The 115,343-nt window shown below is 67.2% G+C and carries 97 protein-coding genes (2 of these 97 cut by a window edge); 47 read left to right on the top strand and 50 right to left on the bottom strand.

The features are described 5' to 3' along the window. On the bottom strand, positions 1-488 hold the beginning of the coding sequence (locus tag ACTG4X_RS07680) for an ABC transporter substrate-binding protein (RefSeq protein ID WP_093048379.1). It extends 823 nt beyond the left edge of the window; the window shows 488 of its 1,311 coding nt (coding positions 1-488); its start codon is at positions 486-488; its stop codon lies off the left edge, out of view. A 175-nt stretch (positions 489-663) separates the two neighbouring features. Further along, positions 664-1,593, bottom strand: coding sequence for a LysR family transcriptional regulator (locus ACTG4X_RS07675; RefSeq protein WP_176928685.1), 930 nt, complete (start codon positions 1,591-1,593; stop codon positions 664-666). Between the two features lie 92 nt (positions 1,594-1,685). On the opposite strand from ACTG4X_RS07675, the gene ACTG4X_RS07670 reads away from it, so the two are divergent. Beyond that, entirely contained in the window at positions 1,686-2,663 is a 978-nt protein-coding gene (locus ACTG4X_RS07670; protein WP_097200000.1) for a Bug family tripartite tricarboxylate transporter substrate binding protein, read from the top strand. Between the two features lie 44 nt (positions 2,664-2,707). Then, positions 2,708-3,769 (top strand): 4-hydroxythreonine-4-phosphate dehydrogenase PdxA, encoded by a 1,062-nt coding sequence (locus tag ACTG4X_RS07665; RefSeq protein WP_440533541.1) that lies wholly within the window; start codon positions 2,708-2,710, stop codon positions 3,767-3,769. Positions 3,770-3,824: 55 nt separating this feature from the next. On the opposite strand, the gene ACTG4X_RS07660 is transcribed toward ACTG4X_RS07665, so the two are convergent. The 3 genes from ACTG4X_RS07660 to tal form a co-directional block, all read right to left on the bottom strand. Then, a complete protein-coding gene (locus ACTG4X_RS07660; protein ID WP_093048371.1) occupies positions 3,825-4,157 on the bottom strand; it encodes a DUF805 domain-containing protein in 333 nt (110 codons plus the stop codon). 139 nt (positions 4,158-4,296) lie between these two features. Beyond that, entirely contained in the window at positions 4,297-5,850 is a 1,554-nt protein-coding gene (gene pgi, locus ACTG4X_RS07655) for a glucose-6-phosphate isomerase (RefSeq protein WP_354339181.1), read from the bottom strand. Between the two features lie 2 nt (positions 5,851-5,852). Then, positions 5,853-6,809 (bottom strand): transaldolase, encoded by a 957-nt coding sequence (gene tal, locus ACTG4X_RS07650; RefSeq protein WP_093075945.1) that lies wholly within the window; start codon positions 6,807-6,809, stop codon positions 5,853-5,855. Between the two features lie 242 nt (positions 6,810-7,051). On the opposite strand from tal, the gene ACTG4X_RS07645 reads away from it, so the two are divergent. Next, positions 7,052-7,720, top strand: a complete 669-nt coding sequence (locus tag ACTG4X_RS07645) for a lipocalin family protein (RefSeq protein ID WP_093048363.1) — start codon at positions 7,052-7,054, stop codon at positions 7,718-7,720. Here the strand turns inward: ACTG4X_RS07645 and ACTG4X_RS07640 are convergent. The 4 genes from ACTG4X_RS07640 to ACTG4X_RS07625 are packed head-to-tail and all read right to left on the bottom strand — an operon-like array spanning position 7,666 to position 12,685. Next, on the bottom strand, positions 7,666-8,328 hold the full coding sequence (locus ACTG4X_RS07640) for an HAD family hydrolase (RefSeq protein WP_093048360.1): 663 nt from the start codon (positions 8,326-8,328) through the stop codon (positions 7,666-7,668). The genes ACTG4X_RS07645 and ACTG4X_RS07640 overlap by 55 nt on opposite strands. A 12-nt stretch (positions 8,329-8,340) precedes the next feature. After that, complete coding sequence (locus ACTG4X_RS07635) at positions 8,341-9,393, bottom strand: ABC transporter ATP-binding protein (protein ID WP_097200003.1); 1,053 nt, start codon at positions 9,391-9,393, stop codon at positions 8,341-8,343. Between the two features lie 16 nt (positions 9,394-9,409). Then, complete coding sequence (locus ACTG4X_RS07630; RefSeq protein ID WP_440533540.1) at positions 9,410-11,671, bottom strand: ABC transporter permease; 2,262 nt, start codon at positions 11,669-11,671, stop codon at positions 9,410-9,412. Next, a complete protein-coding gene (locus tag ACTG4X_RS07625; protein WP_097200005.1) occupies positions 11,672-12,685 on the bottom strand; it encodes an ABC transporter substrate-binding protein in 1,014 nt (337 codons plus the stop codon). Between the two features lie 168 nt (positions 12,686-12,853). On the opposite strand from ACTG4X_RS07625, the gene zwf reads away from it, so the two are divergent. Beyond that, positions 12,854-14,326, top strand: a complete 1,473-nt coding sequence (zwf, locus tag ACTG4X_RS07620) for a glucose-6-phosphate dehydrogenase (protein ID WP_093048351.1) — start codon at positions 12,854-12,856, stop codon at positions 14,324-14,326. Positions 14,327-14,344: 18 nt separating this feature from the next. Here zwf and ygiD read toward each other — a convergent pair whose 3' ends face one another. From ygiD to ACTG4X_RS07570, 10 genes are all read right to left on the bottom strand, one after another. Beyond that, the gene (gene ygiD / locus ACTG4X_RS07615) at positions 14,345-15,256 is read right to left on the bottom strand and encodes a 4,5-DOPA dioxygenase extradiol (protein ID WP_440533539.1); all 912 of its coding nucleotides are present in this window, start codon (positions 15,254-15,256) and stop codon (positions 14,345-14,347) included. Positions 15,257-15,331: 75 nt separating this feature from the next. Beyond that, positions 15,332-16,837 (bottom strand): monocarboxylate uptake permease MctP, encoded by a 1,506-nt coding sequence (gene mctP, locus ACTG4X_RS07610; protein WP_440533538.1) that lies wholly within the window; start codon positions 16,835-16,837, stop codon positions 15,332-15,334. Next, the gene (locus ACTG4X_RS07605) at positions 16,837-17,016 is read right to left on the bottom strand and encodes a DUF3311 domain-containing protein (RefSeq protein WP_097200007.1); all 180 of its coding nucleotides are present in this window, start codon (positions 17,014-17,016) and stop codon (positions 16,837-16,839) included. Before ACTG4X_RS07605 ends, mctP begins: the two co-directional genes overlap by 1 nt. A gap of 94 nt (positions 17,017-17,110) precedes the next feature. After that, positions 17,111-18,106 (bottom strand): ABC transporter ATP-binding protein, encoded by a 996-nt coding sequence (locus ACTG4X_RS07600; protein ID WP_097200008.1) that lies wholly within the window; start codon positions 18,104-18,106, stop codon positions 17,111-17,113. Then, on the bottom strand, positions 18,103-19,173 hold the full coding sequence (locus tag ACTG4X_RS07595) for an ABC transporter ATP-binding protein (RefSeq protein WP_440533537.1): 1,071 nt from the start codon (positions 19,171-19,173) through the stop codon (positions 18,103-18,105). Before ACTG4X_RS07595 ends, ACTG4X_RS07600 begins: the two co-directional genes overlap by 4 nt. A 25-nt stretch (positions 19,174-19,198) precedes the next feature. Next, positions 19,199-20,110, bottom strand: a complete 912-nt coding sequence (locus ACTG4X_RS07590; RefSeq protein WP_093075958.1) for an ABC transporter permease — start codon at positions 20,108-20,110, stop codon at positions 19,199-19,201. 71 nt (positions 20,111-20,181) lie between these two features. Further along, positions 20,182-21,765: an ABC transporter substrate-binding protein gene (locus ACTG4X_RS07585; RefSeq protein WP_093048336.1), complete on the bottom strand. Its 1,584-nt coding sequence runs from the start codon at positions 21,763-21,765 to the stop codon at positions 20,182-20,184. A gap of 31 nt (positions 21,766-21,796) precedes the next feature. Next, positions 21,797-23,068 (bottom strand): M20 aminoacylase family protein, encoded by a 1,272-nt coding sequence (locus ACTG4X_RS07580; protein WP_093048333.1) that lies wholly within the window; start codon positions 23,066-23,068, stop codon positions 21,797-21,799. A gap of 1 nt (position 23,069) precedes the next feature. After that, positions 23,070-24,050 (bottom strand): ABC transporter permease, encoded by a 981-nt coding sequence (locus ACTG4X_RS07575; RefSeq protein WP_093048330.1) that lies wholly within the window; start codon positions 24,048-24,050, stop codon positions 23,070-23,072. Between the two features lie 176 nt (positions 24,051-24,226). Further along, complete coding sequence (locus ACTG4X_RS07570) at positions 24,227-25,471, bottom strand: porin (RefSeq protein WP_097200010.1); 1,245 nt, start codon at positions 25,469-25,471, stop codon at positions 24,227-24,229. Positions 25,472-25,753: 282 nt separating this feature from the next. Here ACTG4X_RS07570 and coq7 point away from each other — a divergent pair, with 282 nt between their 5' ends. Then, a complete protein-coding gene (gene coq7, locus ACTG4X_RS07565) occupies positions 25,754-26,383 on the top strand; it encodes a 2-polyprenyl-3-methyl-6-methoxy-1,4-benzoquinone monooxygenase (RefSeq protein ID WP_093075963.1) in 630 nt (209 codons plus the stop codon). A 10-nt stretch (positions 26,384-26,393) separates the two neighbouring features. Here coq7 and ACTG4X_RS07560 read toward each other — a convergent pair whose 3' ends face one another. Further along, the gene (locus ACTG4X_RS07560) at positions 26,394-26,843 is read right to left on the bottom strand and encodes an OsmC family protein (RefSeq protein WP_007834112.1); all 450 of its coding nucleotides are present in this window, start codon (positions 26,841-26,843) and stop codon (positions 26,394-26,396) included. A 271-nt stretch (positions 26,844-27,114) separates the two neighbouring features. Between ACTG4X_RS07560 and ACTG4X_RS07555 the strand changes: the two genes are divergently transcribed. Further along, positions 27,115-28,302 carry a porin gene (locus ACTG4X_RS07555; protein ID WP_440534371.1) on the top strand — a complete coding sequence of 396 codons (1,188 nt, stop codon included), beginning with the start codon at positions 27,115-27,117 and terminating at the stop codon, positions 28,300-28,302. A 112-nt stretch (positions 28,303-28,414) separates the two neighbouring features. On the opposite strand, the gene ACTG4X_RS07550 is transcribed toward ACTG4X_RS07555, so the two are convergent. Next, a complete protein-coding gene (locus tag ACTG4X_RS07550) occupies positions 28,415-29,545 on the bottom strand; it encodes a hypothetical protein (protein WP_440533536.1) in 1,131 nt (376 codons plus the stop codon). Between the two features lie 50 nt (positions 29,546-29,595). On the opposite strand from ACTG4X_RS07550, the gene ilvA reads away from it, so the two are divergent. After that, entirely contained in the window at positions 29,596-31,206 is a 1,611-nt protein-coding gene (ilvA, locus tag ACTG4X_RS07545; RefSeq protein ID WP_097200013.1) for a threonine ammonia-lyase, biosynthetic, read from the top strand. A gap of 50 nt (positions 31,207-31,256) precedes the next feature. On the opposite strand, the gene ACTG4X_RS07540 is transcribed toward ilvA, so the two are convergent. Further along, complete coding sequence (locus ACTG4X_RS07540) at positions 31,257-31,889, bottom strand: hypothetical protein (RefSeq protein WP_097200014.1); 633 nt, start codon at positions 31,887-31,889, stop codon at positions 31,257-31,259. A gap of 50 nt (positions 31,890-31,939) precedes the next feature. On the opposite strand from ACTG4X_RS07540, the gene gspG reads away from it, so the two are divergent. The 19 genes from gspG to ACTG4X_RS07445 all read left to right on the top strand — a co-directional run bounded on the left by gspG (position 31,940) and on the right by ACTG4X_RS07445 (position 54,838). Continuing rightward, positions 31,940-32,380: a type II secretion system major pseudopilin GspG gene (gspG, locus tag ACTG4X_RS07535; RefSeq protein ID WP_093048308.1), complete on the top strand. Its 441-nt coding sequence runs from the start codon at positions 31,940-31,942 to the stop codon at positions 32,378-32,380. Then, on the top strand, positions 32,355-32,867 hold the full coding sequence (locus ACTG4X_RS07530) for a prepilin-type N-terminal cleavage/methylation domain-containing protein (RefSeq protein WP_093048305.1): 513 nt from the start codon (positions 32,355-32,357) through the stop codon (positions 32,865-32,867). The genes gspG and ACTG4X_RS07530 overlap by 26 nt, the downstream gene beginning before the upstream one ends. Then, positions 32,864-33,247, top strand: coding sequence for a type II secretion system minor pseudopilin GspI (gene gspI / locus ACTG4X_RS07525; RefSeq protein WP_093048303.1), 384 nt, complete (start codon positions 32,864-32,866; stop codon positions 33,245-33,247). The genes ACTG4X_RS07530 and gspI overlap by 4 nt, the downstream gene beginning before the upstream one ends. After that, on the top strand, positions 33,247-33,933 hold the full coding sequence (locus ACTG4X_RS07520) for a PulJ/GspJ family protein (protein WP_097200015.1): 687 nt from the start codon (positions 33,247-33,249) through the stop codon (positions 33,931-33,933). The genes gspI and ACTG4X_RS07520 overlap by 1 nt, the downstream gene beginning before the upstream one ends. Beyond that, positions 33,930-34,916 carry a type II secretion system minor pseudopilin GspK gene (gene gspK, locus ACTG4X_RS07515; protein WP_440533535.1) on the top strand — a complete coding sequence of 329 codons (987 nt, stop codon included), beginning with the start codon at positions 33,930-33,932 and terminating at the stop codon, positions 34,914-34,916. Before ACTG4X_RS07520 ends, gspK begins: the two co-directional genes overlap by 4 nt. Positions 34,917-35,042: 126 nt before the next feature. After that, positions 35,043-36,254 (top strand): type II secretion system protein GspL, encoded by a 1,212-nt coding sequence (gene gspL / locus ACTG4X_RS07510; RefSeq protein ID WP_093048295.1) that lies wholly within the window; start codon positions 35,043-35,045, stop codon positions 36,252-36,254. Then, positions 36,251-36,799, top strand: coding sequence for a type II secretion system protein GspM (gene gspM, locus ACTG4X_RS07505; RefSeq protein ID WP_097200017.1), 549 nt, complete (start codon positions 36,251-36,253; stop codon positions 36,797-36,799). Before gspL ends, gspM begins: the two co-directional genes overlap by 4 nt. Positions 36,800-36,821: 22 nt before the next feature. Beyond that, positions 36,822-37,622, top strand: a complete 801-nt coding sequence (gene gspN / locus ACTG4X_RS07500) for a type II secretion system protein N (protein ID WP_097200018.1) — start codon at positions 36,822-36,824, stop codon at positions 37,620-37,622. Between the two features lie 5 nt (positions 37,623-37,627). Next, positions 37,628-39,928: a type II secretion system secretin GspD gene (gene gspD, locus ACTG4X_RS07495; protein ID WP_097200019.1), complete on the top strand. Its 2,301-nt coding sequence runs from the start codon at positions 37,628-37,630 to the stop codon at positions 39,926-39,928. A 16-nt stretch (positions 39,929-39,944) separates the two neighbouring features. Further along, entirely contained in the window at positions 39,945-41,336 is a 1,392-nt protein-coding gene (locus ACTG4X_RS07490) for a GspE/PulE family protein (protein ID WP_097200892.1), read from the top strand. Positions 41,337-41,354: 18 nt separating this feature from the next. Continuing rightward, positions 41,355-42,593, top strand: coding sequence for a type II secretion system inner membrane protein GspF (gene gspF / locus ACTG4X_RS07485; protein WP_093048281.1), 1,239 nt, complete (start codon positions 41,355-41,357; stop codon positions 42,591-42,593). 124 nt (positions 42,594-42,717) lie between these two features. Continuing rightward, a complete protein-coding gene (locus tag ACTG4X_RS07480; protein WP_056509256.1) occupies positions 42,718-43,617 on the top strand; it encodes a 5'-nucleotidase in 900 nt (299 codons plus the stop codon). 203 nt (positions 43,618-43,820) lie between these two features. Next, positions 43,821-43,997, top strand: a complete 177-nt coding sequence (locus tag ACTG4X_RS07475; protein WP_440533534.1) for a hypothetical protein — start codon at positions 43,821-43,823, stop codon at positions 43,995-43,997. Positions 43,998-44,017: 20 nt separating this feature from the next. Then, complete coding sequence (locus ACTG4X_RS07470) at positions 44,018-46,303, top strand: phosphocholine-specific phospholipase C (RefSeq protein ID WP_097200020.1); 2,286 nt, start codon at positions 44,018-44,020, stop codon at positions 46,301-46,303. 108 nt (positions 46,304-46,411) lie between these two features. After that, positions 46,412-48,655 carry a phosphocholine-specific phospholipase C gene (locus ACTG4X_RS07465; protein WP_097200893.1) on the top strand — a complete coding sequence of 748 codons (2,244 nt, stop codon included), beginning with the start codon at positions 46,412-46,414 and terminating at the stop codon, positions 48,653-48,655. Between the two features lie 129 nt (positions 48,656-48,784). Then, entirely contained in the window at positions 48,785-48,958 is a 174-nt protein-coding gene (locus tag ACTG4X_RS07460) for a hypothetical protein (RefSeq protein WP_179830479.1), read from the top strand. Between the two features lie 28 nt (positions 48,959-48,986). Next, positions 48,987-51,245, top strand: a complete 2,259-nt coding sequence (locus tag ACTG4X_RS07455; protein WP_440533533.1) for a phosphocholine-specific phospholipase C — start codon at positions 48,987-48,989, stop codon at positions 51,243-51,245. 20 nt (positions 51,246-51,265) lie between these two features. Next, positions 51,266-52,660, top strand: coding sequence for an 8-oxoguanine deaminase (locus ACTG4X_RS07450; RefSeq protein WP_097200022.1), 1,395 nt, complete (start codon positions 51,266-51,268; stop codon positions 52,658-52,660). A gap of 168 nt (positions 52,661-52,828) precedes the next feature. Then, positions 52,829-54,838, top strand: coding sequence for a lipoxygenase family protein (locus ACTG4X_RS07445; RefSeq protein ID WP_097200023.1), 2,010 nt, complete (start codon positions 52,829-52,831; stop codon positions 54,836-54,838). Positions 54,839-54,856: 18 nt separating this feature from the next. On the opposite strand, the gene ACTG4X_RS07440 is transcribed toward ACTG4X_RS07445, so the two are convergent. Genes ACTG4X_RS07440 through ACTG4X_RS07430 form a run of 3 tightly spaced genes read right to left on the bottom strand, consistent with a single transcriptional unit; the run spans position 54,857 to position 57,049 of the window. Continuing rightward, complete coding sequence (locus tag ACTG4X_RS07440; RefSeq protein ID WP_097200024.1) at positions 54,857-56,143, bottom strand: c-type cytochrome; 1,287 nt, start codon at positions 56,141-56,143, stop codon at positions 54,857-54,859. Positions 56,144-56,156: 13 nt separating this feature from the next. Next, a complete protein-coding gene (locus tag ACTG4X_RS07435; protein ID WP_097200025.1) occupies positions 56,157-56,864 on the bottom strand; it encodes a c-type cytochrome in 708 nt (235 codons plus the stop codon). Beyond that, positions 56,861-57,049 carry a DUF2970 domain-containing protein gene (locus tag ACTG4X_RS07430; protein WP_093050271.1) on the bottom strand — a complete coding sequence of 63 codons (189 nt, stop codon included), beginning with the start codon at positions 57,047-57,049 and terminating at the stop codon, positions 56,861-56,863. Before ACTG4X_RS07430 ends, ACTG4X_RS07435 begins: the two co-directional genes overlap by 4 nt. Positions 57,050-57,148: 99 nt before the next feature. Between ACTG4X_RS07430 and ACTG4X_RS07425 the strand changes: the two genes are divergently transcribed. Beyond that, positions 57,149-58,567, top strand: a complete 1,419-nt coding sequence (locus ACTG4X_RS07425; protein ID WP_097200894.1) for an aminotransferase-like domain-containing protein — start codon at positions 57,149-57,151, stop codon at positions 58,565-58,567. On the opposite strand, the gene ACTG4X_RS07420 is transcribed toward ACTG4X_RS07425, so the two are convergent. From ACTG4X_RS07420 to ACTG4X_RS07395, 6 genes are all read right to left on the bottom strand, one after another. Beyond that, complete coding sequence (locus ACTG4X_RS07420) at positions 58,515-59,780, bottom strand: MFS transporter (RefSeq protein ID WP_097200026.1); 1,266 nt, start codon at positions 59,778-59,780, stop codon at positions 58,515-58,517. The two genes, ACTG4X_RS07425 and ACTG4X_RS07420, sit on opposite strands and share 53 nt — an antisense overlap. A 301-nt stretch (positions 59,781-60,081) precedes the next feature. Beyond that, positions 60,082-60,909 (bottom strand): phosphonoacetaldehyde hydrolase, encoded by an 828-nt coding sequence (gene phnX / locus ACTG4X_RS07415; protein WP_440533532.1) that lies wholly within the window; start codon positions 60,907-60,909, stop codon positions 60,082-60,084. 49 nt (positions 60,910-60,958) lie between these two features. Beyond that, positions 60,959-62,098 carry a TIGR03364 family FAD-dependent oxidoreductase gene (locus ACTG4X_RS07410; protein ID WP_257014951.1) on the bottom strand — a complete coding sequence of 380 codons (1,140 nt, stop codon included), beginning with the start codon at positions 62,096-62,098 and terminating at the stop codon, positions 60,959-60,961. Next, positions 62,095-63,810, bottom strand: a complete 1,716-nt coding sequence (locus ACTG4X_RS07405; protein ID WP_097200028.1) for a putative 2-aminoethylphosphonate ABC transporter permease subunit — start codon at positions 63,808-63,810, stop codon at positions 62,095-62,097. Before ACTG4X_RS07405 ends, ACTG4X_RS07410 begins: the two co-directional genes overlap by 4 nt. A 2-nt stretch (positions 63,811-63,812) precedes the next feature. After that, entirely contained in the window at positions 63,813-64,892 is a 1,080-nt protein-coding gene (locus tag ACTG4X_RS07400; RefSeq protein WP_097200029.1) for an ABC transporter ATP-binding protein, read from the bottom strand. A gap of 31 nt (positions 64,893-64,923) precedes the next feature. Further along, positions 64,924-65,958, bottom strand: a complete 1,035-nt coding sequence (locus ACTG4X_RS07395) for a putative 2-aminoethylphosphonate ABC transporter substrate-binding protein (RefSeq protein ID WP_097200030.1) — start codon at positions 65,956-65,958, stop codon at positions 64,924-64,926. A 260-nt stretch (positions 65,959-66,218) separates the two neighbouring features. Between ACTG4X_RS07395 and ACTG4X_RS07390 the strand changes: the two genes are divergently transcribed. Both ACTG4X_RS07390 and ACTG4X_RS07385 read left to right on the top strand, forming a co-directional pair. Then, a complete protein-coding gene (locus ACTG4X_RS07390) occupies positions 66,219-66,779 on the top strand; it encodes a phosphonate degradation HD-domain oxygenase (RefSeq protein WP_097200031.1) in 561 nt (186 codons plus the stop codon). Between the two features lie 123 nt (positions 66,780-66,902). Further along, positions 66,903-68,696 (top strand): ABC transporter ATP-binding protein/permease, encoded by a 1,794-nt coding sequence (locus ACTG4X_RS07385; RefSeq protein ID WP_097200032.1) that lies wholly within the window; start codon positions 66,903-66,905, stop codon positions 68,694-68,696. Here the strand turns inward: ACTG4X_RS07385 and queC are convergent. Next, positions 68,678-69,382 (bottom strand): 7-cyano-7-deazaguanine synthase QueC, encoded by a 705-nt coding sequence (gene queC / locus ACTG4X_RS07380; protein WP_097200033.1) that lies wholly within the window; start codon positions 69,380-69,382, stop codon positions 68,678-68,680. The two genes, ACTG4X_RS07385 and queC, sit on opposite strands and share 19 nt — an antisense overlap. 79 nt (positions 69,383-69,461) lie before the next feature. Between queC and ACTG4X_RS07375 the strand changes: the two genes are divergently transcribed. From ACTG4X_RS07375 to ACTG4X_RS07360, 4 genes are all read left to right on the top strand, one after another. Then, positions 69,462-69,872, top strand: coding sequence for a DUF2177 family protein (locus tag ACTG4X_RS07375; protein WP_440533531.1), 411 nt, complete (start codon positions 69,462-69,464; stop codon positions 69,870-69,872). Positions 69,873-70,056: 184 nt separating this feature from the next. Beyond that, positions 70,057-71,529, top strand: a complete 1,473-nt coding sequence (locus ACTG4X_RS07370; RefSeq protein ID WP_097200035.1) for an alkaline phosphatase — start codon at positions 70,057-70,059, stop codon at positions 71,527-71,529. Positions 71,530-71,561: 32 nt separating this feature from the next. Continuing rightward, positions 71,562-73,094 carry an alkaline phosphatase gene (locus tag ACTG4X_RS07365; RefSeq protein ID WP_257014952.1) on the top strand — a complete coding sequence of 511 codons (1,533 nt, stop codon included), beginning with the start codon at positions 71,562-71,564 and terminating at the stop codon, positions 73,092-73,094. Further along, entirely contained in the window at positions 73,091-73,804 is a 714-nt protein-coding gene (locus ACTG4X_RS07360) for a hypothetical protein (protein ID WP_097200036.1), read from the top strand. The genes ACTG4X_RS07365 and ACTG4X_RS07360 overlap by 4 nt, the downstream gene beginning before the upstream one ends. Positions 73,805-73,823: 19 nt before the next feature. Here the strand turns inward: ACTG4X_RS07360 and ACTG4X_RS07355 are convergent, their stop codons facing one another. Both ACTG4X_RS07355 and ACTG4X_RS07350 read right to left on the bottom strand, forming a co-directional pair. Further along, a complete protein-coding gene (locus ACTG4X_RS07355) occupies positions 73,824-74,303 on the bottom strand; it encodes a cyanophycin metabolism-associated DUF1854 family protein (protein ID WP_097200037.1) in 480 nt (159 codons plus the stop codon). Continuing rightward, a complete protein-coding gene (locus ACTG4X_RS07350; protein ID WP_440533530.1) occupies positions 74,300-76,585 on the bottom strand; it encodes a cyanophycin metabolism-associated ABC transporter in 2,286 nt (761 codons plus the stop codon). Before ACTG4X_RS07350 ends, ACTG4X_RS07355 begins: the two co-directional genes overlap by 4 nt. Before the next feature lie 139 nt (positions 76,586-76,724). Between ACTG4X_RS07350 and ACTG4X_RS07345 the strand changes: the two genes are divergently transcribed. The 5 genes from ACTG4X_RS07345 to ACTG4X_RS07325 all read left to right on the top strand — a co-directional run bounded on the left by ACTG4X_RS07345 (position 76,725) and on the right by ACTG4X_RS07325 (position 83,118). After that, a complete protein-coding gene (locus ACTG4X_RS07345; protein ID WP_256328767.1) occupies positions 76,725-78,962 on the top strand; it encodes a cyanophycin synthetase in 2,238 nt (745 codons plus the stop codon). A 58-nt stretch (positions 78,963-79,020) separates the two neighbouring features. Next, positions 79,021-81,588, top strand: a complete 2,568-nt coding sequence (gene cphA / locus ACTG4X_RS07340) for a cyanophycin synthetase (RefSeq protein WP_097200038.1) — start codon at positions 79,021-79,023, stop codon at positions 81,586-81,588. Positions 81,589-81,739: 151 nt separating this feature from the next. Beyond that, complete coding sequence (locus ACTG4X_RS07335; RefSeq protein ID WP_093076001.1) at positions 81,740-82,150, top strand: hypothetical protein; 411 nt, start codon at positions 81,740-81,742, stop codon at positions 82,148-82,150. Positions 82,151-82,218: 68 nt separating this feature from the next. Further along, the gene (locus ACTG4X_RS07330; RefSeq protein WP_093172648.1) at positions 82,219-82,710 is read left to right on the top strand and encodes a hypothetical protein; all 492 of its coding nucleotides are present in this window, start codon (positions 82,219-82,221) and stop codon (positions 82,708-82,710) included. A 135-nt stretch (positions 82,711-82,845) separates the two neighbouring features. Next, complete coding sequence (locus ACTG4X_RS07325; protein ID WP_093048213.1) at positions 82,846-83,118, top strand: hypothetical protein; 273 nt, start codon at positions 82,846-82,848, stop codon at positions 83,116-83,118. A gap of 19 nt (positions 83,119-83,137) precedes the next feature. On the opposite strand, the gene ACTG4X_RS07320 is transcribed toward ACTG4X_RS07325, so the two are convergent. From ACTG4X_RS07320 to ACTG4X_RS07275, 10 genes are all read right to left on the bottom strand, one after another. Next, positions 83,138-84,055, bottom strand: a complete 918-nt coding sequence (locus ACTG4X_RS07320; RefSeq protein ID WP_093048210.1) for a dihydrodipicolinate synthase family protein — start codon at positions 84,053-84,055, stop codon at positions 83,138-83,140. Positions 84,056-84,061: 6 nt separating this feature from the next. Continuing rightward, positions 84,062-85,810, bottom strand: coding sequence for an IlvD/Edd family dehydratase (locus ACTG4X_RS07315; protein ID WP_097200039.1), 1,749 nt, complete (start codon positions 85,808-85,810; stop codon positions 84,062-84,064). A gap of 27 nt (positions 85,811-85,837) precedes the next feature. Further along, a complete protein-coding gene (gene yjfF / locus ACTG4X_RS07310; RefSeq protein WP_354339142.1) occupies positions 85,838-86,872 on the bottom strand; it encodes a galactofuranose ABC transporter, permease protein YjfF in 1,035 nt (344 codons plus the stop codon). Beyond that, a complete protein-coding gene (locus ACTG4X_RS07305) occupies positions 86,869-87,918 on the bottom strand; it encodes an ABC transporter permease (protein ID WP_097200897.1) in 1,050 nt (349 codons plus the stop codon). Before ACTG4X_RS07305 ends, yjfF begins: the two co-directional genes overlap by 4 nt. Before the next feature lie 112 nt (positions 87,919-88,030). After that, complete coding sequence (locus ACTG4X_RS07300) at positions 88,031-89,554, bottom strand: sugar ABC transporter ATP-binding protein (protein ID WP_097200041.1); 1,524 nt, start codon at positions 89,552-89,554, stop codon at positions 88,031-88,033. Between the two features lie 9 nt (positions 89,555-89,563). Next, complete coding sequence (gene mmsB, locus ACTG4X_RS07295; RefSeq protein WP_093076010.1) at positions 89,564-90,775, bottom strand: multiple monosaccharide ABC transporter permease; 1,212 nt, start codon at positions 90,773-90,775, stop codon at positions 89,564-89,566. Continuing rightward, positions 90,762-92,288, bottom strand: coding sequence for a multiple monosaccharide ABC transporter ATP-binding protein (mmsA, locus tag ACTG4X_RS07290; protein ID WP_093050256.1), 1,527 nt, complete (start codon positions 92,286-92,288; stop codon positions 90,762-90,764). The genes mmsB and mmsA overlap by 14 nt, the downstream gene beginning before the upstream one ends. A 41-nt stretch (positions 92,289-92,329) precedes the next feature. Then, on the bottom strand, positions 92,330-93,400 hold the full coding sequence (gene chvE, locus ACTG4X_RS07285; protein WP_093048199.1) for a multiple monosaccharide ABC transporter substrate-binding protein: 1,071 nt from the start codon (positions 93,398-93,400) through the stop codon (positions 92,330-92,332). A gap of 12 nt (positions 93,401-93,412) precedes the next feature. Next, positions 93,413-94,378, bottom strand: coding sequence for an ABC transporter substrate-binding protein (locus ACTG4X_RS07280; RefSeq protein WP_093048196.1), 966 nt, complete (start codon positions 94,376-94,378; stop codon positions 93,413-93,415). A 52-nt stretch (positions 94,379-94,430) separates the two neighbouring features. Then, entirely contained in the window at positions 94,431-95,885 is a 1,455-nt protein-coding gene (locus ACTG4X_RS07275) for an aldehyde dehydrogenase family protein (protein ID WP_440533529.1), read from the bottom strand. A gap of 146 nt (positions 95,886-96,031) precedes the next feature. Here ACTG4X_RS07275 and ACTG4X_RS07270 point away from each other — a divergent pair, with 146 nt between their 5' ends. After that, positions 96,032-96,991 (top strand): LysR family transcriptional regulator, encoded by a 960-nt coding sequence (locus tag ACTG4X_RS07270; protein ID WP_093048190.1) that lies wholly within the window; start codon positions 96,032-96,034, stop codon positions 96,989-96,991. Between the two features lie 114 nt (positions 96,992-97,105). Here ACTG4X_RS07270 and ACTG4X_RS07265 read toward each other — a convergent pair whose 3' ends face one another. Next, positions 97,106-97,879, bottom strand: a complete 774-nt coding sequence (locus tag ACTG4X_RS07265; RefSeq protein WP_440533528.1) for an SDR family NAD(P)-dependent oxidoreductase — start codon at positions 97,877-97,879, stop codon at positions 97,106-97,108. 133 nt (positions 97,880-98,012) lie between these two features. Between ACTG4X_RS07265 and ACTG4X_RS07260 the strand changes: the two genes are divergently transcribed. Further along, positions 98,013-98,951 carry an SMP-30/gluconolactonase/LRE family protein gene (locus tag ACTG4X_RS07260; protein ID WP_440533527.1) on the top strand — a complete coding sequence of 313 codons (939 nt, stop codon included), beginning with the start codon at positions 98,013-98,015 and terminating at the stop codon, positions 98,949-98,951. Position 98,952: 1 nt separating this feature from the next. On the opposite strand, the gene ACTG4X_RS07255 is transcribed toward ACTG4X_RS07260, so the two are convergent. The 5 genes from ACTG4X_RS07255 to ACTG4X_RS07235 form a co-directional block, all read right to left on the bottom strand. After that, positions 98,953-100,029 (bottom strand): aldose epimerase family protein, encoded by a 1,077-nt coding sequence (locus ACTG4X_RS07255; protein ID WP_354339131.1) that lies wholly within the window; start codon positions 100,027-100,029, stop codon positions 98,953-98,955. Between the two features lie 24 nt (positions 100,030-100,053). After that, positions 100,054-100,995: an alpha/beta hydrolase family protein gene (locus ACTG4X_RS07250; RefSeq protein ID WP_097200047.1), complete on the bottom strand. Its 942-nt coding sequence runs from the start codon at positions 100,993-100,995 to the stop codon at positions 100,054-100,056. Next, the gene (locus ACTG4X_RS07245; protein WP_440533526.1) at positions 100,992-105,737 is read right to left on the bottom strand and encodes a CapA family protein; all 4,746 of its coding nucleotides are present in this window, start codon (positions 105,735-105,737) and stop codon (positions 100,992-100,994) included. The genes ACTG4X_RS07250 and ACTG4X_RS07245 overlap by 4 nt, the downstream gene beginning before the upstream one ends. 117 nt (positions 105,738-105,854) lie before the next feature. Continuing rightward, positions 105,855-106,895: an OmpA family protein gene (locus ACTG4X_RS07240; RefSeq protein ID WP_440533525.1), complete on the bottom strand. Its 1,041-nt coding sequence runs from the start codon at positions 106,893-106,895 to the stop codon at positions 105,855-105,857. Between the two features lie 282 nt (positions 106,896-107,177). Continuing rightward, on the bottom strand, positions 107,178-108,056 hold the full coding sequence (locus tag ACTG4X_RS07235; protein ID WP_440533524.1) for a LysR family transcriptional regulator: 879 nt from the start codon (positions 108,054-108,056) through the stop codon (positions 107,178-107,180). 137 nt (positions 108,057-108,193) lie between these two features. On the opposite strand from ACTG4X_RS07235, the gene ACTG4X_RS07230 reads away from it, so the two are divergent. The 7 genes from ACTG4X_RS07230 to ACTG4X_RS07200 all read left to right on the top strand — a co-directional run. Further along, positions 108,194-109,177, top strand: a complete 984-nt coding sequence (locus ACTG4X_RS07230) for a DMT family transporter (RefSeq protein ID WP_440533523.1) — start codon at positions 108,194-108,196, stop codon at positions 109,175-109,177. Beyond that, entirely contained in the window at positions 109,174-110,301 is a 1,128-nt protein-coding gene (locus tag ACTG4X_RS07225; protein ID WP_440533522.1) for an NADH:flavin oxidoreductase/NADH oxidase, read from the top strand. The genes ACTG4X_RS07230 and ACTG4X_RS07225 overlap by 4 nt, the downstream gene beginning before the upstream one ends. A 60-nt stretch (positions 110,302-110,361) precedes the next feature. Continuing rightward, the gene (locus tag ACTG4X_RS07220) at positions 110,362-111,360 is read left to right on the top strand and encodes a LysR substrate-binding domain-containing protein (RefSeq protein WP_440533521.1); all 999 of its coding nucleotides are present in this window, start codon (positions 110,362-110,364) and stop codon (positions 111,358-111,360) included. Between the two features lie 249 nt (positions 111,361-111,609). Next, complete coding sequence (locus tag ACTG4X_RS07215; RefSeq protein WP_440533520.1) at positions 111,610-112,596, top strand: N-carbamoyl-D-amino-acid hydrolase; 987 nt, start codon at positions 111,610-111,612, stop codon at positions 112,594-112,596. 74 nt (positions 112,597-112,670) lie between these two features. Further along, positions 112,671-113,657, top strand: a complete 987-nt coding sequence (locus ACTG4X_RS07210; protein ID WP_440534370.1) for a threonine ammonia-lyase — start codon at positions 112,671-112,673, stop codon at positions 113,655-113,657. Between the two features lie 112 nt (positions 113,658-113,769). Further along, positions 113,770-114,771, top strand: a complete 1,002-nt coding sequence (locus ACTG4X_RS07205; RefSeq protein ID WP_097200053.1) for a Bug family tripartite tricarboxylate transporter substrate binding protein — start codon at positions 113,770-113,772, stop codon at positions 114,769-114,771. Positions 114,772-114,784: 13 nt separating this feature from the next. Beyond that, positions 114,785-115,343, top strand: the 5' end (the start) of a protein-coding gene (locus tag ACTG4X_RS07200) for an N-acyl-D-amino-acid deacylase family protein (RefSeq protein ID WP_440533519.1). The gene runs 890 nt beyond the window's last position; only the first 559 of its 1,449 coding nucleotides appear in the window; it begins with the start codon at positions 114,785-114,787; its stop codon lies off the right edge, out of view.

The following is a 115,343-nucleotide window of genomic DNA, read 5'->3' as shown; positions in this document are numbered from 1 at the left end:
TTCACCTGCGCCCAGGTCGGCTGATCGGAGAACTTCACGCCCACCTTGTCGGCCAGGTCCTTGCGGTACATGAGCATCGAGCTCTCGCCGTAGAAGGGCGCGGCGTAGAGCTTGCCGTCGGTCGACAGGCCGTCGCGGATGGCGGGCAGCAGGTCGTCGATGTCATAGGCGGCATCGGTGGCAATGGGCTTGAGCCAGCCCTTCTTCGACCAGATCGGCGTTTCGTACAGGCCGATGGTCATCACGTCGAACTGGCCGCCCTTGGTGGCGATGTCGGTGGTCACGCGCTGGCGCAGCGTGCCTTCTTCCAGCGTGACCCACTTGAGCTTGATGTCGGGGTTCGCTTTTTCGAAGAAGGGTGTGAGCTTCTGCATCTCGATCATGTGGCCGTTGTTCACGGTCGCGATCACGAGTTCGGTGGCGGCCTGGGACACGACGCCCGAGCCGATGAGTGCGAGGACGAGGCCCGCTTTCAGAAAACGCTTCATGTTGTCTCCTAGAGGTGAGCGACGCCCTCTTGTCGGGTCGCCGTGGCCGGATTCTGGAGAAACGCGCTTGCAGTTTTGGTACTTCGACAGCCACCACCAGTACTTTCATGCGCCAGTTGGCTAGTGAATTCCCTAGTTGATGCAATACAGCATGGAAAACGGCATCCCAAAGGCCTCAGGCGCCGCCCAGCAGCTGACGGCGGAACTGTGCGGCCGCCGGCGACAGCGCCCGGTCTTCCCGCGTGATCAGGCAGATCGGCGGCACGCGCACCGGCAGCTCCACCGGCACGGTGCGCAGCACGCCCAATCGGGCGTAGTGGTTGGCCTGCGAGGCGGGCATCACGGCCGCCATATCGGAGTTCTCGAGCAAGGCGGTAATGGCGATGGGCGATGCCGTTTCGATGATGTCGAGCCGCGCCTGGATACCGGCCTCGCGCATCGCCGCCTCGAAGCGCCCGCGCTGCGGCGAGCCCGGCGGCTGCAGCACCCACGACCAGTTCGCCATGCCGGCCAGCGTGACGGTGGCGCGCTCGAACACCGGGTGCGCGGTGCGCACCACGACCACCATCGACTCGCCTAGCAGCGGCACGCTCGCGTACTTCGCCTCGTCATGGCTCTCGGTGAGACGGCCCAGCACGAGATCGACGTCGCCCTGCTCCAGCTGCGCCTGAATCACGTCGCTGGTCTCCACCACCACCGAAACGGCCACCTGCGGGTGGCGGCGGCGGTACTCCACCAGCGCCGGCGCCAGCAGTTCGGGCACAGCACCCGGCACGCTGCCCACGCGCAGAGCGCCGCTCAGGCCCGAGCGCAGAGCCAGCATCTCCTCGCGGGCGGTGCCGAAGTCGCTGAGCACGCGGCGCGCGTAGCGGATGAGGATGTCGCCATAGGGCGTGGGCTCCATGCCGCGCGCCAGGCGCTCGAAGAGCTTCTCGCCGAGTGAATCTTCGAGTTGCTGCAGCAGCTTGGTGGCGGCAGGCTGGCTGATGTTCATGGCCTCGGCCGCCCGGCCGAGGTGGCGATGGGCATCGAGCCGGGCCAGCAGCAACAGCTGGCGCGGCCGCACGTGGAGCATCAGCGAGGCATCGGTCAGTCCGGAAGTCATATGCAAAAGTATATGGAGCTTCAGGCTTTTACGATTGGATCGCGAGGGAGAAGCTCCGTACGCTCGGGCTCATTACAAGCAGGAGACACCCGATGAAATTTCCCTCTCTCGCCCGCGCGGCGGGGCTGGCTGCAGCCGCCCTGCTGGCCGTGTCAGCGGCCGGTGCGCAGTCGAGCTACCCCGACAAGCCGATGCGCATCATGGTCGGCGCCTCTCCCGGCGGCGGCACCGACATCCTGGCGCGCGTGCTGGCCGACAAGTTCTCGCCCGCGCTCAAGCAAACCGTGGTGGTCGAGAACCGGCCCGGCGCCTCCAACACCATCGCCGGCGAACTCACAGCCCGCGCGCCGGCCGACGGCGCCACGCTGCTGCTGGCCACCAACACGGCGCAGGCGGTGGCGCCCCACATCCTCAAGCTCAAGTACGACCCGCTGAAAGACCTGCAGCCCGTGGGCCTGGTGGCCGTGATGCCCAACGTGCTGGTGGTGTCGGCCAGCTCGCCCTACAAGTCGGTGAAGGACCTGGTGACGGCCATGGCGGCCAAGCCGGGCGGCTTCAAGTACGCCTCGTCGGGCATCGGCAGCACGCAGCACGTGGGCGGCGAGGCCTTCAACCTGGCCACCGGCATGAAGTCGATCCACGTGCCCTACAAGGGCAGCTCGCAGGCGCACATCGACATCATCGCGGGCGAGGTCGACATGATGTTCGACAGCACCTCCTCGGCCATGGGCCAGATCAAGGCCGGCAAGTTCCGCGCATTGGCCGTGAGTGCGCCGCAGCGCTCGCCCGAGCTGCCCGACGTGCCCACGCTGGCCGAGCAGGGCGTCAAGGGCGCTGACGTGTCCACCTGGTACGGCCTCTACGTCACCGCCGGCACGCCGCGTCCCGCGGTCGAGCGGCTGAGCGCCGAGCTCACGCGCACGCTGAAGCTGGCCGACGTGCAGACGCGCATCAAGGCCCTGGGCGGCGAGCCCGGCGCGCTCACCGGCGAACCCTTCGCGGCAATGAACAGGCAGGAGTTCGACCACTACGGCCAGCTCGTGCGCGACGCCAACATCAAGGCCGAATGAACCGGCCCGCTCCCTTTTCATTCAACTTGCATCCGAGCCACACCATGTCCACCACTACCAAGACCTCGAGCGTGATCTCCGCCAAACCCCGCATCGTCGTGCTGCTGGGCGACCCCAGCGGCGTCGGCCCCGAAATGGCCGTGAAGCTGCTGGCGCGCCAGCGCAACCTGGACGCCGCGCGCGTGCTGCTGATTGCAGACCCTATCGTGCTGGCCGCCGGCGAGCGCGCGGCGGGCGTGAAGCTGGACCCGCTGCAAGTCGAGAACCTCGACACGCTGCGCTTCGAAGACGGCCGGCCCAGCCTGCTCACGCGCGACTGGATGGAGGGCCTTGAGCCGGTGCTGGGAGAGTCGAATGAACAGTCGGGCCGGGCCTCGTTCGAGGCGCTGGAGCTGGCCACGCTGGCGGTGCGGCGCGGGCAGGCCGAAGGCATTCTCTTTGCGCCGCTCAACAAGCATTCGCTGCGCCTGGGCGGCCTCGTGCATGAAGACGAGCTGCGCTACATGCAGGAGCGCTTTGCGGTGACGGGCTTCGTCTGCGAGTTCAACCTCACAGGATCGCTCTGGACCTCGCGCGTGACCTCGCACATTCCGCTGAAGGACGTGGCGCGCCACATCACCGTGCAAGGCGTGAGCGACGCCGTGAAGATCATCTCGTCGGCACTGCGCCGCGCGGGCGTGGCGCATCCGCGCATCGCGGTGACGGGGCTCAACCCGCACGCGGGCGACGGGGGCTCCATCGGCATGGAAGAAATCGAGATCATCGCGCCCGCCGTCGAACAGCTGCGCGCCGAGGGCTTCGACGCGCGCGGCCCGTTCTCGCCCGACACGGTGTTCATCGGCGCGCGGCGCGGCGACGTCGATGCAGTGGTGTCGATGTACCACGACCAGGGCCAGATCGCGATGAAGCTCATGGGCTTCGAGCAGGGCGTGACGCTGCACGGTGGCCTGCCGGTGCCGGTGGCCACGTCGGCCAGCGGCAGCGCGTTCGACATCGCGGGCCAGGGCATTGCAAAGATCGAAGGGCTGCAGCAGGCCTTCGACCTGTGCGTGCGCATGGCGAGCGGCGCGCCGGCGCGCACGGCCGCACAGGCAGTAACTGCGTGAGTCTCTCGGCAGGACCAAACAAAAAGGGCCGCTTGCGCGGCCCTTTTTTAAAAACTCAGGCGGTCGGTGGTTCGCCGTAGCTGTTCGACTCGGGTTGCGTCGGCTGCACGTAGAAATAGATCAGCACGAGGTTGACGAGCGGAATGAGCGCCAGCAGCAGAAACCAGCCGCTCTTGCCGATGTCGTGCAGGCGGCGCGCTCCCACGGCCAGCGCGGGCAGCAGCAGGGCCAGAGCCGCGATGCCGTACACGAACCGATGGATCAGGCTTGCCACGATGAGAATAACCAGCTGTCCAAGCACGAACCACCAGAACTCCGAGCGCGAGGCGCGCCCGCTGAAATCCACGTACTTGTTCAGACAGGTCTTGACCGCTGTTTGAAAATTCATTGATCGACTCCTCTTGATTGGTCCCAGGGAAATTTCCCCGGGCCATCATATAGATGCGTCTTTCAACGGCAAACTCGGCTAGAAGCGATAGCCGGCCTGCAAACAAACGGGTTATGAATTGGCTTGCCAGCGGCCCGATTCAGCTGCCCAGCCGCTTCAGCAGGCCCGCGGTCGATGCATCGAGCCCCATGACATCGCCCGATGCGAGGCGCGGTTCGATGTCCTTTGCGAGCACCTTGCCGAGCTCCACGCCCCACTGGTCGAAACTGTTGATACCCCACAGCGCACCGCTGGTGAACACGCGGTGCTCGTACATCGCGAGGAAGGCACCCAGCGATTCGGGCGTGAGCTTTTCGAACACGAAGAAGGTGCTCGGCCGATTGCCCGGAAAGTTCTTGTGGCCGCCCTCGTCGAGCTTGCCCACCATCAGCGCCTGCGCCTGCGCGAGCGCATTGGCCAGCAGCTTGGGGTGATGGCCTTCGAGGTCGTGAGAGGCATCGCGCACCGCCACGAATTCGAGCGGGATCACGTCTGTGCCCTGGTGCAGCATCTGGAAGTAGGCGTGCTGCCCGTTGGTGCCGGGCTCGCCCCACAGCACAGGCGAAGTGCCGAAGGCCACCGGCTTGCCGCTGGCATCGACCTGCTTGCCGTTGCTTTCCATCTCGAGTTGCTGCAAGTAGGCCGGCACGCGCTTCAGCGCGCTGTGGTACGGCGCGATGCTGCGGCTCGTGAACTTGTGGAAGTTGCGATACCAGACGTCGAGCAGGCCCAGCCGCACCGGAAGGTTCTGCGCGAGCGGTGCCGTGCGGAAGTGCTCGTCCATTGCATGCGCGCCCGCCAGCAGCCGGCGGAAGCCGTCGGCGCCGATGGCCAGCGCAATCGGCAGGCCGATGGCCGACCACAGCGAATAGCGGCCGCCCACCCAGTCCCAGAAGCCGAAGGTGGTGTCGATGCCGAACTTCTTCGCCGCTTCCACATTGGTGGTGAGCGCCGCGAAGTGGCCCGCGATGTCGGTGCCGCCCGATTGCTCGTACCAGCGCTTGGCAGAAAGCGCGTTGGTCATCGTCTCGGCCGTGGTGAAGGTCTTCGAGGCAATGAGGAACAGCGTGTGCTCGGGCGCGAGGCCCTGCAGCACGCCCGCCAGCTCATGGCCGTCGACGTTCGAGACGAAGTGAAAGCGCTTGCCCGGCGCGGCGAATTCGGCCAGCGCCAGCACCGCCATCTGCGGGCCGAGGTCGGAGCCGCCGATACCGATGTTGACCACGTCGGTGATCGTGTGGTCGGCGCGCACCCTCTCGGCATAGGCCAGCATCGCGTCGAGCGTGGCGTGCACTTCCCGCAGCTCGTGCGCGGTCTTCGGGCCGGTCTGCGCATCGGCCGGCGCGCGCAGCAGCGTGTGCAGCACGGCGCGGTCTTCAGTGTTGTTGATGTGCTCGCCGGCGAACATGGCGTCGCGGTGAGCCTCGAGGCCGCACTCGCGGGCCAGCTCGAGCAGCAGCTCTTCGGTGCGCGCGTCGATCAGGTTCTTCGACAGGTCGGCGAAGACATGCGGCGCCTCCTGGCTGAAGCGTGCGAAGCGGCCCGCGTCGTCCACGAAGGCATGGCGCACGTCGAACTGGCGGCCTGCGGTTTCGAAGCTGGACTGCAATTGCGCCCAGGCCGGCGCGCGATCGCAGCGAAGGGTCATGGCCATGTTTACTTGCCGCTTTCCTGCATGAGCTTTTCGAGCTTCACGGCGTCGGCCGCGAAGGCGCGGATGCCTTCGGCGAGCTTCTCGGTGGCCATGGCGTCTTCGTTCAGGGCAAAGCGAAAGCCCGCCTCGTCGTAGCTGACCTTGGCGACGTCGCCGCCGGCTGCCGCCTTGGCGTCGAGCGCGTGCTGCAGCGGCTCGTTGCTGGCGGCCAGCTCGGCCAGCAGCTCGGGGCTGATGGTCAGCAGGTCGCAGCCGGCGAGCGCCTGGATCTGTCCCACATTGCGGAAGCTCGCGCCCATGACTTCAGTCTTGATGCCGTGCTGCTTGTAGTAGTTGAAGATTTCGCGCACCGACTTCACGCCGGGGTCGTTCGCGCCAGCGCTCGCGGCCTCGTCCCACTTGGCGCCGGCCGACTTCTTGTACCAGTCATAGATGCGGCCCACGAAGGGCGAGATGAGCTGCACGCCCGCAGCGCCGCAGGCCACGGCCTGCGCGAACGAGAACAGCAGCGTGAGGTTGGTGCGAATGCCCTTCTGCTCCAGGGCACGCGCCGCCTCGATGCCTTCCCAGGTGGAGGCGACCTTGATCAGCAGGCGCTTTTCGGTGTCGATGCCTTCGGCCTTGTAGAGCGCCACGATGCGCTCGCCGCGCGCAATGGTCGCGGCCGTGTCGAAGGACAGGCGGGCGTCGACTTCAGTGGACACGCGGCCCGGGATGATCGAGAGGATTTCGGTGCCGAAGCGCACGAGCAGGCGGTCGATGACCTCGTCGAGCGGCTTGCCCGCGTGCTTCTTCACTGTCTCGTCGAGCAGCGGCCGGTATTCGGGCTTCTGCACGGCCTTGAGGATCAGCGAGGGATTGGTGGTCGCGTCCTGCGGCTTGGAAACGCTGAGCTGCTTGAAGTCACCGGTGTCGGCGACGACGGTGGTCCATTGGCGGAGGGCATCGAGTTGGTTCATGAAATCATTATCCAGTGCGGGTTGTGACAAGTCCTGCACGCAGTTGCGCGTCGGCCGATGTTTTCATGCGCACCGTAGCACGGGTTTTCACGCGGCTCCATCGGCCTGATGCCCGTGTGGTTGTCGCCGCTGTCCGGCCTCCCCGCCCTACACCGCCTGTGGTCCGTGGCTGACGGGCGCGTGCCGTGCCCTTGGCTAGCCTGAGTTTTACGCCGAATGTCTTCATCCCTCAGGAGTGCCTCATGACCCCTCGCACGCGCGCCGACGCCACCACCGTCCGGCCTTTCGACGACCGCCGCACCAGCAATGCGATCGGCGCAATGGCCACGGCCTTCGTCGTGGGCGGCGTGGCCACCTGGTTCGCCATGGACGCGGCGCGCACCGCACGCGCCCGGCCGGCCGGCCCGGCTGACGGCGCACCGCTGATGCGCGCGCCGCTGCAGGTGGTGGCGCCGGTCGATCTGCAGCGCTATGCGGGCATCTGGCACGAGCAGGCCCGCCTGCCGAACCGCTTCCAGAAACAATGCGCCGGCCCCGTGGTCGCCGAATACACCCCGCAGCCTGGGGGCGCCGTGCAGGTGCTCAATCGCTGCGTGCGGGAAGACGGCAACTTCGACGAGGCCGTCGGCGCTGCCCGCGTGGTGCCGGTAGCAGGCCAGCCTGGCGCAGGCCGCCTCCAGGTGCGATTTGCGCCAGCGTGGCTCGGCTGGCTGCCGATGGTCTGGGGCGACTACTGGATCCTGAAGCTCGACCGCGACTATCAGGTTTCGCTGGTCGGCACGCCCGACCGCCAATACCTGTGGGTGCTGTCGCGCGCGCCACGCCTCGACGAGGCCGTGCTGCGCGCGGAACTGGACTACGCCCGCAGCCTGGGGTTCGACACCGACAAGGTGGTACTCACCGGCAGGTAGCGCTGCAGCTGCGATGGCAGCACGGCCGGCGCGGTGCAGTGGATGGCGTGCCAGCCGAAGGCACGCGCCGCCTCCACGTTGGCGGCCGAATCGTCGATGAACACCGTCTGTGCCGGATCGAGGCGGTAGCGCATCGCCAGCACTTCGTAGATCTCGCGTTCGGGCTTGAGGAACTTCACGTCCCCCGAGAACACGCCGCCGTCGAAGCGCTGCATGAAGGCGTGCTTGCGCTCGATGGCGCGGGCGTACGGCGCGGGCATGTTCGACAGGTAGTACAGGCGCAGCGGCTGGCCGGCTTCGCGGTGGGCAATCAGCTGTTCGAGCATGTCGACTGTTACGCCGATGGGCTCCAGCCGCTCGCCCAGCCCTTCGAGCATGGTGTGAAGCGGCTCGGCCGGTAGCGAAAGCCGCGCCGTCATGCGGGCGATGGCGTCGTCCAGCGTGCGGGTGCCGCAGTCGAAACCCGTCCAGTCGTCGTGATGGAAAAGCGCCCTGCCCAAGGCGGCCGCGGCGGCTTCAGTGGGTGCGTGTTGGGAGAGATGGGCCTGCACCAGCCGTGTGGGCTCCCATGCGAACAGCACGGCGCCCAAGTCGAAAACCACGTTCATGGCGCCATTGTTTCATGCGCCGGGCACCACGCTCACGCCATGGGCTCCCAGGGACAGCGTGGCCTGCGCGCCGGCAGCCAGCGGGCGGGACAGGTCGGTCGACACCACGAAGACCGGCCCCAGTGTGGTGTCGAAGCCGTATTCGTAGAAGCTGCCGAGGTAGGCGGCCTTGCGCAGCGTGGCCGGAAGGCCGTCCGCCGCGCCGCTGGCGCCGATCTGCCAGGCTTCGGGCCGCACCGCCACCTTCACCGTGCCGGGCGCCACCGCATAGCGCGGCTGCAGGCGCAGCGGGCCGAGCGCCACGCTGCCGTCGGCTTGCGCCGTGGCGGGAAACACCATCGCCTCGCCCATGAAGCCGGCGACGAACTCGCTGTCGGGTCGCCCGTAGAGTTGCTCGGGCGTGCCGCGCTGGGCAATCACGCCGTGGTCCATCACGATGATCTGGTCGCTCACGGCCAGCGCTTCGCTCTGGTCGTGCGTGACGTAGGCCACCGTGAGCTTCAGCCGCTGCTGCAGCGAGCGGATTTCCTCGCGCATCTCGCGGCGCAGCCGGGCATCGAGGTTCGACAGCGGCTCGTCGAACAGCAGCACCGCCGGTTCGAGCACCAGCGCACGCGCCAGCGCCACGCGCTGCTGCTGGCCGCCCGAAAGCTCGCTGGGCAGCCGCTCGTCGAAGCCGACCAGGCCCACGCCCCGCAGCGCCTCGCGCGCCCGCGAAGTGGCCTCGTCTTTCTTCACACCGCTCATGCGCAGGCCGTAGCTCACGTTCTCGATCACGTTCATGTGCGGGAACAGCGCGTAGCTCTGGAACATCATGCTGACGTTGCGCTCGGCCGGGCCGAGCGTGGTGACGTCTCGCCCGCCCATGAAGATCGAGCCCGAGGTCGGCGATTCGAGCCCAGCGATCATCCGCAGCGTGGTCGTCTTGCCGCAGCCCGAGGGCCCGAGGATGGTGGTGAGCGTGCCTACCGGTACTTCGAAGCTGATGCCCTTGACGGCCAGCGGCGCGTTCTTGTCGGCGCCGTAGCGCTTGGTGACGTTGCGGAATTCGATGCCGTTGCTCATGGATTCTTCTCTCGTTTCAATGCACGGGCGCGGGCACAACCGGCACACCCGCCTTGCGCCGCCCAAGCTTGCGCTCCCCAACCACCCACTGCACCAGCGCAATGGCCAGCGACATCAGGATCATGAGCACCGTGCAGTACGCGAGCGCGATGCCGTAGTCGCCGTTGCCGACGCGGCCGATGATGTAGGTGGTGGCCAGTTCGTTCTCCGCCGTGACCAGGAAGATCACCGCGCTCACCGTCGTCATGGCGCGCACGAAGCTGTAGACCAGCGCGGCCACCAGCGCGGGCTTGAGCAGCGGCAGCACCACCTTGAAGAGCGTCTGCGAGGTCGAGGCGCGCAGCATCAGCGAAGCCTCGTCGAGCGAGCGGTCGAGCTGCTTGAAGGCCGCCGTGCCGGCCCGCACGCCCACCGGCAGGTTCCGGAACATGAAGCACAGCACGATGATGAGCCCCGTGCCCGTGAGCTCGAAAGGCGGCACGTTGAAAGCCAGGATGTAGCTCACGCCCAGCACCGTGCCCGGAATCGCAAAGGCCAGCAGCGCGCCGAACTCGAACAGCCCCTGCCCCCTGAACTCGTTGCGCGCCAGCAGCCACGCAATCAGCAGGCCCAGCGCCGCGGTAATGGGCGCCGAGATGCCTGCCAGCTTGAGCGTGGTGATCAGCGAGTTCCACGCCGTGCCCGCCCACACCAGCCCGAACTGCCCCCACTCCAGCGCAAAGGCACTCTTGAAGTGGTTCAGCGTGAAGCTGTAGTCGCGCCCCCAGGTCTGCACGAAGCCGCCCGCGAAGGCGAACAGGTACACCACGGCGGTGAACGCGATCCAAGGCAAGGCGATGCAGTAGATGGTGCGGCGCACGCCGTCGGGCAGCGCCATCGCGATGCCGGCGTCGCCCTTGCCGCTCACGGTGGTGTAGTTCCGCTTGCCCAGCACGCCGCGCTGCAGCGCGAACACGCCGAGCGCGAACAGCGTGAGCACCCAGGCCAGCGAGGCCGCGCGGCCCTGGTCGTACTGCGCGCCGACGATGGCAAAGAAGATGTCGGTCGACAGCACCGAGAACTGCCCGCCCACCACCACGGGGTTGCCGAAGTCGGCAATGCTCTCGATGAAGCCCACCAGGAAGGCGTTGGCCAGCCCCGGCTTCAAGAGCGGCAGCGTGATGGTGAAGAAGGTGCGGCGGCGGTCGGCGCGCAGCATCTGCGCGGCTTCCTCGAGGCTGGGCGCAATGCCCTGCACCACGCCGCGCATGATCATGAAGGCGATGGGCGTGAACGCGAACAGCTGCGCCACCAGCACGCCCGGCATGCCGTAGAACCAGCGCGTGGGCTCGATGCCGAACACGTTCTCCAGCACCTGGTTGACGATGCCGGCGCGGCCGAACAGCAGGATCAAGCCGAGGCCCACCACGAAGGGCGGCGTGATGATCGGCAGCAGCGCCAGCACCCGCAGCGCGCCCTGCCCGCGCTTGCTGCCGCGCTCGGCCATCAGCGCCATCAGCGTGCCGAGGAAGGTGGTGCCGGCCGCCGTGAGCAGGGCCAGCACCAGCGTGTTCCACGCCACGCCGCAGCGCACGCCGCCGGAGAGGCAGCCAAGGCCCCAGATGCGCTCGGTGAACACGCGCGCGACGAACGCGGTGATCGACCACTGCCCGTCCTCATTGAAGAACGCACCGGACAACGCCTTGCTCACCGGATAGGCAATGAACAGCGCCATCAGCACGCCGCAGCCGATGACCGCGGCAGACACGAACAGGTCGCCCTTGAAGAGGCCCAGCCGCGCAATGCCGAAGGCCGCCAGCAGCACCAGCGCGGTGAGCGCCACGAAGCCGCCCGCGCCGATGCCGAACTGGTTGATGGCCAGCTCGCCGAACTGCGCGTTGAGCGCCGCAAAGCTCCAGCCCCGCGCGCCGATGGCAAAGCCCGTGACGGCAAGCCCGATGGCACCGATCGCGCCGCCCGCCAGCAGCCAGCGCCCTTGTGCCCTCCCCGCCGGCATCCACGCGCCTACGGCGCACATCACAAGCCCCGCAAGGCCGATGAAGAGCCAGATGCGGCCCTGCGTAGCCGCCTGCATCAGGCCGTTGGCACCCTCCGCCTGACCGAAGACCTGCGGAACGGCCTCGTACCAGGTGGCATCCTGGATCGCATACCAGGGCAGCAGCAGGTACGCCGCAAAGCCCAGCGCGACCCACGCCCAGATCCAGCGCCGCGAGCGCCGGATGGCAGCCAGCGACGCCGGATTGACCGGCGCGCCTTCAGCGACTGAACGCGCTTCCACTTAGCGCGGCAGCGAATTGACGTCTTTTTCCCAACGCGCAATCAGGCGGCGGCGCTCGGCGCTGGCACCGTACTTGGCGTAGTCGTAGTTGATGAACTTGATCTTCTTGAAGTCCGGGATGCGCGGGTCGAGCTTTGCATTCACGTTGCTCGGCAACTGGAACTGCTTGTTGGCGGCGCCCAGCTCCTGCGCGGCGGGCGTCAGTGCCCATTCGTAGAACTTCTTGGCGGCGTCGAGGTTGCGCGCGCCCTTGATGATGCTCATGGAGCCGATCTCGGCGCCCGTGCCATCACTCGGCGTGATGGTCTCGACCGGAAAGCCCTGCATCTTCTCTCCAGGGCCGTCGTGCACGAAGCTGATGGAGATCGCGGTTTCGCCGCGTGCCACCGCCTTGATCGGGCCGGTACCCGAGCGGGTGTACTGGCCCACGTTCTTGTGCAGCGCCTTGAGGTAGTCGAAGGCCTTGTCCTCGCCCATCATCTGAACCAGCGTGGCGATCATGGTGTAGGCCGTGCCGCTCGATGCGGGGTTGGCCACCTGGATGTCGCCCTTGTATTCGGGCTTGAGCAGGTCGGCCCAGGTCTTGGGCACGGGCAGCTTCTTCTTGGCCAGCAGCTCGGGGTTGTAGCCGAAGCCCAGCGGGCCCGAATAGATGCCGACCGTCTTGTAGCCCGACTGCTTGGCTTGCTGCTGGGCCCAGGGGTGCAACTGCGACAGCGTGGGCGACTTGTATTCGAGCGTGAGACCCTGCTCGGCCGCCTGCAGGTGCGGGTCGCCGGTGCCGCCGAACCAGATGTCGGTCTTGGGGTTGTCCTTCTCGGCAATCAGCTGGGCTAGCGCTTCGCCCGAGCCCTTGAGCGCCATGTTGATGCGCACGCCGGTGGTACGGGCATAGACGGTGGAAATCACGTTGCACCACTCGGCCTGGACCGAGCAGATCACGTTGACGGTCTGGGCCGACGCGGCGGCCGACAGGCCGAGCAGCGCGGCTGCGGTGAGAATCTTGCTCTTCATTGGGTCTCTCCACCTCTGTGCAATAAAAAAAGGCCTCGCGGCCATGGGGCAGCGTAGCTTTAGTACAGGTCTCTTGAATCGGTACAAGTACCATCGCGACTGGCGCATGTCGCATCAGCGACGCATGCAGCCTGCCTCGGCACTCAGACAAAGGAAAGTTTTCTCATCATGAGCTTCGATCTCGTTCTGTTCGGCGGTACTGGCGATCTCGCGTGGCGCAAGCTGATGCCCGCGCTGTTCCAGGCATTCCGGCACGGCAGCCTGCCACCTGACGGCCGCATCGTCGGCGTGGCGCGGGACGACTTGTCGGACGACCAGTACCGGGAGCTGATCCAGTCGCGCTTCAAGGCGGTCGAAGGCGCCAAGCGGCCTTCGCCGGAGGAATTCGAGAAGTTCGCCTCCATGCTGCACTACCTGCGCATGGACCTCTCGAAGCCCGACGACTATGCCCGCCTGGCGAGCCTGCTCAACCAGCGCGACGCCAAGACGGTGGTGATGTACGTGGCCACGGCGCCCGCGCTCTTCACCCAGGTGGTCGAGCAGATCGCGGCGGCCGGGCTCAACGGTTCCAGGACCCGCATCGTGCTTGAGAAGCCGCTGGGCCACGACCTGGCTTCCAACCGCGCCATCAACTCCGCCGTTGGCAAGGTGCTCGAAGAAAAGCAGGTCTTTCGCATCGACCACTACCTCGGCAAGCCTTCGGTGCAGAACCTGTTCGCCATGCGCTTCGGCAATGCGCTGTTCGAGCCCATCTGGCGCCGCGAGCACATCTCCAACATCCAGATCACCATTGCCGAAGACCTGGGCGTGGAAAAGCGCGGCGCGTTCTACGACCAGACCGGCGCACTGCGCGACATGGTGCAGAACCACGCGCTGCAGCTGCTGTGCGCCGTGGCCATGGAGCCGCCGATCAACTCGCACGCCGACGCCATCCGTGACGAAAAGCTCAAGGTGCTGCGCGCCCTCAAGCCCTGGACGCCCGAGAGCCTGGGCCTGCACACGGTGCGCGGCCAGTACACGGCCGGCACGGCCTACGGCGAGCGGGTGCAGGGCTACCGCGACGAGCCGGGCGTGAACCCCGACAGCCGCACCGAGACCTTCGTGGCGCTGCGCACCGAAATCGCCAACTGGCGCTGGGCCGGCGTGCCCTTCTACATCCGCACCGGCAAGCGGCTGGCTTCGCGCGACGCGCGCATCGAGGTCAACTTCAGGCCCACGCCGCATGCCATCTACCGGGCACCGGCGGGCAACGTCAACAAGCTGGTGATCAACCTGCAGCCCAAGGACGGGCTGGAGCTTCACATGCTCGCGCAGGCGCAGGACAACCGGCAGCGCACCAACGGCAACCAGAGCGCGGCCGCGCAGCTGGCGCCGGTGCAGCTCGACCTCGACTTCGACAAGCGCTTCGGCGCCGAACGCGTGGGCGCCTACGAGCGCCTGCTGCTCGACGTGATCGACGGCCGCCTGAACCTGTTCGTGCGAAGCGACGAGCAGGAAGAAGCATGGCGCTGGGTCGAGCCGCTGATCGACAGCTGGGAATCGGACGGCGGCCCGCGCCCCTATGCGGCTGGCACCTGGGGCCCGAGCGCGTCCAGCGCGATGATTGCGCGCGACGGCTTCGCCTGGGGCGAAGAGCAGTAACGCCCGCTTCGGTCGCGCTCAGCCGAACTGCAGGCAACGCATGCTGAGCGTGCCCGACTGGAATCCCTCGTAGATCGTCTTCGCGCGCTCGCCGCTCCCGGCGGCGCCGAGGGCGTAGAGAAACGGGTAGTAGTGATCGGGCATCGCCACGGCGGTCGATGCGCCTTCCAGCTTCGCGTAGTCGACCAGTGCGCGGTCGTCGCGGCCCGCAAGTGCAGACTTCACCGCATCGTCGAACGACTGTGCCCATGGCCGGCTTGCGCTGGGCCCGTCGGGCGTTCCGCGGTCGGTGGCGCGCAGGTTGTGCACCACGTTGCCGCTGCCCATCACCAGCACGCCCTTGTCGCGCAGCGCGGCGAGGTCGCGGCCCACCGCATAGTGGAAGGCGGCCGGCTTGTCGTAGTCGATGCTGAGCTGGAACACGGGAATGTCGGCCTTGGGGTACAGGTGCTTCAGCACCGACCACGTGCCGTGGTCGAGGCCCCATTGCTCGGTGGCGATCACCGGCGTCTGCTTCACCACGTCGACGGTCTCCTGGGCAAGCGCGGGGTGACCCGGCGCCGGGTATTCGATGTCGAACAACGCCTGCGGGAAGCCGCCGAAATCGTGGATCGTCTTCGGCCTCGCCTGCATGCCGACACCGGTGGCGCCGCGGCTGAGCCAGTGCGCCGACACGCTGAGGATGGCCGACGGCCGGGGCAGCTCGCGGCCCCATGCCGAGAGCCGGCGCGTGAAGGCGTTGTCGCTGATGGCGTTCATCGGCGAGCCGTGGCCGATGAAGACGACCGGCATGCGGCGCGAAGGCGCTGCGCCGGCGGCTTGCACGCTGCAGGCCAGCGAGGCCAGCACCGCAGTCGCGCCAAGGGCGGTGCCCATCAGGAAGCCGCGGCGGCCCAGTTCGGAGGTTGCAAGCGTTGTCGTCATTGGCATGGCGGCACTCTGCAACAGTTTCCGGCGCAAGGCGGTGCCTTTGCGCACACTTTTTCGAAGGCGCCCTACTCTGGCCTACCTCCTGGCGAGCACAGGCGCCTCGCGCAGCGGCGCTCCCTTGACCACGAGTTGCACCACCACCGCGACCACGATGTTGAGCACCAGCGCCGCCAGCCCGGTGTAGAGCGTGTAGCTGCCATCGCCGATCACGAAGGTGTGCACAGGCTTGATGCCGTCCGAGAACGCCAGCCAGCTGCCGCCGAGCAGCCCCACGGCCCAGCCCGCCAGCAGCGCCGGTGCACGGAACCAGCCGAAGAACAGGCCAAACACCACCGCCGGGAAGGTCTGCAGGATCCACAGGCCGCCCAGCAGTTGCAGGTCGAGCGCGAACTGCGTGGGCAGGAACAGGATGAACACCAGCGCCCCCAGCTTGACCACCAGCGACACGATCTTCGCGACCTTGGCCTCGCCCGCCGGCGTGACGTCGGGCCGCACGTAGGCCTTCCAGAAATTGCGCGTGAACAGGTTGGCCGCACCGATCGACATCACCGCCGCCGGCACCAGCGCGCCGATGGCGATGGCCGCGAACGCGAAGCCCGCGAACCACGACGGGAACAGCGCATTGAAGAGCGCCGGCACCACGTCGTTGTTGCTCTTCACTGTGAGATGGGCCGCATAGGCCATGTAGCCCAGCAGCGCGATGAGCCCCAGCAGCACCGTGTACGCCGGCAGGAAGACGGCATTCTTGCGGATGGTGTTGGCGCTCTTGGCCGCGAAGATGCCGGTGAGCGTGTGCGGGTACATGAAGGCCGCGAGCGCCGAGCCCAGCGCCAGGCTCGCGTACGGCAGGTACTGCGCCGGCTTGAGCGTGAGCCCCGTCGCGCCGCCCTTGGCCGCGAAGGCATCGCCGGCCGCGTGGAACACGCTGCCGTAGCCGCCGAGCTTCATGGGCACAAGCACCACCGCCACCAGCACCACGATGTAGATCATCAGGTCCTTCACGAACGCGATGAGCGCCGGCGCGCGCAGCCCCGCCGAGTAGGTGTAGAGCGCCAGGATCACGAAGGCGGCCGCCAGCGGCAGCTCGCCCGTGAGCCCCAGCGCCTTGATGACCACCTCCATGCCGACCAACTGCAGCGCGATGTAGGGCATGGTCGCGACCACGCCGGTCACGGCAATGGCCAGCTCCAGCGCGCGCGAGCCGTAGCGGCCGTACACCACGTCGGCGGCAGTCACGTGCCCGGCCTTGTGCGCGGCATGCCAGAGCTTCGGCATGATGATGAAGACGATGGGGTACACGAGGATGGTGTACGGCAGCGCGAAGAAGCCGTAGGCACCCACGGCGTACACCAGCGCGGGCACGGCAATCACGGTGTAGGCGGTGTAGAAGTCGCCGCCCACCAGGAACCAGGTGATCCAGGTGCCGAAGTTGCGGCCGCCCAGGCCCCATTCGTCGAGGTGCGCGCCCTTGCCCTTGGCGCCACCGCTCTGCCAGCGCGAGGCCCAGAAGCCCATCACGGTGACCAGCACGAAGAAGAAGACGAAGACCGACAGCGCGGTCCAGTTGATCTGGCCGTCCATCATTCGTCTCCCTCTTCATACCCGCTGCGGTAGACGATCCAGATCAGCAGCGCGGTGATCGGCACCCACAGCAGCTGGTACCAGTAGAAGAAGGGAAAACCGAACAGCTCCGGCAAGGGGTTGTTGTAGAACGGCAGCCACAGAAGCCCGATGAAGGGCAACAAGAGCAAGGCCCACATGTGCTGTTCTCCTTGGTGTGATTTTTACGAAAGCACCAAGGAGTTATAGACCTGAAGCCGAACACGCGGCGCCGACCCGGATTAAGCGGCCGTGCTAGATGCGGCCCTCCTCGGCCGCATGGCAAGCGACTTGCACGCCCTTGATGCTCAGCAGCTTTGGGCGCTCGGAAGAACAGCGCGCATTCGCATGCGGGCAGCGCGGATGAAAGGCGCAGCCCGTGGGCGGGTTCAGCGGGTTCGGCACTTCGCCCTGCACCGGCGTGCGCTGGCGCCCCGTGTGCTTCATCTGCGGAATGGCATCGAGCAGCATGCGGGTGTATGGATGCTGCGGCGCCGAGAACAGCTTCTGCTTGTCGGCCACCTCGACCAGCCGGCCCAGGTACATCACGCCGACCTGGTCGGCCACGTGGCGCACCACGGCGAGGTTGTGCGAGATGAAGAGATAGGTCAGGCCCTGCTCGCGCTGCAGGTCCTTCATGATGTTGAGCACCTGAGCCTGCACGCTCACGTCGAGCGCCGATGTAGGCTCGTCGCACACCAGGAACTCGGGCTGCGTGGCGAGAGCGCGCGCAATCGAGATGCGCTGGCGCTGGCCGCCCGAGAACTGGTGCGGGTACTTGCTCATGTCCAGCGGCGAGAGGCCGACCGACTTGAGCAGTTCGCCCACGCGCTCGCGCAGCGCGGCCTTGTCGCTGATGATGTCGTGCTCGCGCAGCGGCTCGCCGATGATGTCCTCGACGATCCAGCGCGGGTTGAGGCTCGCGTAGGGGTCCTGGAAGATCATCTGAATGCGGCGGCGCAGCTTGCGGCCCTCGGGGGTCTTGAACGCGGCGTGCGCGTTCTGCCCGTCGAACTGCAGGCCGCCGCGCGTGGGCGCGTAGAGGCCCACCAGCAGGCGCGCCACGGTGCTCTTGCCGCAGCCCGATTCGCCTACCAACGCCAGCGTCTTGCCGCGCTCGATGGAAAAGCTCACGCCGTCGACCGCGTGCAGCAGCACGCGCGGCTTGCGTTCGAGCACGCGGTTGAGCCAGGGCGGCGAGACGTCGAAGGTGCGGGCGAGGTCGTGCGCGACCACGAGAGGCTCGCTCATCGCGTCACCTCCACGACGGGTTCGGCCGCTTCGGGCGCGGCGCGTTCGCCGGCCGCCAGTGCGTCGTGATGCCTTGCCGCGATCTCGGCCTGGCCGGCATGCGGATCGGCGGCATCGTGCAGCCAGCAGGCAGCGCGCGTGGCACCGGCGTGCATGAGTTCGGGCCGCTCGACGAGGCAGCGCGCAAAGGTGCGCGGGCAACGCGGGTTGTAGGCACAACCCGTGGGAATGGCGTTGAGCCGCGGCATCGCACCGTCGATCTGGTTGAGCCGCTCGCGGTCGCTCGTCATGTCGGGAATCGAGGCCATCAGGCCCGAGGTGTAGGGGTGCGCAGGCTGGTGGATCACTTCGTGCACCGGGCCGATTTCGGCAATGCGGCCCGCATACATCACGGCCACGCGGTCGCAGGTTTCGGCGATCACGCCCATGTCGTGCGTGATCAGCATCACCGCCGCGCCGCGGTCCTTGCACACCTGCTTGAGCAGCTGGATGATCTGCGCCTGGATCGACACGTCGAGCGCGGTGGTCGGCTCGTCGGCCACGATGAGCTTGGGCTCGGCCGCAAGCGCCAATGCGATCACCACGCGCTGCCGCATGCCGCCCGAGAACTGGTGCGGGAAGTGGTCGATGCGCTGCTCGGCGGCGGGAATGCCGGTGTCCTGCAGCAGGCCGATGGCGCGCTTGCGCGCTTCGCTCTCGGTCACGGGCAAGTGGGCGCGAATGGTCTCGATCAGCTGCCGGCCCACGGTGTAGAGCGGGTTCAGCGAAGTCAGCGGGTCCTGGAAGATCGCGCCGATCTTGCGGCCGCGAATGGGCCGCATCGCGTCGAAGCCGAGGTTGTCGATGCGCTGGCCCTCCAGCAGGATCTCGCCGCCGGCCACGCGGCCCGGCGGCTCGAGCAGGCCAATGATGGCCGCGCCCGTGAGCGACTTGCCAGCGCCCGATTCGCCCACCACGCCGAGGATTTCGCCGGGCGCGATGTCGAATGAAATGCGGTCGAGCGCACGCAGCGTGCCGCGGCGGTGCGGAAATTCGACGACGAGGTCTTTGACCTGGAGCAGCGTCATGGTGGCGTTCTCCTTATCTTTCTCTTCAGCGCAGACGCGGGTTGAGCGCGTCGCGCAGCCAGTCGCCGAGCAGGTTCACGCTGAGTGCGATCAGCACCAGCATCAGGCCCGGAAACACCGTGATCCACCATTCGCCCGAGAACAGGTACTGGTTGCCGATGCTGATGAGCGTGCCCAGCGAAGGCGAAGTCGGCGGCACGCCGACGCCGAGGAACGACAGCGTGGCCTCGGTGATGATGGCCGTGGCCACCTGGATCGTGGCCAGCACCATCACCGGCCCCATCACGTTGGGCAGCACGTGGCGCAGCATGATGCGCATCGGCGCCACGCCGGTAACGCGCGCGGCCTGCACGTATTCCTTGTTGCGCTCCACCAGCGTGGAACCGCGCACCGTGCGCGCGTACTGCACCCAGCCGGTCAGCGAGATGGAAATGATCAGCACGCCGAAGGCCAGCGACTCGTGCGCGCCGGGAAAGAGCGCGCGGCCGACGCCGGCAATGAGCAGCGCCACCAGGATGGGCGGAAACGACAGCATCACGTCGCACACGCGCATGAGGAAGGAGTCGAGCCAGCCGCCGAAGAAGCCGGCGAGCAGGCCCAGCACCACGCCGACCACCACCGACAGCACCACCGACACCAGGCCGACGATCAGCGAGATGCGTGCGCCGTAGATGACGGCCGAGAGAATGTCGCGGCCCTGGTCATCGGTGCCCAGCAGGTATTTGGACGAACCTTCGGCGCTCCATGCGGGCGGCAGGCGCGCGTCGCCGAGTTCGAGGGTGGCGAGGTCGAAGGGGTTGTGCGGCGACACCCATCCGGCGAACACCGCACAGACCACGCAGACCAGCGCGATCAGCGCCGCGCCAATGGCCACGGGCGATGTGCGAAAGCTGTAGCCGACATCGCTGTCGAGCCAACGGGCGAGTGTTTTTTTCATCGTGAGGCAAAAGGAATGGGCCCGCAAGAAGCGGGCCCATGGTCAGGCCGCCTTGCGGGCGGCCAGCGGGATCACGGCTTGATGCTCATCCACTTGAAGTACATGAAGTTGTCGGCCAGCTGCACCAGCTCGACCTTCTTGCTCACGCCCCAGGCCAGCGACTGCTGATGCAGCGGCAGGTGGCCGATGTCGTCGGCGTGCATCTTGAACGCCTCCTTGATCAGCTCGTTGCGCTTGGCCTTGTCGCTCTCGGACTGGATCTTCTTGGTCAGCTCGTCGAGCTTGGGGTTGCAGTACGCACCCAGGTTGAACTGCCCGGTGCCCTTGTCATCGGGGCAGGAGGTGAGCGAGCTCAGCGCATTGTGCGAATCGTAGGTGGTCGGGGTCCAGCCCAGCATGTAGAAGCTGGTGTCGCGGCGCAGCACCTTCGGGAAGTAGGTGCCCTTGGTCTCGGCCACGAGATTGATCTTGACGCCGATCTTCGCGAGGTTGGAGGCAACGCTCTGGCAGATCTGGCCGTCGTTCACGTAGCGGTCGTTCGGGCAGTTCAGCGACACCTCGAAGCCGTTGGGGTAGCCGGCTTCGGTCAGCAGCTTCTTGGCAGCCTCGACGTCGTAGGGCAAGCGCTTGTCCTGCTCGGCGGTCCAGCCGTTGATGCCGGGGCCGACCAGGAGGCCGGTGGGCTTGGAGGCGCCGCGCATCACGGTCTTCTGGATGCCGACGATGTCGATGGCCTGGTAGAAGGCCTGGCGAACGCGCTTGTCCTTGAACGGGTTCTTGCCCTTGATGTTCGAGTACTGCAGTTCGTCGCGCTTCTGGTCCATGCCCAGGAAGATGGTGCGCATCTCGGGGCCGGTGATCACGCGGGCATTGGGCGCGGCGTTGATGCGGGCGATGTCCTGCACCGGCACGGGCTCCATCACGTCGACTTCACCCGAGACCAGTGCGGCCACGCGGGTGGCCGGGTTGGCGATGGGCGTGAAGATGATCTCCTGCGCGTTGCCGTCGATCTTGCCCCAGTAGGTGCCGTTGCGCGTGAACACGGTGCGCACGTTGGGCTGGCGTTCGCGCACACGGAACGGGCCGGTGCCGTTGGCCTTGAACGAGGCGGTGTTCTCGATGCCCTTGCGGCGATCCACCGGCTTGGTGGCCTGGTTTTCCTCGCACCACTTCTTGCTCATGATCATGGTGAGCGAGATCACGTCGGGCAGGATCGGGAAGGGGCCGTTGGTCTCGATCTCGACGGCAAGGTCGCCGACCTTGCGCACGGCCTTGATGTCGCTCAGCGTGGCGCGCAAGTCGGAGCCGTCGCCCTGGGCGCGCGCAAAGCTGAACACCACGTCGTCGGCGGAGAACGGGGTGCCGTCGTGGAAGGTCACGCCCTTGCGCAGTTCGAAGCGCCAGACGTTCGGCGAGGTCTGCTTCCAGCTGGTGGCCAGCAGCGGTGCAAGGCTCAGGTCCTTGTTGCGGCCCACGAGGGTTTCATAGACGTTGGCGGTCACGCTCAGCTGTAGCGATTCGTTGAGCGAGTGCGGGTCCAGCGATAGCGCGTCCCCCTGGTTCGCGATGCGGATGGTCTGCGCGCCGGCGACCATGCTGACGGCGCTCAGGGCGCACAAAACGGCGGCCGCAGCCACACTTTTCTTGAAACTCATGGGAACACTCCTCGGGTTGGAATCAAACACATCACGTCGCCGCGGTAGCGGCGGCTCTCCCTGGCTGCGCACCGCGGGTAACGGCAAGCGGCATGCCCTGCTCGATCAGGCCGGCATGCAGCGCGGCGCCAAGCGGCAGGATCTCGTCATTGAAGTCGTAGCGGCTGTTGTGCAGGTAGGCGCCGTCGCGCACGTCCTGGCCGATGCGCAGGTAGGCGCCGGCTTTCTTCTGCAGCATGAAAGAGAAGTCTTCGGCGCCCATGCTGGGCTCCATGCTGCGCTCGACATTCTTCGCACCCACCAGCGACTCGGCCACATCGGCCGCGAACATGGCCTCGGGCGCGGTGTTGATGGTGGCGGGATAGATGCGCTCATATTTGATGCTGGCGCTGGCGCCGAAGCCCGAGGCAATGGCCGCGCACAACTCGTTCAGCCGCTGCTCGATCTGCGCCTGCACGCGCGCGCTGAAGGTGCGCACGGTGCCGACCAGCGTGGCCTCGCCCGGCACCACGCTCATCGCGCCGAGGTCGCCGGCCTGCATCGCGCAGATGCTGATGACGGCGGCGTCGATCGGGCGCACGTTGCGCGAAACGATGGTCTGGGCGGCCGTAATGATGTGCGCCGCGACGATCACGGGGTCGACGGTCTGGTAGGCGTGCGCGCCATGGCCGCCCTTGCCCTTGATGCTGATGGTGATGCGGTCGGCCGCGGCCATCATCGCACCGCGGTTGATGCCGACAGTGCCGGCCGGCATGGCGGGCCAGTTGTGCATCGCGTAGACGGCGTTGACCGGGAAGCGGTCGAACAGGCCGTCCTCGATCATCACGCGCGCGCCGGCGCAGCCCTCTTCGCCGGGCTGGAAGATGAGCACGGCGGTGCCGTCGAAGTCGCGCGTCTCGGCCAGGTAGCGCGCGGCGCCGACCAGCATGGCAGTGTGGCCGTCGTGGCCGCAGCCGTGCATGAGGCCCTCGCTGGCGGAGCGCCAGCCGAAGTCGTTGTCTTCGCGCATGGGCAGCGCGTCCATGTCGGCGCGCAGGCCGATCATGCGGCCGCTGGCCGTCGAACGACCGCGGATGACGCCGACCACGCCGGTCTTGCCGATGCCCTCGTGAATCTCGTCGACACCGCAGGCGCGCAGGGCCTCGCGCACGCGGCCGGAGGTGTAGACCTCCTCGAAGCCGAGCTCGGGGTGTGCGTGCAGGTCGCGGCGGAAGGCCGTGATCTCGGGATAGAAGTTCGCGATGTGCGCGAACGCACGGCCGGAGGCCTTGAGGCGCGGGGCCTCTGCTGTCGCTGTCGTCATGTCAGTGCCCTCCCGCCTTGCCAACGCGCAATCGCGGATCGACCACGAAGTACAGCAGGTCGACCACGAGGTTGATCACCACGAAGATCAGGGCAATAAGACATAGGTAGGCTGCCATCACCGGAATGTCGGCGAAGGTCACGGCCTGGATGAACAGCAGCCCCATGCCGGGCCACTGGAACACCGACTCGGTGATGATCGCGAAGGCAATCAGGCCGCCGAGCTGCAGGCCAGTGATGGTCATCACGGGCACCAGCGTGTTCTTGAGCGCGTGGCCGAAATGAATGGCGCGGTTCGTCAGGCCCCGCGCACGCGCGAACTTGATGTAGTCGGTGCGCAGCACCTCGAGCATCTCGGCGCGCACCAGCCGCATGATCAGCGTGAGCTGGAAGATCGCCAGCGTCACCGCTGGCAGCACGATGTGCTGCCAGCCGTCGGCGCTGAAGAGGCCGCTGGTCCACCAGCCGAGCTTCACGGTCTCGCCGCGCCCGAAGCTCGGGAACCACCCCAGCGTCACGGCGAAGACGAGGATCAGCAGGATGCCGATCAGGAAGGTGGGCAGGGACACGCCGAGCAGCGACACGGTCATGAACACCTGGCTCATGAAGGTACCGCGGCGCAACGCGGTGTACACGCCCATCGGAATGCCGATGAACAGCGCCAGCACGGCCGCGACGAGCGCGAGTTCAAGCGTGGCGGGGAAGCGCTCGCCGATGAGTCGCGACACCTTCGCGCCCTGGCGCAGGCTCAGGCCGAACTCACCTTGTGCAGCGTTGACGAGGAAGTGCCAGAACTGCACGAAGAAGGGCTGGTCGAGCCCCAATGCGGCGCGCAGCTCGCGGATCTGCTCAGGCTTGGCGTCCTGCCCCAGCAGGAACACGACGGGGTCGCCGACGTATTGGAAGAGGAGAAAGGCGATGAACGCGACCGCGATCATCACGATCACGGCCTGGATCAGGCGGCGCAGTACAAAGGCAATCATTCATCGAGCGGAGTGAACGGGGCATGCTAGCAGTGCAAGGTGCGTGCCCGCACGGTGGTTCCCCGGGGGTGCGCCTCGTGGTTTCCCCAAGAGTGTCCAGACGAAAAAAAGCCACTCGACTTTCGTCGAGTGGCTTTCGAGCTTTTGATTCGAAGCTGGCTTACGCCAGCGTCAAATTAGAAAGCGTGACGGATACCGAAGTCGTAGCCGGTGGAGGTCTTCGGGGTGAAGCCACCGGTGGTCACGAACGAAGCACCGCCAACGGTCAGAGCTGCGCCGTTCTTGTTGCTGACGCGAGCAACCGTAGCGTACAGAGCCGTGCGCTTCGACAGGTTGTGCACGTAGCCCAGAGCCAGCTTGTTGGCCTTGGGATCAGGCGTGTTCAGAGCGAACGGGTTGAACGGCAGGTTCTGGTCGTACTTGACGTGCGACCACGAAGCGCGGATCAGGCCAGCACCGACCGGCACGGTAGCGCCGAGCAGGTAACCGGTCACATCCACGTCAGGACGGCCACCAGCCAGCGGCGTCACTTCGTAGTCAACCTTGTTCTTGACCTTCGACAGTTCACCGAACAGCTTCACGGGACCGAAGTCATACGAAGCGCCCAGGTTCAGCGTGTTGGTCTTGGTGGTCGTGCCGGCGTAGTAGTCGTCACCCACGGTGCTGCTGCCATAAGCCAGCGCAACGTCCAGAGGACCGTTCGCGTAGCCGAAGCGGCCGCCGACGTAACGACCTTGACGTTGGCTGTTGGCAACGTTAGGCGTAGACAGACCAGGGCTGTACTTGTTCTTCTCTGCGAAGCCGTACTGCACTTGACCGTAGAAACCACCCAGGTTCGGCGGCAGGAAGTAGCCGACGACGTTGCTTGCGCGAACGTAGTTGCTGGAGCCGACGTTGGTGGCGGCGCCAGTCGAGGCTGCGGGGGTGCCGAAGGCGCCGAGCAGAGCGCTGGACGAGAAGATCAGGTTGGTGCCAACGCCGTTGGTGCCGAACGGATCGAACACGGTGTCGTTCCAGAACGTGGCGGTGTAGTCACGACCCAGGCGAACTTCACCGAAACCACCCGACAAGCTGACGGTCGAGCGGCGTGCGAACGTCGCGATACCTTCTTGGCCGTTGTCATTGCTGATCGGAGCTTCGAGCCAGAAGCTGGCTGCCAGGCCGCCACCGAGGTCTTCCGTACCACGGAAGCCCAGACGGCTCGAGTTGTAGCCCGAGTTAGCCAGTTGCGTGCTGCTGACCTTGCGGCTGCCTTGGTTCAGGTAGAACGGGTTCAGGAGCGTGGCACCATTCAGGTCACGCGAGGTGCTCGAATAGCCGCTGATCGACGCGTCGACCACACCAAACAGCGTGACGGACGACTGAGCCGAGGCAACACCGGCAACAGCCAGGGCAGCCAGAGCAACTAGAGATTTTTTCATTGCAAGTTTCTCCAAGGTTAAACATAGGGCTCCGGTGCGAAGGGCTCACCGTGACTGGCACTTTTGTGCTCCCACCGGACCCCGGGCCAACCTCCTTTTGGGAAGTTGATGCTATTGCACCAGAGCCGCTGCGGCAGGGCAAAACAATTCGCCCGAAATCTTGGATGGCTCGCGCGTTTCGTTGCACGCTTGCAACAAAGGACTTAGACCCCTCTGCGCACCACTATGTGAAATATGACGAGGCTCCGGCGTGGCATTTCTCATGTGCGTTCAAATAGGCGCATGACGCTCATGATCGACCCTGTTCTGACCGCGGCAGACGCTGCATTGCGCACGCTTTTTGCCCGCCCCCATGCCACGCGGGCGACGCCCGTCCCCTCACAGGCACCGGGTGAAATGAGTGAAGCGGAACGTCGGGAAGCCGGCGCGCTGATGCGGGTGAATCATGTGGGTGAAGTCTGCGCACAGGCGCTTTACACAGCCCAGGCAGCGGTGACACGCGATCCTGCGCTGCGCGCCCATTTCCTCGAAGCGGCGCACGAGGAAACCGATCACCTGGCCTGGACCCGGCAACGGCTTGACGAGTTGGGGGCGCGCCCGTCGATCCTGAATCCTCTCTGGTACGCAGGCGCTTTCGGCCTCGGCCTCGTCGCGGGCCGCCTCGGAGACCCATTGAGTCTGGGATTCGTCGCAGAGACGGAGCGTCAGGTGGAGGCCCACCTGGACAGCCACCTCGATCGCCTTCCGTCCGGAGACAGCGCATCCAAGGCAGTGGTCGAGCAGATGAAGCTAGACGAAGCCCGTCATGCGTCGCAGGCTGTCGACGCCGGCGCGGCGGAGCTCCCGGCGCCGGCCAAGGCCCTGATGCGCGTGGCCTCCCGCGTGATGACCACGCTGGCGCACCGCATCTAGGCCACTTGGCTCAGGTTTCGATCAGGTCGAAACTGGTGGTGATTTCGGCTGTCTTCGCCAGCATGATGCTGGCGGAGCAATACGTTTCGTGACTCAGTGCGATTGCGCGCTCCACGGCAGAGGCCGGAATTCCCTTGCCCGCCACGGTGAAGTGCATGTGGATCTTCGTGAAGACCTTGGGGTCCTTTTCGGCGCGCTCGCTGGTCAGCTTGACGCTGCAGCGCTCGACGCGATGGCGTCCGCGCTTCAGTATGAGCACGACATCGTAGGCAGTGCATCCCCCGGTGCCGGCAAGAACAGTCTCCATCGGCCGCGCCGCGAGGTTCTGTCCGCCGTTCTCGGGCTTCGCGGCATCCGGTGCGCCATCCATCATCAGGACATGGCCGCTGCCCGTCTCGGCAACGAAGCCCATGGCCGATCGCGTGCCTGCGTCACCGGTCCAACTTACTGTGCATTCCATGGTTTTCGGAGTTCCAGGTCTGGGATGTCGGGCAAAAATGCACGCCGACATCCATTTGTGTGTGGGAAAAGCATCACTCGCTTGTTGCAACGCAACAAACAGTCGATATACTTTATTTCATTGCGCAAACGTATGCGCACCCAGTTGTCTCCTCCACCCTTCCAATTGGTGGATTTAGCCCCGAGCTGCAAAGCTCGGGGCTTTTTTCTTTCCAGGCCACCCTCACCGGCCTTGCCGCCACTCTAGTTTTCGCACCGAAAGGGCAGTTGCTCTGGCTGCCCTGGCTGTTGCCGGTGTTGCCTCGGCTCAGTCGTCCGTCACGCTGTTTGGTGTGGTCGACGCGTCGATCAGCGGTTACTCGTCCAGCTCGCGTGACCTGAGGCCCACGAATCTGGGCAGCGTGAAGGTCAGCCGCACGGCGCTGGCCAACTCTGGCTACAACACCAGCCGCCTCGGCTTCCGTGGTACGGAAGACCTCGGTGGCGACCTGGCAGCCAGCTTCCGGCTCGAAGCCCCCATCACCAATGACGACAGCGCCACCGGCCTCGCAACCTTCGTTCGTCGCTCGACCGTGAGTCTGTCGGGTGGGTTCGGTGAACTCCGCCTGGGTCGCGACTACACCCCCACGTTCTGGAACGACTCCGTGTTCGATCCGTTCGGCACCAACGGCGTTGGCTCCAACCTGATCAACACGGCCAACGGCTTCAACGCCGTGACCTACGGCGCCAAGGACACTGGCGGCTTCGGCGGCAACCAGAACTACTCTCGCGCCAGCAATTCGATCGGCTACTTCCTGCCACCGAACCTTGGCGGCTTTTACGGCCAGGTGATGTATGCGTTCCACGAGAACGACAAGCACAGCAACGGCGGCTTCATCCCGGCGGACAGCTCGACCTCGAAGAGCCGCGCAGGCCGTTACATCGGTGGTCGCTTCGGCTACGCAAACGGCCCTCTGGACGTCGCAGTGGCCTACGGCAACAGCACGGTTGGCGATCAGTACTACGCTGGCACCACCGACTCGGTAAACATCTTCAACCTGGGTGCCTCGTATGACTTCGGCCCCGTGAAGCTGTTCGGCGAACTTTCGCGTGCCGAGAACTCGCGTGACTACAAAAACCGGCCGATCGCCGGCGGTCGTCCCGACGTCGATCTGAACGGCTATCTACTTGGCCTGACTGTGCCAGTTGGTGCAGGCCTGATCCGAGCGTCCTACTCTGCTGTCAAGTACGACGACAACCTGTCGGCCACCCGACGCGACCCGAAGGCCAACAAGCTGGCACTCGGTTACGTGCACAACCTGTCGAAGCGCACGGCCCTTTACGCCACGGTTGCTCGCGTGAGCGACAAGAACGGCGCGGCATTGAACGTGGGTGGACCGGCTTTCTACAACGCGGCTGCTGGCGTGTTCACACCGAAGACCTCGACGGGCTACGACTTCGGCATTCGTCACGCGTTCTGATCTTCCTCGTTTGATCCCGATGCTGGCTCTTGCCAGTTCGAATCAGCAAAGCCTCAAGTCGCCCGGCTCACGCCGGGCGGCTTTTTGTCCTTGCTCTCCTTCTTTCTCTTTCTCAGCTCGCCCGGCTACGCCGGCTTTGCAGGAGTCCCACATTCATTTCTCCGCTCAACACCGATGCGTAGAAACGCTCGACCATGTTGACGCTCGTGCGCGCATTGCGTGCCAAGGTCAGCATGTCGATCCCTTGCCCGTACAAGAGCCGCAGCGTGATCGCGGTATGGCGCAGGCAGTAGAGCGTCCTCGACTGGCCCAGTGGCCCTTTCTCAAGCCCCGCCTTTTCGAGCACCCAGTGAAAGAAGAAGTTGAGCACTGCCAGCGCATGCTCGCGGTTCTTCAACTGCGGCAGGAAGATGTAGTCCTCCGCCCCGCCATACCCATGCTCGCCGCGATTAGCGAGCAAGCATTCATAGACCCGCACCGCAGGACGCAGGCTCACGATGGGCTGACTGTGCCGCTTGGTCTCCGGCAGGTTCATCCGCAGATAGACGTGCTTGCCGCGCACGACCTCGATGTGCTTGTGCTTCATGAGCTTGATGTCGCTCGGACGCACGAAGGTGTTCACCATCCAGCGGATCAGCCAGGGCAGCTCGTCCGGCATGACGAGCAGTTCGCGCGCAATCCAGAAACGTTCGCCGGCCGCAAGTTGATCGAGCACCGGATGCGAGTGCCCGCGCAAGCTGCGCGCGGTCTTGATGATCGTCCGGTACTCCGCAACGCTGAAGCTGCCGCGCGGCTGGCTGCGCACCTTGACCTTCGGAAAAGGAGGCGCATCGCGAAGTACACCGATGTGCACGCCGTGCATCACCACCTTGCGCAATAGCACCAGGTACTGGGCAATCGCCGTGCTGGTGAAGCCCTGCTCTCCGAGGTGATCGATCAAGCGTTGCGCGTCGGCGGTTGCAAACGACTGCGCCGAAACATCGCCGAGCAGCGGAACGATGTGCGCACGCAATCTGTTGCCCATCGCCTGCCATGTGGCACACCCAATTTCTTTTCGCTGAACGCGCGCGACCTCCGCCTGCATCAGCCCTTTCGAAAGGTGGCTGACAGAAATTGATAACAGATTCCGCTCATTTGTAAATTGATTGGCGGTCGGATGAATCGCGGGATAGGTGCGTCCAAGAAATCCCGAATCATTTGCAGCTGGGGCTTTGCCGAAGAGGTTTATGACATTTGTGTCCATGTCATATCTCGCATGCAATCCCGATGCCTCTTATCATCAACAGTTAGCAAATGAAAACTCCCATGGAAAAAATCGTGCGCAATGCGCCTGTTGATCCGGCGCTCACGCCCGCCGACTATCTCAGAAAAATACTCAACGCTCGGGTCTACGACGTTGCCGTCGAATCTGCGCTCGAGAAGGCGCGCGCGCTCAGCGAACGGCTGGGCAACACCGTGCTGCTCAAGCGCGAAGACCAGCAACCGGTCTTCAGCTTCAAACTGCGCGGCGCCTATAACAAGATGGCGCATCTGAGTGCTGCGCAATTGGCAAGCGGCGTAATTTGCGCATCGGCTGGAAATCACGCGCAAGGCGTTGCATTGGGTGCACGCAAGCTCGGCACGCGCGCGGTGATCGTGATGCCGGTGACCACGCCCAAACTGAAAATCGATGCGGTGCGTGGTTTCGGCGGCGAAATCGTGCTGCATGGCGACAGCTATTCGGATGCCTATCTGCACGCGCTCGAATTGCAGGCGCAGCAAAACCTGACCTTCGTGCATCCCTTCGACGACCCCGATGTCATCGCAGGCCAGGGCACCATCGCAATGGAAATCCTGCGACAGCACCAGGGCCCGCTCGATGCAGTGTTCGTCGCAATCGGCGGCGGCGGGTTGATCTCCGGCGTGGCCAACTACATCAAGGCCGTGCGACCCGAGATCAAGGTGATCGGCGTGCAGATGAACGACTCCGACGCGATGATGCAATCGGTCGCGGCCAATCAGCGCGTGAACCTGCCCGACGTCGGCCTGTTCTCCGACGGCACGGCGGTCAAGCTGGTCGGCGAGGAAACCTTCCGCATCGCCAGCGAGCTGGTCGACGAATACATCGCCGTCGACACCGACGCCGTGTGCGCCGCCATCAAGGACATCTTCGTGGACACGCGCAGCATCGTCGAGCCGGCCGGTGCGCTGGCGGTCGCGGCCATCAAGGAATACGTTGCCCAGCACGGCCGCCACGGCGAGACCTATGCAGCCATCCTGTGCGGCGCCAACATGAATTTCGACCGGCTGCGTTTCGTCGCCGAACGCGCCGAAGTCGGTGAAGAGCGCGAGGCATTGTTCGCCGTCACCATGCCCGAAGAGCGCGGCAGCTTCCGCCGCTTCTGCGAGCTGATCGGCGAGATGCCCGCGAGCGACGCCGAAGCCACGGGCGGCGGCGCACCTCGCAACGTGACCGAGTTCAACTACCGCATAAGCGATGCAGCCAAGGCGCATGTGTTCGTCGGTCTCACGACCTCGGCGCGCGGCGAGTCGGCCTTCATCGCACGGACCTTCGACGAGCACGGATTCAACACGCTCGACCTCACCCATGACGAGCTTGCGAAGGAGCATCTGCGACACCTCGTGGGCGGACGCACTGGCCTCGCGCATGACGAGCGCCTGCTGCGCTTCGTGTTTCCCGAGCGTCCCGGCGCGCTGCTCAAGTTCCTGAGCCTGATGCAGCCGAACTGGAACATCAGCCTGTTCCATTACCGCAACCAGGGCGCCGACTACGGCCGCATCCTCGTGGGCCTGCAGGTGCCTGCCGGCGAAGGTGCCGAGTTCGACGCCTTCCTCGAAACGCTGGGCTATCCCTACGTCGAGGAAACGGCCAACCCGGCGTACCGGCTCTTTCTGCAGGCCTGAAAAAGCAGAAGCCGGCTCCAGGCCGGCTTCGATCGTTCAACTGTCCGCTGCTACTGCGCGGGCGCCTGTTGCGGCGGCGGTGCCATAGCAGCAGGTTGCGACAGCGGGCCACCCGGTTGCTGCTGTTGCTGCGGCAACTGCGGCGGGGCCACCACGGCTGGCATCGTCGCAGGCAGGGGCCCGGTCGGCGCAGACATCGGCACTGCCGGCAACCCGGGGCTGGAAACGCTGATCGGCGCACGCACCGGCAATTGCAGCGTGAACGCCGCCGGGCCGTCGGCCTGCGTGCCGATGGTCGCCGAGCGCAGGCCCACCGACTGCAGCACATAGTTGTCGCCGATCACCGAGCCGACACGGAACGGCCGCGGCGGCTTGCCGTCGATGGAGATCAGCGCGGCCCCCTGCTTCGAAGGGTCGGCCACCACACCCGACAGCGCAAAGCGGCTGGCCGCCTCGGGCGCCACCTGGGCCGTGCGTGACGCCGGCAGCACGCCCAGCAGCCGGGCCACCGCATCCGAATCGGCCGTCACCGAAGGCCGCGGCATCGTCGCGGCCGCCGCCACGGCGTCGGTCGGCGAAGCCAGGCGCAGCGCCCAGAACACCGCGGCACCGGCCGCCAGCGCCCAAAGCCCCGTCGTTGCAAGTGGGGCATGCCAGCGAGCGGCTGAGTAGGGACTTGTCATGGCTGCGGATTATCATGCAGCGCGCTTTCCGAATCATGTCCGCCCAAGCTATGAACAAATTCCTCCGTGCCGCCACCCGCACCGCCCAACGCGGCTTCACGCTGATCGAACTGATGGTGGTGCTGGTCATCATCGGCGTGCTGGCGGCGCTCATCGTGCCGAACGTGATCGAGCGCGCCGACGACGCCCGCGTGACGGCCGCCCGCACCGACATCAACAACCTGATGCAGGCGCTCAAGCTCTATCGCCTGGACAACCAGCGCTACCCCACCGCCGAGCAGGGTCTGCAGGCGCTGCTCACGCGCCCAACCACCGGTCCGGCCGCACCCAACTGGAAGGCCTACGTCGAGAAGCTGCCCAACGACCCCTGGGGTCATCCGTACCAGTACATGAACCCGGGCATCAAGGGCGAGATCGACGTGCTCTCGTTCGGCGCCGACGGCCAAAGCGGCGGCGAGGGCAAGAATGCCGACATCGGCAGCTGGCAATAGCGGCTCGGGCGCGCTGCGCCGCAACCGGTATCCACGCCCCCACATCCACCCGGCCCGCGGCTTCACGCTGCTGGAGCTGATCGTGGTGATCGCCATCATCGCGATCGCCACCGCCGCCGTCAGCTTCGCGATACGCGACACCAACGCCGCCAAGCTCGACCGCGAAGCCGACCGGCTCGCCGCCCTGCTCGAATCGGCCCGCGCCCAGTCGCGCGCCAGCGGCATCGTGGTGCGGTGGCGGCCCGTCGAGGGCAGCTTCGTGTTCGACGGCCTCCCGCCTGGCGCACTGCCCGCCAACTGGGCCGCCGAAGGCATCACAGCGCAGGCCTCTCTCGCCAACGGCACGCTGGTTCCCGCGCTGCAGCTCGGGCCCGATCCGATCATCGCGGCGCAGCAGGTCATGCTCTATTCCGCCGGCCCGCCCGCGCGCGCATTGCGCATCGCGACCGACGGGGTGCGCCCCTTCACCGTATCGGCCGTGCAATGAGCGCGCGACGCCCTGCCCCGTCCTCTCGCATCGCCGGCTTCACGCTGATCGAAGTGCTGATCGCGCTCGGCATCGTCGCGCTGGCGCTGGCCGCGGGTTCGCAGGCCACGATGTCGCTCACGCGCAATGCGCAGCGCCAGTCCGATCTCGTGCTGGCCGACCTGTGCGCCGAGAACGAACTCGCCAAGGCCCGCCTGTCGCGGCAAATGCCGGCAATCGGCGACTCGGGCTCCATCTGCCTGCAGGCCGGCGTCTCGTTCAACGTGACCACTTCGACCACGTCCACGCTGAACCCGAATTTCCGGCGCGTCGACGTGCAGGTGCGCGACGAAGCCGACGCGCCGATCCTGCGCATCTCCACCATCGTGGGGAGGTACTGATGCTCGTCTCCAGGTCCCGCGGCTTCACGCTGATCGAGCTGCTCGTCGCCATCGCGGTGATGGCCCTGCTCTCGCTCATCAGCTGGCGCGGGCTGGACAGCATGTCCCGCGCCACCACGCAGAACCAGCAGCGCGCCGACGCCGTCCTCACGCTGCAGGCCACGCTCGCGCAGTGGGGCGCCGACCTCGACGCCGTGACCACGCTCGCGCAGACCCGCCCGATCGACTGGGACGGCCGCGTGCTGCGGCTCACGCGCCGTGGCAGCGACGACGCGGCGCCGTCGGTGCAGGTGGTGGCCTGGATGCTGAAGTCCGGCTCCGACGGCGTGCGCTGGCGGCGCTGGCAATCGCAGCCCTTCACCACGCGCGGCGAATGGCAGCAGGCCTGGAACTTCGCGGCCGCCTGGGCACAGGACGGCGGCGCGAGCGCGGCCGGAGGCGGCTACAACGACGTGCCGCTGGTGCCAGCCAGCAACTGGCAGCTTTATTTCTTCCGCGACAACACCTGGGTGCCGGCCAGCCAGCTGCCCACCGTCGTGCCCAACCCCAACAACCCCGCGGGCCCCGTCGTCGCCATGCCCGACGGCGTGCGCCTCGTCATCACGCTGCCGCCCGGAGACGGCCTCTCGGGCACGCTCACGCGCGACTGGGTCAAGCCGACCGTCGGATCGGCGAAATCATCATGACGGCAACAAAGAAGCGCCAGTCCGGCGCCGCCCTGCTCGCCGCGATGCTGACCGTGATGCTCGTGGCCACCTTCGCCGCCGCGGCGCTGTGGCAGCAGTGGCGCGCGGCCGAGGTCGAAGGCGCCGAGCGCGCGCGCGTGCAGGCTGCCTGGGTGCTGGTCGGCGCGCTCGACTGGTCGCGCCTGATCCTCAGCGAAGACGGCCGCACCGGCGGCCCCGACAACCTGGCAGAGCCCTGGGCCGTGCCGCTCGAGGAGGCGCGGCTCACGAGCTTCCTGGCGGCCGACAAGAACGTGTCGAGCGACAGCCTCGAAGGACTGCCCGACGCCTTCCTCTCGGGCCGCATCGTCGATGCGCAGTCCAAGCTCAACGTGCTGTCGCTGGTCGACAACGGCAAGCCGGTGCCCGCCAGCGTCGCCACCTTCACCCGGCTGTTCAACCTGCTGGGCCTGCCGGCGTCGGAGCTCAGCCGGATGACCACGGGCCTGGTGGCCGCCCTTGCCACGGGCACCGCGACCGACGGCAGCGACGGCGGCGACCCCAGCGCCGCGCCGCTGATGCCGCAGCAGGTCTCGCAGCTGGTGTGGCTGGGCCTGTCGCCCTCGACCGCCGCCGCGCTCGAACCGTACGTGACGATCCTGCCGGTGAAGACCACGCTCAACCTCAACACCGCGAGCGCCGAAGCCATCAGCGCCAGCATGGAGTCGCTCAACATCGCCAGCGCGCGCCAACTTGTGGAGCGCCGCACGCGCGCCTTCTTCAAGGACATTGCCGCCGCCAACGCCGCGCTGCCCAGCGGCAGCGCGCCCTTCAATGCGGCGCAGCACGGCGTGGGCACGCAGTACTTCGAGGTCTACGGCAGGCTGCGGCTGGAGCGCACCTACGTCGAGGAGCGCTCGCTTCTACAGCGCAACGGTGTCACGGCAACGACGATCTGGCGCACCCGCGGCGCCGGCGCAACGGACACTACGGTCAAACCCTGATTTCGATGCCCTATTTGTAGACAAAAAGCCTTCGAACGCGCATGGCGTCTGCGCAACACGCTATCGAAACAAGAGCGTCAGCCTGTCAGACGCGCACCTACAATCACCGGCTTTTCCAAGATCCACATGACTCCCCTGCTGCTCATTGCCCCCCTCCCTCCGGCCGATGCCGCGGGCGAGTACGACTGGGCCCAGGCAGGCGACGACGGCATTGCATTGCGCAACCAGGGCCGCGCGTTGCTGGCGCTCCTGCCCTCGAGCGCCGAGGTCATGCTCGGCATTCCTTCCGTCGCGCTCTCGTGGCACCGCGTCACGCTGCCCAAGGGCAGCATGGGCAGCGCGTCGAAGCTGCGCGCCGTGCTCGACGGCCTGCTCGAAGAACACCTGCTCGACGAACCCGAAGCCCTGCACTTCGCGCTCGAACCCGACGCCAAGGCCGGCGCGCCCGTGTGGGTCGCGGCCTGCAATCGCATCTGGCTGCGCAGCGTCGTGCAAGGGCTCGAAGCGGCCGGCCGTCGCGTGGTGCGCATCGTCCCTGAATTCGCGCCGCAGCCGGTCGACGGCCCGCCGCTGCTGCTGGTCACGGGCGAGCCCGAGGCGCCGCAGCTCACGGTGTGCGACGCCGACGGCGTGGTCTCGCTGCCGCTGGCCGGCGCGGGGCTGGCCCTGTCGGGCGGCCTGCCGCTGGACACCGCCGTCATCACCACCGAACCCGCCGTGGCCGAAGCGGCCGAGCAGTTGCTCGAGCGCCGCGTGCCCATCGTGCAATCGCCGCAGCGCTGGCTGCAGGCCGCGCGCACGCCCTGGGAGCTCGCGCAGTTCGACCTCGCCGCAACCGGCCGCGCACGCGCCGGCAAGAAATTCGCATCGGTCCTGCAAACGCTGCGCTATGCGCCCGAGTGGCGCGCCGCGCGCTGGGGTGTGGTCGTGCTGCTGCTGACCCAGCTGATCGGACTCAACGCCTGGGCCTGGAAGGAACGCAGCGCGCTCGAGTCGAAACGGCAGGCCGCCAAGGCCATGCTGACCCAGACCTTCCCCTCGGTGAAGATCGTGGTCGACGCGCCGGTGCAGATGCAGCGCGAAGTTGCCGCATTGCAGCAGGCCGTGGGCGACGTGGCGGGCAGCGACTTCGAACCCATGGTCGGCGCGCTCGCCGCCAACCTGCCGCCCGGCAAGGTGCCGAGCGCGGTCGACTACGGCGCCGGGCAGCTGCGCCTGCGCGGCCTCGGGCTGCAGCCGTCGGAGGTCTCGCAGATCACCGGCGCGCTGGCGCCGCGCGGCTACAACGTGCGTACCGAAGGCGACCTCCTGCTGGTGCAGGCCGAGGCCAACCGATGAATTTCAGCGAACAGCTCAAGGCCCACTGGGCCACCCTGGAGGTGCGCGAGCGCCGCATGGTCTATGCCGCCGCCGCGCTCGTGGCACTGGCCTTGCTTTGGTGGATTGCGCTCGCCCCCGCGCTGCGCACGCTGGCCGCGGCACGGGCCGAACATGCGCAACTCGATGCGCAGTTGCAGCAGATGGCCACCTTGCAGAACCGCGCCAAGGCACTGCAATCGCAGCCGCGCCTGAACCGCGACGACGCGCTGCGCGCGCTCGAGACCTCGGTGCGCGACAGCTTCGGCGCCGGCAACGCGCAGCTCGTGACGACCGGCGGCGATGGCGCTGCCGCCGTCTCGCTGCGGTCCGCGCCCGCGGCCACCGTCGCCCAATGGCTCGGCCAGGCACGCGGCAACGCGCATGCCGTGCCGCGCGAAGTCCATCTGACCCGCGCGCCGACCGCAGCGCCGGCCACACCGTCGCCCGGCGCAAAGGACGCGTCGAAGACGCCGCAGGTCCGCTGGGACGGCACCGTCGTCATGGCGCTGCCCGCGGCGCGATGAGCGCGATGAGCAACAGGCCCGCATGCTGACCCGCCCTCCGATCTCCGAACCCCGGCCGCGCCGCGGCTGGCGCTGGGCCCTGCTCGGCATCACGGTCGGCGCGCTGCTGGCGGTGGTGCTGTTCGCGCCGGCGCGCTGGCTGTCGGCCGCACTGTCGAACTGGAGCCATGGCCGCCTCGTGCTGGCCAACCCGCGCGGCACCGTCTGGAACGGCACAGCCGCCGTGGTCTTCGCCAGCGGCGCCGGCGGCGCGCAGGCGGTGTCGCTGCCCGGCCTGCTGCACTGGCGCATGCGCCCGGGCTGGAGCGGCATCGCCGCCAGCCTCGACCTGCCCTGCTGCGCCGCGCAGCCGCTCGAACTCAAGGCCAGCCCACGCGCCGGCGGCATGCAGCTCGCATGGCAGGACAGCCGCTCGCGCTGGCCCGCCACCCTGCTCACCGGCCTGGGCGCGCCCTGGAACACGCTCAAGCTCGAAGGCGCGCTCGACCTGTCCACCAAGGCCTTCTCGATGCAGTGGGACGGCCCCGCGCTGCGCGTTGCAGGCCAGGCCACGCTCGACGCCACCGATGTTTCCTCCAGCCTGTCGACCCTGCGGCCGATGGGCAGCTACCGGCTCTCACTCGAAGGCGGCACCCGCCCCACGCTGCTGCTCAGCACGCGCGAGGGCAGCCTCGAACTGAACGGCAGCGGCAGCTGGAACGGCACTTCCTTCCGCTTCAACGGCGAAGCCAGTGCCGCCCCCGGCCGCGAAGACGCGCTTTCCAATTTGTTGAACATCATCGGACGGCGCGAGAACGCGCGTTCGATCATCACCCTGGGTTGATCCTCATGATGAAGCCACTGTTTTCGACCGGCACCGTCGCACTCGCCGTGCGCGTGCTGATCGCCGCCACGTTCCTGCAGGGTGCCCCCGCCGCGTTCGCGCAGACCGGCGATGCGCCGCGCCGCGGCGAGCCGATCACGCTGAACTTCTCCAACGCCGACATCGAGGCCGTGGCCCGCACCATGGCGGTGGTCACGGGCCGCGACGTGGTGGTCGACCCGCGCGTCAAGGGCACGATGAACCTCGTCACCGACCGCGCCATCCAGCCGGCCGCCGCCTTCAACCAGTTCGCCTCGGCGCTGCGCCTGCAGGGCTTCGCGGTGGTGGAAGCCGACGGCCTCTACAAGGTGGTGCCCGAGGCCGACGCCAAGCTGCAGAGCAGCACCGTCAACACCTCCATCAGCGCCACGGCGTCCAGCGGCAGCAACCAGATCGTCACGCAGATCTTCCGGCTCAACTACGAGTCGCCGAACAACCTGCTGCCGGTGCTGCGCCCGCTGATTCCGCCGAACAACACCATCAACGTGAACCCGGGCAACAACTCGCTCGTGATCACCGACTACGCCGACAACATGCGCCGGCTGGCGCGCATCATCGCGTCGCTCGACGTGCCGAACGCTTCCGACATCGAGGTCATCCAGCTCAAGCACTCGGTGGCCACCGACATGGTGCCGCTGGTGCAGCGCCTGGTCGACGGCGGCGGCTCCGGCGCCCCGGGCGGCGCCGCACCCGGTGCGACCGATGCGTCGTTCCGCACCACGCTCATGGCCGACCCGCGCAGCAACTCGTTGATCTTGCGCGCGGCCAACCCGGCACGCGTGGCGCTGGTGCGCACGCTGGTCGAGAAGCTCGACCGCCCGCCGACGGAAAGCAGCAACGGCCTGGCCGGCAACATCTACGTGGTCTACCTGAAGAACGCCGACGCGGTGCGCCTCGCGGCCACGCTGCGCGCCGCGATGGCGGCGAACCAGCAGAACACCACGCCAGGCGCTGCCGGCGCTGCGGGTGGCGGCGCGGCGCCCCAGCAGAGCGCGCCGCAGGCCATGCAGGTGAACCTGAACAGCGGCGGCAACCAGAGCGGTGGCTCGGCCGCCGCCAACGCGCCGCTCAACAACGCCAACCAGCCCTCGACCGGCGGCCAGATCCAGGCCGACCCGACGACCAACTCGCTGATCATCACCGCGCCCGAACCGCAGTACCGCCAGATGCGCGCCGTGATCGACAAGCTCGACGGCCGGCGCGCGCAGGTCATGATCGAGGCGCTGATCGTCGAGGTCAACGCCACCAAGGCCGCCAAGTTCGGCGTGCAGTGGCAAAGCGCGCTGGGCAACAACGCCGTCATCGGCACCAACTCCACCCTCAACGGCGGCAACATCCTGGCGCTGACCCAGGCGCTGGCCACCAAGGATGCCTCCGGCCTTGCAACGTCGATCCAGCCCGGCCTGAACCTCGGCATTGCCGGCAAGATCGGTGGCCAGTACATCCTGGGCGCGGTGGCGAATTTCTTCAGCAACGACAACGACGCCAACGTGCTCTCGACGCCCAACCTGCTGACGCTGGACAACGAAGAAGCCAAGATCGTCATCGGCCAGAACGTGCCGTTCCCGACCGGCTCCTACGCCAGCACCTCGGGCTCGGTGGGCGTGAACCCGTTCACCACCGTCGAGCGCAAGGACGTCGGCCTCACCCTGCGCGTGCGTCCGACCATCAACGAGAACGGCACCGTGAAGATGACGATCTTCCAGGAGATCTCGAACGTCGCGCCCGGCACCACCACCGACCCCAACGGCCCCACCACCAACAAGCGCTCGCTCGAATCCAGCGTGCTGGTGGAAGACGGCGGGCTCGTCATGCTCGGCGGCCTGCTGTCGGACACCTACGGCACCAACACTGAAAAGGTGCCGTTCGCCGGCGACATCCCGGTGGTCGGCAACCTGTTCAAGAGCGAGAACCGCTCGCGCGTCAAGAACAACCTGATGATGTTCCTGCGCCCGGTGGTGATGCGCGACGCCACGGCGACCGAAGCCTTTGCATTCGATCGCTACGACCAGATCCGTGGCCTGCAGCAGGCGACCCAGCCCAACACCGACAACGTGATGCTGCGCAACGTGAATGCCGCGCCCGTGCTGCCGGAGTCGCCGCCGTTGGGCACCAGCAGCAACAGCCGGGGCGGCCTGCGCGAGCAAGGCACACAACTGATCCCGCCGCCCGCGCTGCCCGCCGACAACCGCAAGCTGGCGCCGAGCTCCCTGCGCGGCGCACTGCCGCCGACCGCCGACCCGGTGACCTCGCGCGAACTGCCTTGATACTGCCTTGATGTCCATGCGCTACCCCCTGCCCTACGCCTTCGCACGCAGCCAGCAGCTTTTGCTCGAGGAGACCGACGACGGCCACTACACGCTGTGGATGTCGAGCCACCCGGCACGCAGCGCGGTCGGCGAGGTGTCGCGCAAGTACGGCGTGCAGGCCTTCGAGGTGCTGGCCGACGGCGCGCTGGCGCAGCGCATCAGCGCGGCCTATGCGCAGGGCGAGTCGAGCGCCGCCGCGGTGGTGAGCGAGGTGCAGAACGACGCCGACCTCTCGCGCATGATGCAGGAGCTGCCCGCGGTCGAAGACCTGCTGGCAAGCGCTGGCGACGCGCCCATCATCCGCATGCTGAACGCGCTGCTCACGCAGGCCGCGCGCGACGGCGCGAGCGACATCCACATCGAGCCCTACGAGCGCACCTCGTCCGTGCGTTTTCGCATCGACGGCACGCTGCGCGAGGTGGTGCAGCCCAACCGCGCGCTGCACGCCGCGCTGATCTCGCGCCTGAAGATCATGGCCGACCTCGACATCTCCGAAAAGCGGCTGCCGCAGGACGGGCGCATCTCCTTGCGCATCGGCACGCGCGCGGTCGACGTGCGGGTGTCGACGCTGCCGAGCGCGCACGGCGAACGCGCGGTGCTGCGCCTCCTGGACAAGAGCGAATCGAAGCTCACGCTCGAATCGGTGGGCATGCAGGGCGACACGCTGGAGCGCTTCGAAAAGCTCATCTCGCAGCCGCACGGCATCATCCTCGTGACCGGCCCCACGGGCTCGGGCAAGACCACCACGCTGTACGCCGCGCTGGCCCGGCTCGATGCGAGCCGCAGCAACATCATGACGGTGGAAGACCCCATCGAGTACGAGCTGCCGGGCGTGGGCCAGACGCAGATCAACGCCAAGATCGAACTCACCTTCGCCAAGGCCCTGCGCGCGATCCTGCGGCAGGACCCTGACGTCATCATGATCGGCGAAATCCGCGACTTCGAGACCGCGCAGATCGCCATCCAGGCCTCGCTGACCGGTCACCTGGTGCTCGCCACGCTGCACACGAACGACTCGGTCAGCGCCGTCACGCGCCTGACCGACATGGGTGTGGAGCCTTTTCTTCTCAGCTCGTCACTGCTCGGCGTGCTCGCGCAGCGCCTCGTGCGCAAGATCTGCACGGTGTGCGCCGGCGCGGGCTGCGAAGTGTGCGGCCAGACCGGCTACCAGGGCCGCACCGGCATCTTCGAGCTGCTGGTGGCCGACGAAACCGTGCAGGGCCTGATCCACAGCAAGGCGGCCGAGAGCGAACTGCTCAAGGCCGGCGCGCGCGGCGGCCTGCGCCTGATGCGCGAAGACGGCGAACGGCTGGTGCAGGCCGGCGTCACTTCGCGCGCCGAACTGCTGCGCGTCACGCGAGACTAAGCCGCCCCGGCGCTCCCCATGCCCGCCTATTCCTTCGAAGCCATCGACGCCAGCGGCCAGAGCCGCGAAGGCGTGCTCGAGGCCGACACCGCACGCAGCGCGCGCAGCCTGCTGCGGGCGCAGGCGCTCATTCCGCTGTCGGTCAAGCCGGTCGGCAGCGACCACGTCAATGGCACCGGCCAGCGCAGCACCCTCAGCCGCTGGCTCGGCGGCGGCAAGCGCGTCTTCAATTCCACCGGCCTCGCGGTGTGGACGCGGCAGCTCGCGGGCCTCGTCTCGTCGGGCCTGCCGCTGGAACGCGCGCTCACGGCACTCACCGACGAAGCCGAGTCCGAGCAGCAGCGCAACCTGGTCGCGTCCCTGCGCGCCGAAGTCAACGCGGGCTCGCCGTTCGCGCGTGCGCTGTCGGCGCATCCGCGCGAGTTCTCGCCCATCTACACGGCCGTGATCGGCGCCGGCGAGCAGAGCGGCAACCTCGGGCTCGTGCTCGACCGCCTCGCCGACGACCTCGAGGAGCGCCAGGCACTGCAGCAGAAGCTGATCGGCGCGGCGCTGTACCCGGCCATCGTCACGCTGGTGGCGATCGTGATCGTGATCTTCCTCGTGAGCTACGTGGTGCCGCAGGTGGCGCAGGTTTTTGCGGGCACCAAGCGCTCGCTGCCCTTTCTCACCACCGTGATGCTCTCGCTGAGCGCGGGCGTGCGCAACTACGGCTGGTGGATGCTGTGCGCCGTCGTGCTCGCGGCCATTGGCGCGCGGCTGGCGCTGGCGCAGGAGGCCTTCCGCCTGAAATTCGACGCAGTCTGGCTCAAGCTGCCGCTGGTCGGCAAGCTCGCGCGCGGCTACAACGCAGCGCGCTTCGCGAGCACGCTCGCCATGCTGGCCACGGCAGGCGTGCCGATCCTGCGTGCGCTGCAGGCGGCTTCCGAGACGCTGAGCAACCGCGCGATGCGCGCCGACGCGCTCGACGCACTGGTGCTGGTGCGCGAAGGCGCACCGCTGGCCTCGGCGCTGGCGCAGAAGAAACGCTTTCCGGGCCTGGTGTCGATGTTCGCGCGCCTCGGCGAGCAGACCGGCACCCTGCCGCTGATGCTGCAACGCGCGGCCAACCAGCTCAGTGCCGAAGTGCAGCGCCGCGCGATGCACCTGGCAACCATCCTGGAGCCGCTGCTCATCGTGGCGATGGGCGGGGTGGTGATGCTGATTGTTCTGGCCGTGATGCTGCCTATCATCCAGCTGAACCAGTTCGTGAAATGAAGCACACCCCCAGGCTTGCCCACTTCGTGTGGCCTCCAACCCCCTTGCCGGGGGCGGTGCGGCCGCTTCGGGCGGCCGTGCGCGGCGCACCTGCTGGAATAAGTCAGGTCCATGGGGAAACGCCATGCCTGTGACTCTCGAAGACAAGCTCGTGGTCGCGATCTCCTCGCGTGCCCTGTTCAACCTCGAAGAAGAAAACAAGATCTTCGAGGCCGGGGACAACGAGGGCTACATGAAGCTGCAGCTCGACCGCATCGACGTGCCGGCCGCGCCGGGCATCGCGTACTCGCTGATACGCAAGCTGCTGCGCTTCAACGAAGACGGCGTGCAGCGCGTCGAGGTGGTGATTCTTTCGCGCAACGACCCGGTCTCGGGCATGCGCATTTTCAAGTCGAGCGCTGCGGCCGACATCAAACTGCAGCGCGGCGTGTTCACACAGGGCCGACCGCCGTTCGGCTACCTGCGCCCGCTGCGCGCGCACCTCTTCCTCTCGGTCAACGCGCAGGACGTGCGCGAGGCGCTCATCGCGGGCTTTCCGGCCGCGCGCGTGCTGGTCGAATCGGTAAAGGCCAGCGACGCCTGGCCGAACGAAGTGCGCATTGCCTTCGACGGCGATGCAGTGCTGTTCTCGGACGAGGCCGAGCGCGTGTTCCAGGCCGAAGGGCTCGACGCCTTCCAGGCCCACGAGCTCAGCAAGGCCGACCTGCCCTTGCCTGAAGGGCCGTTCAAGCCGCTGCTGATGGCGCTGCACCGGCTGCAGATGGCCGGCAATGCGCAGATGCGCATCCGCACCGCGCTCGTCACTGCGCGCAGCGCGCCGGCGCACGAGCGCGCGATCCGCACGCTCATGAAGTGGAACATCCGCGTCGACGAGGCCATGTTCCTCGGCGGCCTGCCCAAGGGCGAGTTCCTGCGCGAGTTCGAACCCGACTTCTTCTTCGACGACCAGACGGGTCATGTCGATGCGGCCTCGCGCCACGTGCCCGCCGGGCATGTATCCAGCGGTATCAGCAACGAGCCCTGAGCGCTGCGCTTGAACGCGGCGCCAGGCCGCGCCACGCCGTCATTCCACTGATTTGACGCCGCCACTTGGACGGGGCGCTGTCACGCGCCTGACTTCTCTTCGTCACCCCGAGTTAACCAGTCGGTAACGGGTTCTCCCTAGTCTCGTGGCCCAGGTGCGCCCCCTCACGCACCTTCCAGAACCACATAACAAAGGACCGATCCATGCGACTTCTTTTTCTCCGCACGCGGCTTGCGCCCGTGCTGTTCCTGGCCTGCGTGCTCTCTGCGTGCGGTGGTGGCAGCAGTGGCGGCGGCTTCTTCGGCGGCACGCCGACGACGCCGACCACACCCGCCCCGCCCGACAACACTCCGAAGCCCGAGATGCGCTGCGCGCCCTGAGCGCCGCCAGGAACCACTCAATGACCTCCCGCCGCAAATTCCTCACGGGCACAGCCACGACTGGCGCTGCCGCCCTCGCGCTCTCTGCCTTTCCGCCGAGCATCCGCCGCGCGCTCGCCATTCCGGCCAACAACAAGACCGGCACCATCCAGGACGTCGAGCACGTCGTGATCCTGATGCAGGAGAACCGTTCGTTCGACCACTACTTCGGCATGCTCATGGGCGTGCGCGGCTTCGGCGACCGCTTCGCCATTCCGCTGATCGGCGGGCGCCGCGTGTGGGAACAGAGCGACGCCGACGGCAAGGTGGTGCTGCCGTATCACCTCGACCAGACCCTGGGCAACGCGCAACGCGTCAGCGGCACGCCGCACAGCTGGCTCGACGCGCAGAACGCCTGGGACGGCGGGCGCCTCAACCAATGGCCGAAGTACAAGGCCACCGGCACGGCGCCCTTCACGCAATCGATGGGCTATCTGCAAGAGGCTGAACTGCAGTTCCAGTACGCACTGGCCAACGCCTTCACCGTGTGCGACAGCTACCACTGCGGCATGCACACCGGCACCAACTCCAACCGCCTGTTCCACTGGAGCGGCACCAACGGCCCCTCGGGCCAGACCAGCGCCGGCGTGGCGGGCGTCGCCTCGGTGGACAACACCTGGGAGAACCTGCGGTTTCCATGGGACCCCACCGACAACCCCGGCGTCGATTCGACCACCTTCGGCTGCAACTGGAAGACCTACCCGGAGCGCCTGCAGGACGCCAAGGTCAGCTGGATCGTCTACCAGAACCTGCCCGACAACTTCACCGACAACCCGCTGGCCGGCTTCCAGCAATACCGGGTGGCCAACAAGGCTTCAGGCAAGAACAACGAGCGCTACGACGGCGACGCCAGCCCGCCCGTGGGCACGACGCTGCCGGCCTACGACCCCGCCAGCGACGACGCGGGCAACCCGCTCTACAAGGGCATCGCCAACACCATGCCCGACGGCGGCCTGCTCGGCGCGTTCAAGCAGGACGTGGCCAGCGGCAAGCTCGCGCAGGTGTCGTGGATCGTCGCGCCCGCCGACTACTCCGAGCACCCCGGACCTTCGAGCCCCGTGCAGGGCGCCTGGTACATCCAGCAGGTGCTTGATGCGCTCACCGCATCGCCCGACGTGTGGAGCAAGACGGTGTTCATCGTCAACTTCGACGAGAACGACGGCTACTTCGACCACGTGCCGTCGCCTTCCGCGCCGTCGATCAACCCCGACAAGAGCGCGGCGGGCAAGACCACGCTCGGCGACGCCGATGTCGCGTTCGAGCGCTACAACCACCCGCTGGTGACCGGCACGCCCAGCGGCGTGCCCCAGCCGGACGGCCGCGTCTACGGCCCCGGCCCGCGCGTGCCGATGTACGTCATCTCGCCATGGAGCCGCGGCGGCTGGGTCAACTCGCAGGTGTTCGACCACACCTCGGTGCTGCGTTTTCTTGAAGCGCGATTCGGCGTGAAGGAAACGAACATCTCGCCGTTCCGCCGCGCGATTGCCGGCGACCTGACCAGCGCCTTCAACTTCGCAACGCCCAACAGCGAAGTGCTGCCCACGCTCGCGGGACGCAAGACCCAGGCCGAAGCAGATCAGTTGCGCCTCGACCAGGAAGCACTGGCGCAGGTGCCGCTGCCCTCCACGCCCGCGCTGCCGCGCCAGCCCACCGGCACCCGCCCCTCGCGCGCCCTGCCGTACGAACTGCACACCAGCGCCAAGGCCGACGTGGTCAACGGCATGCTGCAGCTGCTGTTCTCCAACACCGGCAAGGCCGCGGCCGTGTTCCATGTGTACGACAAGCTGCATCTCGATCGCCTGCCGCGCCGCTACATGGTCGAGGCCGGCAAGATGCTCGACGACACCTGGGCCGCGATGACCGACGACGGCGGCGCCTACGACCTGTGGGTGCTCGGGCCCAACGGCTTTCATCGCCACTTCAAGGGCAACCTCAACGCACTGCGCACCAGCAATGCAACGCCCGAGGTTCGCGTGTGCTACGACGTCGCCAACGGCAATGTCTACCTGAGCATGCGCAACGACGGCAAGACGGCGTGCCGGTTCACCATCAACGCCAAGGCCTATCGCAACGATGGCCCATGGACCGCGACGGTGAACGGCGGCGCCAGCGTCGACCAGCACTGGGAGCTTGCGAGCAGCGGCCAGTGGTACGACTTCGCAGTCACGTGCGATGCAGATCCGGCCTACTACCGCCGCTTCGCAGGCCGTGTCGAAACGGGCAAGCACACGGTGAGCGACCCGGCCATGGGCATGGCCGACCTCTGAGCGCCGATACATTCCGATGAGAGGATGAGCGCAAGCACCTCGTGCCTGCGCTCATCATCACGGCCTGTGCCCCTGACCCCGTCCATGAAGAACCACAACAACACACCCATGACATCACGCCGCAAATTTCTCACCAGCACCGCCACCACGGGCGCCGCCGCCCTCGCGCTCAGCGCGTTCCCACCCAGCATTCGCCGTGCGCTGGCCATACCGGCCAACAACGCCACGGGCACCATCAAGGACGTCGAGCACATCGTCATCCTGATGCAGGAGAACCGCGCCTTCGACCACTACTTCGGCACGCTCATGGGCGTGCGCGGCTTCGGCGACCGCTTCACCATTCCGCTTCCTGCTGACCGCAAGGTCTGGCAGCAGCTCGACGACGCCGGCAACGTGGTGCTGCCCTACTACCTCGACAGCACGAAGGGCAGCGCCCAGCGCGTGTCGAGCACGCCGCACACCTGGGTCGACGCGCACAACGCCTGGGATGGCGGGCGCATGTACCAGTGGCCGCGCTACAAGAAGGCCGGCAAGACGCCATACCTGCAGTCGATGGGCTACCTGAAGGAAGCCGAATTGCCATTCCAGTTCGCGCTGGCCAATGCCTTCACGATCTGCGACGACTACCACTGCGCGATGCACACCGGCACGCACGCCAACCGCTCCTTCCACTGGACCGGCACCAACGGCCCCACCGGCGCCAACGTGGCCTACGTGAACAACGTCAATGCCTGGAGCTCGACCGGCCCGTCGACCGAAGGCTACGAATGGAAGACCTACGCCGAGCGGTTGCAGGAGGCCAAAGTCAGCTGGATGGTCTACCAGAACATTCCCAACAACTACGGCTGCAACCCGCTGCTGGGCTTCAAGCCCTACCGCAAGGCCAACGAAGCTTCGGGCAAGCCGGTGAGCACCTCGCTGCCGCAAGGCGCGTCGCCGGCCTACGCGCCCGGCGACGACGTGGGCAACCCGCTCTACAAGGGCACGGCCAACACGCTGCCGGTGGCCGATCAGGCCGCCTTCGACGCGGGCGCGATCATGGATGCGTTCCGCGCCGACGTGAAGAACGGCCGGCTGCCGCAGGTGTCGTGGGTGATTCCGCCCGACGTGTACTCCGAGCACCCCGGACCTTCGAGCCCGGTGCAGGGCGCCTGGTACATCCAGCAGGTGCTGGACGCGCTCACCGCCGTGCCCGAGGTGTGGAGCAAGACGGTGCTCTTCGTGAACTTCGACGAGAACGACGGCTACTTCGACCACGTGCCCTCGCCCTCCGCGCCTTCGCCCAACCCCGATGCATCGACGCTCGCGGGCAAGAGCACGCTTCCTGCGCAGGACATGAGCTACGAGTACTTCACGCACCCCGCGCCGCCCGGCATTCCCACCGCCCAGCCCACGCCCGACGGCAACGTGTACGGCCCCGGCATGCGCGTGCCGATGTACGTGATCTCGCCGTGGAGCCGCGGCGGCTGGGTCAACTCGCAGGTGTTCGACCACACCTCGGTGCTGCGCTTCGTCGAGGCGCGCTTCGGCGTGAAGGAGGACAACATCAGCCCGTTCCGCCGCGCGGTGTGCGGCGACCTCACGAGCGCCTTCAACTTCGCGACGCCCAACACCGAGGTGCTGCCGGTGCTGGCGGGCAGCCGCACCAAGGCCGAGGCCGACAAGGTCCGCGCCGACCAGGACGTACTGCCGCAGGTGGTGCCGCCGGCCAACGCGCAATTGCCGCAGCAGGCCACGGGCACGCGGCCCTCGCGCGCCTTGCCATACGAACTGCACACAAGTGCCAAGGTCGACGCGACCGGCGGCAAGCTGCAGCTGCTGTTCGCCAACACCGGCAAGGCCGCAGCAGTCTTCCACGTGTACGACAAGAAGCATCTCGATCGCCTGCCGCGCCGCTACATGGTCGAGGCGGGCAAGACGCTCGACGACACCTGGACGCCCGCCGCCGGAGACAACGGCCTCTATGACCTGTGGGTGCTCGGTCCCAACGGCTTCCATCGACAGTTCAAGGGCAATGTGAATGCGCTGGGCACGAGCAACGCTGCACCCGAAGTACGCGTGTGCTACGACATCACCAACGGCAATGTCTACCTGAACATGCGCAACGACGGCAAGGCGACTTGCAAGTTCACCATCACCGCCAAGGCCTACCGCACAGACGGCCCGTGGACTGCGAGCGTGAACGGCGGCGCCAACGTAGACCAGCACTGGGAGCTTGCGAACAGCGGCCAGTGGTACGACTTCGCAGTCACCTGCGACGCCGACCCGGCCTACTACCGCCGCTTCGCCGGCCGCGTGGAAACCGGCAAGCACACGGTAAGCGATCCGGCGATGGGCATGGCCGACCTCTGAGCCTCGCCATGCATCGATGACGAGGCGTGAAGCGCGCGCAATGCGCGCTTACACCTCGGCATCGAAGGGTTCATCTCGATGTCACCCAGGCTTCCTAGCCTCGGCGCACAACATCGAGAGGATCTCCCCATGCGATTCATCACTTCGCGCACGCATCTCGCGTGCGCGCTGCTCTTCATTGCCTGCACGTTCTCCGCATGCGGCGGCAGCGACGGTGGCGGCTTCGCCGGCCTGCCCACACCGGACACCACGACACCCCCACCGGATACGGGCGTCAAGCCCGAAAAGCGCTGCGCTCCCTGATCGCCCGAAGAACCACAACAAGCTGCCCATGAATTCACGCCGCAAATTCCTCACCGGCACGGCCACCACCGGCCTTGCCGCCCTCTCGCTCAGCGCCTTCCCACCCAGCATCCGCCGCGCACTCGCCATTCCGGCCAACAACAAGACCGGCACCATCCAGGACGTCGAGCACATCGTCGTGCTGATGCAGGAAAACCGCTCCTTCGACCACTACTTCGGCACGCTGCCGGGCGTGCGCGGCTTCGGTGACCGCTTCACCGTTCCACTGCCGGGCGGGCGCAACGTGTGGCAGCAGAGCGATGCCGATGGCAAGCTCGTGCTGCCCTACCACCTCGACCAGACCAAGGGCAACGCCCAGCGCGTGAGCGGCACGCCCCACGAGTGGCTCGACAGCCAGGAAGCATGGGACGGCGGCCGCCTCTCCCAATGGCCGCGCTACAAGACCAGCGCAGCCATGGGCTACTTCATGGAAGCCGAAGTGCCGTTCCAGTTCTCGCTGGCCAACGCCTTCACGCTCTGCGACAGCTACCACTGCGCCATGCACACCGGAACGGACGCCAACCGCTCCTTCCACCTGACGGGCACCAACGGCTCGACCGCGCAGAACGTTGCCTTCGTCAACAACGAGTGGGACTGGCTCGACGGACGCGCTTCCGCCGTGAACACCGGCTACACGTGGAAGACCTATGCCGAGCGGCTCGAAGACGCAGGCGTGAGCTGGATCTGCTACCAGAACATGCCCGACGAATGGGGCGACAACATGCTCGGCGCCTTCCGCCAGTTCAGGCGCGCCAACCGGGCATCCCCTTTCCCGGTCTCCAGCGGCGGCGCTCCCAACGCGCCCTATTCCAACAGCGGCCAGGCAACGCCCTATCACGCCTACGACCCCGCCAGCGACAACCCGGGCAACCCGCTCTACAAGGGCATCGCCAACACCTTGCCGGGCAACAAGCCGGAGGAGTACCTGGATGCGTTCCGCAGCGACATCAAGGCCGGCCGCCTGCCACAGGTGAGCTGGATCAACGCCCCGTCCATCTATTGCGAACACCCGGGCCCATCCAGCCCGGTGCAAGGCGCCTGGTTCCTGCAGGAAATACTGGACGCGCTGACAGCCGTGCCGGAGGTCTGGAGCAAGACCGTGGTGCTGGTCAACTTCGACGAGAACGACGGCTACTTCGACCATGTGCCGTCGCCGTCCGCGCCGTCGCTGATCAACCCCATCGACTCCAGGAGCGCCGCCGCGGGCAAGACGACGCTCACCGATGCCGACCTTGTGCACGAGTACTTCACGCAGCAGCCACCGGAAGGCAGCCGTTCGCAGCCTGCACCCGACGGCCGCGTGTTCGGCCCCGGCCCGCGCGTGCCGCTGTACGTTCTCTCGCCATGGAGCCGCGGCGGCTGGGTCAACTCACAGGTGTTCGACCACACCTCGGTGCTGCGCTTCATCGAAGCGCGCTTCGGCGTGAAGGAGCCCAACATCTCGCCCTACCGCCGCGCCGTGTGCGGCGACCTCACGAGCGCCTTCAACTTCGCGACGCCCAACAGTGAGGCTCTGCCCACGCTCACCGGCCGCAAGAACAGGACCGAGGCCGACAAGCTGCGCCTCGACCAGGAAGCGCTGACGCAGGTGCCGCTGCCGCTCGATCCGCAGTTGCCGAAGCAGCCCATCGGCACGCGCCCCTCGCGCGCCCTGCCGTACGAACTGCACACCAGCGCCAAGGCCGACGTGGTCAACGGCAAGCTGCAGTTGCTGTTCCTCAACACCGGCAAGGCGGCTGCCGTGTTCCACGTCTACGACAAGCGCCACCTCGACCGCCTGCCGCGCCGCTACATGGTCGAAGCGGGCAAGAAGCTCGACGACACCTGGGCCGCAATGGCCGACGACGCCGGCCTCTACGACCTGTGGGTGCTCGGTCCCAACGGCTTTCACCGTCACTTCAAGGGCAACCTCAACACGCTGCGCGCGGGCGATGCGGCGCAGCCCGAGGTGCGCGTGTGCTACGACATCGCCAACGGTAATGTCTACCTGAACATGCGCAACGACGGCAAGGCAACGTGCAAGCTCACCATCGTCGCCAAGGCCTACCGTACAGACGGGCCGTGGACCGCGACGGTGAACGGCGGCGCCAACGTAGACCAGCCCTGGGATCTCGCAGCCAGCGGCCAGTGGTACGACTTCGCCGTCACCTGCGATGCCGACCCGGCCTACTACCGCCGCTTCGCCGGCCGCGTCGAAACCGGCAAGCACACGGTGAGCGATCCGGCCATGGGCTTGCCCGACCTCTGAGCCCCGGCAAGAATGCCGGCATGCTGATGATTCTTCGACATGCCGACGTTCTGCTCACCATGGACGCCGCCCGGCGCGAGATCGCCGATGGCGCCGTGGTGTGCGACGGCCCCGCGATCGTCTGGGCAGGCCCCACGGCCGACCTTCCCATCGCGTATCACGACGCCCTGCGCAACGGTCAGGCCGAGGCCATCGACATGCACGGCCATGTGGTGATGCCGGGCCTGGTCAACACGCACCACCACATGTACCAGAGCCTCACGCGCGCCGTGCCGGAGGCGCAAGACGCCGAACTGTTCGGCTGGCTCACCAACCTGTACCTGCTGTGGGCGCGCATCACGCCCGAGATGATCCGCGTGTCGACGCAAACCGCGATGGCCGAGCTGATGCTCTCCGGCTGCACCACCACCAGCGACCATCTCTACCTGTTTCCCAACGGCTCGCGGCTCGACGATTCGATCGAGGCGGCGGACGCCATGGGCATGCGCTTCCACGCGGCACGCGGGAGCATGAGCGTGGGCCGCAGCGCCGGCGGTTTGCCGCCCGACGAGGTGGTCGAGACCGAGGAAGCGATCCTGCGCGACAGCGAACGGCTCATCGGCCGCTGGCACGACGCGTCGCGCCATTCGATGCGCCGCATCGTGCTCGCGCCATGTTCGCCGTTCTCGGTGTCGCGCGACCTGATGCGGCTTTCAGCCGAGCTGGCGCGTGAGCGCGGCGTGTCGCTGCACACGCACCTGGCCGAGAACGACAACGACGTGGCCTATTCGCGCGAGAAGTTCGGCATGACGCCGGCCGAGTACGCCGAAGACCTGGGCTGGGTCGGCCGCGACGTGTGGCACGCGCACTGCGTGAAGCTCGACGAAGCCGGCATCGCGCTGTTCGGCCGCACCGGCACCGGCGTGGCGCACTGCCCTTGCTCCAACATGCGGCTGGCCTCGGGCATCGCGCCCATCGGCGCAATGCGCCGCGCGGGCGTGCCCGTGGGGCTGGGCGTGGACGGCAGCGCGTCGAACGACGGCGCGCACATGCTGGGCGAAGCACGGCAGGCCATGCTGCTGCAGCGCGTGGGCTACGGCCCGGCGGCGATGACGGCGCGCGAGGCGCTGGAGATCGCCACGCTGGGCGGCGCGCGCGTGCTGGGGCGCGACGACATCGGCGCCATCGCGCCCGGCATGTCGGCGGACATCGTCGCCTTCGACATGCGCGGGGTGGCGCATGCGGGCGCGGGGCACGACCCGGTGGCGGCGCTGGTGTTCTGCACGCCGGGTTCAGTGTCGCTGAGCGTGATCAACGGGGCGGTCCGCATCCGCGACGGCGGCTTTACCGGGCTGGAGCTGGCTCCGCTGCTGGCAAGGCATCGCGACCTTGCACGCACGCTCTACGACGGCGCGCGGCACCCGCACACGGCCTGAGCTCCCCGGCAGCGCCGGTTGAGTGCCTTCGAGCCCTAGGCACCAACCCTTATTGCCAACGCCAGAGCCCCTCCGCAGAATCCGCCCACTGAATAGAACGACCGTTCTATTCAGTGGCCGAGCACGCCATCGGCCTTCCCAAGATTCACAACAACAGGGAACTCCCCGATGAAGCGCAGAGACATCCTCAAATGGTCCGCCTCGGCGGGCGGCCTGGGCCTGCTGGCCGGCAAACCATCCACCGCATCGGCCGCCCTGCCGGTGCTCAAGCCCACGCTGCCGCAGAAGATCGACCCGATCAGCGCCACGCTGCGGCGGCTCGAACTGGTGGGACGGCAGACAACTTACCTCTGGACCGAATCGCACATCAACCTGGCCGGCGTGCCGATGGGCGCGGTGGTGCCCCCGGGCGAACTGCCGGCGCTGGAGCACCAGCTAAAGACCATCGCGAAGGCGCTGGAAGCCGTTACCAATTTCGCGGCCTCGTTCGCCACCAGCGCGCTGGCCTCGGGCAGCCTGCAGTCGCTCGACAACCTGCGCACGCGCCTTGCGGGCCTGCAGGCCAGCTTCGACCAGCTGCTGGCCGCCAACGGCGGACTGGCGACGCTGCCGGCCGCGGTGCTGAGCCTGCTGGGCACGCTCACCGGCACGGCGGGCGACATCGCCACGCAGCTCAAGCAGATACACCACGATCTGCTGTCGCAGGGCCCGCTGGGTGCGCTGAACGGGCCGAAGACGGTGGCGCAGTACGACGCGCTGTTCGTCACCATCGAAAAGCCGGCCATCTCGCAGCTGCTGCACGACAACGACCTGTTCGCGGCCATGCGCGTGTCCGGGCCCAACCCGATGCTGATCCAGAGAGCGACGGCGCTGCCGGCGAAGTTTCCGCTGAGCGACGCGCAGTACCGGCAGGTGATGGGCGCCGGCGACAGCCTCGCCGATGCGGCCGCCTCCGGCCGGCTCTACCTGCTCGACTACGAAGGCCTGGGCGACATGGCGCCGGCAGGTCCGCAGGTCAAGCCGCTCACCGGCACTGCCTACATCCATGCGCCCATCGCGCTGTTCGCCCGACCCAAGACCGGCCGCTCGCTGGTGCCGGTCGCAATCCAGTGCGGACAAGACCCGACGCTGAGCCCGATCTTCCTTCGCGTGGACGACACCGCCAACGCCGAGGCCTACTGGGCATGGCAATCGGCAAAGACCGCGGTGCAGGTGGCGGACTTCAACTACCACGAGATGTTCGTGCACCTGGGCCGCACGCACCTGATGTCGGAGGCCTTCGCGATGGCCACGCAGCGCCAGTTCGCGACCGCGCATCCGCTGAGCCGGCTGCTGTCGCCGCACCTGGAGGGCGCGATGTTCATCAACGAGTTCGCGACGCTGATCATCATGGCGCCGCTGACCACGGGCGACGTGATCCTCACCGCGCCCATCGATACGCTGCAGCGCGAGTGCGGCCGTGACCGGCTGGCCTACGACTTCTACGACCGCATGATGCTGCCCAACGACCTGCGCACGCGCGGCGTGGACGACACGGCGGCGCTGCCCGACTACCCGTACCGAGACGACGCGCTGCTGGTGTGGAACGCCATCGCGCAATGGGTCGGCGACTACGTGGCCACCTACTACCTGAGCGACGCCGATGTCACCGGCGACTACGAACTCAAGGCCTGGGCCACCGAGCTCGCGACCAGCGGCAAGGTGCACGGCTTCCGGCCGATCACCACGCGCGCGCAGCTCATCGACGTGCTGACCGCGATCATCTTCAACGCCAGCGCGCAGCATGCGGCGGTGAACTTCCCGCAGTACTCGGTGATGACCTATGCGCCCTTCAGCGCTGGCGCGGGCGGTGTGCCGGCGCCGACAAGCAGTGCGGGTCAGAACGAAGCAAGCTGGTCGCAGATGCTGCCTTCGCGGCTGGCGGCGCAGGAGCAGATCCTGCTGTTCCACATCCTCGGCGGCGTGTACTACCGGCCGCTGGGCGAGTACAAGGACAACGTCTTTCCGCACCTACCGGTGCTGCTGGACCCGGCCATCGCCGGGCAAGGCGGGCCGCTGGAGCGCTTTCGCAACGCGCTCGTCGGCATCGAGAACACCATCCGCCAGCGCAACACCACACGCGCGCGGCCTTACGAGCACCTGCTGCCGAGCCGCATTCCTTCGAGCACGAACATCTGAAGCGGATGCGGGCGCCGCTCAGCGGCGCATGGTGTCCAGCTGCGTGACGGGCGCGCTGTCGTTGCCCCACGAACCGCGCACGTAGGTGAGCACGGCCGCGACCTCGGCCGCATCCAGCGTCTGGCCGAACGGCGGCATGCCGTAGGATCGCGGATTGCCGGGGGTCGAGGGCAGGAAGCCGCCGTGCGCGATCACCTGGATCAGGTTGGTGGGCCGCGCCATGTTGACTGCGCGGTTGCCCGCGAGCGGCGGGTAGGCGCCTGCCGCGCCCTGTCCCTGGTCGCCATGGCAGTAGGCACAGCGCTGGTCATAGATCTTCGCGCCGCGCGTCATGGTGCCGGCATCGCGGCGGATGGGGGCCTTCGCGATAACGGCGTCGGCCTCGGGCTTCGGCGCGTCGGGCAGGTCCTTCAGATAGCTCGCCATGGCCGTCAGGTCGGCTTCGCTCAGGTACTGCGTGCTGCGGAACACCACGTCGGCCATCGGACCCATGACCGAGCCGCGCGGCGCGACACCGCTCTTGAGCAGCGCCACCACGTCGGCCGCGGGCCAGTCGGCCACGCCGGCTTCATGCGGATCGTTGAGCGAAGGTGCGTACCAGTTCTCGACGGCGATGAGACCGCCCGAAAGGCCCAGCTTGGTTTCGGTCGCACCCAGCGAATTGCGGCTGCCGTGGCAGGCGATGCAATGGCCCAAACCGTTGACCAGGTAGGCACCCCGATTCCATTCGGCCGGCTTGCCGGCATTGGCCACGAAGGGCTCGGGCTTGAACGACAGCACGCGCCACACGGCCAGCGCCGCCTGCGTGTCGTAGGGGAAGCGCAGCCGATGCGCCTTGTTGGGCTCCGCTGCGGGCGGCACGCTGCGCAGATAGGCGTAGATCGCGTCCGAATCCTCGCGCGTCACCTGCGTGAAGTTGGGGTACGGAAACGCCGGGTACAGCAGCCGCCCGTCCTTGCTGCGGCCGTTGTGCATCGCGCGCCAGAAGTGCGCGCTGCTCCAGCCGCCGATGCCGGCCTTGTCGTCGGGCGTGAGGTTGCTCGAATAGATGGTGCCGAAGGGCGTTTCGATCGGCAGGCCGCCCGCATAGGGCTGGCCGCCGCGCGTGGTGTGGCAGCCCGCGCAGTTGCCGGCCAGCGCGAGGTAGCGTCCGCGCTCGACCAGTTGCGGCGTGGCGGCGAAGGCTTCGGCTTGCGCGGGCAGCGGGTCTTCGCCGCGCAGGTTCATGGCCACGATGCCGCCGGCGGCGGCTGCGCCGAGAACGATCAGCGTCAGCAGCGTCCAGACCAGGTGTCGGAGTTTCATGGGCGCGGCTCCGTCACTTCGGCATGCCGCCGCAGGTCACCGGCAGCGGCGCGGGCAGCGAGGCCGCGGGCTTCGTGTCGGCCGGCATCGGCTGCACCGCCAGCCAGCTCGCAACGGCGTTGATGTCGGCGGTGCTCATGCGCCGGCCGATGTCAGCCATGCAGTCGGGCGGTAGCGCATGCCGCTCGTTCGTGAGCCATGCGCCGAGCTGCGACGACACATAGAGCCGCGGCAGCCCCAGCAGCCCCGGAATGGCCGGCTGCACGCCCGTGAGCGCCGCGCCGTGGCACTGCACGCAGGCGGGTATGCTGCGCGCCGCATCACCTTCGCGCACGAGCTGGCGGCCGCGCTGAAGCTGTTCGGGCGTTGCGTCGCTGGTGGGGGAAATCGGCGGATAAGGCAGCTGCAGCCCGGCAAAGTACTCGGCCATCTCGCGCAGGTACGCATCCGACAGGTGCTGCACCATGTACGCCATGTCGCTGTTGAAGCGCCGGCCGTCCCTGAAGCTCACGAGCTGGTTGAACAGGTAGCCAGCCGGCTTGCCCGCCAGCCGCGGAAAGTAGCCCGCGTTGGTGGTCGCGCCCTCGCGGCCGTGGCAGGCGATGCAGGCGGCCACGCGCTGCTCGATGGTGTCGGGCACCGTGGCCGGCGTCGCGGCGCCCGCCATGCCCTGCACGGCGAGCAGCAGCCCGGCAACGGCGAGGCGAATGTGCAGCTTCATGTACCGGCAGCGTAGTGCGCCAGCGCCAGCAGCCCCGCGATCAGCAGCAGCACCATCACGAATGCCACGCCGATCAGCGGCAGGATGCCGACTTGCGCAGTCCGCTTGTCGGCGTCGGCACGGCGGCCACCCAGCCCGATGAAACTCCAGAGAACGGCGCGCACCGCGCGCATGAGATTCGACATGGGGTCGAGTGTGGCCCAGTCGGGCCAGAAAAAACAGATGCAGATCCGCACCAATTGACCGGTGCAGATAAAGTGCTGCCGAATGAAGAACACCCCACGATGAAGCGATATGAAGCCCTGGCCGCAGACATCGAGGCCTCGATCCGCAACGGCACCCTGAAGACCGGCGACCGCTTGCCCTCCGTGCGCCACACCGGGCAGAGCCGCGGGGTCAGCGCATCGACCGTGTTCCAGGCCTACTACCTGCTGGAGGCGCGCGGCCTCGTGCGCGCACGCGACCGCTCGGGCTACTACGTGGCTGGAGGCGGCCTTCGCGATGCGCCGCCCGAATCCACCCACACCTCGCGCCCGGCAGATGGGCCGCTGTCGCTCGACGTGAGCGACAAGGTGTTCGACATCCTCGAGGCCAGCATGTCGCGCAAGGTCGTGCCCTTCGGCTCGGCCTTTACGAGCCCCTTGCTGTTTCCGCTGGCGCGACTCGGGCAGTTCATGGCCGCCAGCGCCAAGTCGCTCGACCCATGGAGCACGGTGGACGACCTCACGCCCGGCAGCGCGGCGCTGCGCCGGCAGATCGCGCTGCGCTACCTGGCCGACGGCATGCCAGTGCCGGCCGACGAGATCGTCATTACCAACGGCGCGCTCGAAGCGCTCAACCTCTGCCTCGCGGCGGTCACGCGGCCGGGCGACGCGGTGATCGTCGAGTCGCCCACCTTCTACGCGGCGCTGCAGGCGCTGGAGCGCATGGGCCTGCGGGCCATCGAGGTGCCGACGCATCCGGGCGAAGGCATCGACCTCGAAGCGCTGGAGCTGGCCATCGCGGCGCACAAGCCCACCGCGTGCTGGCTCATGACCACCTTCCAGAACCCGCTGGGCAGCCTGATGCCCGATGCGAAGAAGAAGGCGCTGGTGGAGCTGCTCGCGCGGCACGAACTGCCGCTGATCGAGGACGACGTGTATGCCGAGCTCTACTTCGGCGAGCGGCGTCCCGCGCCAGCCAAGGCCTTCGACACACAGGGGCTGGTGCTGCACTGCTCGTCGTTCTCGAAGTGCCTGGCACCCGGCTATCGCATCGGCTGGACCTCGGCCGGCCGCTTCGCGCGCAAGGTCGCGCGGCAGAAGCTCACGACCACGCTCAGCACCTCGGCGCCCGCGCAGCTGGCGCTAGCTGGCTATCTCGAAAAAGGCGGGCTCGACAAGCATTTGCGCAAGCTGCGGCAGACGCTGGCGATGCAGCAGGCCACCTTCGCGCAGGCCGTGGGCCATTACTTTCCGCCGGGCACGCGCGCCACGCGGCCGCTGGGCGGGTACTTCCTGTGGGTCGAGCTGCCGGCGCGCGCGAACGCGCTGGAGATTCATCGCAAGGCGCTGGAGCTCGGCATCAGCGTCGCGCCCGGGCCGATCTTCTCGGCCACGCGCGCCTTCACCAACTGCCTGCGGCTGAACTACGGCCACCCGTGGAGTGCGCTCAGCGAGCAGGCGATGCAGACACTCGGCCGGCTGGCTGCCGAAGCGTCCTGAACAGCAGGAAGGCCGCGATGCTCACGTTCACCAGGTTCCAGCCGATGCCGTTCAGAAAGGCCGCGTGGTAGCTGCCCGTGAGGTCGAACACCTTGCCCGACATCCACCCGCCCAGCGCCATGCCGAACAGCGTGAACATCAGCACCGTGCCCACGCGCGCGCCCGCCTCCTTCGGCGGAAAGTGCTCGCGCACGATGATCGCGTACGACGGCACGATGCCGCCCTGGAACAGCCCGAACAGCGCCGAGATCACGTAGAGCGGCACCAGCCCGTCGAAGGGCAAAAACAGCAGCAGCGCCACGCACTGCAGCAAGCCGCCAAGCAGCAGCGTGCGCAGCCCGCCGATGCGGTCGCAGATGGCGCCCGACACCAGCCGGCTCACGATGCCGAAGCCCAGCATCAGCGACAGCATCATCGCCCCTTGCGCCGGCCCGTAGCCCAGGTCGCCGCAGTAGGCCACGATGTGCACCTGCGGCATTGCCATCGCCACGCAGCAGGCCACGCCGGCCACGCACAACAGGCTCTGTGCCGCACCCATGCTCAGGCCGAAAGGCCGCGTCATGTCGCGCACCGCGGCCCTGTTCGAAGCGTTGGCGGGCGGTGCATCAGCCAGCGCTGGCGACCGCGCGCGGAAGAACAGGGCAAGCAGTGCCATCGTCAGCCCGCAGAAGATGCCCATGCCGATGTAGGTCTGGCGCCAGCCCACCGTTTCGACGAAGTGCTGCGCGATCGGTGGCCACACCGCGCCCGCGAGGTAGTTGCCGCTCGCGCACACCGCCACCGCGATGCCGCGCCGCTTGACGAACCACAGCGAGGTGTCGGCCACCAGCGGCGCAAAAGCCACCGAGCTGCCGAGCAGGCCGACCAGTAGCGCCTGCGCGATGGTGAAGGACACGATGCCGCCAGAGAAGCCAGTCGCGATGTACCCCGCACCGAGAAACACGGAGCCCATCAGCAGCGGCCGCATCACGCCGACGCGGTCGGCCAGCTTGCCCATCAGCACGCCGCCGAAGCCGAAGCCCAGCATCAGCAGCGTGTAGGGCAGCGAGGCGTCGGCACGCGCGACGCCGAACTCGGCCTGCACCGCGGGCAGCATCACCGACACCACGTACATGCCGCTGCTGCCGACCGTCATGACCAGCAGCGTGAGGCCCAGGCGCACCATGGCGTAGCGTGAATCCGCCTGATGGGTGGTTGTCTCGTTCGTCTTCATTTTTGTCTCCGCGACGAGGATACCCCGTGACGCGGAAACGCGAGGCACGCGCAGAGCCCGGTGGTGTCAAACCACCTTCAGGCTCGGCATTGGCTCAGTGTGCGAATGGCGCGGGTGTGGCGACAAAGCTCATCGAAGCCTTCGGCATGGGGCCACCCGGCTTCGGCCTGTCGTCGCACGCGGCCGTCAGCAGGCCCACGCAGAACAGAAGAAGAACAAGGCTTGTGCTTCTCATCATGGCGGGCATGCTATGCCCGCGAAGGCGTGCGTCAAGTCGGACGCTGCCGCTTCTGGCTACAGGTCAGGCGACGACAGGCCGCTCGCCGCGCTGCAGCCGGCGTTCGATGTCTTCCAGCACCTGCGGCAAGTCGGCCACGCTGTCGATCACGTAATGCGCGCCGGCCGCTTCGAGTTCGGCGGTGGCGCGTGCGCGGCGCTCTTGCTGCTGGCCTTCATCGAGCGCATGCCATTCGGCCAGCGTGAGACCGTTCACGTTGCCGCTGACGGCCACGCCCACGGCCCAGGTGCCCGCGTTGAGCCCTTCCTCCAGGCCGACGCCGGTGTCGTCGACCTTCACCACGGTGTGCGGCGGCCACACACCGAGGTCGGCGAAGCAGCGATACATCATCAGTGGCGACGGGCGGCCTTCGGCGAGGTCGCCGCCGCACACGAGGTTGTCGGGCGCATAACCGCCGGCCGCGGCGATGGGCGCGACCACTTCCATGATCGGGCGGTTGTAGCCGGTGGTCGAGCCGATCTTCAGGCCGCGCTGGCGCAGCACGCCGACGGCCTCGAGCGCGCCCGGAATGAAGTCGGCATGGTCGCGTGCGCTGGCTGCGTTCATGGGCGTGAAGATTTCATACAGCTTGTCGGCATCGGCGTCGTTGAACGCATGGCCGTGCTTTGCCTCCCACTGGGCATTGATGCGCGGCAGCGTGCCAAGCGCCTTGATGTGGTCCCACTTGGCCACGCCCATCGGTCCGCGCGCCTCGGCGATGGTGATGTCTATGCCGAACTGCTCGAACAGCTTCACGAAGGCGCCCATGGGGGCGCAGGAACCGAAATCGAGGATGGTGCCGGCCCAGTCGAAGACGACGGCCTGGAGTTGGGAGTGGTTGTGGGCGTTCATGGCGGCTGAGATGAAGAGGTTCGGAAGGAAGGCAACGGCCCTGCAGCCGTCACCAGGCGTTGAAGACGTCGTGCGCGATGCCGAAACCGGTGCTCGCCCCGCTGCCGCTGGTGACCAGCACCACGCGCGTGGCGTCGTCGGGCACGTCGATCACGCAGGGCGTAGTCTTCGATGAGGGGTACACGCCGGTCCAGCGCTCGGTGACCTGCGCGGCCTCGAGGTTCAGCGTGCTGCGCAGGTGGCGCAGGATGAGCTGGTCGACCTCCTCCATCGCGAAGGGCTCGGGTGCGTCGGCGTAGTGGTGCGAGTCGCCGACCACCAGCGAGCCGTCGGCGCTCTGCACCACGATCAGATGGATGCCGTGAGCGAGCGATGCGGCCTCTTCCTGCTGCAGGCGCGCGCGCAACGCGGCGGCCTCTGGCAGCGTGCTGTAGCCCTCGTAGCGCACGAGGCTCAGGTCCGACATTACCGAGCCGGGCAGACGGAAGCCCGCCTCGGGCTTCACACGCAGCATCTGCAGGCGGCACAGCGTGAGGTCGTGCGCGGCAATGCGGCCAGCGAACAGGCCGTGCAGGTCGGTGTTGGTGCAGACCACCACGCGCTCGGCATGCAGCGTGCCGAGCGAGGTACGTACGCGGGGCGTTTCGACTTCGAGCACGGCTTCGCTGAAACGGAAGGTCACGCCGTGCGCCTCGGCCAGCCATTTGGTCAGCAGGCCGATGGCGGTGCGTGATTCGACGCGCAGTTCGTACGGGCTGAAAAGCACCGAGCGCGCATCCGCCAGGCTCAGCGCTGGCGCCTTGGCCTGCGCATCGGCGGCGTCGAGCAGTTCGCAGCCCTTGCCCATCGGCGTGCGCATGAAGGCTTCGAGCACGTCGTGCGCCTCGGGGCGATAGGCCGCGAGCCAGAGGTTGCGGTGCACGACCTCGATGCCGGCCTGCGGTGCGACCTCGTTCCACACACCGCGGGAATGCATCGCGCGGCGCCACATGTCGCCCGGCGCCTGGCCGGTGACGGTGATGAAGCCGAAGTTGCGGATCGAAGCGCCGATGCAGGCTGCGTCGCGCTCGATCACGCAGACCTTGAGGCCGCGCTGCACGGCGCTGTAGGCGTGGGCCAGGCCGACGATGCCGGCACCGACCACGATGAGATCGAAGCTGTCGGGGTCGTGTGCGGGGGTGGTGATCACCGTTGTCTCCAGGCCTGGGTGCGCTTGAGCGCCCACTGCCCGGCCAGCGCGAACACGCCCCGGCCGATGGCGGCGGTGAGCATGATCAGCGAAGCCATGGCGGCGGCGGGCGCGACGTCGCCGGCGTCGTCCATGTTGAGCACGGCGATGGCGGCGAGCGTGGTCTGCGGCGAATAGAGGAACACGACGGCCGACACGGTCGTCATCGCGTTGACGAAGAAATAGCCGCCCACATTGAGCACGGTCGGCAGCGCCACCGGCAAGTGCACGCGCCACAGCGTGCGCCAGAACGGCACGCCCATCGACTCGGACACCAACTCGTATTCGCGGTCGAGCTGGCGCAGCGCCGTGAGCGAAGTCAGGTGCGCCACCGAGAAGAAGTGCGCCACCGTGCACACCACGAGGATGGTCATGCTGCCGTAGATGGCACGCAGCGGGTTCGAAGGCGAGATGAAGAAGAAGATGTAGCCCACGCCCAGCACCAGCCCCGGCACCGCGAGCGGCAGGTTGGCCAGCAGGTTCAGCAGCTCACGCAGCAGGCCGAAGTGGCGCGGCTTCTCGACGAAATAGGCCGAGATGAAGGTGATGAATGCGCCCGCCACCGCCGCGCACACAGCCAGCCGCAGCGAGTTGAAGTAGCTGCCCCAGCCGCCCCCGTCCATGTTGCTGAAGTCGTAGTTCTTGAACGACGGCACAAGGTTGTAGGGCCAGAAGGTGGCCAGCGAGGCGAACACCGCCATGCCGATCATCACGAGGATGCCGCAGGCCGTGAGCACGCAGAAGGCCAGCAGCGCGCGGTCGCGCACCTTCACGGGCTCCGGCTGGTAAGGCGTGGCACGCGCCGACAGCGCCGCCGCCTGCTTGCTGCGCACATGGCGCTCGACCAGGAACGACAGCACCGCCGGAATCAGCAGCACGAGGCCGACCACCGCGCCCATCTGGAAGTTCTGCTGCCCGACCACCTGCTTGTAGATGTCGGTCGCGAGCACGCCGGTCTGCCCGCCCACCACCTTCGGCACGCCGAAGTCGGTGATGACCAGCACGAACACGACCATCGCGGCCACGATGAGGCCATAGCGCGAGGCCGGCAGCGTCACCGTGCGGAAGATGCGCCAGCGCGAGGCGCCCAGCGTCTGCGCGGCCTCGTAGAGCCGGCCGTCGGAGGTGGCCATGGCGGTGGTGAGGATCAGCAGCGCATGCGGCAGCGTCCAGAACACCGAGCCGAGCACGATGCCCAGCGGGCCGTAGATTGACGCCCCCCCCAGCAGCCCCTTGAACAGGCCCTGGTTGCCGAACAGGTAGACGAGGCTGATCGCGGGCAGCAGCGAAGGCGCCAGCAGCGGCACCAGCGCCACCGCGCGCAGCAGGCCCTTGGCCGGCATGCACGACAGCGTGAGCCCGTAGGCGTACACGTAGGCGATGCCCGTGCAGATCACGGCGCTGAGGGCCGCGAGCCCCAGGCTGTTGAAGGCCGACTGCACCAGCGCCGGGTTGTCGAGGTAGCGCGCGAAGTTGGCAAGGCCGACGAACGCGCCCGCGCGGTCGAAGAAGCTCTGGCCGACCAGTGCCCCGACCGGCAGCGCCACGATCACCACCAGCAGCAGCACGGCCAGCAACACGGCCGCGCCCGTCAGCCAGCGCTCGCGGTCGAATGCGCTGCCACGCGCCACCACCACCGGCACAACGGCGATGGCGTCGGGAAAACTGCTCATGCTCAGTTCGCCAGGACCGACAGCGCGTTCAGGGGCAGCTGGATATGCACCATGCTGCTCGGCACCAGCGGATCGCTGCCGCCGCCGCGCGCATCGGCGGGCAACTCGGCCTCGATCTCGATGCCCAGCGGCTCGCAGGTCAGGCGGGCCGAGGTGCGGTTGCCGAAGAACTCGGTGTCGAGCAGGCGTGCCGCAAAGCTGTTGGCACCGAGCTCGGTGCCGAAGCGCTTCACGACCACGTGCTCGGGCCGGATGCCCACGGTTGTCTGCGAACCGACGCTGAGGCTGCCGGGCGCACAGAACAGCTCGCTGTCGCGCACGCGCACCTTGCCGTCGGCCAGCACGGTGGCCGGCAGCATGTTCATGCGGCCCACGAAGCCCGCCACGAAGCGGGTACGCGGCTGGCGGTACAACTCGTCGGGCGTGCCCGCCTGCTCGATGCGGCCGTTGTGCATCAGCACCACGCGGTCGGCCATCGAGAGGGCTTCTTCCTGGTCGTGCGTGACCATGATGGTGACGATGCCCAGGCGCTTCTGCAGCGCGCGGATTTCGCTGCGCAGGCTGGCGCGCACCTGCGCGTCGAGCGCGGAGAGCGGCTCGTCGAGCAGCAGCAGGCGCGGGTTGGGCGCAAGCGCACGCGCCAGTGCAATGCGCTGCTGCTGTCCGCCCGAGAGCTGGACGGGGTATTTGTCGGCATGCGCGGCCAGACCGACGAGGTCGAGCATCTCGCGCGAGCGCTTGGCCATCTCGCGGGCCAGTGCGCCCGTGGGGTGCAGGCCGTAGGCGATGTTCTGCGCGGCCGTCAGGTTGGGAAACAGTGCGTACGACTGGAACACCACGCCGAAGCCGCGCGCCGCGGGCGGCAGGCCCGCGATGTCCTGGCCGCCGAGCAGGATCTGGCCGCTGTCGGCGCGCTCGATGCCGCAGACGATGCGCAGCAGCGTGGTCTTGCCGCAGCCCGAGGGGCCGAGCAGGCACACGAACTCGCCGGGCTCGATGTCGAGATCGATGCCGTCGAGCACGCGTGTGGCGCCAAAGGACTTGCCGATGCCGCGAAGGGAAAGAAAGCTGCTGCTCGTCATGACCGGGTACCGCTTGGTTTCAACGACAGGATCAAAGCGGCTTCTTTTCCGACTTGGACTCGTAGCGCTTCGACCATTCCGTCAGGATGCGATCGCGGTTGGCTGCCGCCCAGCTGAAGTCGTTCTTGGCGAGCAGCTTCTCGACGTCGCCCGGCACGAATTCAAGCTTTTCCTGGATGCCCGGCAGCGCGAGCACCGCGAAGTTCTTGGCATACAGCTCGTTGGCCTGCTTGGTCACGGCCCAGTCGGCCAGCGCCTTGGCGGCGTCCTGCTTCTTGCTGGTCTTCATGATGCCGGTGGCTTCCATGTCCCAGCCCAGGCCTTCCTTCGGCAGCACGATGTCGATGGGAGCGCCATCGCGCTTGGTCTTGTTGGCGCGGTATTCGAAGGACATGCCGAGCGCGAACTCGCCGGCGCCGGCCTGGCGGCAGGGCTTGCTGCCCGACTGGCTGTAGATGCCGATGTTCTGGTGCAGCGCGTCCATGTACTTCCACGCCTTTTCTTCACCCATCATCTGGATCCAGCCCGACACCATCAGGTAGCCGGTGCCCGACGCAGCCGGGTTGGGCATGGTGATCTGGCCCTTGTAGACCGGGTTGGTCAGGTCAGCCCAGCTGGTGGGCTTGGGCAGGTTCTTCTTCTGCGCTTCGGCGGTGTTGAAGCAGATGGCCGAGGACCACACGTCCATGCCGACCCACTTGGGCGGGTTGGCCGCATCGCGCATGGTCGGCTTGATGGCGTCCAGGCCCTTGGGCGCATAGGGCTGGAGCATGCCTTCCTTGTCGAGCAGCATCAGCGAGGTGGCGGCCAGGCCCCACACCACGTCGGCCTGCGGGTTGGCCTTTTCGGCCAGCAGCTTGGCGGTAACGATGCCGGTCGAGTCGCGCACGAACTTCAGCTCGATGCTCGGGTTCTCCTTTTCGAATGCGGCCTTGTAGGCCTGCACCTGGTCGGCTTCGAGCGCGGTGTAGACCAGCAGCTCGGTGCGGCCCTGGGCCGATGCGGCAAAAGCCAGCGAGAACAGGGCGGCCGGCACGAAGGCCCAGCGGAGTTGACGGTGCAGCATGGTGGAGGTTCCCCTTGGGAAAAGTAGAAAAGACGCGATGCGGGACACACGGGCAGGCAAGCGAAAGTACGCAAGTGCCGTTCAGCGATGCGGGCGATGCTGGCACCGGCATGTGACAGGAATTTGTCAGATGCCCCAGAAACACCCAAATACCCAGAAATACACCCGAGGCCGGCGATGTCGCGGCGGCTTCGTCATCCGCATGTCATTGCGTCGCGTCAAGCTGCCGGAGTTATTCCCTGTGTTTTCGCTTCGCTTTCATGACACTCGACCTTGCCGAGATCGCCCGCCTGTTCGCTGAACGCGGTGGAGTCGCGTACGCGGGCGAGCCCGTGTCCCAGCTGGAACATGCGCTGCAATGCGCCTGGCTTGCGGAACAGGCCGGTGCGAGCGATTCACTGGTCACCGCCGCGCTGCTGCATGACCTGGGCCACCTGCTGATCGCCGAGCACCAGACGCTTTCGCACTCTCCTACCCAGCTGGGCATCGACGACCGCCATCAATACATCGCACTGCCCTTGCTGCGCGGCGCCTTCGACATCGAAGTGCGCGAGCCGATCCGCCTGCATGTGGACGCCAAGCGCTACCTGTGCGCGACGCGACCCGACTATTTCTCGAAGCTCTCGCCCGATTCGGTGCGCAGCCTGGCCCTGCAAGGCGGCGTGATGGACGCGGAAGCGGCGCAGCGCTTTGCCACGCACCGCTGGTCGGGCGACGCCGTGCGGCTGCGGCTGTGGGACGAAGAGGCGAAGGCGCAAGGGCTGCAAACGCCGCCGCTGGCGCACTTCCTGGCAACGGCGGCCAGGGTCATGCTGCACTGACGGGCCTGTTTTTCGGAGGCTGGGCAAGGTTTCAGGCCGATTTCAGGCCGGATTAAGAAACTCTTGTCTACGATGGTTTCTTCATGATGACCGGCGCCGCACGGGCGCCTGCGAGGAAACCACATGTCTTCATCCGTCACCGCGCGCGCAAGCACGTTCATCCAGGTACTGCGCCGCGTCTTCTCGCTCGCGGCGCCCTACTTCCGGTCCGAGGAGAAATGGCGCGCGCGCGCCATGCTGCTGACCATCGTCGCGCTCAACCTCTTCTATGTATATGTGGCGGTGCTGGGCAACCAGTGGTACGGGCGCTTCTACGACGCGCTGCAGAACAAGGACGTGACGACCTTCTGGCGCGAAGTGCGCGTGTTCGGCTGGATCGCCTTCTTCAACATCGCGGTGCAGGTGCTGAAGTTCTACATAACCCAGCTGCTGCAGCTGCGCTGGCGCACCTGGATGACGCGCAGCTACCTGTCGCGCTGGATGGCGGACCGCACCTTCTATCACCTGGAACTCGCGCGTTACGCCAACAAGGACGGCCACACGCCGGACAACCCCGACCAGCGCCTCCAGGAAGACATGCAGATCTTCACCAGCTCCACGATGACGCTCTCGATGGGCCTGCTGAACGCCGTCGTCACGCTCCTGAGCTTCATCGGCCTGCTCTGGGGACTGTCGGGCAATTTCTCGTTCACCTTCAGCGGCACCACCTACCAGATCGTCGGTGCGATGGTTTGGCTGGCACTGGGTTATTCCATCGTCGGCACCGTCGTCACGCATTTCATCGGCCGTCCACTGATCGGCCTGAACTTCAGGCAGCAGCGCTACGAGGCCGATTTCCGGCACCACCTCGTGCGCGTGCGGGAGTACAGCGAAGCCATCGCGCTGGACCACGGCGAGAAGGTCGAGCGCGGCCAGCTCGACCTGCGCTTCGGCGATGTGCTGCGCAACTACCTGAAACTGATCAAGCAGCAGAAGAACCTCGTCACTTTCACCTCGTTCTTCGGGCAGGCAGCAGTGATTTTTCCGTTTCTCGTGGCGGCGCAGCAATACTTTGGTGGCGCGTTCCAGCTCGGCCACCTGATGCAGATCGGCTCGGCCTTCGGCAAGGTGCAGGAGTCGCTCAGCTGGTTCGTCGACAACTACGACAGCGTGGCCGTGTGGCGCGCCACCACCGACCGTCTCACCAGCTTCGACGACAGCATGACGGCCCATGCCTCGCGGGACGACGCCCTGCAGCGCGCGCCCTCGGAGATGCTGCAAACCGACGACCTCGCGGTCGCGCTGCCGAACGGCACACCGCTGCTCGCCGGCGCCGCGCTGGCGGTGAAGCCCGGTGACAGCGTGCTGCTGCAAGGACCCTCGGGCAGCGGCAAGTCGACCCTCTTCCGCTCGTTCGCGGGCATCTGGCCGTTCTCGAAGGGCAAGCTGCAGGTGCCCGACAACGTCGCCTTCATGCCCCAGCGGCCCTACGTGCCCGACGGCAAGCTGCGCGATGCGCTGACCTACCCCAACCCCGCATCGAACTTCAGCGACGACCAGCTGCGCCAGGCCCTGACCGACGCGCTGCTGCCCGACCTCGTGAGCCGCCTGGACGACAGCGACGCCTGGAGCCAGAAGCTCTCCGGCGGCGAGCAGCAGCGCCTGGCCATCGCGCGGGTACTGCTCAAGAAACCGGCATGGCTGTTCGCCGACGAGATCACCAGCGCGCTCGATGCGCAGGCCGAGAGCGTGCTCTACAAGCGGCTCGCCGCCACGGTGCACGCCGCCGGCGGGGCGATGGTGTCGATCGCGCACCGCGCGGCCGTGGGCGACTTCCACAACCAGCGATGGACGCTGGTGCCGCAGGAAGACGGCGCCGCCGGCGGCGCACGCTACCGGCTGAACACTTCGGCGGGGGTTCAGCCCGCCGCGGCGTAGCGCTCCCAGCCCTTCTTGCGCAGGTCGCAGGCGGGGCACTCGCCGCAACCGTAGCCCCAGGCCTGGCGGTGCACGCGGTCGCCGAGGTAGCAGGTGTGGGTCTCTGCCACGATCAGGTCGACCAGCGCCTCGCCGCCCAGGCGGTGCGCCATGGTCCAGGTCTCGGCTTTGTCGATCCACATGAGCGGCGTCTCGATGACGAGGCGGCGCTCCAGCCCGAGCGACAGCGCAAGCTGCATCGCCTTCATGGTGTCGTCGCGGCAGTCGGGGTAGCCCGAGAAGTCGGTCTCGCAGACACCGGTGACGATCACCTGCAGCCCGCGCCGGTAGGCCAGCGCGCCGGCCAGCGTGAGAAACAGCAGGTTGCGCCCGGGCACGAAGGTGTTGGGCAGGCCGTCGGCCTGCATGGCGAAGGCGACCTCTTCGGTGAGCGAGGAGCCGCCGAGCTGCGCCAGCGCGGCGAGCGTGAGCACATGGTCTTCGCCCAGGCGCGGCGCCCAGTCGGGGAAGCGCTCGCGCATCTTCGAGAGGATGGTGCCGCGCACATCGAGCTCGACGCGGTGGCGCTGCCCGTAGTCGAAGCCCAGGGTTTCGACGCGCTGGTACTTCGAGAGCGCATCGGCGAGGCAGGTGGTCGAGTCCTGGCCGCCGGAAAACAGAACGAGGGCGGTGGTGTGCAGGGGCATATCCGTCAACGGCGGGGCCGTTGTAGTCCAAATGTGCGATTTTCGCAGGTGCCCCGGGGACGTGGATACGATCTCCCACATGAACGCCAAACACCTGCTTGCATGGGTCGCCACTTTCGCGGTGCTGCTGGCGCTCGACGTGCTCTGGCTCGGCTTCGTCGCCAAGAACATGTACCAGCAGGCCATGGGCGATCTGATGTCGCCGAATCCGCGGCTGGGCTTCGCGGCCCTGTTCTACCTCACCTACCCCGTCGGCCTGCTGGTGTTCGCGATCGTGCCCGGCCTGCGGGCACGCGGCGTGACGCGGGCGGCGCTGCTGGGCGGGCTGTTCGGCCTGTTCTGCTACGGCACCTACGACCTCACCAACCTCGCCGTCATCCGCAACTGGCCGCTGGCGCTGTCGTTCATCGACATCGCCTGGGGCAGGCTGGTGAGCGGCGTGGCTGCTGCAGCCGGCGCAGCGGCGCTGCGCTGGCTCGCGCCACGCTGAGTCGCCTCCGCCAGCCGGGCGTGCATGACACGCCGAAGACAGATCGCGCATTTATTTCAAGAAGAAGGCTGAACTTTCATTCTGCTTTCAACTCGTCACGGCCGGGTCATCTGACGTCTTTAGATTTCACCTCCAGAAATGGTGCACGCCCGGTGCACCGGTCAAACAACCACCCGAGGGAATCATGACCCAACGCTTCATTGCCCCGGCGCTGCTGGGCGCCTCACTACTGCTGTCCGCTTGCGGCGGCAGCAACAACAACGGCGTCGTGTTGCCGTTCATTCCGCCGACGACCACCGCGCCGCCGGCCGCGCAGGCACCCAAGAACGTCCTGTTCTTCCTCGGCGACGGCATGGGCATCACCACCATGACCGCCGCACGCATCTACAAGGTCGGCGAAGACGGCGACCTCACGATGGACACGCTGCCCGAGACGGCCTTCGTCCACACCTATTCGAACGACGCGCAGGTAACCGACAGCGCCCCTTCGATGTCAGCCTACATGACCGGCGTGAAGATGAACAACGAAGTCATCTCGATGAGCCCCGAGACCAAGGCCGCCGACGCCTCGGGCAAGGCCTACCAGGTCAACTTCGACAGCACCTGCCCCTCGGGCAACGGCCAGGCCGTTGAAACGCTGCTGGAGCAGAGCAAGGCCAAGGGCTACGCAACCGGCGTGGTGACCACCACCCGCATCACGCACGCCACGCCCGCCGCCACGTACTCGCACGTGTGCCACCGCGATGCGGAAAACACCATCGCCGCCGCGCTCGTGCCGGGCGGCGCGGGCTACAACAGCAAGCTGGGCGACGGCGTCGACGTGTTCTTCGGCGGCGGCACCGACTACTTCATCGCCAAGGAAGCCGGCGGCAAGCGCAACGACAAGCGCGACCTCATCGCCGAGCTGAAGGCCGCCAAATACAGCTTCGCCGCCAACAAGACCGAGTTCGACAAGCTGCCGGCCGACGGCGCCACCAAGATCGCCGGCCTCTTCACCAAGAGCCACATGGCCTACGACCTCGACCGCGACGCCACCAAGGAGCCGAGCCTGGCCGAGATGACCGGCAAGGCCATCGACGCGCTGGCCGCGCGCAAAAAGGGCTTCTTCCTGATGGTGGAAGGCGGGCGCATCGACCACGCGCTGCACGCCACCAACGCGCGCCGCGCACTGCAGGACACCGGTGCCTTCGACGACGCCATCAAGCTCGCGCTCGACAAGATGCAGGCCATCGATCCGGGCCTGAAGAACACGCTGGTGGTGGTCACGGCCGACCACGACCACACGCTGCAGCTCAACGGCTATGCCGCGCGCACCGGCAAGACCGAAGCGGGCAAGCCCGGCGTGCTCGGCCTCGTGAAGGACTACGTCGACACCAGCAAGACCAGCAAGGACGTGGATGGCAACCCCTACACCATCATCGGTTTCGGCAACGGCCCGCGCCGCCTCGCCACGCGCGGCCCGATCTCCGACGCCGAGCTGGAAAACAAGGACTACCGGCAGGAAGCCGTGGTGCCGATGGATGCGGCCAGCGATTCCGAAACCCATGGCGGTGCCGACGTGTTCCTCGGCGCGCAGGGCCTGGGCGCCGACAACTTCGCCGGCGTGATCACCAACACCGACGTGTTCGGCCTCATCAAGAAGGCGGTCGGCCTGTGAAGGGCAGCGAGCGCTCATCGACGAACACAACCATGAACACGACCATGAACCGCATCACCCGCAACACCCGCCTGGCAGCCGCCCTCGTCTGCGCCGCCGCCGGCACCCTGGCCGGCACCGCGCACGCCGCCGGCGAAGCCAAGAACGTCATCTTCTTCCTCGGCGACGGCATGGGTCCCGTCACCGTGACCGCCGCGCGCATCTACAAGGGCGAGAAGCAGCTGGCCGCCAAGCCCGGCTCGCTGGTGAGCCCCGAGCGCGCCAACCTCGTCATGCAGTCGCTGCCGTACGCAGCGCGCGTGAAGACCTTCTCGCTCGACGGCCAGACCACCGACAGCGCGCCCTCCATGGCCGCCTACATGACCGGCGTGAAGATGCGCAACGAGGTGATCTCGATGTCGGGCGACACCACCGCCGTCGACAGCACCGGCAAGCAGTACATCAACGGCGAGGACACGACCTGCCAGCCGACCAACGGCAAGGCCGTCGACACGCTGCTCGAACTCGCCAAGGCCAAGGGCCGCGCGGTGGGTGCGGTGTCGACCACGCGCGTCGGCCATGCCACACCGGCCACCACCTACTCGCACATCTGCAATCGCAACGGCTACAACACCATCGCCGAGCAGAGCGTGCCGGGCCATGCCAACTACAACCCCAAGCTGCTCGACGGCATCGACGTGCTGATGGGCGGCGGCCAGCGCAACTACCTGCCGGTCGCGGCCAACCCCAGCAGCAAGCGCACCGACGGCGCCGACCTGGTGGCTGCAATGAAGGCCAAGGGCTACACCTACGTCGACACCGGCACCAAGCTCAAGACCGTCGACACGGCGGCCACCAGCAAGCTGCTGGGCCTGTTCTCGCAGAGCGAAATGGCCTACGAGCTCGACCGCGTGAAGCAGAGCCTCGACCAGCCCAGCCTGTCGGACATGACCGAGAAGGCGCTCGGCGTGCTCAGCAAGAACGACAAGGGCTTCTTCCTGATGGTGGAAGGCGGCCGCATCGACCATGCGCTGCACGGCACCAATGCCAAGCGCGCGCTGGAAGACACCCTGGCCTTCGACGCGGCCATCCAGGCCGCGCTCGACTACATGGGGAAGAAGGACCCGGGCCTGAAGAACACGCTGGTGGTGGTCACGGCCGACCATGACCATGCGATTGCCTTCAACGGCTATCCGAAGATCGGCAACCCGATTCTCGGCAAGGTCAACAGCTACTCCGACGGCAAGCTGGCAAAGGCGACCGATGGCAAGCCCTACACCACGCTGGTGTTCGGCAACGGCGGCCGGCCCAACGCGACGGGCTCCAGCCAGGTCAACGCGGAAGACGGCAACAAGCCGTGGATCGCACCGGCACGCGCGACTTCGCGCGACGACCAGACCGCGATGGACACCGAGGACGACAACTTCCTGCAGGAAGTCGGCATCAACCTCGGCACGCCCGGCGCGGAAACCCATGGCGGCGGCGACGTGATGCTGTTCGCCGGCGGCGCGGGCTCGAAGATCTTCAAGGGCACCGTGGAGAACATCAAGGTGTTCAACAAGGTCAAAGAGGCGGCCGGCCTGTGAGCGTTCCCTCGACGCTCAAGGCGCTGCTGGCGGCTGCGGCCCTCGCAGCGATTCCGCTGGCAGCCAGCGCCGCGGGTGACGCCGCGGCGCCCGACCAGAACCTGCGCATCCAGCACCATGTGCTGACGATCGGCAAGGACGGCGTGCAGCGCGAAAGCCGCTATGCCGACCTGATGTTCCGCCGCGCCGGCACGGTGTGGATCGAACGCGAGCTGCCGCCCGCGCTGCGCGCCGACCACGACCACGAGGCCAGCGAAGGCAAGGTGCACATCGGCCACTCGCACGCCGACAACACCGCGGCGCCGCTGTGGCTGCGCCGCGATGCGGCCGGCAAGGTGCAAGTGGGCATGGTGCTGCGCCAGCAGCGCAAGCTGATCGAGGTCGACAAGGCCAACTTCGGCAACGTGGGCTACGGCGGCTCGTGGGCAAATGCCTACTGGCTGGTCGACCCCGCCAGCCTGCCGCACATGAAGGCGCTGGGCACGGCCGGCAACAAGGGCGTGCAGCGCTACGAGATACAGCAGGGCGAGAGCACGCTGCGCATCGACTGGGACGTGGCAGGCCGCTACGCCCGCAAGATCGAGCAGCGCAATGCGCACGGCACCTCGCTCAACGTGATGACGGCTTCGGCCATCCCGGCGCCGAAGACGCTGCCGTGGCAGATCGCCGACGCCTATGAGCGCGGCGAGTACTCCGACCTGCTGGACTGATCGAACCGGGCCGGGCGCCTCAGAGGAAGCGCTCGAGCAGCTTGCGCGAGGCCCGGTCGAGCATCTTCACATCGGGAATGCGGAACTGCACGCCGTGCGCGCTCGCAATGAGCAGCGCACCGCCTTCGAGCCGGCGGATGTCTTCCTCGGCCTTCAGCACGAAGGTGGTGTCGCCGCGGTCGGTGCTGACGGTCCAGGTGCTGGGCACGCCGAAGCTCGACACGCCGTGCAGGCGCAGCAGCGTGGGCGCGAAGTCGCGCACCGCGAGTTCTTCTTCCAGCAGCGTCCTGGCCTGCGCCGGCAGTTGATCGACGCTGTCGATCCAGACCAGTTCGCGCCCTTCGCTGCCGACCAGCGAAATGCCATGGCCGGGCGCGCTCAGCGGAAAGGCCCGCACAGGCACGACGCCCACATGGCGCTCGCCCTGCGCGTCGGTCAGCACGAGGCGGCCGAAGGCATCGCGTTCGAGTTCGAAAGATGGGGTGTTGTGCTCGGTCATGCGTCCCCCGCCGGATGGGCTGCGTGGCTGATGGCCAGCGGCGCCTGCGCGTTAGCGCGCTCGTCGGCGGCTCCTTCGCTCGCGTCGTCGTCGCCCTGGCGCAGTTGCGCCTGGTAGAGCCGCCAGTAGGCGCCCTGCTTCGCCATCAAGGCGTCGTGCGGTCCCACTTCGACCACCTCGCCGCGGTCCATGACCACGAGCCGGTCGGCCTTGCGCAGCGTCGACAGGCGGTGCGCGATGGCGATGGTGGTACGGCCCTGTACGAGGTTGTCGAGCGCCTTCTGGATTTCCTTCTCGGTTTCGGTGTCCACGGCCGAGGTGGCCTCGTCGAGGATCAGGATGCGCGGGTCGATCAGCAGCGCGCGCGCAATGCTGATGCGCTGGCGCTCGCCGCCCGACAGCCCCTGCCCGCGCTCGCCGACCAGCGAGTCGTAGCCGTGCTGCAGCCGCAGGATGAAGTCGTGTGCGTGGGCCGCACGGGCTGCGGCGACGACTTCCTCGCGCGTGGCGTCGGGCTTGCCGTAGGCGATGTTCTGCGCGATGGTGCCGAAGAACAAAAACGGCTCTTGCAGCACCAGCCCCACGTGGCGCCGGTAGTCGGCCACGGCGAAGCGGCGGATGTCGGTGCCGTCGACCTTGATGGCGCCGTCGGTCACGTCGTAGAAGCGGCAGATCAGGTTGACCAGCGTGCTCTTGCCCGAGCCGCTGTGGCCCACCAGGCCGATCATCTCGCCGGGCTCGATCACCAGGTCGAGGTCGTGGATCACCGCGCGCGAGCCATAGCGAAAGCCCAGCCCGCTCATCTCGATGCGCCCCTGCACGCGCTCCACCTTCACCGGGTTGGCCGGCTCGGGCACGTTGCTCACGTGGTCGAGGATGTCGAAGATGCGCTTGGCGCCGGCCGCGGCCTTCTGCGTGACCGAGACGATGCGGCTCATCGAGTCGAGTCGCGTGTAGAAGCGGCCGATGTAGGCGATGAAGGCGGTGAGCACACCCACCGTGATGCTGCCGCGCGCCACCTGCCAGATGCCGAAGGCCCAGACCACGAGCAGGCCGATTTCGGTCAGCAGCGACACGGTCGGCGTGAACAGCGACCAGGTGCGGTTGAGCTTGTCGTTCACCTGCAGGTTGTAGGCGTTGGCAATGCGAAAGCGCTCGGCTTCGCGGCGCTCCTGCGCGAAGGCCTTGACCACGCGGATGCCGGGAATGGTGTCGGCCAGCACGTTCGTCACCTCGGACCAGACGCGGTCGATCTTCTCGAAGCCGGTGCGCAGGCGGTCGCGCACGACGTGGATCATCCAGGCGATGAAGGGCAGCGGCACCAGCGTGACCACGGCCAGCAGCGGGTTGATGGAAAACAGGATGGCCGCGGTCATCACGATCATCAGCACGTCGTTGGCGAAATCGAGCGCGTGCAAAGACAGGAAAACGTTGATGCGGTCGGTTTCCGAGCCGATGCGCGCCATCAGGTCGCCGGTACGCTTGCCGCCGAAATAGTCCAGCGGCAGGGTCAGCAGGTGTTCGTAAGTGGTGGTGCGCAGGTCGGCGCCGATGCGCTCGGACACCAGCGCCAGCAGGTAGGTGCGCGCCCAGCCCAGCCCCCAGCCGACCAGCGCCGCGATCAGCAGGCCGCCCAGGTACAGGCCCACGCGCATGGTGTCGATCTTCTGCCCGTTCTGGAACGGAATCAGGATGTCGTCCATCAGCGGGATGGTCAGGTACGGCGGCACCAGGGTGGCGGCGGTGGAGATCAGGGTCAGCAGAAACCCTGCAATCAGCTGCTTGCGGTAGGGCTTGGCGAAGCGGCCCAGGCGCAGCAGCACCCAGGTCGAGGGGGGGGTCTGGAGCTCGGTGTCGGCGGGTTCGTCGCCATCGGCGACCTCGATGACTTCGGGTGTCTCCTTGGCGACACCGGCCATGCGCTGGCCGAAAAGCTTGAGCAGCCGCAGGGCCGCGGCCTGCCCGGCCAGGGTGTAGCGCCAGCGGCCCAACCGGCCCGCAGGCCCCGTCAGATCTAGGGTTCCAACGCCTGAGTGGTCGGACAGGCGCAGTTCGAGGGCCGCGTCTGTTAGTGGCCACTCACGCCATTGACCGCCCGGTTCGAGCGCGATCAGCCTCTGGTCAGTCAGGGCCACTAGGCCGGAAGCGAAGCGAAGTTGGTCGTCGAGGTCAACCGACAGTATTACCAGAACGTTTTCCGCGACTGCGAGCCGGTTTTTCAGCGCGTCTGAAGCCGCCTCTGTTTCACCCTCCCGGGTGCCGACTGGATCGTGATGTTGCATTGTGTTTCTTTGACTCTTGCCCGTCGCGGGCCGCATGGACCGCGTCATGGCGCCCTTCGTCGGGCGCCGATTCTGACTGATCGCCATGGGCGCGCTTGAAGGCGCCGTGGTGCTCGGCCAAAGCACATCGAACGTTTGCATGACCCGTTTCGACGACATCCGACTGCTGCGCATCAACTATTTGCGCGGCCCCAACCTCTGGACCTACCGTCCGGTGCTCGAAGTCTGGCTCGATCTGGGCCAACTGGAAGATTACCCCTCCAACAAGATCGACGGTTTCACCGACCGCCTGACCGGCCTGCTGCCGGCGCTCATCGAGCACCATTGCGGCGTGGGCGAGCGCGGCGGCTTCATCCAGCGCCTGACCGAAGGCACCTGGTCGGGCCATGTGCTCGAACACGTCGTCATCGAACTGCTGAACCTGGCCGGCATGCCGACCGGCTTCGGGCAAACCCGCAGCACCTCGGAGCACGGCGTCTACCGCATGGTGTTCCGCGCGCGTGACGAGCAGGTCGCCCGCGTGGCGCTGGCCGAGGGCCACCGCCTGCTGATGGCGGCCATCAACAACGACCCATTCACCGCCGCCGACGTGCAGAAGGCGGTCGACGCGGTCAAGGCCAAGGTGGAAGACTGCTACCTCGGCCCGAGCACCGCCGCCATCGTGGCCGCCGCCACCGACCGCGGCATTCCGCACATGCGCCTGAACAGCGGCAACCTGGTGCAGTTGGGCTACGGCGCCAACCAGCAGCGCATCTGGACCGCCGAAACCGACTACACCAGCGCCATCGGCGAATCGATCGCCAGCGACAAGGAACTGACCAAGTCCCTGCTCGCAAGCTGCGGCGTGCCCGTGCCCGAAGGCCAGGTGGTCGCCAATGCCGAAGAAGCCTGGGAAGCCGCCGAGGACATCGGCCTGCCGGTGGTCGTGAAACCTTCCGACGCCAACCACGGCCGCGGCGTGTCGCTCGAACTGACGACGCGCGAAGAAGTCTTTGCCGCCTTCGCGGTCGCCGAGCCCGAGGGCAGCGACGTGATGGTCGAGCGCTTCATCCGCGGCCACGAACACCGCCTGCTGGTGGTGGGCGGCGAGGTGGTGGCGGCCGCGCGCGGCGAGATCATCACCGTGACCGGCGACGGCCAGGCCACGGTGCGCGAACTGATCGAGAAACAGCTCAACAGCGACCCGCGCCGCGGCGCCGAAGAAGAGTTTCCGCTCGACGTGATCGTGATCGACACCGACGCCAAGCTGCAGCTCGAACTCAAGCGCCAGGAGCTGGACGCCAACGCCGTGCCGGCCGCCGGCCGCGTGGTCACGATCCAGCGCAACGGCAACATGGCCAACGACTGCACCGACCAGGTCCACCCCGAAGTCGCGCACGCCGCCGTGCTGGCCGCGCGCGTGGTGGGCCTCGACATCGCCGGCATCGACCTCGTGGCGCAAGACATTTCCAAGCCGCTGGGCCCGCAGCGCGGCGCGATCGTCGAAGTCAACGCCGGCCCCGGCCTGCTGATGCACCTGAAGCCGGCCGTCGGCTCGCCGCGCCCGGTGGGCCGCGCCATCTGCGACCACCTGTTCCCCAACGATGCGCCCGGGCGCATTCCCGTGGTCGGCGTGGCCGGCTCGCGCGACACCGCCGTGCTGGCGCGCCTCGTGGCCTGGCTGATCGGCCTGGGCGGACGCCACACCGGCCTCGCCTGCCGCGACGGCCTGTTCCTCGAACGCCGCCGCGTCGATGCACGCGACAGCGCCAACTGGGACGCCGGCCACCGCCTGCTCGTGAACCGCGCCGTGCAGGCCGTGGTGATCGAGAACGGCGCCGAGACCATCCTGCGCGACGGCCTTTCTTATGACCGCTGCGAAGTCGGCATCGTCACCGACCTCGAAGGCTCTGAAACGCTGGCCGACTACGACATCACCGAGAGCGACCAGATGGTCAAGGTGCTGCGCACGCAGGTCGACGTGGTGCTGTCCGAAGGCACCGCCGTGCTGAACGCGGCCGACCCGCGCGTAGCCGGCCTCGCGCCGCTGTGCGATGGCGCCGTCATCCTGTATTCGGCCGACTCGCAGGCCGCCGACCTCACCGCGCACCAGACCGCCGGCGGCAAGGCCGTGCTGGTGCGGCAAGACCGCGTGGTGCTGGCCAACGGCAGCAGCGAATCGTTCCTGCCGGGCCTCGGCCGGCTGACCGTGTGGCGTGCCACCCATGCCGGCGTGAGCCTCGAAAGCCTGCTGGCCGCCGTGGCCGCGGCCTGGGCCATGGGCATTCCGCTGAACCTGATCGGCGCCGGCGTGGAGGCCTTCGAGGCCGACCTGCAGGCGGCGCTGGCCTCGCTGCAGCTGTCTCAGACCCAGCCCCTCCAAACCCAATTCGCCTGAGCGTTGCACCCGCATCGCCTCGCTCCCGCCTCGTCAAGACCGTAGCCCTCGCAGCCCCATGAAAGTCACCCGCATCCGAGCCCTTCGCGGGCCCAATCTCTGGAGCCGCCACACCGCCATCGAGGCAGTCGTGGCCTGCGAAGGCGACGAGAACGCCATCAGCAAGCTGGCCGGTTTCGAGGCGCGCCTGCGTGCGCGCTTCCCCACCATCGGCGAGCTGCACCCGATGGTGCTGGGCCAGCCGCTGGCGCTGGCCCACGTGCTCGAGAACGCCGCCGTGGCGCTGCAGGCCCAGGCCGGCTGCGCAGTCAACTTCGGCCACACCTCGCAAACCGTGGAAGACGGCGTCTACCAGGTCGTGTTCCAGTACAGCGAAGAAGCCGTCGGCCGCCGCGCGATCGAAGTGGCCGAGCAGCTCATCGCCGCCGCCCTGACCGACTCCGCCTTCGACGCCAACGCCGCCATCACCGAGTTGCGCGACCTCGACGAATCCGAGCGCCTGGGCCCGAGCACCGGCTCCATCGTCGATGCCGCCGTGGCACGCGGTATTCCGTACCGCCGGCTCACCAGCGGCAGCCTCGTGCAGTTCGGCTGGGGTTCGAAACAGCGCCGCATCCAGGCGGCCGAAGTCGACAGCACCAGCGGCGTGGCCGAATCGATCGCGCAGGACAAGGAACTGACCAAGCAGCTGCTCAACGCCGCTGGCGTGCCCGTTCCGCTGGGCCGGCCCGTGAGCAGCGCCGAAGACGGCTGGGCCGCCGCCAACGAGATCGGCCTGCCGGTCGTGGTGAAGCCGCAGGACGGCAACCAGGGCAAGGGCGTTACGGTAAACATCAACTCGCGCGAAGAACTGTTCGCGGCCTACGACTCGGCCGCCGCCTACGGCGAGGTGATGGTCGAGAAGTTTCTCCCCGGTTTCGACTTCCGCCTGCTGGTGGTGGGCGACCGCCTCGTGGCCGCCGCGCGGCGCGACCCGCCGCAGGTGATCGGCGACGGCAGCTCCACGGTGCGCCAGCTGGTCGATACCGTGAACCTCGACCCGCGCCGCGGCGAGGGCCATGCCACCTCGCTCACCAAGATCCGCCTCGACGACATCGCCATCGGCCGGCTCGAAGCCCAGGGCCTCGCGCCCGACAGCGTGCCCGCGCGCGGCCAGCGCGTGGTGCTGCGCAACAACGCCAACCTTTCCACCGGCGGCACCGCCACCGACGTGACCGACACCGTGCACCCTGAAGTTGCGGCGCGCGCCGTCGATGCGGCACAGATGGTCGGCCTGCACATCTGCGGCGTCGACATGGTGTGCGAGAACGTGCTGCGCCCGCTCGAAGAGCAGCACGGCGGCGTGGTCGAAGTGAATGCCGCGCCCGGCCTTCGCATGCACATCTCGCCTTCGTTCGGCCGCGGCCGCGCGGTCGGCGAAGCGGTGATGGACACCCTCTTCGCCCATGGCGACGACGGCCGCATTCCCGTGGTTGCCGTCACCGGCACCAACGGCAAGACCACCACCGCGCGCCTCATCAACCATCTGCTCGCGTCAAGCGGCCTGCGCACCGGCATGACCAACACCGACGGCGTGTACGTCGACGGCCGCCAGACCGACAGCGGCGACTGCAGCGGCCCCAAGAGCGCGCGCAACGTGCTCATGCACCCCGACGTGGATGCGGCCGTATTTGAAGTGGCCCGCGGCGGCGTGCTGCGCGAAGGCCTCGGCTTCGACCGCTGCCAGGTGGCCGTGGTCACCAACATCGGCAGCGGCGACCACCTGGGCCTGAACTACATCACCACCGTCGAAGACCTCGCGGTGCTCAAGCGCGTGATCGTGCGCAACGTGGCGGCCGACGGCTACGCGGTGCTCAACGCGGCCGACCCGAACGTCGCTGCCATGGCGGCCGGCTGCCCCGGCCACGTGATCTTCTTCACTGCCGACCGCATGCACCCGGTAATGGCCACGCACCGCGCGCAAGGCAAGCGCACCGTGTACGTCGACCAGGACACGCTGGTCGCAGCCGAGGGCTCGTGGCGCGAACGCATCGCTCTGCGCGACGTGCCCATCACACGCGGCGGCACCATCGGCTTCCAGGTCGACAACGTCATGGCCTCCGTGGCCGCGGCCTGGGCCGTGGGCCTGGACTGGGACACCATCCGCAGCGGCCTCGCGAGCTTCATGAACGACGCGGCCGGCGTGCCCGGGCGCTTCAACGTCATGGACTACCGCGGCGCCACCGTGATCGCCGACTACGGCCACAACACCGACGCCATGCGCGCACTGGTGTCGGCCGTGGACACGATGCCGGCGAAGAAGCGCTCGGTGGTGATCAGCGGCGCGGGCGACCGGCGCGATTCGGACATCCGCGACCAGACAGCCATCCTCGGCCAGGCCTTCGACGACGTGATTCTTTATCAGGATGCGGCGCAACGTGGCCGCGCCGACGGCGAAGTCATGGCGCTGCTGCGCCAGGGCCTGCAGGGCGCGGCTCGCACGCGCTATATCGACGAGATCCGCGGCGAGTTCGTGGCAATCGATACGGCATTGGCGCGGCTACAGCCCGGCGACCTGTCCTTGATCCTTGTCGACCAGGTCGAGGAAGCGCTCGCTCACCTGGCACAGCGCATCGCAGCGGGCTGAAGCCCCGCTTGCCGGACACGTCCCACATGCAGGGGCGCGTCCGGCCCAGTCCATGGGTGCGGCTGTCCCACAGACCGCAGGCCCCGACCGGCACCAGACTGTGGCTCCGGTCACGCACCTCCCGGAGGGCGTGGCTTCACCAGGAGCCCGCATGACAACAACAGTTCGTTCGATCCTCTCTGCCACGGCCCTCTTCGCCGCCAGTGGTTTCATCGTTTTCGGCGCACAGACGGCCAGCGCACAAGCACCGGGCTCCGAAGCCCGCATGCAAAAGGAACGCGCCACCTGCGACGGCGTGCAGCAGGATCGCGCCGCATGCCTGCGCGAAGCCGGCGCAGCCCGCCAGGAGGCCGGACGCAGCGGCCTCACCAGCCCCAGCCCCGCCCGCGAACAGGTCAACGCCCTCGCCCGCTGCAGCGAACTACCCGCCGTCGAACAGCCCGACTGCGAAGCCCGCATCAAGGGGGGAGCACGCACCACCACCGAAGGCAGCGTGATGGGCGGCGGCGTGATCCGCGAAACCGTGACGCCCCTGCCGCCGCAGACCCTGCCGGCACGTTGACTGAACCCGGCCTCCTGCGGGAGGTCGAACATTTCCCTGGTTTTTCAGCTCGCTTCAAGGAGTCATCCATGAAAAGCACCACTCGCAACACTCGTTCAATGCTCTTCGCCGTGCTCGCCGTTGGCGCTCTGGCGGCCTCCACCGCTGTCTCGGCCGCGTCGCCGCGCCGTGGTGAAGCACCGGGTATCTATCAACAGGAACTGGCCGTCTGCGGCCACAACCAGCAAGACCGCGCTGCCTGCATCCGCGAAGCCGGCGCCGCACGCCAGGCAGCCGCCCAGGGCGGCCTGACCAGCGCACCCGACTACCGCGCCAATGCGCTCGCGCGCTGCGGCCTGCAACAGCAGCCGGACGACCGCGCTGCCTGCGAGGCCCGCGTGCTCGGCAGCAGCGGCAACACCCAGGCCAGCGTCGACGGCAGCGTGATGGGCGGTGGCGTGATCCGCGAGTCGGTCACCACCATCGTGATGCCCGCGCCGGCCATGGCACCGGAGCCGATGCCCATGCCTCGGCCAATGCCTCGTCCGATGCCCCAACCGATGCCCGCGCCCCTGCGCTGAGTGAGCTTCTTTCCCGAGGCATTGCCAGACCCGCGCGGTGGGCTGGCGATGCCCCTACTGTCACAGTACTGTCACAAAAGGCAGTTGCACGCTAGCTATAGTTCTCGGTCCCTGCCTACCGAGGAATCCTTTCCCATGAATGCCATCAAGGTCGCTCGCCGATTCATCGAAACGGACCCGGCCAACGAATCGGCCAAGATCCTGGCCCAACTCGTGTTGGCTCTAGAGTCCGAACGCAGCTTCGAACTGGTCACGCTTTACAACCTCGACTACAAGAGCTTCCAGCTCGCAATGGACATCCTGAAGGAATGGCGGCTCGACCGCTACTACGCCAGCAAGTCCAAGCTGTTCGATCTGTCGCTGCAGGTCAGCGAACTCGAAAAGAACAGCAGCACCCCCGAGGCCTGAGCGGCCTCTTTCCCCGTCCCTACTTCCCCCAGCGCAGCACCATCGGATCGAGCCGCTTTGCGGTTTCGATCAGGCCGGCACGCGTGTCGGGGTGCATCGCCGGCAACGGGTGACGCGGCGCTTCGCAGGCGATCACTCCGCCCTCCTTCATCAGCGATTTGCAAGCCAGCAGGCCCGCCTGCCGGTTTTCGTAGTTGATCAGCGGCAGCCACTGCTGGTACAGCGCGAAGGCCTTGTCGCGGTCGCCTGAACGGTGCGCCTCGATGATCGGCCGGATGCCGTCCGGGTAGCCGCCACCGGTCATCGACCCGGTCGCGCCGGCGTCGAGGTCGGGCATCAGCGTGATGGCTTCTTCGCCGTCCCACGGGCCTTCGATGGCGTCTCCGCCCAGGCGGATCAGTTCGCGCAGCTTCGCGGCCGCGCCGGCGGTCTCGATCTTGAAATACGCGACATGCTCGATCTCCTTGGCCATGCGCGCGAGGAACGGCGCCGACAGCACCGTGCCGCTGGCCGGCGCGTCCTGGATCATGATCGGAATGCCCACCGCGTCCGACAGCCCCGCATAGAACTCGAAGATCTGCGGCTCGGGCACGCGGAAAGTCGCGCCGTGGTACGGCGGCATCACCATCAGCATCGCGGCGCCCATGTCCTGTGCACGGCGGCTGCGTTCGGCGCACACCTTGGTGCTGTAGTGCGTGGTGGTCACGATCACCGGCACGCGGCCTTTCACGTGTTCGAGGATGGTTCGCGTGAGCACTTCGCGCTCTTCGTCGGACAGCACGAACTGCTCCGAGAAATTGGCGAGGATGCACAGGCCGTCCGAGCCCGCGTCGATCATGAAATCGACGCAACGCTTCTGGCTTTCGAGGTCGAGCGCGCCCTGTTCGGTGAAGGTGGTGGGCACCACCGGGAAGATGCCGCGGTATCTGGGTGTCATGGTGAATCAGTGTGAATGGCGGGGAACGGCCGAGCCTCTGCAGCCGACCAGAAAATCGAAGTCGCAGCCTTCGTCGGCCTGCAGCACGTGGTTGACGTAGAGCTTCTGGTAGCCACCGCCGCGTGTGCTCATCGGCTGCACATCGGAAGCAGACAGCGAAGCCAGGCGCGACGCCAGTTCTTCGTCGCTGATGTCGAGATGCAAGCGCCCCGCATCGCAATCGAGCTCGATCCAGTCACCGTCGCGCACCGCCGCAAGCGGCCCGCCGTCCGCCGCTTCGGGCGCAACGTGCAACACCACGGTGCCATAGGCCGTGCCGCTCATGCGCGCGTCCGAGATGCGCACCATGTCCTTGATGCCCTGGCGCAGCAGCTTCGGCGGCAGCCCCATGTTGCCGACCTCGGCCATGCCGGGGTAGCCCTTGGGGCCGCAGTTCTTCATCACGAGGATCGAGCTGGCATCGACGTCGAGGTCTTCATCGACGATGCGCGCCTTGTAGTGCTCCAGGTTCTCGAACACCACCGCCTTGCCGCGGTGCTTCAGCAGCTCCGGTGTCGCGGCCGAGGGCTTGAGCACCGCGCCGCGCGGCGACAGGTTGCCGCGCAGGATGCGGATGCCGCCGTCGGCGATCAGCGGGTTGCTCAGCGGGCGGATCACTTCGTCGTCGAGACTGGGCGCCTCGCGCACGTTGTCCCAGATCGACTGGCCGTTGACGGTGAGCGCATCGGGGTGCGGCAGCAAACCGTTCTCGCCGAGCCGGCGCAGCACGGCGGGCAAACCGCCGGCGTAATAGAACTCTTCCATCAGGAAGCGCCCCGAAGGCATCAGGTCGACGATGGTCGGCGTGTTGCTGCCGATGCGCGTCCAGTCTTCCAGCTCCAGATCGACGCCGATGCGCCCCGCGATCGCCTTCAGGTGAATCACCGCATTGGTCGATCCGCCGATGGCCGCATTCACGCGAATGGCGTTCTCGAAAGCCTCGCGCGTGAGGATCTTCGACAGCGTGAGCCCCTCCTTCGCCATCTGCACCGCGCGCATGCCCGACATCTGCGCGAGCACATAGCGCCGCGCATCGACGGCCGGAATGGCAGCGTTGTGCGGCAGCGAAGTGCCCAGCGCCTCGGCCATGCAGGCCATGGTCGAGGCCGTGCCCATGGTGTTGCAGGTGCCCGCCGAGCGCGACATGCCGCCTTCGGCCGAGAGAAACTGGTGCAGGTTGATCTCGCCCGCCTTCAGCGATTCATGCAGCTGCCACACGGCCGTGCCCGAGCCGATGTTCTTGCCTTCGAGCTTGCCGTTGAGCATCGGTCCGCCCGTGACCACGATGGCCGGGATGTCGCAGCTCGCCGCGCCCATCAGCAGCGCGGGCGTGGTCTTGTCGCAGCCCGTGAGCAGCACCACCGCATCGACCGGGTTGCCGCGGATGGCTTCTTCCACGTCCATGCTCGCGAGGTTGCGCGTGAGCATCGCGGTGGGCCGCAGGTTCGACTCGCCGTTGGAGAACACCGGAAATTCGACTGGAAAGCCGCCCGCCTCCGAGATGCCGCGCTTCACGTGCTCGGCGATCTTGCGGAAGTGCGCGTTGCACGGCGTCAGCTCCGACCAGGTGTTGCAGATGCCGATGATCGGCCGGCCATCGAACTCGTGGTCCGGAATGCCCTGGTTCTTCATCCAGCTTCGGTACATGAAGCCGTTCTTGTCGGCCGACCCGAACCATTCGGTCGAGCGCAGTTTCTTCGGAGGGGTGTCCGGCATGCGAGGTGTCCTGGGAAAAATTGAAAGTCAGCGCCGGGGTGCGCGCGAGGTAAAGAAGCGTTGCAGCAAACAGAAGACGAACAGCAGCGCACCGACGACGATGCGCGTCCACCACGAGCTCAGCGTGCCGTCGAATGAAATGAGCGTCTGGATGATCCCGAGCATCAGCACGCCGAACAGCGTGCCCGCCACATAGCCCACACCGCCCGTGAGCAGCGTGCCGCCGATCACCACCGCTGCGATGGCGTCGAGCTCCAGCCCTATCGCGTGCAGGCCGTAGCCAGAGAGCATGTAGAAAGTGAAGATCACGCCCGCCAGCGCCGAGCAGAAGCCCGAGAGCGTGTACACGCCAATGAGCGTGCGGCGCACCGGCAGGCCCATCAACATTGCCGAATGCTCGCTGCCGCCAATGGCGTAAACCGCGCGGCCGAAGGGCGTGCAGTGCGCAATGAAAATCGCCGCCAGCAGCACCACGATGGCGATCACCGCGCTGATCGACACCGAGGCCTCGCCCCAGATGGGAATGCGGATCTGCGAGACCTCCGAGTAGAACTCGTTGGTGATGCTGATCGAGTCGATGCTGATGAGGTAGCACAACCCGCGCGCCAGGAACATGCCTGCCAGCGTGACGATGAAAGGCTGCAGCCGGAAGCGTTCGATGAGCAGCCCCATGAATGCGCCGAAAGCCGTGCCCATCACCAGCACCAGCGGAATCACGATGCCCGGGCTCCAGCCGTGCTTCTCGACCAGTGAGGCAGACACCATGGTGGTGAGCGCGATCACCGAGCCCACCGACAGGTCGATGCCGCCCGAGAGGATCACGAAGGTCATGCCCACGGCAACGACGATCAGGAAGGCGTTGTCGATCAGCAGGTTGAGGAACACCTGCGCCGAGAAGAAACCGTCGTAGAAAACAGACCCCAGCGTCGCCACCAGCACGAACAGCGAGATGGTCGCCGCCAGCGGCAGGTACTTCGGGTTGAGCCTCTTGCTCCCTTTCCCCTGTGTCCCGCGCGCGGGAGAGGGCTGGGGTGAGGGTGTCGCGTCGATCACCGCACTCATGACCGGGCTCCTTCATGCGCCGGCCGCTGCACCAGCGACCGCACTTCCGCCCTGAACTCGGGCGACTGCAGCAGCATCACCGCGAACACCACGCCGGCCTTCACCACCAGGTTGATCTCCGGCGGCACCCCCAGCGAATAGATCGCATAGGTCAGCGTCTGGATGATGAGCGCGCCGATCACGCTACCCACCAGGCTGAAGCGCCCACCAGTCAGCGCAGTGCCGCCCAGCGTCACCGCCAGGATCGCATCGAGCTCGATCAGTTGACCTGCGTTGTTGCCGTCAGCGCTCTTCACGTTGGAGCTGATCAGCAGCCCCGCCACGCCCGCGCAAGCACCGCAGAAGGCATACGCGCCAACAATCAGCCGCCGCGCCTGCACGCCCGCCACACGCGCCGCCGTCGGGTTGATGCCCACAGCCTGGATGAACAGCCCCAGCGCCGTGCGCGTGATCGCCAGATACAGCAGCACGAACACCGCCGCCACGATGAACAACGAGAACGGCAGCCCCAGCAGATAACCACTGCCGAGGAAGAAGAAGGGCTTGTAGTAGATCGTGATGATCTGCCCATCGGCAATCAGCTGCGCAATGCCGCGCCCGGCCACCATGAGGATCAGCGTCGCGATGATCGGCTGCATGCCTACCTTGGCCACCAGCAGACCGTTCCACAGCCCGCACAGCAGCGCAATGCCGATGGCCGCGAGGATCGCGAGCGACATCGGGAACCGGCTCACGTCATTGGCCACCGAGCCGCCGATCATCCAGGCCGCGAGCGCCGCCGCGATGGCGACCACCGCACCCACCGAGATGTCGATGCCGCGCGTGGCGATCACCAGCGTCATGCCCAGCGACACCAGCACCAGTGGCGCGGCGCGGTTGAGGATGTCGATCAGGCTGCCGTAGAGATGGCCTTCTCGCCATTCGAGATGCAGGAAGCTGGAGTTGAAGGCTGTGTTGACTGCGAGCAGGAGCAACAGCGTGATCAGTGGCCACGCAAGTCTGTGGCGCATTGCGTTCGCCAGGCGGTTGTGGTTTTTGTCGGCCATGGTCAGTTGCTCCGGCACGCGTTGTATTCGGGGCGTGTGTGAATGACACCGGGTGCTCCCCTCCGCGAATGTCTCCCGTCGACGTGATCGCGCCCCAAGGACAGGAGGTTGTTCATGCCGCAGCAATCATTTCGTAGACCTCGTCCTCGGAAGAGCCGCCCGGCAGCTCTCCTACCTTCTTCCGGTCCCGCAACACCACGATGCGATGCGCCACCCGCACCACCTCGCTCATCTCCGACGAGATGAAGATCACCGCCATGCCCGCCTTCGCGAGCCTCAGAATTTCTTCCATGATTTCCTGCTTGGCCGCCACGTCGATGCCGCGCGTCGGCTCGTCGAGAATCAGCAGGCGCGGCTCGGTCGCGAGCCAGCGCGCGATCATCGCCTTCTGCTGGTTGCCGCCGGAGAGCAGGCCGATGGGGGTCTCGACACTCGCGGTCTTGATGCCGAGCGACTTGACGAAGCGCTCGGCCATCTCGGTCTGCTCGGCGTGCGACAGGAAGCGCCGCGTGCCCAGGCGTGCCTGCAAGGCAAGCGCAATGTTCTCGCGTACCGAGAGTTCGGCGACGATGCCATCGGTCTTGCGTTCCTCAGGACACAGCGCAAGGCCTTCACGGATTGCGTCGGCTGGATTCGAAAAGCTGACAGCGCGGCCGTCGACCTTGAGCACACCACGGTCCGGCGACTCCAGCCCGAACAGCAGCCGCGCGAGTTCCGTGCGTCCCGCGCCCAGCAGGCCCGCGATACCAACGACCTCACCGGCACGCACGCGCAAGTCGGTCGCCTGCAGTTGCCCGGCCTGCCCCAGACCTTCGGCCTGCAGCAAGGCCGGCGCAGCCTCGTCGAACGCAGGCAGCGCAGCAGGCCGTGCCGATTGCGCCGCCAGCTCACGCCCGAGCATCGCGGCAATCAGCGCCTGCGGCCCGAGATCGGCCACGCGCCACTCCCCGATCCAGCTGCCGTTGCGCAGCACCGTGATGCGGTCCGACACCGCGTACATCTGGTTGAGGAAGTGCGTCACGAAGACGATGGCCAGTCCCTCGCCGCGCAGCCTCCGCAGCACTTCGAACAGCTTCTCCACTTCGTCGTCGTCCAGGCTCGACGTCGGCTCGTCGAGGATCAGCACTTTCGACGACACGCCCAGCGCCCGCGCGATCGCCACCATCTGCTGCACTGCCACCGAGTAGCTCGACAGCAGCCGCGTCACGTCGATGTCGAGCCCGATGCGCGCCAGCAGTTCTTCGGCGCGCCGGTTCACGCAAGCCCAGTCGATGCGAAAGCCTTGTGCCACGCCGCAGCGCGGATAGCGCCCCGCGAACACGTTCTCCGCCACCGACAGGTTCGGGCACAGGTTCACCTCCTGGTAGACCGTGCTGATGCCCAGCTTCTGGGCCTCCAGCGGCGAATGCGGGTGAATCTGCTGGCCGTCGAGGAATATCTCGCCACCGCTCGACGGCAGCACGCCCGTCAGCACCTTGATCAGCGTCGACTTGCCCGCGCCGTTCTGCCCCATCAGTGCGTGGATCTCGCCCGGGTACAACCGCAACTGCACATCGCGCAGCACCGGAATGCCGCCGAACTGCTTGTGGATACCCTTGAGCTCCAAGACGGGCGAGAGAGTGTGGTCGTCAGCCATGTACAGCCGTCACTTGTTCTTGTTGTAGACGTCGATGAACACCGCCGCCAGCAGCACCAGCCCCTTGATGACCTGCTGGTAGTCGATGCCGATGCCCAGAATCGACATGCCGTTGTTCATCACGCCCATGATGAAGGCGCCGATCACCGCGCCCATCACCCGGCCCACGCCGCCCGAGGCCGATGCGCCGCCGATGAAACAGGCCGCGATCACGTCGAGCTCGAAGCCCAGGCCCGCCTTGGGCGTGGCCGTGTTGAGCCGCGCCGCGAACACCAGGCCCGCCAGCGCCGCCAGCGCGCCCATGTTCACGAAAGTGAGGAACGCAAGCCGCTGCGTCTTCACGCCCGACAGTCGCGCCGCCTTCTCATTGCCGCCCAGCGCATAGATGCGCCGGCCGATGGTCGTGCGATTGGTGACGAAGTCGTACACCACGATCAGCACCGCCATCACGATCAGCACATTGGGCAGGCCCTTGTAGGTCGAGAGCAGGTAGCTGAAGAACAGGATGATGGCGGCGAAGAACAGGTTCTTCACCAGGAAGAAGGCATACGGCTCCTGCTCCATGCCGTGCGCCGCCAGCTTGGCGCGCCCGCGCAGCTTGAAGAACACCAGCGCCGCGGCGGCCAGCGCGCCCACCACCAGCGAGGTGGTGCGCAATGCATCGCCACCCAGCGGATCAGGAATGAAGCCCGAGCTAAGCCGCTGGAACTCCACCGGGAACGGCCCCACCGACTGCCCCGCCAGCAGCGCCAGCGTGAGCCCCTTGAACACCAGCATGCCCGCGAGCGTGACGATGAACGAAGGGATCTTGCGGAACGCCACGAACCAGCCCTGCGCCGCACCGATGACTGCGCCCGCAAGAATGCTCACGATGGCCGTGGGCACGAAGTGCCACTCGTACTCCACCATCAGCACCGCAGCCAGCGCCCCGATGAAGCCGCACACCGAGCCCACCGACAGGTCGATGTGCCCCGCCACGATCACCAGCAGCATGCCCAGCGCCATGATGACCACGTAGCTGTTCTGCAGCAGCAGGTTGGTGAGGTTCAGTGGCCGCAACAGCGTACCGTCGGTCAGAACCTGGAACAGCACCATGATCGCGACCAGCGAGATCAGCATGCCGTATTCGCGCAGGTTGTTCTTCAGGAAACCGACATGCAGCTTCGGCGCTTCGGAAGCGGGAATGGCGGCCTTCACCGCGTTGACTTCAGGCTGCGACATGAACCGAACTCCCCGCACTCACGATGGCATGCATGATGCGTTCCTGCGAGGCCTCGGCGGCCGGAAACTCGGCGACGAAGCGCCCCTCGTTCATCACGTAGATGCGGTCGCACATGCCGAGCAGTTCCGGCAGTTCCGAAGAAATCATGAGAATGCCTTTGCCCTCGCTCGCGAGCTGGTCGATGATGGTGTAGATCTCGTACTTGGCGCCCACGTCGATGCCGCGCGTGGGCTCGTCGAGAATCAGCAGCTCGGGCTTGGTGAAGAGCCACTTGCTCAGCACCACCTTCTGCTGGTTGCCGCCAGACAGGTTGACCACCAGCTGCTCGACGCCCGAGCAGCGGATGTTGAGCGCCTTGCGGTACTCGTTGGCCACCTTGAATTCGCGCCCGTTGTCGATCACCGAAGACTCGGAGATCGCATCGAGATTCGCCAGGCTGATGTTCTTGCGGATGTCTTCCTCCAGCACCAGCCCCAGGCCCTTGCGGTCTTCGGTGACGTAGGCGATGCCGTGGTCGATGGCCTTGCGCACCGTGCTCACGTCCACCTGCTTGCCATGCATGAACACCGAGCCGCTGATGCGCTGCCCGTAGGACTTGCCGAACACGCTCATGGCCAGCTCGGTGCGTCCCGCGCCCATGAGGCCCGCAATGCCGACGATCTCGCCCTTGCGCACGTTCAGGCTCACGCCCTTGATCTGCTCGCGGTCGGCATGCAGCGCATGGTGCACGCGCCAGTCGCGCACCTCGAACACGGTCTCGCCGATCTTCGGGTCGCGCTGCGGATAGCGGTGCGCCATGTCGCGCCCGACCATGCCGCGGATGATGCGGTCTTCGCTGATCGCCTGCCGCGCGCAGTCCATCGTCTCGACCGTGGCGCCGTCACGCAGCACGGTGATCGAATCGGCCACCTTGGCGATTTCGTTGAGCTTGTGCGAGATGAGGATCGACGCGATGCCTTGGCGCTTGAGCTCCAGCAGGAGCATCAGCAGCGCATCGCTGTCGTTCTCGTTCAGGCTGGCGGTGGGCTCGTCGAGGATCAGCAGCTTCACCTCCTTGGCCAGCGCCTTGGCGATTTCCACCAGCTGCTGCTTGCCCACGCCCAGGTCGGTCACCAGCGTGGTCGGCGGCTCCTTCAGGCCCACCTTGGCGAGCAGCTCGCGCGTCTTCGCATAGGCCGCAAACCAGTCGATCACGCCGCCGCTGGCAATCTCGTTGCCCAGGAAGATGTTCTCGGCAATGGACAGCAGCGGCACCAGCGCCAGTTCCTGGTGGATGATGATGATGCCCAGCTTCTCGCTGTCGGCAATGCCCCGGAAGCGGCGCAGCTCGCCCTCGAAATGGATCTCGCCGGTGTACGAGTCGCACGGGTAGACGCCGCTGAGCACCTTCATGAGCGTCGACTTGCCCGCGCCGTTCTCGCCGACCACTGCGTGGATCTCCCCGGCGCGCACGCTGAGGTTGACGTTGCTCAGCGCCTTCACGCCGGGAAACGTCTTGGTGATGCCACGCATCTCGAGGATTGCACCAGCATCGGCGATGCTGCTTTCGATGCTCACTTGATCTGGCTTTCCTTGTAGTAGCCGCTGTCGACCAGCACGGTCTTCCAGTTCGATGCATCCACGCTCACCGGCTTGAGCAGGTACGAGGGCACGACCTTGATGCCGTTGTTGTAGGTCTTGGTGTCGTTCACCTCGGGCGTCTTGCCCGAGAGCATGGCGTCGACCATGGCCACCGTGACCTTGGCCAGCTCGCGTGTGTCCTTGAACACGGTGGAGGTCTGCTCCTTGCGCAGGATCGACTTGACCGAGGGCACCTCGGCGTCCTGACCCGACACGATGGGCATCGGCTGCGAGCCCGAGCCGTAGCCCACGCCCTTGAGCGACGACAGGATGCCGATGGACAGGCCGTCGTACGGCGACAGCACCGCGTCGACACGGTCCTTGGTGTAGTAGGCCGACAGCAGGTTGTCCATGCGCGCCTGCGCCACCGCACCGTCCCAGCGCAGCGTGCCGACCTTGTCCATGCCCATCTGCTTGCTGCGCACCACCAGCTTGCCGCTGTCGATGTAGGGCTTGAGCACCGAGAGCGCGCCGTTGTAGAAGAAGAAGGCGTTGTTGTCGTCGGGCGAGCCACCGAACAGCTCGATGTTGAACGGGCCCTTGCCGCTCTTCAGGCCCAGCGCCGCTTCGATCGACTGCGCCTGCAGCACGCCGACCTGGAAGTTGTCGAAGGTGGCGTAGTAGTCGACGTTCTTCGAACCCTTGATGAGCCGGTCGTACGCAATGACCTTCACGCCCTTGTCGGCCGCCTTCTGCAGCACGTCGGACAGCGTGGTGCCGTCGATGGCCGCAATCACCAGCACCTTCGAGCCCTTGGTCACCATGTTCTCGATCTGCGCGAGCTGGTTCGGGATGTCGTCGTCGGCGTACTGCAGGTCGGTCTTGTAGCCCTTGTCCTTGAAGTACTTGACCATGTTGGCGCCGTCGGCAATCCAGCGGGCCGACGACTTGGTGGGCATCGAGATGGCGATCAGGCCCTTGTCCTGCGCGTTGGCCAGCGGCGTGAAGCCGACGATGGCGAACGCGATGCCCGCGAGAGAGGCTTTGAGGAATTTGCGTTTCATGGGTGTGGGCTCTCAGTACTTGCGATTGGGAAACTCTTTCGCGGCAACTTCCATCGGGAAGATGCCCTCGACCGTCACGATGCGCTTGGGCAGCGTCTTGCCGTCCTTGATGTCTTTCACGGCCTGCATCAGCTGCGGCCCGAGCAGCGGGCTGCATTCGACGGACACGTTGAGCTTGCCGGCGATCATGGCTTCGAAGGCGCCCTTCACCCCGTCGATGGAGATGATGGTGATGTCCTTCGCCGGCTTCAGGCCGGCTTCCTCGATGGCCTGGATCGCGCCGATGGCCATATCGTCGTTGTGCGCGAACAGCACATTGATCTTCTTGCCCTCGGCCTTCAGGAAGGCTTCCATCACTTCCTTTCCCTTGGCGCGCGTGAAGTCGCCGGTCTGCGAGCGGATGATCTTGAACTTCGGGTCGGCCTTGATGATTTCCTCGAAGCCCTTCTTGCGGTCGATGGCCGGGGCCGAGCCCACGGTGCCCTGCAGCTCGACGATGTTCACTTCGCCCTTCTGGTCCTTCATCTTCTCGACCAGCCAGCGGCCCGCCTTGCGGCCTTCCTCGGTGAAGTCGGAGCCCATGAAGGTCACGTAGAGCGAGTCGTCCTTGGTGTTGACGGAGCGGTCGGTCAGCACCACCGGGATCTTGGCGGCCTTGGCCTCGCGCAGCACCGTTTCCCAGCCCGACTCCACCACCGGCGAGAACGCGATGACGTCCACCTTCTGCGCGATGTACGAGCGGATGGCCTTGATCTGGTTTTCCTGCTTCTGCTGCGCATCGGAGAACTTGAGATCGATGCCCGCCTCCTTGGCCGACGACTTGATCGACTCGGTGTTGGCGGTGCGCCATTCGCTCTCGGCCCCCACCTGCGCAAAGCCGAGCACCAGTTTTTTCTGCGCGAGCGCAGAGATGGGCAGCATGCCACTGAGGGCAGCGGCGGCGAGCGCGGTGTTGAGGGTGCGGCGATTCATGGTCATGGAATGTCTCCTTCTGTTGACTTGCTTGTTGAGAACCGGTTTTCGTCGCGGCTCAGGCCAGCATGTAGCCGGTCTTCACCGTCGTGTAGAACTCCGCGGCGTGGCGCCCTTGTTCGCGCGGCCCGTAGCCCGACCCCTTGCGGCCGCCGAAGGGCACGTGGAAGTCCACCCCCGCGGTCGGCAGATTGACCATCGTCATGCCGACCACGGCATGGCGCCTGAAATGCATCGCGTGCTTCAGCGAATTGGTGCAGATGCCCGCGCACAGGCCGAAGGGCGTGTCGTTGCACAGCGCGAGCGCTTCGTCGTAGTCGTCGGCGCGCAGCACGCAGGCCAGCGGGCCGAAGATTTCCTCGCGCGCGATGCGGTGCGAGGGCTTGGCCAGGAACAGCGCGGGGCTCATGTAGTGGCCGACGGTGGCGCGCTCCAGCGCCTCGCCGCCCCACACGTGCTCGGCGCCTTCTTCGCGCGCCACGTCGACCCAGGCGAGGTTCTGCGCCAGGCGTTCTTCGTCGGCCACCGGGCCGATGTCGACGCCGCGCTCCAGCGCGTGGCCGATCTTCAGTGTCTTGAGCCGCTGGCGCAGCTTTGCGACGAAGGCGTCGTGCACCGCCGCTTCGACGATGAGCCGGCTCGACGCGGTGCAGCGCTGGCCTGCCGAGAAGTACGCGCCCTGCACCGCGCAATCGACGGCGCGGTCGAGGTCGGCGTCGGCCAGCACCACCAGCGCGTTCTTGCCGCCCGTCTCCAGCTGCACCTTGGCGCGCCTCGCGGCAGCGGCCTGCAGGATGCGCTCGCCGTTGGCCATGGAGCCCGTGAAGCTCAGCGCATCGACCAGCGCGCTGTCGACCAGCGCCTGCCCCACTTCGCGGCCGCTGCCCATCACGAGGTTGAAGGCACCGGCCGGCAGGGCCGCGCGGCTGATGATCTCGGTCAGCGCCCAGCCGCAGGCCGGCACCAGTTCGGCCGGCTTGAACACCACGCTGTTGCCATGGGTCAGCGCGGGCGCGATCTTCCAGGCCGGAATGACGAAGGGCGAGTTCCACGGCGTGATGAGCCCCACCACGCCGACCGGCTCACGCGTGACGTCGACCTGCACGCCCGCGCGCACCGAGGCCACGTTCTCGCCCCCGCCGCCACGCAGGGCTTCACCCGCGAAAAACTTGAAGATCTGGCCCGCGCGCGCCACTTCCGCAACGGCCTCGGGCAGGGTCTTGCCCTCTTCGCGCGCCAGCAGCAGGCCCAGGTCGTCCTTGCGTGCGAGCAGCTCGGCGCCGATGCGGTCGAGCACGTCGGCGCGCCGCTGCGGCGTGCTGTGGCTCCAGTGGGGAAAGGCCTCGGTGGCCGCGCGGATGGCGGCCTCGGCCTGGCGGCGATCGGCACGTGCGTACTCGGCCACCACTTCGCTGGTGTCCGAGGGATTGGCGCTCACACCCGTGGTCGCGCTGGTTTCCCAGCGGCCATTGATGTACTGCCGCACGTTCTGATGGAGCTCGCCGTGAATCACCGGGGCGCGGACCTTGTCTCTGTTGTTTTTGGAGTGCTGCGAGTCTATGAATAGATTTGATATCAATCCAATCGTTTTTTAAGCAAAATGGATATCGATCATCGGATTCTGGAAAACCCGATCAGTCCTTCGTTTCAAGAGACGACATGACCAACTACAACCACTGGTTCATCCGCGCCCGGCTCAAGACCCGGCAACTGCTGCTGCTCGTGGCCCTGGCCGAGGAAGGCAACATCCACCGCGCGGCGCAGGTGCTCAACATGACGCAGCCCGCCGCCTCCAAGCTGCTGAAAGACCTGGAAGACGTGCTGGAGGTGCCGCTGTTCGACCGCCTGCCGCGCGGCATGCGCCCGACCTGGTACGGCGAGACCATGATCCGCCACGCCCGCGTCGCGCTCGCGAGCCTGAACCAGGCGCACGACGAACTCACCGCGCTCAAGGCCGGCCGCTTCGGCCAGGTGAGCGTGGGCGCCATCACCGCGCCGGGCCTCACGCTGATGCCGCCCGCCGTGGCCATGGTGAAGCGCGAACAGCCCGACCTGCGCGTGTCGCTGGAAATCGAGACCAGCCCGGTGCTGATCGAGCGGCTGGAGCAGGGCAAGCTCGACATCCTGGTGGCGCGCCTCTTCGCCGAGCACGACAAGTCACAGCTGCGCTATGAGGCGCTGACCGAAGAGCCCGTGTGCGCGCTGGTGCGCCCCGGCCATCCGCTGCTGGGCGTGAGCGGGCTCACGCTGCGCGACGTGGTGAGCGCCGGCTGGATCGTGCCGCCCGCGGGCAGCGTGCTGCGCCACCGCTTCGAGCTGATGTTCCAGGAAGAAGGGCTCGCGCCGCCGACCAACACCATCGAGAGCTCGGCCCTGCTCTTCATCACACGCATGCTGCAACAGAGCGACATGGTGGCCGTGCTCGCAACCGACGTGGCGCGCTACTACGCCGCGCACGGCATCGTGTCGCTGCTGCCGCTGGACATGCCCTGCCACATGGACGCCTTCGGCATCATCACGCGCACCGACCGGCTGCTGTCGCCGGCGGCGAAGGTGATGATGAAGGCGCTGAAGACGGCCAGCATGAGCGTCTACGGACGCAAACTCGAGATCGATTGACCGGATTCATTCGCGGAATGCCGCGGAACCGGCTTTGCCGGGCCGCTGGCATTGCCCCCGGCGAGGGGGTCGGCGAAGCGACACGAAGTGCGCGAAGCCTGGGGGAGTGCCTGATTACGTCCAGCCAGCGTCGACGGTGAACTCTTGCGCCGTGCACATCTTCGCGTCGTCAGACGCGAGGAACAGCACCATGCGCGCGATGTCTTCCGGCATCAGCTTGTCGGGCAGGCACTGGTTGCGCTGCAAGGCCTTCTCGCCCTCTTCATCGAGCCACAGCTTCACCTGCCGCTCGGTCATCACCCAGCCGGGCGACACGGTGTTGATGCGGATGCGGTCGCGGCCCAGGTCCACCGCGAGCCCGCGCGTGAGCCCGTTCACCGACGACTTGGCAATTGCATAGCAGGGGTAGCCCGATCCCTTGGTCTGCCAGCCCGTCGAGCCCAGGTTGACCACCGCCCCGAAGCCCAGCCGCTTCATACCCGGCATCACCGACTGGATCGCGAACAGCGCGGGCCGCTCGTTGATGGCCATGCGGTTGTCGTAGTAGTCGGGCGTGACCGATTCGAGCGTGTGGCGGTCGTCGCTCGCCACGTTGTTGACCAGCACTGCGAAGTCGCCGAGTTCGGCGGCCGCGTCGGCAATGGCTTTCTGCAGCGCGGCGATGTCGCGCACGTCGCAGGCGCGCCACCATGGCGCCGCGTGGCCGGCCTCTTTGATCTGCTGCGCGAGCGCCGCGCTGGCGCCCTCGGCAATATCGACGAAGGCTACGCGCGCGCCCTGCGCAGCAAAAGCAGCGACGATGGCCGCACCAATGCCGCTGCCGCCACCGGTGACGAACACTGTGCGGTCCTTCAGGCTGGGATGAATGGAAAGCTGGGGGGAATTCAAGAAAAGTCTCCGAGGTACGCATCACATGACATTGCAATATGAATATCAGTTGATGCCAGTATTTTCAATTTCCGTTATCAATATGCCTTGATACGATCCGCCGCGTCAAGAAGACATCACAAGGAAAGAACAAATGAAAGAGACAAGCCCCCTTCCCTCATTGCCCGCGCCTTCGGTCGCAGGCGAGCCCGAATGCATCTGGCCCGCCGGCGCCGAGCTCGGCGAGGGCACGCTCTGGTCGCAGCGCGAACAGGCGCTCTACTGGATCGACATCCTCACGCCGCGCCTGTTCTGGTTTCGCCCCGCCGACGGTGCACGACGGGCCTGGCAGTTCGACGAAGAGATCACCGCGATCTCCGAGCGCGCGACGGCACCGGGCCTGATCCTCACGCTGCGCCGCGGCTTCGCGCTCTTCGACACGACACAGCTGCCGGGTGCCGGCGCGAAGCCGCACTACCTGCACCAGCCCGAACCCGAGCGCACCGGCAACCGCTTCAACGACGGCAAGTGCGACAGCCGCGGCCGCTTCTGGGGCGGCAGCATGGACTTCGACTGCAAGGCTCCCACCGGCGCGCTCTACCGCTACGACGCCGACGGCCACTGCACGAAGCACGACGACGGCTTCGAAGTGACCAACGGCCCGACGTGGTCGGCCGACGGCCGCACCATGTATTTCAACAACACGGTGCTGAACAACCTGTACGCCTACGACTTCGACATGGAAGCGGGCACCGTGTCGAACCGGCGCGTGTGGCACCGCTTTCCGAAGCCCGATGGTCTGCCCGACGGCATGACCACCGACGCAGCCGGCCGGTTGTGGATCGCGCACTGGGGCGGCTCGTGCGTGACCTGCCATGACCCGGTGAGCGCAGCCGAGCTGTGCCGCATCGTGCTGCCCGCGAGCCACGTCACCGACTGCGCCTTCGGCGATGCCGACCTGCACACGCTCTACATCACGACCGCGCGCAACGGGCTCACGGCCGAACAGCAGGCGGCCGAGCCGCTGGCGGGGGGGTTGTTCAAGGTGCGCATCGACAGCCCGGGTGTGCCGGCGGCACTGTTCGCGGGCTAGTTCAGCCGATAACGCCGAAACGATGTTCCGTCGAACTGCGAAACACCTCCCCCGGCCGCAGCACCGTAGACGGAAAGCCCGGCTGGTTCGGTGAGTCGGGATAGTGCTGCGTCTCCAGGCACAGCCCATCTCCCTGCCGCAGGCTGGCACCCGCGCTGCCCATCAGGCTGCCGTCGAGAAAATTGCCTGAATAGAACTGCACCCCGGGCTCGCTGGTATGCACCTCCATGACGCGGCCCGTGGCCTCGTGCTCCAGCCGCGCCGCAAGCGCGAGGCCGCGATCGCCCTGCGCGCGGTCGAGCACCCAGTTGTGGTCATAGCCGTGTGCAAGCAGCAACTGTTCGTGGCCTTCGCGGATGCGCTCGCCAATATTGGTCGTAGTGCGAAAGTCGAACGGCGTCGAAGCCACATCGGCCAAGCCAGTCGGAATCAGCGTCGCATCCACCGGGCAGTAGCGGCTCGCAGGAATCATCAGCCGGTGGTCCATCACCGAGCCGCTGCCTGCGAGGTTGAAGTAGTCGTGGTGGCTCAGGTTCAGCACCGTGGGCTTGTCGGTCAGGGCGCTGTAGTCGATGCGCCATGTGTTGGCACTCGCGCTCAGCGTGTAGCGCACCGTCAGCTGTACCTCGCCGGGGTAGCCTTCTTCGCCGTCGACGCTGGTGTAGCGCAGCTCGATGGCGATGTCGTCGCCGGCCTCTTGCGCCGACAGCGGCACGATGTCCCAGAAGCGCGTGCCGAATCCCTTCGCGCCGCCGTGCAGCGAGTTGACGCCATCGTTCAGCCCCAGCTGATGCGCCTTGCCGTCGAGCGTGAAGCGCCCCGCCGCAATCCGGTTCGCATAGCGTCCGACGATGGTGCCGAAATGCGGATGCGGCTTGAGGTAGTCGGCGAGCGTCGGCAGGCCCAACACGATGTTCGCGCTGCGCCCATCGCGGTCGGGCACGCGCAGCGCGGTGACGATGCCGCCGAGGTTGATGGCGCTCAGGCTCAGGCCGCGGCCGTTGCCCAGGGTGTATTCGGTGACGGCGCGGCCGTCGGGCGTGCGGCCGAACTCGCGCGATGTGATGCTGCTGCTCATGTGTCTCCTGCCTGCCGGAATTGTTTAGGGGAACAACGCCTCGCGCGCGCACTGCGAAGCGGTGCGCAGCGCGATGCGGTCCTTGAGGTCATGGTAGTCGGGCGGCTCGGCGGCGTGCGTGCGCAGTTCGATGCGATGACCGGCCTTGGACACAGCGTCGGCAAAGCGCTCCTGCAGCGCGAAGGGCGTGTTCCTGTCGTCGCGGTTGCCGATCAGCACGATACGCCGTGCCGGGTCGCGCACGATGCCGCCCACGTGGTCCAGCGGGTCATAGAACTGCGCGCTGCCGGTGGTGTCGGTCCGGCCGTCTTTGGAGCGGCCCAGCAAGCGCGCGCGCTCCAGCAGGCCATAGGCACCCGAAGTCAGCACCGCGCAGGCCACGCGCGTGCGGCCCAGCGTGAGCAGCGCGGCGCCCGCGGTGGCACCGCCGCTGTGGCCGACGATGACGATGCGCTGCAGCCTGTGGCGCTGCATGAGTGCGTCGAGCGCGGCATCGAGCGCGTGGAACTCCACCAGCTGGCGGCGCTTGCGGTGGTCACCCGAAGAGCCGTACGTGCCGGGCCGCGCCACGAAGATCCACGGCACGCCCGCGCGGTCGCGGCTGCGCTGCGCATCGAGCATGCGCAGGTCTTCGGTGTTATCGGGAATGCGCGTGGGCGCCTGGTCCATCACGCTGTCGCGGTCGCCCGAGAACTGCACGATGGCGATGCGCGCGCCCTCGATGTCGTCGCTCGCGAAGTAGCGGATGCAGGCGGGGCCCTCTGGGGTCTGCACCCACAGGTAGCTGTTGCGGTCGGGGCAACCGGCGCGGTCGGCGGGCTGGTTCCAGTGCAGCACTTCGTCGTTGGCCGCGGCGAAGGGCCGCGGCACGTCGGGGCCGGTGCGCTGCGCGCAGGCTGCCTGCGCCAGCGCGAGCAGAACGAGGGCGCAGCGCGCATATCGACGGAAGAGGCTCGATGCAGTCATAGCCGTTGCAGCAGTGCGGGGATGCTACCGAAGTCGGATCGGTCGCGGTCGCCCTTCACCAGCACCAGGTCGCCGTCGCGCAAAAAGCCTTCGAGGTAGTTCGCGAGCTGCACGGCGTTGTCGAAGTGCGGGCCGAGCAGATCGGCGGGCACTTCCTCGCGCAGCCAGCGCATCTCTTCGCCGTGCGTCACGAGATGCTGGATGCCCGAGGCCAGCAGCGGCCCGGCCAGGCTGCGGTGCATGGCCTCGGCGTCGTTGTCGAGATTCACGATGCGCCCCAGCACGCCGATCTTGCGCATCACAGGGCCGCTGCTCTCCGCGCGCTGCCAGGTGCGGACGAACTCCATCGCGTTATGCATCGACATGACTTCGGCGTTCCAGCTGTCGTCGATCAGCGTGGCCTGCACGCCGGCCTGCGTGCGCAGCGCGCGCACCTGCATCACCGAGGCCGGCAGGCGCACGTGCGGCATGCGCGCGCAGGCGGCCTCGCCATCGAATCCCATGGCAAGCAGGGCCGCGAATGCGAGCGCCGAGTTGCGCACCAGCCCCGCGCTCTCGACCGGAAACAGGTACTCCAGCGTGCGCCCTGGCACGGCAATACGCACGCGGCAGCCGCCGCCGGGCTCGGGCCGGATGTCCACAATGCGCAAGTTGGCCTCGGGCCCGGCGCCGACCACCCAGACGGCGCCCGCCGTGCGCGCAGCCGCTGCCACCACCTGCTGCAGGCAGGGAATGTGATCGGGCACGATCGCCACGCCGCCAGGCTCCAGCCCCAGGAAGATGCGCGACTTGTATTCGGCCGTGAGTTCCAGCGTCGAGGCCTGGCGCGTCTGCGACAGGCCGATCTCGGTGATGAGTGCCACGTGCGGCCGCGCCACCAGCGAGATCGGGCCGCGGTCCATCCATAGCCCGCTCTGCGCCATCTCGAGGATGCACACGTCCACGTCGGGCCCGAGGTTGGCCAGCATGGCCGGCACGCCGACACGCGAGTTGTAGTTGTCGATGGTGGTGTGCACGCGCGCGCGCTCGGGCAGCAGGTCGCGCAGCATCGCGATGGTGGACGACTTGCCGACCGTGCCGGTCACGCCCACCACGAAGCCCTTGTAGCGCGACCGCGCGGCGGCGCCCATGGCGAGCATCGCAGCAATGGGATCGTCCACCTGCAGCAGCGGAAAGGCCGGGTCGAGCCCGTCCACCGCATGCGCGACCACGGCGCCGGCCAGCTCGGAGTGCAGGCGGGGCAATTCGAGGTGGCGGTCCCAGTTGTCGGTGCGCGGCTTGCTGTAGCTCTCGTGCACGGCCAGTGTGCGGTAGTCGGAGGCGACGAAGAGCGAGGGCTTCGGCAGCAGCTCCATGTGGACCGGGCCGCGCACCACCGAGTTGGCGAACCAGCCCGGCGGCGGCTCGACGAGCCATCGGCCGCGCGTGGCCTTTTGCAGTTGCTCGGCGGTCCACACGGGCGCGGGATCGGGGCCCGCGCCGGGGCGGTCGGCCATGAGCACTGGCGCGGCGCGTTCCGGCAGCGGCGTGGGAGCGTCCGGCACGCGCAGGCCGCACCACAGCGCGAGACGGCGCGCGGGTGGCAGGTCAGGCAGTGCGCCGCGCACGCTCACTTCGAGCTGCAGAACGTCGCTTTCCAGCAGGCCGCCGCGCGGCGGGCGCAGGCCGTAGCGGTCGCGGTAGATGCGGCCGGGCTCCCAGCGGCTGGTAGGCCACATCCAGTCGCAGGGGTCGTGGTCCATGCTCTCGCCCCAGGGCGGCATGCGGGTGCTGCGCATCGGCATCGCGCGGAAGTACAGGCGCAAGTCGACTGCGACGGGCTCGTCAGCGGTCCAGAAAGATTCGACCCACAGCATGCGGCGCCCGACGATCTGCCGCGGCGTGCAGCGCAGGCCCACAAGGCGCAGCGGGCCGATCTGCAGTGGCGTGATGCGCGCGTCGTCGGGCACGGCGTCGACCAGCCATTCCGGCCGCGGCGCCTGGACCGGGCCGACGACGGGCGACTGGCGGAAAGCTGGTGCGGCCGCAGAGGCCAAGTCGGGCCGAAAGGCAGGCCGCTCGGGCGGCGACAGTCGCACCGCGCAACGGCCGCCAGACACCAGAACCATTTCCGTCCCGAGCGCGCGGCATTGCGCCGCAAAGCGTTCGCTCAAGGCCTGCGCCTTGTCGCCTTCGAGCTGCCTCGAGAAACCGAAGCCGACGCCAATGGGTGTGAACATCACCTCCTCGACACCGCGCGGCCCCAGCGTCAGCGAGAACACGCCCGAGTCGCCGAAGTCGTTGCGCACCGAGTCGAACAGCAGGTCGCCGGCGTCGTGCAGGATCGGCCGGCCGCGATAGATCTCAATGCCCTGCAGCACATGCGCCGAAGTACCGAGGATCGCGTCCGCGCCGGCATCGACGATGGCATGGCCGACTTCGATCTCGGCCTGCGTGGGTTCGGTCTCGAGGTTGGCGCCCCAGTGCACAGCCACCAGCACTACATCGGCCTCGCGGCGCGCGGCCTCGATGCGCGGCGCGAGCGTGGCGGTCCACTCGGCAGGGTCGTCCAGCGACAGCCAGGCGGCGCCCGCACGCTCGGCGGTGGCGGCAAATTCGGGCTGCGTGGCGTCGAGCGAGAACAGCGCCACGCGCACGCCGCCCGCGCGCCGGAACGCCGGGCGCAACGCGGCCTCTGGCGTACGGCCGGTGCCGGCGTGGGCGATACCCGCCGCGTCCAGCAGGCCCTGCTGTTCCATGAGCGCATCGGGGCCGTAGTCGCCGCTGTGGTTGTTGGCGGTGGTGACCATGCCGATGCCGGCCTCGGTCAGCACCGCGAGCATTTCGGGGCGGGCGCGGTAGTAGTAGGGAGCCGTCTCGTCCTTGTCGACGCCCTGCTCGCCGATGGTGGCAACCACGCACTCGAGGTTCGCGATGCGCAGGTCGGCTTCGCGCAGCGCGGCGATGTCGCCGAGCATCTTTTTCGCGCCGCCGAGTTCGTGCAGCCGGTAGTGCTGGCGGCGCGAGAGATTCACGTCACCGCCCCAGGCAACGACACCGGTAGCTGTCGGCGCCTGCGCGCTCTGCTGCGCCTCGCGCTCCTTCAGCATCCGGTGATACGCCACGTACCCCGAGAGGTAGTGCTCCACGTCGTCGATGCGCACGCGAAAGCTGTGGTGCTTGATGAAGAACGAGCCGGCGATGCGCGCCGGATTGCGGAAGAACATCGCCAGCTCGGGCCAGAAGTGGCCGTTGGCGAGGTAGCGCGCGCGGTATGCCAGCGCACGGTCGAACTTGTCGCGGTCGAGCCCGGCCAGCAGCGGGCGCAATGCGGGATCGGCTTCGAGCCGCAGCACCATGTCGCGCGCGGCCATCATCAGTTCGAGCAGCGTGGGAAAGGTGGTGATGCGCTCCAGCACGAAGTCGAGATAGCCCGCCACGTTCTGCAGGCCGAACTGGTAGTAGCGCGTCTCGGGCCGGTAGCGCGTGAGCTCGTTGACGCAGTAGCTCAACCAGTGGTCGTGCGCGCGCCAGTGCTCGGCGGCAATGAAATGATCGAAGGCTTTCTCGACGACCGCGAGCCAGCGTTCATCGCGCGTGAGGCCGTACAGCCGCATCAGGCCGAAAGCGGCCTCGCCGTCGTAGTAGATGACGCGGAACCTGTCCTTCACGTCGAGCGCGGGCGCATTCAGCACGTGCACGAAGCTGCCCGTCTCCGCGTCCTGCATGTGGCGGATGCCGAGCGCGAGCTGCTCCAGCAGCGGCAGGTATTTCCTGTCGCCGGTGAGCTCGGTGTACTTGACCAGCGCGAGCAGGCACACGGCGTTGCCGCCGAGCTTGATCTCGCTGCCGATGTCCAGCAGGTAGGCGGCGCGTGTGCCGTCCGGCAGATGGGCCGGGCGGATCAGCGTGCCGGTGAGGAAGGCCAGCGAGCGGTCGATGGCGGCCTTGAGCGTGTCGCTGCGCGTGAGCTCCCACGCTTCCAGCATCGCGTAGGTGGAGCTGGCGTGGCGCAGCGTGTTGTAGGTGGGGATAGCGCGGTCGAAGCAGGGAAACCAGCCGTAGTGGAACTCGCCCGTTGGCTTGACCTGCTCGGCGAGGTAGTTGCTTGCGTTGTCTACCAGCGCATGGACTTGCTGCGCGTTCCATTCGCTCAGTTCACGAAAGCCGGCCGCCTGGCCTTCGGCGGTGATGGGCCATGCGCCCTTTGCATCCACGTACACGGCCCGCGTGGTGAAGCACCAGACGGGCGCTGCGTCGTCAGTCGGAAAGTCGATCTCGCGGCCGAAGCGCCGCTTGCAGTGCAGGCGCAGGTTGCCGGTGTTGGGCTCGGAATGCTCCACGTCGCCGTTGTAGAGGATCGCGCTGCCGTGCATTTCCTGCGCGAGCAGCGCGAACTCGAAGCGCGCGTCGAATGCGATGCCCTCGTTGAAGTAGTTGCGCTTGGTTTTGGCGAGCTTCGCCTTCAGCGCGGCCCAGCTCATGGGCGTGACCTTGTCGACCACCTCGGCGCGCAGGCGCTGTGGTGCCTGGCCGGTGCGCCTGGCTTTCTCGGCGGCGGCGCGCCATGCGGCGTCGATGTCGGCGCCGCGCCCCGAGACCACGCGGGCCCGGCTGTCGTCTTCACCAGTGGCAAGGAACACCACGCACCCTGCTTCGCCGGTGGCGGGCGTTGCCGCGGGCAGCACACCCGCCGGGTCCGCCAGGGCTTGTCTGGCGCGATTCAACAGATCGGCAAGAAAATTCTTCGAGTCGTTATTCATGCAGCCGCGAATGATGACAGGCCCAAGCGTGGCCTGCCATCCCGGCAATCCATGGAAACCGACTGCAAGCCGGCCCCGATCTGACGACCGTCAGCTGACCGCCGACTGACCGCGCGGCTACAGCCGCAGCAGCTCGACGCGACGGTTCTTCGCGCGGCCTTCTTCGTTGGTGTTCGGCGCCACCGGCTCCTTGGAACCGGCGCCGCGCGAAGTGAAGCGCCGCGCATCGAGCCCCGTCTTTGCAAGCGCCGCAATCACCGACACGCTGCGCCGGCGCGAGAGGTCGGCGTTGTGCGGCTCTTCGCCCTGCGCGTCGGTGTGGCCCACCACCTGCACGCGCAGTTGCGGGTTGCTGCGCATGAGCTTGGCGATCTCGTCGAGCGTGGGCTGCGAGTCGGGTTTGATGCTGTCCTTGTCGAGGTCGAAGTGAATGCCGTAGAGGCTGATGCGGCCGTTCTCCGCCAGCCCCTTCTGCATGGCCGTGGCATCGACGAAGACGATCTTGTCGCTCTCCATCGCCTTGCTCTCGACCACGCGCACAAAGGCGAAGTTGCCGCGGCTGTTGCCTTCGGCGAGCGCGATGCTGGCGTAGACCTTGCCGTTGGGGCCGTCATATTGCGCGAGCAGGTAGCGGCCGCTGTTGTCGAAATAGTTGCTCACGAACTGGCGCCCGCGGCCGATCATCGGCCACTCGGGCGTGTCGATGGTGTTGGCCAGCACCGAGACGTCGGTGAACGGCGTTTCGCGGTCGGGGTCTTTCTTGTAGCAGCTGCTGTCGGTGGTGGTGCACGCGAACAGTGTCTGGAAGCCCTTGGCCTTCAGGCCAGCCTCGTAGTTGCGTTGCACTTCGAGCAGCGAGCGACCATCGGGCAGGCGGTAGTAGTAGAGCGAGACCTTGCCCGCGACTTGCAGCAGGCGCGGCTTGGGCACGGGGTCGCCCCAGTTCTGGATCGGTTCGCGCAGCAGGCCGGATTCGTCGTAGTCCTTGCTCTGGAAGGCGTCCATCACCGAGCCTTCGTAGCGCCCGACCAGCGGATGGTCTTTGGCAGGCTCGGCGGCCGATGTGACGGTGGCGGCCGCGAGCAGCGCGGCACACACCAGTAGTTGTTGCAGGCGCCGGCCGAAGTTGGGCCGGAACGCGGGGAGTGAATGAGCCATTGTGGTTGTCCGTTTTCCATGCGAATCGCGCCTCGGATGAGGCGCGATTCGAAGGTATCGGCGGCTCGTTGTGCGGGCAATAAGCCGTTTGGCATGCCTGTTAAGAAGAAGCTTTTAAGAATGAGCACTGGGTGGTGAAAATTTGTCCCTGCTCGCTGAACGATCACGCCGATGGGGTGCCTTGCGCAGCGAAATAAAGGAGGAGGCCGAAGGCCGGGGGACATTCGCGGAGCAAGGTACCCCGTCGGCGTGATCGCGCCCCGAACGAGCCACGCCAACACTTCAAGCCCACGCCTCCATCACCGCACTGCGCACGGCATCAACCGCCACAGGCCGCTTGCCCTCTGCCGGCGCAACCCAACACAGCCACGTGTGCGAACGCCATCCGTTCCAGATCGCGAGTTCGCCATTACGCTCGCCCTGCTCTGCCTGATCGAGCCGCATCAGGCCCGCGCCCATGCCGCTTGCGACCATGCTGCGGATGGCGCTCTCGCCATCGGCCGTGCGGCCCTGGCGGTATTCACGGCCTGCGCCGGCGAACAGCTTTTCGAGGTGCACGCGCAGGATGCACGAAGGCGGCGTGCCCACCCATGGCAGGTTCGTAAGCTGGTCCAGCGAGAGGTCGGGATGCGCTTCGGCCACCGGCAGCGGCAGGGTCACGACGAGGTCGATCGCGCCGAGGCGGTGCAGCTCCAGCCCATCGATCTGCTCGCCGTCGCTGAGAACGTAAGCGCAGTCGAGATCGCCGCGCTGCACTGCCGACAGCGTTTCGTACGACAGGCCCTGCTTCAGCTGCAGCGCGACCTGCGGATGGCGCTCCGCCAGCTTCACCAGCACCTCGCCGAGCCGCAGCGCCACCGGATCGACCACGGTGCCGAAGCGCACCACGCCCTGCGCCGCACCGCGCAGCTGGTCGGCCGCCGAGCGCATGCGCGATGCGGAGGCCAGCGTGCGCTCGGCCTCTTCCAGCAGGCTGAGGCCGGCCTCGGTAGGCGACATGCCCTTCGGCGTGCGCTCGAACAGCTTCACGCCGAGCTCGTCTTCCAGCGCCTTGAGCTGTGCGCTCACCGCCGGTGCGCTGGTGAACACGCGCTCGGCGGCGCGGGTCAGGCTGCCTTCCTTGGCGATGGCGACGAAGGTCTTGAGTTGGTAGAGCTCCATGGGAGCGGATTGTGAGCTTGGCGGCCGCTTCAGTCTGTTCGCTTTTTTGGAGACCCCTGTCCAAAGAAGCGAATGGCATTTGCGGGCCCCAGCACCGATTCTTGGGGCATTGATTCATTGCAAGAAAAGGCTTCCCCATGTCCCATCGCCAACGCCTGCTCGGCATCGCCGCGCTGCTGCTCGCCACCTCCGGGTGGGGCGGCATGTTCCTGGTCAGCAAGGGCGTGCTGCACCACGTCGAGCCGGCGTGGTTCACGCTCATCCGCTACAGCATGTCCGCACTGCTGTTCGTGCTGCTGATCGTTCCGCGCGGCGCGGCGCCGTGGCGCAAGCTGCGCCAGCATGCCGGGCCGCTGGCAGTGCGCGGGTTCGCAGGCTTCGGCATCTTCAGCGTGATGCTGCTGGCGGGCCTGGCGCACTCGGTGCCCTCGCACGGCGCGGTGATCATGGCGACCACGCCCATGACCACGCAGCTGCTGCGCTGGGCGCTCGACGGCGTGCGGCCGAGCCACTCCACGCTGCTGACCACGGCGCTGTCGCTGCTGGGCGTGGCCATCGTGTCAGGGCTGCTGTTCGGCGCCGGGGCTTCGGGCGAATCGACGCTCTTCGGCGACGCGGTGGCCTTCGTCGGAACGCTGGGCTGGGTCTGGTACACGCGCGGCGCCGCGCGCTTTCCGGAACTCGATGTGATCGAGTACACGGCGCTCACGGTGCTGGCCTCGTGGCCGCTGCTGCTGGCCATGGCTCTGGTCGGCACGCTGCTGGGCTGGGCGCATGCGCCCAGCATGGAAGGACTGCGGCTGTCGTGGCAGGCATTGCTCTACGTCGGCCTGGTGTCTTCGGCCATCGCGGTGCTGGCTTTCAACTACGGCGTGCGCACGCTGGGCGCGGTGACGGGCACGGCCTTCATCAACTTCGTGCCGGTGTCGGCGCTGCTGATGAGCGCGGCGCTGGGCAGGCTGCCCACGGTGAACGAGGCGGTGGGCATGGCGATGGTGGTCGGCGCGCTGCTGATCCATACCGCCCTGAGCCGCAAGGCTTCCGCGCCGGTCCCGGCACCGATCGCGAAGACCCCGCAGAATTCGCGCAACTACAGCCCCTGTGGAGCCGCATCGTCATGAGCACCAGCACGCCCCGTCTCTTCGAGCCCCTGCGGCTCGGCCCCCTGCAGATCGACAACCGCATCGTCATCGCGCCGATGTGCCAGTACTCCGCCGTCGACGGCACGCCGGGCGACTGGCACCTGATCCACCTGGGCCATCTTGCGCTCTCGGGAGCGGGGCTGCTGATCCTTGAAGCGACGGCGGTGGAAGCCGAGGGGCGCATCTCGCCCGGCGATCTCGGGCTGTATTCCGATGCCAATGAAGAAGGCTTGGCGCGCGTGCTGCATGCGATGCGTGCGCACTCGCCCATCAAGGTCGCGATGCAACTGGGCCACGCCGGGCGCAAGGCATCGAGCCGTGCGCCATGGGAAGGCGGCAAGCAGATCCGGCCGGACGAGCCCGGCGGCTGGAAGGCGTATGCGCCCTCGGCCGTACCCCATGCGCCCACCGAAGACCCGCCCATCGCGCTCGATGCCGCAGGGCTCGCCCGCATCCGCAACGCCTTCGTCGAAGCCGCACGGCGCGCGGCGCGGCTGGGCCTCGATGGCCTGGAGATCCATGCGGCGCATGGTTACCTGCTGCACCAGTTCCTCTCGCCGCTGGCCAATCACCGGGAGGACGAATACGGTGGCAGCCTCGAGAACCGCATGCGCTTTCCGCTCGAGGTGTTCGATGCAGTGCGCGAAGTCTTCCCCGCCGACAAGCCGGTGTGGGTGCGCGTCTCGGCCATCGACTGGGTGCCGGGCGGCTGGGACCTCGACGGCACCGTCGCCTTTGCCAAGGCGCTCGAAGCGCGCGGCTGCGCGGCCATCCATGTATCGAGCGGCGGCGTGTCGCCGAAGCAGGCCATCGCGCTCGGCGCGGGCTACCAGGTGCCGTTTGCCGAGCGCGTGAAGTCGGAGGTCGGCATGCCGGTCATTGCCGTGGGGCTCATCACCGAGCCGCGGCAGGCGGAGGAAATCATTGCCAAGGGGCAGGCCGATGCGGTGTCGCTCGCACGCGCGATCCTGTACGACCCGCGCTGGCCGTGGCATGCCGCCGCCGAACTGGGCGCGCAGGTAAAAGCGCCGCATCAGTACTGGCGCTCGCAGCCGCGCGAGTTCAAGGATCTGTTCGAGAACGCGGCGTTCGGGGCGCGCTAGCAGGCTGCAGGCCGCGCAGCCTCCGCGCGGTGGCGTGCTACTTGCATGGTGTCCCGCGCCATGCCCGCCACGCTCCTGACCCCGCCGGTGCCGCTGAATCTGCGGCAGATCGAAGTCTTCCACGCCATCATGATCGCCGGCACCCTCAGCGGGGCGGCACGCATGCTGTGCGTTTCCCAGCCGGCCGTCAGCCGCGTGCTGGCCACAACGGAGAGCCGGCTGCGCATGCTGATGTTCGAGCGCGTGCGCGGGCGCCTGCAGCCCACGCCCGAGGCGCGCCGCCTGTTCTCGGAGGTGGAAAGCATCCTGGAAGGCGTGCGTCGCTTCAATGCACTGGCGGCCGACCTGGTCGGCGGTTCGCAGGGCGAGCTGTCATTGGTCTCCAGCCCCAGCTTCAGCGAGTGGCTGATACCGGTGGCGATCAAGCGCTTCCGGGCCCGCTATCCGGGCGTGCGCATCAAGTACAGGCCATTGCCGTTCGACCAGTTGCTGCCGCATGTGCTGCTGGGGCACGCGGACCTGGCGATCTCCTCGATGCCGCCGCCGGCCAGTGCCAACGCGGCATCGCGGGCGATCGGCCACAGCTTCATCGAGTGCGCGGTGCCCGAGCGTCATCCGCTGGCGCAGGCCGAGGCAATCAGCGCAACCGACCTGCTGGGCCAGACCTTCATCGGCTACGGGCGCGATACGCCCTTCGGCCGGCTCACGGCCGACTTCCTCGCCGCGTCGGGCCTGCCCTTGCGCGCCGACGTCGAGATCCGCTCCACGCCCGAGGCGATGGCGCTGGTGCGTGAAGGCGTCGGCGTGGCGCTGATCGAGGCCTTCGGTGCGCGGCGCTCGGTGATGACGGATGGCGTGGTGCTCAAGCCGCTCTCGCCCACGCTTGCGCACCGCATCTACCTGATCCACACCAACGTCAGCCCGCTGTCGGCCATGGCCAAGGAATTCCTGACCGTCTTCAAGCGGCTGCTGAAGCAGGAGGGGCGCGACAGTGCGCTCGCCCTCACGCTGCCGGAGCACCCGGGCGAGGATGCGCCCGTGCGTGCGCCTGGCCCCTGAGCCGGGCGATTCGTTGCGCGCCATTGACAGCGCGGGCCGGACGTCCATCACCTTTTGTCCCCAGGGCATAACGCGCGGTTATCGACGAGCGGGTCGGGGCGCCTTGGGCGCCACGAGTTTTGTGTTTGAAATCAATCACTTGCGGCAGATCCGAAGCATGCCCTCGCGGCCTGCCGGGGCGGTTCAGGCGCAGTTGGCCGCAGGGGCGGCGGGCCAGATCATTTGGCTCAGACCAACTTTTCTGCCGCCATGAACCGCTTGATCACCGTCGCCGCCGCCCAGCTCGGGCCCATCCAGAAAGCCGAAGGCCGCGATGCCGCCGTGGCCCGCATGGTGCGCCTGCTGGAGCGCGCGCATCAGCGCGGCGCCAATGTCGTGGTGTTTCCCGAGCTGGCGCTGACCACTTTCTTTCCGCGCTGGTACGTCGAGAACCTCGACGAGGCCGACGCGTGGTACGAGGAGGCGCTGCCCTCGCCCACCACGCAGCCGCTCTTCGATGCCATCCGCCGTTACGGGCTGACCTGCTACCTGGGCTACGCCGAGATCGCCCACGAGGCCGATGAGACCGGCGTGGTGCGCAAGCGGCGCTTCAACACCTCGGTGGTGATCGCGCCTTCGGGCGAGATCGTGCTCAAGTACCGCAAGGTGCACCTGCCGGGGCACAAGGAGTTCTCCACCATCCGCAAGGTGCAGCACCTGGAAAAGCGCTACTTCGAGGTGGGCAATCTGGGCTTCCCGGTCGTGCGCGCGCCTGTGGGCCAGGTCGATGGCGTGAACCTGGGCATGCTGATCTGCAACGACCGGCGCTGGCCCGAATCGTGGCGCGAGCTCGGCCTGCAGCAGGTCGAGCTGGTCATGCTGGGCTACAACACGCCGGCGGTGAACCAGGAAAACCGCGGCTTCGAGGCGCACCACCTGCGCAACTTCCACTCGCAGCTTTCCATCCAGGCCGGGTGCTACCAGAACGCCACTTTCGGCGTGGGCGTGGCCAAGGCCGGCAACGAGGACGGCTTCGAGCTGATGGGCCACTCCATCATCGTGAACCCCCAGGGCGAGATCATGGCCATGGCCACCAGCTGGGACGACGAGCTGGTGGTGGCCGACTGCAACCTGGACATGTGCCAGTTGGGCCGCAACACCATCTTCAACTTCGCCCAGCACCGCCGCCTGGAGGCCTACACCCGCCTCACCAGCCAGACCGGCAGCACCGAGCCCCCCGTGTGGCAACCGGCGTGAAGGAGGCCTGCGCGATGACGAGCACCTCCTCCACTTCTTCTGCCGCGGCGCTGCCGGACCACATCGAGCACGCGATGCTCGGCACGATGCGCGTGCCCCGTTTCGACGACGTGCTGCGCGCGGCACAAGCCATTGCGCCGTACGTGCAGCGCACGCCGCTGCTGCGCTCGCCCGCGCTGGACGCGCTGGTGGGCGGCACCGTGTGGATCAAGCCCGAGAGCCTGCAGGTCACCGGCTCCTTCAAGGCCCGCGGTGCCTTCAATGCCCTGCTGGCACTCACGCCGCAGCAGCGGGAGCGCGGCGTGGTGGCCTACTCGACGGGCAACCACGGCCAGGCGATTGCCTGGGCGGCGCGGCAACTGGGCGTGTCGGCCACCATCGTGATGCCGGTCGATGCCCCCAAGACCAAGGTGGCGCGCGCGCTCGCGCAGGGCGCGAAGGTCGTCCACTACGACCGCGAGAGGGAAAGCCGCGAGGACATCGGCATGCGCCTGCTGACCGAGACCGGCGGCACGCTGGTTCCGCCGGGTGACCACCCCGAGGTGCTGGCCGCGCAGGGCACCGTGGCGCTGGAGGCGCTGCAAGACCTGCCGGCCGATGCGCGGGAAACCCTGGGGCTGTTCGCAGCGCCCTGCGGCGGCGGCGGCCTCATGGCCGGCTGCTGCCTGGCCCTCGATGCGCTGAGCCCCGGCGCGCGGCGCGTGGCCGTCGAGCCCGCGGGCTTCGACGACACCGTGCGCTCGCTGCGCAGCGGCCGGCGCGAGACCAACGCACCCGGCGCGCGCACGCTGTGCGATGCCCTGCAGGCCGTCACGCCCGCAGAGCTGCCGTTCGCCATCAACCAGCCGCTGCTGCACGAGGCCGTCGCCGTGACGGACGCGGAAGTGACCCGCGCGATGCGATTCGCGCTGGAAGAACTGCACCTCGTCGTCGAGCCCGGCGGCAGCGTGGCGCTCGCGGCAATGCTGGCCGGCCATGTCTCGCTGCGCGGGCAGAGCGCCGTGCTCGTTCTCTCGGGCGGCAACGTCGACCTGCCGGTCCTGCAGTCCGTGATGGCGTAGCGCCCATCTCATCCATTCCCATAGCAACGAGGCCGACGCCGCCATGCCCCGGCGCAGCGTCGCCCAGGAGACCGCAAGCCCCTCCATCGATCTTCTTCAGAAAGCCTTGACCATGTCGTTCTTCAACGTCCGTTCCTTTGCCTCCCGCCGCTGGCTCTTGAATGTGCTGGCCGCGCCGCTGGCCGCACTGGCCCTGTGCGGCTACGCGCAAGCCGCGTACCCAGACAAGCCGATCACCCTGATCGTGCCCTTCAACGCCGGCACCACGCCCGACATCGTCTCGCGGCTGCTCGCCGATGCGGTGGGCCGCGACCTCGGCCAGTCGGTGGTGGTGATGAACCGCGTCGGCGCCTCCGGCATCATCGGCACGCAGGCCACCATCGCCGCCCCCGCGGACGGCTACACCATCGCCTACGCCAACGTGGCGACGCTGGCGATCAACCAGTCGCTCTACAAGAAGCTACCCTACGACGCCGACACGCAGCTCGCCCCGGTGGCACTGACCGGCTTCGTGCAGAACGTGCTGGCCGTGCGCAGCGACCTCGGCGTGAAGGACGTGGCCGGCCTCATCGACATGGCCAAGAAGCAGCCCGGCAAGCTCACCGTGGCCTCGGGCGGCAACGGCACAACCGGCCACCTGAGCGCGGAGATGTTCAAGTCGATGGCCGGCGTGTCCATCGTGCACATCCCGTACAAGGGCGGGCTGGAAGCCGACATGGCGCTGATGCGCGGCGAGGTGGACCTGGTGTTCGAGAACATCACCTCCATCGCTCCGCACCTCAAGGGCGGCAAGATCACGCCGCTGGCCGTGACCGGCGCCGCGCGCGACAGCCGCCTGCCCGATCTGCCCACCATCGCCGAGACCGGCCTGAAGAAATACCAGGCCGTGGCGTGGACCGGCTACGTTGCACCGGCCGGCGTCGATCCGAAGATCCTCGACGCTCTCAACGCCGCTTTCAACAAGGCGTTGAATTCGCCCGCGGTGAAGCAGCAGCTGGCCGCCCAGGCCTATGAGGTCCACACCGGTCCGCGCCAGGATCTGTTTGACCTCGCCAGGAAAGAGCGCCCCGTGTGGGCCGACGTGGTCAAGCACTCGGGCGCCAAGCTCGACTGAAGCGCGCACGTACATGGCTGACTTCGACCTCGTGGTGCGCCACGGCATGCTGATCGACGGCACCGGCAGCGCACGGCACCAGGCTGATGTCGGCATCCGCGGTGCGCGCGTGGCTGCCGTCGGCGACCTGTCGGCGCTGCGTGGCACGGTCGAGATCGACGCCAGCGGCCGCATCGTGGCGCCGGGCTTCATCGACTCGCACACGCACGACGACCGCTACCTCCTGCTCGAGCCGGACATGCCGGCCAAGCTGAGCCAGGGCGTGACGACGGTCGTCACCGGCAACTGCGGCATGAGCCTCGCGCCCTGGGGCGCGCCGGCCGGCGCCACCGTACCGCCACCGCTGAACCTGCTGGGCCACGACCCGGCCCTGTTCGGCGACGCCACCTTCGCGGCCTACCTCGCGCGCCTGGAGGCTGCGCCCGCGGCGGTGAACGCGGCCTGCCTGGTGGGCCACACCACCTTGCGCGCGGCGACGATGGAGCGCCTCGACCGGGCCGCCACACCGGAAGAGATCGTGCGCATGCGGGCGCTGCTCGCCGAGGCCATGGCCAGCGGCGCCATCGGGCTGT

This window comes from Variovorax sp. YR566 (genome assembly GCF_051992195.1).
Classification (GTDB): domain Bacteria; phylum Pseudomonadota; class Gammaproteobacteria; order Burkholderiales; family Burkholderiaceae_C; genus Variovorax.
Note: the sequence above shows the minus strand (reverse complement) of the source record. Positions and strands in the feature narration are given on the sequence as shown.

Bases quoted from the DNA above. Each gene is read 5' to 3' on its own strand.
- ACTG4X_RS07675 (WP_176928685.1), bottom strand. From the start codon at position 1,593: ATGACTTCCGGACTGACCGATGCCTCGCTGATGCTCCACGTGCGGCCG.
- ACTG4X_RS07670 (WP_097200000.1), top strand. From the start codon at position 1,686: ATGAAATTTCCCTCTCTCGCCCGCGCGGCGGGGCTGGCTGCAGCCGCC.
- ACTG4X_RS07665 (WP_440533541.1), top strand. From the start codon at position 2,708: ATGTCCACCACTACCAAGACCTCGAGCGTGATCTCCGCCAAACCCCGC.
- ACTG4X_RS07660 (WP_093048371.1), bottom strand. From the start codon at position 4,157: ATGAATTTTCAAACAGCGGTCAAGACCTGTCTGAACAAGTACGTGGAT.
- pgi (WP_354339181.1), bottom strand. From the start codon at position 5,850: ATGGCCATGACCCTTCGCTGCGATCGCGCGCCGGCCTGGGCGCAATTG.
- tal (WP_093075945.1), bottom strand. From the start codon at position 6,809: ATGAACCAACTCGATGCCCTCCGCCAATGGACCACCGTCGTCGCCGAC.
- ACTG4X_RS07645 (WP_093048363.1), top strand. From the start codon at position 7,052: ATGACCCCTCGCACGCGCGCCGACGCCACCACCGTCCGGCCTTTCGAC.
- ACTG4X_RS07640 (WP_093048360.1), bottom strand. From the start codon at position 8,328: ATGAACGTGGTTTTCGACTTGGGCGCCGTGCTGTTCGCATGGGAGCCC.
- ACTG4X_RS07635 (WP_097200003.1), bottom strand. From the start codon at position 9,393: ATGAGCAACGGCATCGAATTCCGCAACGTCACCAAGCGCTACGGCGCC.
- ACTG4X_RS07625 (WP_097200005.1), bottom strand. From the start codon at position 12,685: ATGAAGAGCAAGATTCTCACCGCAGCCGCGCTGCTCGGCCTGTCGGCC.
- zwf (WP_093048351.1), top strand. From the start codon at position 12,854: ATGAGCTTCGATCTCGTTCTGTTCGGCGGTACTGGCGATCTCGCGTGG.
- ygiD (WP_440533539.1), bottom strand. From the start codon at position 15,256: ATGCCAATGACGACAACGCTTGCAACCTCCGAACTGGGCCGCCGCGGC.
- mctP (WP_440533538.1), bottom strand. From the start codon at position 16,837: ATGGACGGCCAGATCAACTGGACCGCGCTGTCGGTCTTCGTCTTCTTC.
- ACTG4X_RS07605 (WP_097200007.1), bottom strand. From the start codon at position 17,016: ATGTGGGCCTTGCTCTTGTTGCCCTTCATCGGGCTTCTGTGGCTGCCG.
- ACTG4X_RS07600 (WP_097200008.1), bottom strand. From the start codon at position 18,106: ATGAGCGAGCCTCTCGTGGTCGCGCACGACCTCGCCCGCACCTTCGAC.
- ACTG4X_RS07595 (WP_440533537.1), bottom strand. From the start codon at position 19,173: ATGACGCTGCTCCAGGTCAAAGACCTCGTCGTCGAATTTCCGCACCGC.
- ACTG4X_RS07590 (WP_093075958.1), bottom strand. From the start codon at position 20,110: ATGAAAAAAACACTCGCCCGTTGGCTCGACAGCGATGTCGGCTACAGC.
- ACTG4X_RS07585 (WP_093048336.1), bottom strand. From the start codon at position 21,765: ATGAGTTTCAAGAAAAGTGTGGCTGCGGCCGCCGTTTTGTGCGCCCTG.
- ACTG4X_RS07580 (WP_093048333.1), bottom strand. From the start codon at position 23,068: ATGACGACAGCGACAGCAGAGGCCCCGCGCCTCAAGGCCTCCGGCCGT.
- ACTG4X_RS07575 (WP_093048330.1), bottom strand. From the start codon at position 24,050: ATGATTGCCTTTGTACTGCGCCGCCTGATCCAGGCCGTGATCGTGATG.
- ACTG4X_RS07570 (WP_097200010.1), bottom strand. From the start codon at position 25,471: ATGAAAAAATCTCTAGTTGCTCTGGCTGCCCTGGCTGTTGCCGGTGTT.
- coq7 (WP_093075963.1), top strand. From the start codon at position 25,754: ATGACGCTCATGATCGACCCTGTTCTGACCGCGGCAGACGCTGCATTG.
- ACTG4X_RS07560 (WP_007834112.1), bottom strand. From the start codon at position 26,843: ATGGAATGCACAGTAAGTTGGACCGGTGACGCAGGCACGCGATCGGCC.
- ACTG4X_RS07550 (WP_440533536.1), bottom strand. From the start codon at position 29,545: ATGGACACAAATGTCATAAACCTCTTCGGCAAAGCCCCAGCTGCAAAT.
- ilvA (WP_097200013.1), top strand. From the start codon at position 29,596: ATGAAAACTCCCATGGAAAAAATCGTGCGCAATGCGCCTGTTGATCCG.
- ACTG4X_RS07540 (WP_097200014.1), bottom strand. From the start codon at position 31,889: ATGACAAGTCCCTACTCAGCCGCTCGCTGGCATGCCCCACTTGCAACG.
- gspG (WP_093048308.1), top strand. From the start codon at position 31,940: ATGAACAAATTCCTCCGTGCCGCCACCCGCACCGCCCAACGCGGCTTC.
- ACTG4X_RS07530 (WP_093048305.1), top strand. From the start codon at position 32,355: ATGCCGACATCGGCAGCTGGCAATAGCGGCTCGGGCGCGCTGCGCCGC.
- gspI (WP_093048303.1), top strand. From the start codon at position 32,864: ATGAGCGCGCGACGCCCTGCCCCGTCCTCTCGCATCGCCGGCTTCACG.
- ACTG4X_RS07520 (WP_097200015.1), top strand. From the start codon at position 33,247: ATGCTCGTCTCCAGGTCCCGCGGCTTCACGCTGATCGAGCTGCTCGTC.
- gspK (WP_440533535.1), top strand. From the start codon at position 33,930: ATGACGGCAACAAAGAAGCGCCAGTCCGGCGCCGCCCTGCTCGCCGCG.
- gspL (WP_093048295.1), top strand. From the start codon at position 35,043: ATGACTCCCCTGCTGCTCATTGCCCCCCTCCCTCCGGCCGATGCCGCG.
- gspM (WP_097200017.1), top strand. From the start codon at position 36,251: ATGAATTTCAGCGAACAGCTCAAGGCCCACTGGGCCACCCTGGAGGTG.
- gspN (WP_097200018.1), top strand. From the start codon at position 36,822: ATGCTGACCCGCCCTCCGATCTCCGAACCCCGGCCGCGCCGCGGCTGG.
- gspD (WP_097200019.1), top strand. From the start codon at position 37,628: ATGATGAAGCCACTGTTTTCGACCGGCACCGTCGCACTCGCCGTGCGC.
- ACTG4X_RS07490 (WP_097200892.1), top strand. From the start codon at position 39,945: ATGCGCTACCCCCTGCCCTACGCCTTCGCACGCAGCCAGCAGCTTTTG.
- gspF (WP_093048281.1), top strand. From the start codon at position 41,355: ATGCCCGCCTATTCCTTCGAAGCCATCGACGCCAGCGGCCAGAGCCGC.
- ACTG4X_RS07480 (WP_056509256.1), top strand. From the start codon at position 42,718: ATGCCTGTGACTCTCGAAGACAAGCTCGTGGTCGCGATCTCCTCGCGT.
- ACTG4X_RS07475 (WP_440533534.1), top strand. From the start codon at position 43,821: ATGCGACTTCTTTTTCTCCGCACGCGGCTTGCGCCCGTGCTGTTCCTG.
- ACTG4X_RS07470 (WP_097200020.1), top strand. From the start codon at position 44,018: ATGACCTCCCGCCGCAAATTCCTCACGGGCACAGCCACGACTGGCGCT.
- ACTG4X_RS07465 (WP_097200893.1), top strand. From the start codon at position 46,412: ATGACATCACGCCGCAAATTTCTCACCAGCACCGCCACCACGGGCGCC.
- ACTG4X_RS07460 (WP_179830479.1), top strand. From the start codon at position 48,785: ATGCGATTCATCACTTCGCGCACGCATCTCGCGTGCGCGCTGCTCTTC.
- ACTG4X_RS07455 (WP_440533533.1), top strand. From the start codon at position 48,987: ATGAATTCACGCCGCAAATTCCTCACCGGCACGGCCACCACCGGCCTT.
- ACTG4X_RS07450 (WP_097200022.1), top strand. From the start codon at position 51,266: ATGCTGATGATTCTTCGACATGCCGACGTTCTGCTCACCATGGACGCC.
- ACTG4X_RS07445 (WP_097200023.1), top strand. From the start codon at position 52,829: ATGAAGCGCAGAGACATCCTCAAATGGTCCGCCTCGGCGGGCGGCCTG.
- ACTG4X_RS07440 (WP_097200024.1), bottom strand. From the start codon at position 56,143: ATGAAACTCCGACACCTGGTCTGGACGCTGCTGACGCTGATCGTTCTC.
- ACTG4X_RS07435 (WP_097200025.1), bottom strand. From the start codon at position 56,864: ATGAAGCTGCACATTCGCCTCGCCGTTGCCGGGCTGCTGCTCGCCGTG.
- ACTG4X_RS07430 (WP_093050271.1), bottom strand. From the start codon at position 57,049: ATGTCGAATCTCATGCGCGCGGTGCGCGCCGTTCTCTGGAGTTTCATC.
- ACTG4X_RS07425 (WP_097200894.1), top strand. From the start codon at position 57,149: ATGAAGCGATATGAAGCCCTGGCCGCAGACATCGAGGCCTCGATCCGC.
- ACTG4X_RS07420 (WP_097200026.1), bottom strand. From the start codon at position 59,780: ATGAAGACGAACGAGACAACCACCCATCAGGCGGATTCACGCTACGCC.
- phnX (WP_440533532.1), bottom strand. From the start codon at position 60,909: ATGAACGCCCACAACCACTCCCAACTCCAGGCCGTCGTCTTCGACTGG.
- ACTG4X_RS07405 (WP_097200028.1), bottom strand. From the start codon at position 63,810: ATGAGCAGTTTTCCCGACGCCATCGCCGTTGTGCCGGTGGTGGTGGCG.
- ACTG4X_RS07400 (WP_097200029.1), bottom strand. From the start codon at position 64,892: ATGACGAGCAGCAGCTTTCTTTCCCTTCGCGGCATCGGCAAGTCCTTT.
- ACTG4X_RS07395 (WP_097200030.1), bottom strand. From the start codon at position 65,958: ATGCTGCACCGTCAACTCCGCTGGGCCTTCGTGCCGGCCGCCCTGTTC.
- ACTG4X_RS07390 (WP_097200031.1), top strand. From the start codon at position 66,219: ATGACACTCGACCTTGCCGAGATCGCCCGCCTGTTCGCTGAACGCGGT.
- ACTG4X_RS07385 (WP_097200032.1), top strand. From the start codon at position 66,903: ATGTCTTCATCCGTCACCGCGCGCGCAAGCACGTTCATCCAGGTACTG.
- queC (WP_097200033.1), bottom strand. From the start codon at position 69,382: ATGCCCCTGCACACCACCGCCCTCGTTCTGTTTTCCGGCGGCCAGGAC.
- ACTG4X_RS07375 (WP_440533531.1), top strand. From the start codon at position 69,462: ATGAACGCCAAACACCTGCTTGCATGGGTCGCCACTTTCGCGGTGCTG.
- ACTG4X_RS07370 (WP_097200035.1), top strand. From the start codon at position 70,057: ATGACCCAACGCTTCATTGCCCCGGCGCTGCTGGGCGCCTCACTACTG.
- ACTG4X_RS07365 (WP_257014952.1), top strand. From the start codon at position 71,562: ATGAACACGACCATGAACCGCATCACCCGCAACACCCGCCTGGCAGCC.
- ACTG4X_RS07355 (WP_097200037.1), bottom strand. From the start codon at position 74,303: ATGACCGAGCACAACACCCCATCTTTCGAACTCGAACGCGATGCCTTC.
- ACTG4X_RS07350 (WP_440533530.1), bottom strand. From the start codon at position 76,585: ATGCAACATCACGATCCAGTCGGCACCCGGGAGGGTGAAACAGAGGCG.
- ACTG4X_RS07345 (WP_256328767.1), top strand. From the start codon at position 76,725: ATGACCCGTTTCGACGACATCCGACTGCTGCGCATCAACTATTTGCGC.
- cphA (WP_097200038.1), top strand. From the start codon at position 79,021: ATGAAAGTCACCCGCATCCGAGCCCTTCGCGGGCCCAATCTCTGGAGC.
- ACTG4X_RS07335 (WP_093076001.1), top strand. From the start codon at position 81,740: ATGACAACAACAGTTCGTTCGATCCTCTCTGCCACGGCCCTCTTCGCC.
- ACTG4X_RS07330 (WP_093172648.1), top strand. From the start codon at position 82,219: ATGAAAAGCACCACTCGCAACACTCGTTCAATGCTCTTCGCCGTGCTC.
- ACTG4X_RS07325 (WP_093048213.1), top strand. From the start codon at position 82,846: ATGAATGCCATCAAGGTCGCTCGCCGATTCATCGAAACGGACCCGGCC.
- ACTG4X_RS07320 (WP_093048210.1), bottom strand. From the start codon at position 84,055: ATGACACCCAGATACCGCGGCATCTTCCCGGTGGTGCCCACCACCTTC.
- ACTG4X_RS07315 (WP_097200039.1), bottom strand. From the start codon at position 85,810: ATGCCGGACACCCCTCCGAAGAAACTGCGCTCGACCGAATGGTTCGGG.
- yjfF (WP_354339142.1), bottom strand. From the start codon at position 86,872: ATGAGTGCGGTGATCGACGCGACACCCTCACCCCAGCCCTCTCCCGCG.
- ACTG4X_RS07305 (WP_097200897.1), bottom strand. From the start codon at position 87,918: ATGGCCGACAAAAACCACAACCGCCTGGCGAACGCAATGCGCCACAGA.
- ACTG4X_RS07300 (WP_097200041.1), bottom strand. From the start codon at position 89,554: ATGGCTGACGACCACACTCTCTCGCCCGTCTTGGAGCTCAAGGGTATC.
- mmsB (WP_093076010.1), bottom strand. From the start codon at position 90,775: ATGTCGCAGCCTGAAGTCAACGCGGTGAAGGCCGCCATTCCCGCTTCC.
- mmsA (WP_093050256.1), bottom strand. From the start codon at position 92,288: ATGCGTGGCATCACCAAGACGTTTCCCGGCGTGAAGGCGCTGAGCAAC.
- chvE (WP_093048199.1), bottom strand. From the start codon at position 93,400: ATGAAACGCAAATTCCTCAAAGCCTCTCTCGCGGGCATCGCGTTCGCC.
- ACTG4X_RS07280 (WP_093048196.1), bottom strand. From the start codon at position 94,378: ATGACCATGAATCGCCGCACCCTCAACACCGCGCTCGCCGCCGCTGCC.
- ACTG4X_RS07270 (WP_093048190.1), top strand. From the start codon at position 96,032: ATGACCAACTACAACCACTGGTTCATCCGCGCCCGGCTCAAGACCCGG.
- ACTG4X_RS07260 (WP_440533527.1), top strand. From the start codon at position 98,013: ATGAAAGAGACAAGCCCCCTTCCCTCATTGCCCGCGCCTTCGGTCGCA.
- ACTG4X_RS07255 (WP_354339131.1), bottom strand. From the start codon at position 100,029: ATGAGCAGCAGCATCACATCGCGCGAGTTCGGCCGCACGCCCGACGGC.
- ACTG4X_RS07250 (WP_097200047.1), bottom strand. From the start codon at position 100,995: ATGACTGCATCGAGCCTCTTCCGTCGATATGCGCGCTGCGCCCTCGTT.
- ACTG4X_RS07245 (WP_440533526.1), bottom strand. From the start codon at position 105,737: ATGAATAACGACTCGAAGAATTTTCTTGCCGATCTGTTGAATCGCGCC.
- ACTG4X_RS07240 (WP_440533525.1), bottom strand. From the start codon at position 106,895: ATGGCTCATTCACTCCCCGCGTTCCGGCCCAACTTCGGCCGGCGCCTG.
- ACTG4X_RS07235 (WP_440533524.1), bottom strand. From the start codon at position 108,056: ATGGAGCTCTACCAACTCAAGACCTTCGTCGCCATCGCCAAGGAAGGC.
- ACTG4X_RS07230 (WP_440533523.1), top strand. From the start codon at position 108,194: ATGTCCCATCGCCAACGCCTGCTCGGCATCGCCGCGCTGCTGCTCGCC.
- ACTG4X_RS07225 (WP_440533522.1), top strand. From the start codon at position 109,174: ATGAGCACCAGCACGCCCCGTCTCTTCGAGCCCCTGCGGCTCGGCCCC.
- ACTG4X_RS07220 (WP_440533521.1), top strand. From the start codon at position 110,362: ATGCCCGCCACGCTCCTGACCCCGCCGGTGCCGCTGAATCTGCGGCAG.
- ACTG4X_RS07215 (WP_440533520.1), top strand. From the start codon at position 111,610: ATGAACCGCTTGATCACCGTCGCCGCCGCCCAGCTCGGGCCCATCCAG.
- ACTG4X_RS07210 (WP_440534370.1), top strand. From the start codon at position 112,671: ATGCTCGGCACGATGCGCGTGCCCCGTTTCGACGACGTGCTGCGCGCG.
- ACTG4X_RS07205 (WP_097200053.1), top strand. From the start codon at position 113,770: ATGTCGTTCTTCAACGTCCGTTCCTTTGCCTCCCGCCGCTGGCTCTTG.